We start from the raw sequence: 112,550 nt of genomic DNA on the forward strand, positions 1-112,550 counted from the left end.
GTCTGGCCGACGTCCGGCTGTCGCCGCTGGCGAACAGCGTCACCTCATGGCCGAGTTCGACCAGCCCTTCGGTCAGATAGGAAACGATGCGCTCGGTGCCGCCATAGAGAAGGGGTGGCACCGATTCGTGCAAAGGGGCGACATGGGCTATCCGCATGGTTTGAACGTGTCCCTCAAGGCATCACGAGAGCGAAATGCATCAGCCGGCCTAACGTTCCGGACAAAAGCGGGCGTCGGCAACCCAAGCCCACCAGCGCAGATTTTTTTTCAATAAGCGGAACAAACGCGCTATCCGCGAATTTAGTAGGGTTGGTCCGCGCTGCGGCCGACCAGGGAGAGAACAAAATGGACCGCTTGCATTTCTTTACGCCCGTGCGCATTGCGCGCGGGCAGGGACACCCCGTCGAGGAAGTCGATAGCGTTGCCGAAGCGATGGTCTTTTTGCAGAAATGGCCATTGGGACGGCGTGGGCCTGTGTATCAATGCGCCGTGAATTGCTGCTCCGCGGCCCTGTCGGGCAGAATGTCGGCCGAAGCAGCCAGGAAGGCGTTTACGGGCTTTGCCCGCATCACCCGGCTGCTCGATGATGAGATGGCCCTGCCGATGGGCGGCGAAAGCATGGCGGAAGTCCACGCGCTGAGGCGCTAGGCGCCGGTCCAGCCATTTGGCTATTGAACACCCGGGCTTTGGCGGCGCGGGCATCATCTTTTCCGCACCGGAGTATTCCGGCGCGGACCTTCACCTCATGGGCCACACTGTGCTTTCATGCGGCGTTTCGCATGACCGGTGGGTGACGACCATCCACAGGCGGCCCGAACGTGGAGGGGTAGACAATGCCGAGACTGATCCTGGGAACACTCGGCGCTATCGTCATCGCCCTCATCTGGGCGGTCTTTGCCAGTTTGATGGGCGCGCCATCGATCGTGATCACGGTCGGCGCGGTCGCCATTGGGGCCGGCGTCTACACCTACGTCGACCGACGCTCGACTTGACGCGTCCCCGGTCTGCCGCGCGCTCGACCAATTGCACGCCGGTGTTTGACGCGCGCGGCAGTCGCGGCGGGCATTCTTCAAAGATGAGCTTGCTGGCCGCATAGAGAGCCAAGGCGCAGACAGGGCGCCACACGTCGGACCGGGCTCCGCGAGAACTTGGGAGAGATCGTCAAAGATCTTTCAATCCGGCCAATGTAGATCGAAACGGCGAATCTGTGGATTTCCGGTGGAACATCGTCGCCTCGAAACACTTCGGGCGTTGCACTGCCCCATCAGTGCACGTTCCCTTGTTCTGTTGGAACTGGCCGGCTGCCGAAAGGTGGCCGGCTTTTTTGTATATTAGCGGAACCTGAAATTACGGGGCTTGTTCTGGATGCGGCAGCGAGCCCCTCGCTGCTGGTCGAGGGCCGTAACCCTTGGCCGGGCCCGCATCGCTCCGCCAGTGGTGCGGGCCCACGGCCTCCGGTTTTTCCGGGCGTCTCGACTCGCTGATCCTCACCCTGGTCCGGCTATGCATGTCACTCAAAGAAAGGCTCGGTTGTGAGACAATGACATGCACACGCGGCGCGCTTTAGCACAATCATTCACAAAGCCGTGGGTTCAACTGTTGCTACCCTTCTTGGCTGGATTGTGCGAATGATGACTGACCTTTTCGCCGCCACCCCTGAAACTCGGCTTTTGGATCGACGGTCTTCATCCGCCGGGGGCTTGTTGATCTGTAAGGGTTTTCTGGCGTTCTCGTGCGATGCGCCTGGCCCGCCCTGCCGGATCGTGTTCGGGTGTTTCTTCGATGTGGACATGATCACCGATCCTGCTGACGGCCCTGATGTGTGGTGTTGACCTTGGTGTTGGCTTGCTGCCCTTGGCGCTCCGGATCCGGCGCTCCGTGAGTGCCGTGCTGGGCATCATCGTGGCTAACCTGTCGCCCTTCCCCTCGACCCTTCTGGCTCTGGTTCTCAGGCGGCACGGGCGGCATTTTGCTCGACATCTGCATCTCCTTGGGTTGGCATCGTGACTCAAAACCGTGATCGTGGGGGGAAGTTCCGTCTGCTTCGTCAGCACCTGTGCTTTTCGGTGCCGACGGAATCTGACTCCCAACGCGGATTTCAAGGAACGGCAGCGGCCCGCCCGCGTCGCCCTGCCAGTGGTGCGGGCCTGCAATATAAATCCTAAGCCTGGGCTGCTATCGCTGTTTATTGCGAGCTTGCGGCGACTTGCGTAGCGGGCCGCCGTGGCTTTCAGGGGACAGCGTGTTGTATCCGGTCGATCTGGAGCGACCGAAATACAGTGCTTGACCACGTTGCTGACATGATCGGTGAAGAGCGCGGTGTCGCGCCTGGATCGCGGCAGCAGCCTCTGGTCCGATCTCCCTGCAGCTGATGGCAGCTAAAACGACGTCAAAAGACCTAAGCCTCTTTGATCGCCCTCGCTGCTCGCACGAGCGATGACCAGTCAGCTCCCATGGCTGCGACAAGGTCTCGAGCATCTTCGTCTGATATTCCGGTACGGTCTACGAGCTTCCGTGCCAGCAATTCGAATGCCAATTCTATGATCGTCATAGCTCAGCCCCTACGAGAGTGCCCGTGACGATAGCTTGCAAATGGGTCTTCCGCATTTGCACATGTTAAGCGACCATCACGAATGTCTCATGTACCGCAGAATGTCTGCAGGACGCGCTCATCCGGGCGTGGCGGCTCAGCAAAGCGTTCCATTCCCGGCTGCTCATCGAAGGGACGGCTGACGACCGCCAGAATCTCCTCGAACGGTCTGAAGTCGCCGCCCAACGCCGCCTGGATCATCGCCTCGATGCGATGATTGCGGGGGATGAATTTGGGATTGACCGATTGCATGGCAGAACGGCGCGTGGCCGTGTCGCCCTCGCTTGCGATGCGCTGGCGCCACCGCGCCGACCAGGCATCGAATGCACCTGGATCCTTAAACAACTGCCGCGCCGTGCCTTGGCCGTCCGCAGCGTCGAGGTCATCGCCCAGGCGCCGGAAGCCGAGCGTAAAATCCGCTTCGCCGCGAGCCAGCACATCCAGAAAGTCGGCAGCGAGCTGCAAGTCGCCTTCCGCTTCGGTCAGCAGTCCGAGTTTTCTGCGGAAGCCGCGCTGCAACACAGCCTCATAGGAGGCCTGGAACGACCTCAGCACCTCTTCCGCTTCAGACACTGCTTCATTCTCGTCCGTGCTCATGAGCGGCAGCAGGGTCTCGGCAAAGCGCGCAAGGTTCCATGTGGCGACACGAGGCTGGTTGGCATAGGCATAGCGACCGGCGCGGTCTATCGAACTGAACACCGCGCTGGGGTCGTAAGCGTCCATGAAGGCGCATGGGCCATAGTCGATCGTCTCGCCCGAGATCGACATGTTGTCGGTGTTCATGACGCCATGGATGAAGCCGACCAGCATCCAGCGCGCCACCAGGTCCGCCTGTGCGGCGACAACGGCCTCCAGCAAAGCCCGGTACGGCCGTGCTTCCCCCGCCAGCTGTGGGAAGTGACGCTGAATGGCATAGTCGGCCAGTATCTTGAGCGCCTCGGTGTCGTGGCGCGCGGCGAAATATTGGAACGTGCCGATCCTGATATGGCTTGCCGCCACCCGTGTCAGGACGGCGCCGGGCAGCCGGACCTCGCGATAGACCGGGTCGCCGGTGAGCACCGCCGCAAGGCTTCGCGTCGTCGGAATGCCGAGCGCCCCCATCGCTTCGCTGACGACATATTCGCGCAGGACAGGGCCGAGTGCGGCGCGGCCGTCACCGTTGCGCGAGAACCGCGTTGGTCCCGATCCTTTCAGCTGGATGTCACGGCGAACGCCGTTGACGTCCACCACTTCGCCAAGCAGCAGGGCGCGCCCGTCGCCAAGCTGAGGCACGAAGTTTCCGAACTGGTGGCCCGCATAGGCCAGGGCGATTGCTTGCAACCCTTCCGGAAATTTGTTGCCGGCCAGCATCGCCACTCCATCCGGGCTGGTAAGCAGGTCGGCATCGAGCCCGAGTTCCTCGGCGAGGGGCCGGTTGAACCGGATCAGCCGCGGTTCGGATACCGGCTTCGGATGTGTTTGCGCGAAGAAGCGCTCCGGCAGTTGCGCATAGCTGTTGCTCAGGGCAGGAAGCCCCATCTGAATGACCGGGGTTTGTTCAGCAGTCGCAGGTGACGTCATGACGAGCTGTCTCTGAAGAGGAGGGGTTCAACAGATCCCGTTTCGAGGAGCCTGTGTTCATTTGTTCATATAGGGACGCAACGTCGTTGGTGCCATCCGGATCCATCAGGCCGGCACCGGATACAAGCTGGGAACCACCCGCCTCAACTATCGAGGTTCGGGCTGCCGTGGGACGACGGGCCGTGGCGGAATCCAGAGCTGACCCCCGCATCGCCACTGTCTCCGAACTGAGCACCCGGGAATCTAGTCAGTGCGGGCGTGCAATGCCGGGGCGGCGTCTGCCTTGGTTGGCAGCGGCTCTCTCGGGGCCGCTCCCGGCGACGATGTCGAACCCGGTTCGACTCGCTCCTCGGCGATGAGCCGGGCGCCACGCTCATAGGTCAGGTAGCGCCAGAGCCACTGGATCGAGACCTGAACGCGGTGCTGAAAACCGACGAGCAGGTAGACATGGATGAGCGCCCAGGCAGACCAGGCGAACCAGCCTTTCAGTTTCAGCCTGCCCGATTCGAACACGGCAGCGTGGCGGCCGACAATGGCCGTGTTGCCTCGATTGCTGAAGACAAAAGCGGGCAGCGTGTCGCCAGCATCTATCCGGCGTGCCAGTGCCTTGCCGAGGTGCTCGCCCTGCTGCTTGGCGACCTGGGCAAGACCAGGCAATGGCTGGCCGTTCCCATCGACGACCAGTGCGACGTCGCCAAGCGCGAAGACATCGGGATGGCCGACGACCTGCAGGTCGGATTCGACCTTCACCCGACCGCCGCGGTCGAGCCCGACACCAAGCTGGGCGGCCAGCGGAGAAGCCGCCACCCCGGCGGCCCAGAGCGTCAAGGCCACCGGGATCACCTGGCCGCCGACGGTGATCTGATGCGCTTCGATCGCCTCGACCCGGTTGCCGAGCGCGACCTCGACGCCCAGGCTTTCAAGGCGCAGACGTGCATATCTGGAAAGCTCCGGGGCGAATCCGGCGAGCAGACGCTCGCCGGCTTCTACCAGTATGATCCTTGTCTTCTCGGGCCGGATGTTGCGGAAGTCGCGCGCCAGTGTGTGCCGGCTGAGTTCGGCGATCGAGCCCGCCAGTTCGACACCGGTCGGGCCGCCGCCGATAATGGCGATCGTCATCAGCCGGGATTGCTCGACTGGATCGGTGGTCCGTTCCGCGTGCTCGAACGATAGCAGCAGCCGTGACCGGATCGTGCGCGCGTCCTCGATGGTCTTCAAGCCGGGACAAACCCGAGCCCAGCTCTCCTGGCCGAAATAGAATGGCTGCGAACCGGTGGCCAAGACCAGGATGTCGTAGGGGACCGTGGTCCCATCGGCCAGCACCAGTATCCTGGCTTCGGTGACGATCTCGGTGACATCGCCGAAGAGGACCTGAACCGAGGGATAGCGGCCCAGGATCTTGCGGATTGGCTCGGCGATGTCAGGCGCCGACAAGGCGGCGGTTGCAACCTGATAGAGCAAGGGCTGGAACAGGTGGTGATTGTGGCGGTCGATGATCGTCACCCCGATTTCCGCCTTGCCGAGCGCCTTGGCAACCTCCAGACCGGCAAAGCCTCCGCCGACCACGACGATGCGCGGTGTCAGGCTCCGGCCGTGGCTGCTCTCGGTGGCGAACTGCATGCTTGATACTCCCCTATCCCTGTCCGGAAGTCATAGCCTGGCAGGAGTGCCTCGCTGCTGGCTGGAGCTACTGCTCATTCCGGCGGCATCGGTCCAGGCGAGGCATCCGGCAATGACAGGCGTCGTGCTGACCACAAGGGCGCCGCGCGCGTGAAGGGATACCAACCCGCGCCATGAGACGCGGTCGACCGCCCAGATGGTGCCGCTGGCGTCGACCCATTTGAGATGGGCGTCGGCGACTTCAACGGCCCGCATCATCGCCGCCGGTTCCATCCCGGCCCGAAAGACGATGATGGAATTGGCGGCACCGTTGAAGAACGGGCCGGCGCCGGCAGCCAATCCCGCGAGCAGGACGATGCTGGTAAGCGCTGCCGAAGCACCGCGTGCCGGTCCGCCGCGGTTGGGCAGCACCAGCACCAACACAAGCGGCACGATGCCGAAGATGACCAGCCACGCAATATCCCAGGCGAGCGGCAAGTCGCTGTTCATCTTGATCCGGTGCAGACCCAGCAGCCAGTGAAACACGACGGCATCGACGACATGCCAGACGCCGAACCCGGCGAAGGCGAGCCGCAGGATCTCCGTGGTGGTCCCGGGCCGCGCGCCGGCCGCCCTCGCGGCCACCAGCAGCACCGTGCCGGCGACGGCGAGCACATACATGAAAAGATGGAAGAGGCCGTCGGCCATGATCTGGAAGCGCAGGTCGGAACCCACCGGATCGGCGACGCCCGAGAGAAGATGATGCCATTGCAGGATCTGATGCAGGACGATGCCGTCGAAGAAACCGCCGAGCGCGAAGCCGAGCAGCAGCCAGCCGGCTCGCGTTCTCGGGTCGAGTGTCGCGGTGATCGCGTCCATGTCAGGACCACCGGCTCCAGGCCGGGGCGTTGAGTTGCCTGGGCACCGACATGTCCGGCGGCGTGGGGTCATGGAGACCATGACGCGCCTCGAGCCAGAAGGCGGATATCAGCCCACCAACCACCGTCGTCAGAACCAGGGTCGCAGCAATTATCGCCAGCATGGACGTCGATCCTCAGCCGCGCAGGGTCGGCCGCGCGGAACCTAACCGCGGCTTCCGTGGAATGTTCCTACCGCCGGTTCGGTGGAGGGAACAATCAAGTTCCAGCACGGTTCGATGCTGGCGACGGACGGCTCAAGCGGAGAAGGTCATGAACGAATATACGGCGGCAGATCCGGACGGTCTCGACAGCCACCAGCCGACCGGCATCACCCGATGGCTGTTTTCGACCAACCACAAGGACATCGGCACACTCTATCTGGTCTTCGCTTTCATCGCGGGGGTGATCGGCATGCTCTTGTCGGTGAGCATGCGAATCGAGCTGCAGCAACCCGGGATCCAGTTTTTCCCCGGACTGGCGTCGATGATCTACGGTTACCAGGGCGACGCGGCGATCGACGCCGGCAAGCAGCTTTACAACGTCTTCACCACGGCCCACGCGCTGATCATGATCTTCTACACTGTGATGCCCGCCCTGATCGGCGGCTTCGCCAACTGGATGGTTCCGATCATGATCGGCGCCCCCGACATGGCCTTCCCGCGCATGAACAACATCTCGTTCTGGCTGCTGCCGCCGGCATTGATGTTGCTTTTATTGTCGATCTTCATGCCCAGCGTCCCCGGCGGCTATGGCCCTGGGACCGGCTGGTTCCTGTACCCGCCGCTGTCGACCTCCGGCCATCCCGGTCCCGCCGTGGATCTGGTCATCCTGTCTCTGCACATTGCGGGCGCCTCCTCGATCCTGGGAGCCATCAACTTCATCACCACCATCTTCAACATGCGCGCGCCGGGGATGACCCTGCACAAGATGCCCCTGTTTGTGTGGTCGATCCTCATCACCGCCTTCCTGCTGCTGCTGGCTCTGCCGGTGCTGGCCGGCGCCATCACCATGCTCCTGACCGATCGCAATTTCGGAACCACGTTCTTCGCGCCGGACGGCGGAGGCGACCCGCTGCTGTACCAGCATCTCTTCTGGTTCTTCGGCCACCCGGAAGTCTACATCATGATCCTGCCGGCGTTCGGCATCGTCAGCCAGGTGATCTCGACCTTCTCGCGAAAGCCGATCTTCGGGTATCTCGGGATGGTCTACGCAATCGTGGCGATCGGGGTGATCGGCTTCGTCGTCTGGGCCCACCATATGTACACCAGCGGGATAGGCCTCGACACGCAGCGCTACTTCACCTTCGCCACGATGGTGATCGCAGTGCCGACCGGGATAAAAGTGTTCTCCTGGATTGCAACCATGTGGGGCGGTTCGGTCAGCCTGCGGACGCCGATGCTCTGGGCCCTCGGCTTCATATTCCTGTTCACCGTGGGCGGGGTGACGGGCGTTCAACTCGCAAATGCCGGCCTCGACCGTGAACTGCACGACACATACTTCGTCGTCGCGCATTTCCACTACATACTTTCACTGGGAGCGATCTTCGGCATCTTCGCGGGCTGGTATTACTGGTTTCCGAAAATGACGGGATATCTCTACAATCCGCTTCTGGCTGGGGTCCATTTCTGGACGACCTTCGTCGGCGTGAACCTCGTCTTCTTCCCCCATCACTTCCTTGGATTGGCGGGCATGCCGCGTCGCTATGTCGACTATCCCGACGCATTCGCCGGCTGGAACATGGTGTCCTCTTATGGATCGTACCTGTCGGCCGCGAGTGTCGTGATTTTCCTCTTCGGCATCTTGGAAGCTTTCTACCGGCGAAGAGCCGCCGGCATGAACCCGTGGGGGCCAGGAGCTACCACATTGGAGTGGGAGTTGACCTCTCCACCCCCTTTCCATCAATGGGACAGGCTGCCGCAAATCAGATGAGGCCGGGTTGTCGAACTCCTTTGCGCAAGCCAGCCCGGTTCGCCGCTGAGGCGAACTTCAGCCTGCCGGTGGCAGACGTTGGCTGCAGCTGAGAACCGGATCGCTATCTGAAGCTGATTAACAGGACAGCGAACAAGCTTGCGAGCGCGACTGCCCAGCAGAATAACCAATTGGCGATCAGAAGAAGCGATTTGAGCACGGTGGCATGGCAGTAATCTTCGATGATCGATTGCATTCCAAGCCGCATGTGAACGCAGCTTACGAGAATGAAGCCAATAAGGGCTGGCGCGACATAGATCGATCCTACGACGCTGAGGACGGCGTCTCGAGGCTCACCGACCAGCATTATAACGACCGCGACGATGTAAATGACAAAGATCAACAGGGCAGCAGATGTCAGCCGCTCCAGCATGAACGTTTCGGTTCCGTGTTTCGCCGATCCAAGGCCCCGCACTCGAGCTAGCGGAGTTCTGATTGAGGGTCTGTCAGCCATGGCGTTTCCCCAAAATTACTTGGTTGCCTTGCGCGCAACTCAAGCTGTTGCTGTTTCGATGCCCGGGCCGCCGGTGCCGACGGATAGTGGGCAAGCACGGTCTCCAGTCGAGCAAGGCGGGCTTTGTGGGCGTTCAGTTCGTATCCTGAACGCCATCCAATTTGCCTGGGTCTGCCATCTCTGCATAACTCGCTTTCAAGCAGCGAGATACGAAGGCGGACCGCGTCGATCTCCTTGACAAGCGCGGCCTTCACCGATTTTCGACTCTGCATGGCTGTAGTTCCGGTGCAAGGATGGTTCCAAACCTGACGCGTCTGGAAATGTTCCCGGGTGCCGAAGGCGTGCTGAAGATTAATGACTCGGTGCTGGACCCGCACAATGGGTCGCCATGAGCTAAAGCCGGGCACTAGCTCAACGGCCGCGATGTGCCCGGCGAATGCTTGTGAAAACGAGCGAACGCCTGGCCCGCCTCCTCCCGAGAGATAAGTAGCCCCTCAGAACAGCGGCCGCACGTGGCCGAGATGACCAGAGGGTGTTCTTGGCCCAACATATGTTAACGGCCACTTTTGGCTCTCTCTCCTGCAAAAATATTTGGGCTGAAAGGCCGGGAACTAACCGATCCTCCGGATGTTGCGGAGTTAGTCAGGAGAAACGGACTATGTCGGACAAAGAAATTCATCGGGGCGCCTCGCGTTTTCGCCCTATCCGCGTCGTGGATGCCCGCGTGTTTCGCGGGCCGCACCTCTATAGCATGACGCCAATGGTCCAGATTCGGATCGACCTCGGAGCCCTTGAGGCGTTCCCGACAGACAAACTGCCCGGGTTTTCCGAACAAATCGTCCGACTGTTGCCCGGCCTTGCGGGCCATGGCTGCAGCTATGGCGCCGCCGGCGGCTTTGTCCGCCGCATGCAGGAAGGAACCTGGCTCGGCCACGTCGTCGAGCATGTCGCCCTGGAACTGCAGAGCATGCTCGGCCACCGGGTGACACGAGGAAAGACACGGTCGGTCAAAGGCAGTCCGGGCACTTACAACGTCATGTTCGCCTACAAGGATGAGCTTGTCGGGCTGCTCGCGGGACGCGTCGCGCTCGAACTGGTGGACAGCCTGCTGCCTGCCAATCTCCATGGCGTCGAGGGGCTCGGCGAGATTGCGGAAACGCAGGGGCCGTTCGAGTTCGCATCCAGGCTGCAGCAGCTCACGCGTCTGGCCGCCGAGCGTGCCTTGGGCCCCACGACTGCTTCCTTGGTGCGCGAGGCCGAGAGGCGGGGCATACCCGCCGCGCGGATCGACGACAGCAGCCTCGTGCTGTTTGGTCACGGAAAGCATCAGAAGCGGATCCGCGCCAGTTGCAGCGACCTCACTTCCGAGATTGCGACCGAGATCGCCTCGGATAAGGACCTGACTAAATTCCTGCTGCAACAGGCCGGGCTACCGGTGCCACGCGGGGAACTGGTGCGATCGGCGCAGGACGCGGTCGCGGCAGCCACACGGCTGGGCTACCCCGTGGTCACCAAACCACTCGATGGCAATCATGGAAGCGGCGTCAACATCGGTCTGGCAACGGAAGACGACGTCCGCTGGGGTTTCGAACAGGCGCGAGAACACAGCCGCAGCGTTATCGTCGAGCAGCATTTCGTCGGCTCGGACCACAGGATCCTGGTGATCGGCGGAAAGGTGGTGGCGCTTGCCGAGAGGGTTCCGGCCCATGTGGTCGGCGATGGCCGGAGTTCTGTCGCCGAACTCGTCGAGGAGACGAACCGCGACCCACGAAGGGGAGAGGGCCATTCCTCGGTATTAACCCGCATCGAGATCGACGAATGTGTCGAGCATTTCCTGTCAAAATCGCAGCTCACCCTGGCGAGCGTTCCAGCGCCGGGTCAAATGGTGCTCTTGCGGCCCACCGCCAATCTCTCCACCGGTGGGACCGCGATCGACCGGACGGAAGAAATCCATCCCGAAAACGCGCTGATCGCCAGGCGGGCGGCACAGATCGTCGGTCTCGACATTGCCGGGATCGACTTCGTCTGTCCCGACATCTCACGGCCGGTGAGCGAAACCGGCGGCGGCATCATAGAGGTGAATGCCGGTCCTGGCTTTCGCATGCATCTCGAACCCTCGTCGGGGCGCGCCCGCAACGTCGCACGGCCCGTGCTCGATCTTCTCTTCAAAGGCGGCAAGGACGGCCGGATTCCGATCTTCGCGATCACGGGAACCAACGGCAAGTCGACCACTGCCCGGATGCTGGCGCACATCCTGCAGGCGAATGGGGCAACCGTCGGGCTCACCTCCACCACCGGCGTCTACTTGAACGGCGAGCGGATCATGACAGGGGACTGCTCCGGTCCGCAGAGCGCCAGGATCGTGCTGCGCGAGCCGGGTGTCGATGTCGCGGTGCTGGAATGTGCGCGCGGCGGCATCCTGCGCGAAGGGCTTGCCTTCGATGCATGCGATGTTGGCGCGGTTCTGAACGTCCACGGCGACCATCTCGGGCTGAGGGGCATCGACACGATCGAGGACCTGGCGGAGGTGAAATCGGTCGTGGTCGAGTCCGTCCGCCGCGGCGGATGGAGCATTCTCAATGCCGACGACGTCCATACGTCCGCAATGTCGCGAGATGCCGGCGGCAGGATCTGCTACTTCTCGCTGGCGAGCAGGAGCGAGTGGCCCGGTTTCTTGCGCAACCACCTGGCGGAAGGCGGCCGCGCCGTGACGCGGGAGCCCAGCAGCGACGGCTGGGACATTTTCATCCACGAGGATGGGGAGTCGATGTTCCTGATGAGCGTCGACGAAATTCCCGCGACCTTCGAGGGTTCGGCCGAATTCAACGTTGCCAACAGCCTGGCAGCCGTCGCCATGGCGCATTGCCACGACGTTCCGGCGGCAACGATCCGGGCGGCGTTGGCCGAGTTTGGCACCTCGTTCGAGCAATCTCCCGGTCGCCTCAACGTCTTCGACGGGCATGGTTTCCGCACGATCGTCGACTATGCGCACAATCCGGAGGGGCTGAAGGCGCTCGGAAAGCTCGTTTCCCACATGAGGCGCGGCTATCAGCGCACGATCGGCCTGGTCGCCATACCGGGCGACCGCCGCGATTGCGACATCCGCGAGATGGGCGCGATCGCTTCGCGGATATTCGACGTCATCGTCTTCAAGGAGGATGAGCAGGAGCTGCGCGGCCGAGCCCCCGGAGCGATCGCCGGCTTGCTGCGGGAAGGTGCCTTGAACGCCGGCTGCGCCCCAGGCCGCATACACGCCGTCTGTCCCGAGAAGGAGGCCGTCGACGTGTGTCTCCGGCTTGCTCGGGAGAACGACCTTGTCGTGCTCACCGTCGACGACGTTGAAGCCGTGTGGCGGCAGGTAACCGGCTTCGGAGGCGCGACGCCTTCGAGGGGAGGGCCCGATCAGACCCATATTCGCCATCTGAGGGCTGGCTGATGTGGTCGCTGATCCTGCACGGCGGCGCCAAGGAGATCGATCCGCAAGAGGAGGAGGCGCATCGCAACGGATGCATCGAGGCGCTCGAGGCAGGTCGGGCCATCCTGGCCGGCGGCGGAACGGCGGTCGATGCCGTGGAAGCTGCCGGTCGCGTCCTCGAGGCGGACCCGACGTTCAATGCGGGATATGGAAGTGCCCTCAATTCGGACGGCGAGGTCGAGATGTGCGCTGGCCTGATGGAGGGCAGGGACTTCAATGTGGGTGCCGTCGCAGTGATCAAGGGCGTGCGCCATCCAATCAGTGTCGCCAAGGCCATGCTGCATGAGGAGCCGATCCTGCTGGCGTCCGAGGGGGCCCGGCGTTTCGCCGCCGACAAGCAGCTGGAGCTTTGCGATCCGGCGGATTTGATCACGCCGCAGCAGCGCGACGCCTCCAGCAAGTCTGAGGCGAAGGATACGATCGGTGTGGTTGCCCTGGATCAATACGGGGACATCGCCGTGGGCACTTCGACCGGCGGACTGGACGGCAGTGCTCCGGGTCGTGTGGGGGATTCTCCGCAACCCGGTTGCGGCTACTATGCCGACAACCAATTGGGAGCCGCCGCCTTCTCGGGAGACGGTGAGCATATTGCGCGAAAGGCTCTCGCGGCCCGTGTCATGCAGGCACTCTCGGCGCGGCAGGCATTGTCCTCGGGGCAGGCTGAAGGCGGCCTGGAGCAGGTGCTGAATCCCGCGCTCAGGGAAGTCGAGGCGATCGGCGGCGAAGCCGGAGCCATCGTGCTTACCGCGACCGGCGTGTCTGGATGGGCGCATAACAGCAGGGAGTTCGCAGTCGCATTCATGACCAGCGAGGACAACCACCCACACGTTTTCCTGCGCAAGAAAGACGTGGACAAATGACCGACAAGAAGAAAAAACGATCCTCGAACGGTAAAGCCGGAACGCTCGTCATCATCGGCGGCCACGAGGACCATGATGGCGATCGTGTCATCTTGAAGGAGGTGGCGAGCCTGGTTCCGAACGGCCGCCTGGTGCTTGCCACCATCGCGTCTCATGAGCCGGATGGCTATCTCGAGAAGTATCAGAGGTCCTTCGGTGAGCTGGGCATCAAGGATGTCATCGAGCTCTACGTCAACGACCGCCTCGAGGCAGCTCATGAAAAGAAAATAAGTGCGCTCGCAGACGTGAGCGCGGTGTTCTTCTCCGGCGGCGACCAGCTCCGGATCACCAGCCAGATCGGCGACACGCCCATCGACGAGCGGGTGCACGAAATCTATGAAGCCGGAGGCGTCATTGCCGGCACCTCCGCGGGCGCGTCGGTCATGAGCGACACAATGATGGTGAAGGGGCCGAACGCAGCGTCCTTTCGGATCGGCCACATTCGGATGGCGCCGGGACTGGGCCTGCTGCCGAATGTCATCATCGACCAGCACTTTGCGGAACGGGGCCGCATTGGGCGGCTCATCGGGGCGGTGTCGCAGAACCCGCGCGTCCTCGGCATCGGTGTCGATGAAGACACGGCGATCGTGGTGAAGGGCGAGATGTTCAAGGTCATCGGCAGCGGCGCTGTCTATCTGGTCGATGCAGCCGGCGTGACGCATTCCAACATCGCGGAAGGTGAGCCTGATGCCGCCCTTTCCATCCATGATCTGAGGGTTCACGTGCTGAGCTCAGGCGATGCGTTCGATCTGGCGCTGCGACGGCCGGTGGGGACTCCCTAAGACTTCGCCGCACTCAAGTTGATGGTGTGGCGCGGTCCGCGTACCGGGCCCTCGAGCAGTGCCGATCCACGCGCGAAAACCGCTATCCGTGAGGCTGTTCTCCCATTTGAAGCCGCCACCAGGATGGTCGCGTTGTTGCGGGCCCGGCAGGATTACGGACGGCCTCTCTCGGCTCGAATCCCGCAAAGCTGAAGACCTTCGCTCACCCGGCGTTCTGCCGAGCTAGCCCCGGCGGCGACTGGCCTGAATGGCAGCAAAGGTTACCGGACGAAACCCCCATGCGTCGACGCCGACATCATGCTGGCGCGTCATCGGCTTCAGACGACCGTGCGAATGACCGTGCAGGTTTACCGACCTCTTGCCGATCTGGTTCCAGGTGCGAAAAGGATAGTGGCACAGAACCAGCAAGCTGCCCTCGACAAGAAGCTCCATGTAGTGGTGCACGCTCGCCCAGGCCGGGTCGCCAATGGTGGCGGCGCCATCATTGTTGCCAATTATCAGGTGCTTGGACCCGTTAAGAGACGACAGCAGTGAAGACACGATCTCGGCTGGACCCTTGGCGAAATCGCCGAGGTGCCAGACCTCGTCGTTCGGGCCAACCGTTTCGTTCCAAAACGCAACCAGCGCCTGGTCATGCTCGACCAACGAGGCGAAGGGACGCCGGTCGAGGCGCAGAATGCGCGGATCGTTGAAATGCGTATCGGAAGTGAAGAAGATCATGCGCCGCGGCCGGCTGCGATGCGCGATTGGCGGTCGCCTCTAACTGCCGGAGCGCTCTTCGGCTTCATCATCGATCCCGATCGGGGCTTCCCTGAGCATCTTGAGTGCCTCTTCCTTCGTAAGGCCGCACTTGCGCGCGAAGTAGAGCGCCTCGATCGCCTTTTCGCGATCCGCCGTGGATTTTGCGTGCTGTTTGGGCTTTTTGCCCATCGTTCTCTGCCACCTTCCGAGGCCACCAAACCATCACAGTGCCGCGTTGTTCCCGTGCATGGGCTGACCTGCCGGACTGCGCGAATGCCGATGTCGCCGACACCGCGCGAGCCCCAGACAGCGCGTATATCAGCCGGCTCGCGACAACGGCGGAGCGACTCCAACCCCGACAGCGTGAATTCAAACGAAAGCCCGCGCCGTGGGAGGGGCCGGCGCGGGCGATCGGGCTACCGATCTTGCAGCGCGGGGGTCGACCGCTGCATGGCTCGAACTGTGCAAGCGAGCATTTGTTCCGGGCCGCATGCAAAGCATCGGCGTTTCATTGCAATTCTGGGGGACACAACCAGCATTTCGCTTCAGTCCGCCGCCGATGTGGGAGGATGAATACCGCCTTGCGCTAATTCGTCCGCCCTGGACACGAAACCAACCGCGCATTGAGCGCGTAGCTTCGGCGATTTAAAAACACCTGCACTGGAATATTTCCGGGCGCATGGAACATCTCCGGCCGCTGATGTTTAGGCCGGAATGACGATGATCTCTGTTCTTACAATGATTTACTCTCTCGCCATCTTTATCGGCGCGAAGCGGCGCAACCTCTTGGTGAATGCGAAACTCGATAGAGTTTTGCGCAATATGGCTGGCGCAGAACTGAATCAACGTGGCCAGTAAACCGCAACACCGCCGGTTCCAGTTCACAGCCAGTGTCCTCGCGGCCGCTACCTCGGTTCGGGTGGCAAGCGGCTCGGCAGGACTGCAAGGGCCGCCCCCTCTGGGCTGGCTGGTGCGTGGTCGATCCGATTTCGTCGATGAGGGCGGAGCACGATGCTCCCGCAGTGCGCCGTGCTGGCTCGAATTGCGGGGCCGCGTCCACGATCCGCTCACGGGGCACGCACCTTTAGGTCCGGCCCACGCGAGTGGCTTCGGAGGACCTATCCATGAACGATGATGATCCTATAAATTCGCTCGCCAATGCAATTCGTCATCGCAGCGCAATTTTGTTTGTGGGGGCGGGGGTATCGATCAGCGTCGGACTTCCGTCTTGGGAGAAGCTCATCGAGCGAATGGCAAAGGAGCTCGGCGTCGACGATGAATTTTCCACGCGACGCGATCGTTTTCAGACCTTGGCCGAATACTATCGGATCAAGCATGGCAGCATCGGACCACTTCGCAGTTGGATGGACAGAAACTGGTCTGTCGCCAAGGAACGGATCGAGAAATCGGAATTGCACCGTCTCATCGTGACGCTCGATTTTCCCGTCATCTATACGACGAACTATGACCGGAACCTGGAACTCGCTTTTGAAATCCACGGTCGAGAGTACGTGAAAGTGGCCAACGCACGGCACGTTGCGCAGGCCCGTCGAGGCGTAACCCACATCGTGAAATTTCACGGCGACTTTGACGAGGACTCTTCCCTTGTCCTCACCGAGACCGACTATCTTGACCGCCTGTCCTTCAATTCTCCCCTTGATGTCCGCTTTCGCTCCGATGCTCTCGGCAGCACGATCCTGTTCATTGGCTATAGCCTCTCCGATCCAAACATCCGGCTGCTGTTGCACCGGCTTTGGCAAACCTGGCACCGGTCTGGATATGAGAAAGATCGTCCCCCTTCGTTCATCTTCATGCCCAGCCGCAACCCTGTGGAGGAGGCCGTGCTTGGGCGCTGGGGTATTTCGGTGCTCGTTGGCGCAGGTGATGATCCTGAAGCCGGTCTGACGGATTTCCTCAGGCGTTTGGTGGAAGCGGTGGCGGTGACCTGAGGCGCGCTCCCTAGTGGACTGCAGTCGGGTTTTCTCAGGTGCGCGGTGACCGACGCACCAGGCGGTGGCCGACAGGCGCCAGATCGGCGACTGTTGGAGCCACGACTTCCACAATCAATCCCGCCGCTCTCATCTTGGCGTGAAGTCGATCTCCGGCGTCAATTGCCGACAATATGCACAAACCAGGTCAATCGTCGTTTGCACATCATCCAGGCAAACAACTTCGGACGGGGTATGCATGTAACGCAAAGGCACGGAGAGCACCCCACTTGCGACGCCGCCGCGGTTCTGCTGCATGACACGCGCGTCGGTAGGGCTTGAGCTGCCCACGGCCTGAAGCTGATAAGGTAGGCCCTCTTTCTCGGCCACCGACTTCAGCAGTTTGAACACCACCGGGTTGGTGTTCGCGCCTTGAGTAATTGCCGGCCCTTTCCCAAGGTCCAGTTTGCCCTGATCCTCGGCGCGAGCGCGCGGATAGTCCATTGCCACGCCCATATCGATTGCGAGCCCGGTTCGAGGCGCGATATTGAACGCCGAGGTCATCGCGCCTCGGGAACCGATTTCCTCTTGAACCGTACCCAGGATATAGAGCCCCACGCCGGGGTGAACGCCTCCCTCCTCAGAGAGGCAGCGCAGCACCTCGGCGCCGATGAGGAGGCCGACCTTGTTGTCGAACGCTCGTCCGACAGCAAGGTTGGCCTGGAGCGCTGCAAACTCGCCATGGATAGTCACCGCGCTGCCGACCTCTACGACCTTCAACGCTTCCTCTCGCGAACTCGCGCCGATATCGATCCACAGTTCCATCAGCGAGGGAGTCTGAGACGTGTCAGAGGCTTTGAAGGTCTGGATTGCTTTGCGACCCACGACGCCCAGGATCGGCTCCTTGCCGTGCACCCAGACACGCTGGCCGATTTCAGTGGCAACGTCCGTTCCACCTATGGTGCTGAAGAAAAGAAAGCCGTCATCGTCGATGTAATGGACGATGAAGCCGACCTCATCCATGTGCCCGGCATACATGAAGCGCATAGACGCCTCAGGATTGATGATCGCCGTGACATTGCCCATGACGTCCGTCGTCAACCTGTGGGCATAGGGACGAACATACTCGCGGAAAAGCTCCGCTACGGGTTGCTCAAAGCCGCTCGGCGACGGGGTCGCCACAATTTCCTTCAAGAACTTGAGTGATTCATCGCGCATCAAGCTGACTTTCACGGTTCACGGGGTGGAGGGCCATTCGAGCATGGTCATACTCGTCGGGCTTCGCGCCAATTTTGGCCTTCTTCGGTGCGATCGCCCGCGAATTGGTCAGCCCAAGGCAGGTTGTGGAGCCAGGCTTCGCGCCGGGGGGTCCAAAGCTCGTATGTCGGGAGAAGGTCGTTTGGCGCATCGTCGAGAGTGCCGGTCATGATCTCGGCTTCGTCGTCGCGGAGATTCACCACGCGCGACCCGCATGCCGGACAAAAACCTCTGCCGTTGAACGCCGCAAGCTCGCCCTTGCACTGGTAAGCCGACCGCGGCCACACGGCAAAGGCACTGTAGGTGCTGCCGCTGGTTCGCTTGCAATCCTGGCAATGACACAAGCCAACGCGCAACGGCGCGCCGGTAACAACATACCTCACAGACCCGCAAAGACAGCCGCCGGTCCGCTCTATCTTGTCAACCTCGTCGTTCATGGTCGCCGCCGACATGAGTGAGGGAAGCGTGTTGGACTCCGCTCTGCCGTTTGCATCGAGGCATCAAGTTAATGGGCAATGTCTTCAACAAGGCCTAGCTCCAAAGCTCTTGCTGCCATCAGGTAGCAGCTGTTCAGGGCATGGTCGCGCAGCTCTTCCAGCGATGTTCGAGAACCTTGGACGAGATCGGCGAACCCTTCATTCTCGAGTCGCTCTGCCGTTTCCAACAGCGCAAGTTGTTCGCGAACGATCTGAAGACAGCTTCGAATTGGTCCATTCAGAACCAAGTCTTTCTCAAGCCTTCTTTCATGAATCAGCAGGACTGCTTGCGGGCAAAGGAACCTGCAGGCTTTCGGGAAAGCGGCAAGGACCGTTACCCCGGCAGAGTAAACCGTATTCTTGCCAATGATGTAGCCGTTGCGGCCCGAGTGTTTCAGAAAAAGTTTGAACTCTAGAGCTAGACGTCGCGCGCCGTCGGCGTCGCCTCCGGGCGTGTCGATTTCAACGTAGAGATCGTCTTCCCCGGAACGCACGGCTTTCAAATCGTCCAAGGCTTTGGTGACGACAGTGTCATCAATCAAGCCGTGTATACGCAAGTTTGGATCGAACAAAAGCCGGTGAAGGTCTGGAGCGGGCGGCGGGGAGACGGTGTGTTCGGCTGACTGGGGCAACAGGTCCATATAGGCATCCTCATTATGGGGGCCGAACTTAGTTGGTACCCTTTTGTTCCCTTGAGGGAGTTCGAGCGGTGGTGATCACAGCCGCGTCTCTCGGCGGCTGTGGAGCTCCCTCTTTCATTGCAGATCCTTTTCGCACCAGGCCCGGTAGAGGCACCTCAGCCGCTAGGTTGGCTCCATCGGCATATCGGGCATTTGCCGGAGCTGACGCAGTCGCTTTGCTGATTTCTGCCACGTCCGGGACCAGTCCTGTGGACGGTTGAACTCAACGGCCTCAATGGTTCCCGGCTGCTGCCTTCCGGACCCCCGCGGTCGGGCTATTTTTCCTGGCCGTGCCATTTTTCCGGGGGGCTGAAACAAACAGCTTTGTTGGCAGTTCTAGCGTCCGGAGCACCGGCTCCGCGCGGCGCGGCCGAGCGGCCGGGGCTGTCCGGCAGGAGGTCCAGCAATGTCTCACGATATGCAAAGACGATTTGCAACGCGCTTGATCGCGGTTGCGCTGATGCTCTCGGCCAGTGGCGTGGCGCCTGTCCTGGCCCAGGATACCCCGACCGACTTCACAGCGATCATCCAGCAGAAATTGCCGGCCGTGGTCGCGATCACGACCCGGGAGGTTGTCCAGGACCAGACGACGGCGGGCGACTTTACAAGTCCGTTCGACGGCCAGGGCCTCGGACCCGTTCAGCCGCAGGTGAGGGAGGCGCTTGGCTCCGGATTTGTGATCAGTGCCGACGGCTACATCGTCACCAACAACCATGTCGTTGCCGATGCGACAGAGATCCATGTCGTATTTTCCGACAAGGAAACGGCGCCGGCGCAATTGGTCGGCCGTGACCCCGCCACCGATATAGCGGTGCTGAAGGTCGACCCGCGGCCCAACATGACCACGACCAAATGGGGTGACTCGGATGCAATGCAGCCGGGCGCATGGACAATCGCGATCGGCAGTCCCTTCGGGCTCGGAGGGACTGTCACTGTCGGCGTTCTTTCGGCCCGCTCGCGAGACATTCAAGCCGGGCCGTATGACGATTTTCTCCAGACGGACGCGTCGATCAATCGAGGCAACTCGGGCGGTCCGCTGTTCAACGCACGTGGCGAGGTGATCGGCGTCAACACCGCCATCGTCTCGCCGTCCGGCGGCAGCATCGGGATCGGGTTTGCGGTGCCATCGCGCACCGCCCAAAGCATCGCCGACCAGTTGATCAGAACCGGCCGGATCGAGCGTGGCTTCATCGGGGTCCGCCTGCAGGACATCACGCCGTCGCTGGCTGAGGCCCTCGGGATGAAAGATGACAAGGGCGCGCTGGTTGCTTCGGTCGAGCCCGGCAGCCCGGCGGAGAAAGCCGGCTTGAAGCCGGGTGACGTGATCACCCGGTTCAACGGCAAGGGCATTGAGGGTGTCCATGACCTCACGCTTGCGACGGCTAGCCAGAAGCCTGGCAGCAAGGCCACTCTGACACGGAGTAACGGCGGAAAGGACCAGGAGATCGCGCTTGTCATCGGTGAGCGCAAGGATGCGGAGGTGAAGACCGGCGCTGTTCCCGACAAGAAGTCGGCGGCCGAAGGCCTCGGCCTATCCCTCAGCCCGATTCCGGATCAGGCGCGTCAGCAGCTAGGCATCAAATCAGGAACAACCGGCGTCTTCGTCGTGGAAGTGGTTCCCGATGGCCTTGCCGCCCGGAGCGGATTGCAGCCCGGCGATGTCATCATATCGGCCAACAATCGCCGCGTGACGGAGCCTTCGGATATCGTCGAGGAGTGGGCGAACTCTCGCCGGCAGAGCAAGCCCATCCTGTTTCGGCTGGAAAGGCAGGGGCAGTCCGTGTTCGTGGCGGTCGCCGGGAAATGACCGTCTCCAGGACGGCCATGTGACTGCACCAGGATCCGCTTGCGGATCCTGCTCCAAGGGTGTCGGACCCCAGGTGCACCGGGGAAGCATCGCCGCAGAAAGTCTGCGGGATGCGCTCATCGGCCGGGTGCGCAACGCGCACTGATTCTGCAGCGCCATCGTGCTCGAAGGCGCTCGCCATCCTCAGGCAGTTTCGCGCCTTGCCGTAAGCCGTGCCTGGAGAAGGACGACGACGAGCAAAAACAGCCCGCGGATCACCGACTGCCAGTAGGCTGACAGCGAAATCCAGCCCATGCCGTTTTCGAAGTTCAGGACGTTGAAAAGGATGCCGAGCAACAGCACGCCGGCCAGCGTGGTCAACACCGAGCCAGAGCCGCCGGTCAGCAGCGTCCCGCCCACGACGACCGCTGCGATGGCAAACAGTTCCCAGCCGACGCCCTCGATCGGCTGGCCTGCGCCGAACTGAGAAGCGAGGACGACGCCGGCGAGCCCGGCCAGGCACCCGCTTGCGACATAGACGAGAAATTTGACGCCGTCAGTGCGCAGCCCCATCAGCCGCGAGGCATCCTCGCCGCCGCCGATGGCCAGCACCGTCCGTCCCGTGCTGGTGTAGTTCAGGACCACTGAGCCGACGGCATAGGCAACCAGGGCGATGACTGCCGGAATCGGGAAAATCCAGAAATTCCCTTGGCCGATGGCGGTGAAACCCGAATCGTAAGACACCGAAACGGTCTGGTTGCCGGCCAGAAGCAGCGCCGAGCCGCTTGCGGCCAGCATGGTGGCAAGCGTGGCGATGAAAGGCATCAGGTTGCCGCGCGTAACCAGGAGCGCGTTGATCAGCCCGGCTGCCAGGCCGGCGCCAACGCCCGCTGCAAGGCCTGCCACGATGCCGTGCGGGCTCGCCAGGGCTGACGCGACGCTGCCCAAGGCGGCGACGGAGCCGACGGACAGGTCTATGCCGCCGGTCATGATCACGAAGCACATGCCGAGCGCGACGAGCGCGAACATCGAGTTGTAGCGCAGAACGCTCATCACGTTGAAGAGGCCGAGGAAGCGGTCGTAGCGCAGGAATCCGAACAGGACGAGGGCTGCAAGCGCGATGACGACACCGTAAGTGCCGATGATGCGAACCAGTCTGGCGCTGTTCATGGATTACACCCGGTGTTGCTGCTGCAGCCAGACGGCGAATGCGATGATGCCGGCCTTGACGACGAGCGCAGCGGCGTCGGGTACGCCATTGGCGAGCAGCGTGTAGCGCACCAACTGGATGGTCAGTGCGCCCAGCAGGGTGCCGATGATTGTGGCCTTTCCGCCACTCAACAGCGTGCCGCCCACCGCGACCGCCGCGATGGCGTCGAGTTCCATGCCCAGCCCCACGAGATTGGCGTCGCTGGAGGAGTTGATCGCAATGACGACGAGACCGGCTAGCCCCGCGCACAGGCCGCTGATCGCATAGACAGCGAGCTTGATCCTCGATACGGCGATGCCGGCGAGTTCAGAGGCCTTTTCATTGCCGCCGACCGCCAGGATGCTTCGCCCGAACACCGTGCGGTGAAGGGCCCAAGCGGCCACCGCAACCAGCACGGCCATGATGATGACCTGCGCGGGAATGCCGAGCGGGCGGGCAAGTCCGATCCACTGGAATTGCGGCACGCGGAAGGTCTGCAGATTGCCGTTGGTCATGACCTGCGCGATCCCGCGCCCGGCGATGAACAGCACGAGCGTTGCAACAATAGGTTGGATGCGGAAACGCGAGACCAACCAGCCATTGAACAGCCCGAACAGGCCGGCGACGAGGATCGAGGCAATCATCGCGACGGCTACCGCCAGATAGATGTTTCCGACCGGGAAGATCGTGCCCATGAAGATCATCGGCGCCAATGCGCCGGAGATCGCCATCAGCGAACCAACCGACAGGTCGATGCCGCCGGTGGCGATCACCAGGGTCATCCCCACCGCGACGATCACAATCGTGCAGACCTGGGTTAGGTTGACGTTGAGTGTCTGCAGCGTCGCGAAATTGCGCGTATAGGCAAGGTTGAAGACCACCAGCAGCACAAGCGCGATCACCGTGCCGTAGCGCGCCAGGAAACCGAACACATCAAAGCGGCGGTTTCCAGCGTCGTTGGCTGCGGATGGTGTGGCCAGATCGCTCACGCTGCCTCCTTCGCCGCGCCGCCATGCGCCATCGCCGCGAGCACGTCCTCCTCGTCGGCTGCCTGGCCTTCCAGTTCGGCCACCCTCACTCCTTCGCGCAGCACGAATATGCGGTCGGCTCCTTCCATCACTTCCTCGAGTTCCGAGGAGATCATCAGCACGCCGAGCCCGTCATCGGCAAGCTTGCGGATGAGGCGCTGGATCTCGGCCTTGGCCCCGACATCGATGCCGCGCGTCGGCTCATCGAGAATGAGCAGCTTCGGGTTCATTGCCAGCCAGCGGGCAAGCAGCACCTTTTGCTGGTTGCCGCCCGACAACTCGCGGACCTTCTGGTTAGGCCCCGAGCATTTGATGTCGAGTTCACGAATGAAGCGCTCGACGATCTCCTTCTGCCGGGCCTCGTTCAGGATGCCATTGCGGCTGATTTTCGGCAGCAGTGCCAGTGTTATGTTCTCCGCGACGGTCATTTCCGGCACGATGCCCTCGGCCTTGCGGTCCTCAGTGCAGAAGCCCATCCCTGCGGCGATGGCATCAGCGGCACGTGCGGGATGGTAGGACGCGCCCTCCATCGTCATCTCGCCTGCGCTCCGGCGGTCGGCGCCGAATACGAGGCGGGCTGTTTCGGTGCGGCCGGCGCCGAGCAAGCCGGCAAAGCCGGCGATCTCGCCGCGGCGCAGGTCGAAGCTCACGTCACGCACCAACTGGCCGGCCGCCAGCCCTTGCGCGGTAAACAGCACATCACCGATCCTCGACCGATCGCGTTCGCCGAACGCGGTCGCATGGCCTTCGACGGCTGCGACGTCGCGGCCGAGCATGGCCGCGACCAGCTCCAGCTTGCCGATGTCGCTCATCGCCGCGCTTCGTACCGTGCGGCCGTCACGCATGATCGTGACCCGGTCGCAGACCTCGTACAACTCGTCGAGCTTGTGGCTGACGAACAGAACGGAGACGCCGTCGGCCTTGAGCTGACGGATAACGCTGAACAAGACCGAGACTTCACGCTCGTCCAGCGAGGAGGTCGGCTCATCCATGATCACGAGGCGGGCGGAAAAGCCGATGGCGCGGGCGATCGCCACCATCTGCTGCGTGGCGGTGTTGAAATCGCTGAGCGGGCGGCGCACGTCGATGCCGATCGAGAAGCGGCTGAGCAGGCGCTCGGCTTCCGCATGCATCGCGCTCCAGTCGAGCAGGCCGCGGCGGCGCTTCTCGCGTCCAAGGCAGATGTTCTCGGTCACCGAGCGCAGCGGTACGAGATTGATCTCCTGGTAGATGGTGCTGATGCCGCTGACCTGCGCCTGATGCGGAGACCCAACTTCGAACGGCTTCCGTTCGAACAGCACCTGCCCCGCATCCCGGCGGTAATAGCCGGTGAGCACCTTGATAAGTGTCGATTTGCCCGCACCGTTCTGGCCGATGAGTGCGTGGATCTCGCCCGGAAGAACCTGGAGCGAGGCATCGGCCAGGGCAGGGATGCCGGCAAAACGCTTCTGGATGTCACGCATGTCCAGGAGCAGCGCGGCTTGGTCCGGCTGAGCGGTCATCGTCAAACTCCCAAACCCTACCCGCCGAAGCGGGTAGGGCAACTGGAAAGAAAGTGGATATCAGAACGCAATATCGAAGTCTTTCTTCGCGTTCGTGGCGTCGAAGAAGGCATCCTCGTTCTTGATGAACGGCGGGATCTTCTTGCCGGCCGCATAGTCGGCCATCGTAGCGAAGGCCTTCGGCCCGAACAGCGGACTACAAGCGCAGATAGCGCCGATCTTGCCGTCAATGATCGCCTGGACGCCTTCCTTCTCGCCGTCGATCGACAAGATCAGCACATCCTTGCCCGGGGTCTTGCCGGCTGCTTCCAAAGCGGCGATGGCGCCCAGCGCCATCTCATCATTATGCGCGTAGATGATATCCGCATCAGGGTGCGCCTGAAGCAGCGTCTCGGCGACCTGCCGGCCCTTGTCGCGGGCGAAGTCGCCGGACTGCGACGCCAGGATGGTGAACTGCGAGTGCTTGGCGATGAAATCGTCGAAGCCTTTCTTGCGGTCGGTAGCGGCCGAGGCTCCGGTCGTGCCTTCCAGCTCGATGATCTTCGACTTGCCATTGGCGTTCTTGACCAGCCATTCGCCGACGCGGGTCGCCTCCTCGATGAAATCCGAACCGATGAAGCAGACATAATCCTCGCTCGGCTTGGCCATGGTGTGATCAACGTCGCGGTCGACCAGAAACACCGGTATGCCGGCATCGCGCGCGGCAAGAATGACCGGCACCAGGGGCTTGTCTTCGCGGGGCGGCAGGAAGATTGCGTCGACGCCCTGCGCGATCATCGAGTTCACGTCGGAGGCCTGCTTGGCCGACGAACCGGCGGCATCCGTGTAGACCAGCTGATGGCCAAGCTTGGCGGCTTCGTCCTGCATGCTCTTGGTCTCGGCAAGACGCCACGGATTGTTGCTTTCCGTCTGGGCGAAACCGACCTTGTACTTGTCCTTCTTGGCGAGCGGCGGGAGCGCCGCGAAGGCGCGTGAGCCGAGTGTCAGCGCGACCGCGCCGGCGGCGGAGCCAACCAGTAGTTTTCGACGGGTAATGATCATGCTCTTTCCTCCTTTATTGTCGCTTTCAGCGACTGTGTAATTTCCTCACGATATCGGCCCAGACGGCTTCGGCGATGACGCCGTCGGCAAGCTGGGTCAGGCGCTATGCCGCCTCCAAAATAAAGTCGGCGCAGCGGTCGCCCAGCATCATGGCGGGCGCCGCCGTATTGCCGGCATTGATGTTGGGGCAGGCCGACATGTCGGCAACCCGCAGATTGTCTATTCCGCGCACGCGCAGCGCCGCGTCCAGCACCGCCATCCGGTCGCTGTCCGAGCCCATCCGGCATGTCCCGGCCGGATGGTAGTTGGTCTTCACGAAGCGCTTGCAATGCTTTGTCATGGCTTCGTCGCTGAGATCATCCTGGCTTGGCACGGCAATGGCCTTGACCCGATCGGCGAGCGGCTTGGTCTGAAAAGCCTGCAGGAAATAACGCTGGCCGGAGATCATTTCCCTCATGTCGTCGGGATGTTTAAGGAGGTTCGGCGAAACGATCGGCATGTCCTTCGGATCCGCCGAACGCAGCCTCACGAAACCGCGCGACTTTGGCTTCACCACCACTGTCGTCACGGTAAGCCCATAGGTGTTCTCGACCAAGGTCAGGATATCGCGGTCCAGATAGACGTGCGGCACGCAGAAGGCCTGGATCGTCGGTTCGCCCTCGGGATCGGCCGGATTGACGAAGGCTCCGGCCTCCACCCCCGCTGACAGGATCGTGCCGGTGCCGAAGAGCTTGAAATGCAGGCCGTTCCTGATCATCCGCCAGCCTTGGCCCTGCCTGAAATAGCCGTATGGGCCGTTTGCGGTGGCGATGATCGGCACCTCTGGATGGTCGATCAGGTTTTCGCCGACCCCGGGCAGGTCGGCGACGCAGGAAATGCCGTGCCCGGCAAGCGCCTCGGCGGGGCCGATGCCGGACAGCATGAGCAGTTTCGGCGAGACGAGGGCACCGGACGAGACGATCACGTCGGCATCCGCATGGACGGTATGCTCGGCGCCCGACGCATCCGAGTAGATGACGCCGGTGACCCGACCTTTTTCGATCAGCAGCCGGCTGACTGTGCAATTGAGTTTCAGCGTCAGCTTGGGATCATTCGTCAGCGGCTCGATGAAGGCGTAGGCGGCGCTGCTCCGCTTTCCCCGCCGGTTCATGAACTGGTAGAAGCCGACCCCGCGCTGCGACGGTCCGTTGAAGTCATGGTTGTACGGCAATCCAAGGCCTTGGACGGCCTGGACGAACCAACGGGAAACATCATCGATGTGGCCTGGATCCGAGACCAGCAGCGGACCTTCGCTGCCATGCAGTTCGCCGCCGAGGCGGTTGTTTCCCTCCATGCCGGTGAAATGCGGCAGCACCGCCTGCCAGTTCCAGCGTACGCCGGCATTGTTGCCGCGCAGCAGCTCGTCCCATTCCTCATAATCGGCCGAGCGGCCTCGCATGTAGACCTGGGCGTTGACCGAGGTGCCGCCGCCCAGCACGTTGCCTTGCGAGATTTCATGGACGCGGCCGTCGAGATGGGCCTGCGGCTCGGTGCGGTGATAGCGCATGAATTTCGAGCCGTTGATCATCTTGAAGATGCCGGGCGGCATGTCGAGCAAGGGGTGATGATGGGAATGGCCGGCCTCCAGCAGCAGGGTTCGCCGTCCCGCTTTGACAAGCCTTGCCGCCGCGACGCAGCCGGCCGCTCCGCCGCCCACCACGATATGGTCGTAGGACTGCGTCATGCTTCCGGCGCCTCACGGCTTTCGAATGTTCCGCGGACATACTCCCAGGCCGCCGAGAGGTGGTTGAGTAGCGCCCGCTCGGCGCCGTCAGGATCTCGCTCAAGGATGGCCGTGCAGATTTCACGATGGCTGAGGAAATTCACGCGGTTGCGCTCGGGCGACCGTGGCATGCGCATCCAATGCGGCGACAGCCAGGCGGTAAATGCCTTGTGCACGACAGGCAGCACCGGGTTGCGCGCGATGTCATAGAGCGCTGCGTGGAACGCCACGTCCGTCGCATAGAATTTCTCGGAATCCGGGATGGCCGCCTCGTTCATCGCCAGCGCCGCCCTCAAGGCTGTGACGTCATCCTTGCGGGCATGGATGGCGGCGTTGCGCGCCAGCGACGCCTCGAGGAAGACGCGCATGTCGTAGAGGTTCTTCACGCCCGCCTGGTCGCTCAGCAGATGTCCTACGATGCCGTCGAGGGCGCCGAGCGCGGCATCCAGGCCAGGCCGGCGCGCCACGGGCCGGAACCGCGGACGCGCTTCCACCAGGCCGCGGCTGGCCAGGCGCGCAATCGCCTCACGCACAACGCCCCGGCCCACACCATACTCGATCATCAGTTCGCGCTCGGCCGGCAGGTAGCTGCCGTCGCCAAGCCTTCCGGACGTGATGTCGGCCTCTATGCCGGCCACCATCGCGTCGGCCGCGCGGGCGGCGAGAATAGCCGCGGGCATCTCAGGACGCTCTTCCGTATCCAGCAAGCCTTTTTCCTCCCAGATGGTCCTGTTATTAGAAGGTAAATCGGACCAAAGCACAAGCGGATTGATGCTTTTGTAGGACCAAAAATGACTGATTGGCTTCAGAATCGCTGAAAGATCAGCCACATTGTTGCCAGTCAGCGCTGCCGGTGCAATTATGGTCCGATGAAAAAACCTGAATGGAGCGCAGCATGAGCCGCACCGAAATCAAGGAAGTCGAGACCCGGCTGTTCCGGGTCCCACTGCGTGAGGTGATGACCGATGCCAAGCACGGCGCGCACACGCATTTCGAGCTGGTCACCGTCACGCTGAGGCTTGCCGACGGCGCCGAGGGCACAGGCTACACCTACACCGGCGGCAGGGGCGGCTATGCGATCAAGGCAATGATCGATCACGACCTCGCGCCGTTCCTCAAGGCACGCGACGCAACGCAAATCCACACGATCTACGACGGCATGCTCTGGCACATCCACTATGTCGGGCGCGGCGGCATAGCTTCTTTCGCGATCTCGGCGATCGACATCGCATTATGGGACCTCAAGGGCCGGCGTAGCGGCCTGCCGCTTTGGCAGATGGCGGGCGGGGCCGGGAAGAGCGCCAAGGCCTATCGCGGCGGCATCGACCTAAACTTCACCCTCGATCAGCTTTTGGCCAGCATCGATTCCTATCTCAATGCCGGCTTCACCGGGGTGAAGATCAAGGTCGGCAAGGACGACCTTGCCGAGGATGTGGCCCGGGTGAAGGCAGTTCGCGAGCGCATCGGCCCTCATGTCACCTTTATGGTTGACGCCAACTACGCGCTGGACGTCCCGCGAGCGATCGAGGCAGCGAGAGCATTCGCCGCCTACGATCTGCTGTGGTTCGAGGAGCCCATCATACCCGACGACTATGAGGGTTACGCCAGCATTGCCAAGGCGACCGGAATGCCCCTGGCAATGGGAGAAAACCTGCATGTCATCGAGGAGTTCGAGCATGCCTTCGCTTGGTCGGATCTCGCCTACATCCAACCCGACGCCTCCAACTGCGGCGGGGTCACGGGCTGGCTGCGCGTGGCAGCGCTCTCACGCAAGGCTGGCATTCCGGTCTGCAGTCACGGGATGCAGGAACTTCATGTCAGCCTCGTTGCAGGTCAGACAAATGCCGGCTGGGTGGAGGCGCATAGTTTTGATATTGACCATTATACCACTGAGCCGCTGAGGCTTCAGGATGGTTTGGCGATAGCACCCGACGAGCCTGGAGTGGGCGTTGTCTTCGACTGGCGGAAATTGGCGGATTTTCGCCAATAGCGCCCCCTGAACGGCGGCACGGCCGCTGCATTTTGTCCAGATCCTGCTTCCTCGTTCCGGCAACGCGGAGAGCGCTTCGCCGAGGAAGACTTCGACCGTCTGAAGAACGAACTCGCCGCCGCCGCTGCCAGCGGGCATACCCCTTATCGGATGCCACACTTACATTTGTAATTGCAGCGACGCTTCACCGGCTTTAACTCACGCGATCATAGCAGCGACACGACAAATGCAGGCGGCCGCCCGAAAACGGGCAGAAGCTGCAAGCATTGGGTGCGCCTGCAGGGAGGCGGCGATGATTGCAACGCGTACGGACACTGCGCATGCGGTTATGGAGGACTTCATTCTATCACGGCACCGCTCACCGGTCCGCGAAGTTGGATTTTACGAGGCTATGAGTCAAACCCGACAAGCGATCGCCGCATCGCGCGAGGTGCTGAGGCGCTTTCGCGAACGTCAGGGCGACGATACTCCTCGAGCAAAGAATACAGACCGTGGTCCTGTCGCCGTGTCAGCCTTCGATGCCGACATCATACGCGCTGCATGCCGAGATCTGATCGCGGAGATGAACGTGCCCGAGTGTCAATGGCGCGAGCTGGCGCGAAGTCTGGTGCGCGAATTCGTGGCCTGCGAGCAGACCGAAGCCGGTTTGGTGGATTGGATCGTCCGCCGGCCAGCGATGACGGAGACGGACGAGGCCGGCCGACCGGAGCCAGCCGGCGAGGCGGCGAATGAGCCAAGAGTCAGTCGACCGCAATCAACGCGAGCAAACAGGTCTCCCGGCGACTTGTTGCGCGGGAACTGCGGTGATCCGAGGATCGGAAACTTTGGCGAGCGGCTTGGACACATCTGATCCTGCTCGTCTCTAGCGTCGGGCTCGTGTTCGCATTTGAAGCATGTAGTGAGACTGGCCGATGGCGTGACCTTTCGTTGAGTGGAGACGAATGCGTCCAGCCCACTGTCCAAGGCACGGCGACGGCCATGTCGCGTTGCTCCCGGCCTTCGCACACAAGGAGCCCAAGCCGGATGCCAATCAGGCTGCATTAGGCCAATGGGAACAATTTGCACGGGCCGAGCTTGGGCTAGCGTCGTACAGAGGTGCAAGTATGCAAGATAATTTTGACCGAGCTTCATCCGTCGCCGAGGTTGCGGAATCATTCGTGAGATCCCGGAGGCCGTTCTCTGTCGTATCGACCCGGGATGCGGTCACGATTGTCAGGAAACAGGCAGCTTTTTGCGAGCATACGGATGGCGAGCTTGCGGAGTTGGTGGCGGCAATTGCGGTCAGGCATGGTCGATTGGTCGCGTTCGATCTTGATCTCGACGACACAGGGTTGGAGATCGGTCGCGCAGCATAGCCAACGCCTCACGCAATGAGATAGCCACCGTCAACCGGCAGAATTGCCCCAGTGATGAAGCCCGCGAGCGGCGAACACAAGAACAAGGCGGGGCCGGTCAGGTCGCCCGGCGTACCCCAGCGACCCATCGGAGTGCGTTTCATCAATTCCGCGTTGCGAGCTGGATCGGCCCGTGGCGCGGCGGTCATGGCGGTCTCGATCCAGCCAGGCGCCAATGCGTTTACGCGAATGCCATCCCCGGCATAGGCGATGGCGAGCGACTTGGTAAGTTGCACGATGGCGCCCTTGGATGCGGCGTAAGCCGGCGCATGAGCTGCGCCGAAAAACGCGAACATCGAGGCGATGTTGACGATGGCGCCCCCGTTCGAGAGTGCCCCTCGGAACGCGCTCGCACTCCGCATGGAGCCGGTGAGATTGATATCGACCACCGTTTCGAAACCCTGGACAGTGAATTCGGCGGCGCGCAGGTTTACCCCTGCGCAATTTACGAGCGCTGCAACGGATGTGAACTGACTGGAATATCCTTCGACCGCAGTCATGTCCCGGACGTCGAGTACTGAATACGAGACGGCGGTGCCGTATGCACGAGCGGCCGCCACCTCGGCGGCCGTGGCCCCCGTCGCGTGGACGATTGCCCCGGCCCCGGCGAACGCCATGGCGATGCCGTTTCCGATGCCTGTCGTGCCTCCGGTAATGACGACGATCTTGCCCGCGAAGAAGGGCATGGCCCATATGGAATCGGTCACCAAAATCTCCTCGTTTCGCCTCTGTGGCGGAGCGCGAACTCATCGCAGCGGAAGACAAACGGGCGGATGTCTACCGTACGAATTGATCGACGAAATCGTCACCGAGACCCACGCTCGCATAGTGATTTCTGCACATGTCGATCTTGGTGAAAACGTCCTCGAAACCAATCTGCTTGTTATCCTTGTCCAGGTAAACCATGCAGCCGGAGATGTTGAAGAAGGTGATCATCTCGGGCACGTCGCTTGGAACCGTGAGCGTGTGGATTTCACCGGGCGGCTCGAAAACGTAAGATCCGGTCTCTGCCATCCAGTCGTGTTCAAGATAGTGCCAACGCCCCTTGATCACATAGCCATGCACGGGGGCCGGATGCAGATGACGGCTTAATATCCCGGCCCGGCGTACGCGGAGCAGATTGCACCACTGCCCTTGCATTGTGTTGAGCATAAGTGGTCGGAACCACACGCCCTCCGCCTGTGGGACCCAGACACGCTCGTCTTCGGGGACGGCAGCGATCGCGATCTCTTTCGGTGCCAGGGGATGGGCGGAGCCGTTGAAGGATTGATACATAGGAACCTCTGTCGCCAATTCATTGGAACGTCCATATCGGCGCGATCCTAACAACTGGGCCGAGTTCTGCCGAGGCGCAATCGGGCGCCCACCCATTGGGAATGTTGTAGGCGCGCACCCGCCCGCTGCCGCGACCGCAAGCGGGAAGGGGTTCGGAACGGTCCGTTGGGCGTCGAAGACGATCAGTGGGTTCATTCTTGCCTCATCATGCGGCTATCCGGGAGTGCACCGGGCTGGTACTGGTCTGGAAGCCCCGGTTTCGGGCTTCCAAGGCCAGCAAAGCGAGTTGGACCTCGTCCAATCGCGACGGGCGTGCATTTTCCGGCATGCCTTCGGCGGTGGCCATGTCGATCAGATACTCGTTCCAGGCCCAGTTCTTGAGCACGGCGCGTTTCTCGTCGGGTGCTAGCACTGGGTCATCCACAACCTCCATCGGAGAGGCGTAGAATGTCTCGGGCTCCGAAAGCGCCGTCTGTATGTGCGCTGCCTGTGCACCGGCGCCATAGCCGTGGCTTGCCTGGAGCCAAGCCAACTGCAGCCGCTGCCAAACCAGGTCGGAAAAGGCCTGTTTCTCCTCCGATGCATGCTGGCGCGTGACCTTGGCCTGGGAAGCAGGAGGTGCAGCCTGCACGACATAGTTGAGGCCTTGACGCTCGGCATAACGGATCGCCGCTTCCAGCGTCGGAAAGTTCAGTTCAACCTGGGTCAGGGTGTCCCGGCCACCGGTATAGCCCATCAGCGGCTCGATGAACGGGGCTGTGCGGCGTTCGAAGACCAATCGCCAGGCCTTGCGGGGCTTTGCCGAGGTCATGGCCGGGCGGCATGGCTGGTAGATCCGCGCCGTTGCGCCGTCCGGAAACACTGACCGTCCCATTGACAAAGCCGGCCCGTCTAGACGAGGCCGATTGTCATTGTCCGGCCGGACGGACGTCTTGGTTAGGTTTCTGTTGTCGCTGCTTTGAACTGTCTCCATTGCCTGTCCCTCCCGTTATGAAGGGTCGCACGGGCAGCGGCCGTAAGGGCCGCCACCCATACTGCATCCGTCAGTTCTTCCCGTTGATTGCGATCCGCTTGGCCTTCGCCTGCGCCCGCTCGGTCTTGGGCAACGTCACGGTCAGCACCCCGTTCTTGAAGGCGGCGTTGACCTTGTCTTCTTCAACCTCGTAGCCGAGCGGAATGAGGCGCTCGAAGCGACCGTAGAAGCGCTCGGAGAACTGCCGGTCCTTGTCCTCGGTCTCGGAACGCTTCTCGCCTTTAAGCTTGATCGCCCCATTTTCCAGCAGGACTTCTATGTCGCTCTCGTCCAGGCCAGGTATTTCCGCCGTGACGCGGACTTCCTTGTCCGTGTCGGAGATTTCGACACTCGGCCAACTGGCGGCGAAAGAGGGACCGAAGGCCGGCAGTCTGGCGCCAAAGCTGCGGAAGGCGTCATCGAACAGCCGGTTTACCTCCCGGTGGAGGGAGACGAAGGGGTCTCGATCTCCGTCGGGGAAGAGACTGGGCGCCGAGTTTCCGTTGCCCCGGCCCCATGGGATCAAGTCACGTACGCTCATTGTCTTTCTCCTTTTGTAGGTCTCTGAGTCGGGCGGGACGCCCGGCTCAAGCGAAAGCCTTCATGGTGGATTGCTCAGGCGGCCAGCTTGTCGGTCTCGACCTTGGGCGCCTCGATCTTCGGCATGGGAGCCCCGCTGGAGATTTCGATCTTGCGCGGTTTCATCTCCTGGGGAACCTCGCGCTTGAGATCGATGCTCAGCAGCCCGTTCTCAAGGCTGGCGCCCTCGACTTTGACATGATCGGCCAGTTCGAACCGACGCTCGAAAGCGCGCCCGTTGATGCCGCGGTACAGATACCGGCCGTTCTCATCGCCGGATTGCGACCCGCTCACAACCAGCATGTTGGGCTGGTGGGTGACGGTCAGCTGGTCCTGCGAGAAACCGGCGACCGCCATCGTGATGCGATACTGATCATCATCAACTTGGCGATATCGCAGGGCGGCCAGTTGTCGAACGAGGCCACACGGCTCGCACTTTCAAGCATGTCGACCATGCGGTCGAAGCCGATGCTGGACCGGTATAGAGGGGTAAAATCGAGGTTTGTCTTCATAGCCACATCCTCCTTGAGCAACATGGACAACAGAAGGCGCCAAGAGCCTTGCCGCCTCCTGGTGTTGCCGGCCCCATTGGGCGGCCGGCGACCATCATTTAGAATCGCGACGTGCACCTTCAAGAGGAAGAATAGGAAAATTTTCATCGGCAACCTGGGCGAACGCACCGATGCCACACCCCTCCCGCCGGCGGGGTCACTCGCCGACGGGTCCATGGTGCAAGAACAACTACGTCGCCCTTAAATCCGATCGACGAATGGTACGAACGCGGCCACTGCCGCGCTGTCACTGCAGTCAGGACCGGCACGCTCATCCGATTGATCCAACTGTTGCAACGCATCCATGATCGTGTCGAAGCTGACCGGTTCACCCGCTCCCGGCAGCATGCGAAGCGCTGGCACGGATTCTACGGCGCAGGCATCCGACGCCCATGACGAAAGAATGGCGCGCTACTCCTGAACAGCCAGGGCAACGTCGGCCAAAACGTCGTGGGGATGTTTGAAATGCCGCGCCGGATGCAGCAAGCGGTCCAGAAAACGTCGGGGGCCACGGGTTCAATCGATGCAAAATAGGTCGAAATGGGTCCTTCCATGGATGGTCCTCCGCTTCAGACAATCTCATGCGAGTTTGGCGGCTCTCGCCAGCGGCTGTCGCGATCACGACCAGGCAGATCATCCAGGAACGACGCTCAACGACTTTCCCTAGGTGATGTCGATACCGAGACTCATCGTCCGGCACCCTGGGCGGCTCGATCACGACCGAAGCGAACGAGCCGTTCGCGATCGAGGGTGGCGATGCTGCACTTCCCCAGATGTTCGGAGCATAGCGAGGGCTGCGGCCTTGGAGCGGCGAGGGGACTTGCCTACATCGCACATGTCGTCGATATGGAGGTCGATGAGTTCGCCGAAGGCTTCAGGCGCGCTAACAGGGCTTTGTCGGCGTCTCACTGCGATCGACTTGGTGTCGGTGCCCCGGCGCCGCGCATCCTCGCGTTGCAGGAAGGTCTCGCTGACGCAGCGTGTGCGGCAGGTTCTAAGGTTCTGATGTTAAACAGATGCTGAAAAATCAAATCAAATGTTTATGAGGGTTCGTGTGCAAATACTGCACACGCAAGTTCCGCTTCTCTTCTTTTTTCGTTCCTACGAGGGAGCTGCCGAAAGGCCTTTTCGGACCCTCTTTTGCCGACGATACTATCCGCTCCAATGCGAATGCTCACCAGGATGTCCGTGAACCTGATTGTTGTCTGCGGCGTCCAGTTTGCTGGGGTTCCTGGAAGCTTTTCGAACTTTCTGCGTCGCGGGTCAGCCCGAATTGCGCTTGCTTATGGACTCGTTAAGCCTGTGGTCGGGAGGCTCGGACCGCACCGGCCCACGATATCGCGTCGGCGGCGCCGCACCTATTAGAGCGCTTATGGCTGGCTGCTGCTCAACAGGGCGAACGTCTACGACGCCCGCCTTCCGCATGAGCCAGGCAGGACACAGTTCCTTCAGTACCGATTTGAGATAGTCGACCATGCAAAGGCAACGCGCGTTGCCGCCTGCCGGTTCCGCCGCCGACTTGGCGCTCACATACCGAGCGTTTGAGTGCTTCCGACAGGTCGAGCCGCCTCAGCGAACAACTCAGCCGCTGCTTGCACCTTATCGGCAGCCTCTTCGACCCGATCGAAGCGCGTCAACACACGACATTGGAGCATCGACAACCGCGCCGCATGGTAAAGCTCGCTGCGCTTGTGACCGTCCAAGTCCAAGGATTGAAACAGCATCGTCATGGCGAAACCCCTCCCTCCGGTGCCCGGCTCTCGTCGAAGGCCGGGCGGTTAGACTGCGATCAATAGTCGGTGTCATAATCGCTGTTGTCGTCCTGCTGAATGACGACGTGACGGCGGTGATGCATCGGACGGTTGATCGATCCGGTGACCACAAAGTCGCTGGACCGGTGATGATGCCGGCGCCAGGCGCGCTCGCCATTGTCGTAAAACGCCTGCTCGCCATGATGGCGGCGATGGAGACGGTGTCCGTTCCGATAGATGACCACACGGTCGTTATTGTTGTCGTCCCAATAATGGCGGTGGTGATGTCGCTGGGTCTGGACGACGATGCCTTCTTCTGCGGACGCGACCGCAGGCGCAGCCAAGCAAAGCGCCAATGCGCCAAGGATGATGGTCTTCATTTCGAGTTCTCCAAAAACCTAAAACGCCCTTCGGTAAGGAAACTTTGCTCAACGACTTTGGTTCCGGCATCGGTCGAGACGTGCCCATGAGCACCGTGCGCAAACTCGCAGCGATCAGACGCCAACTCGCGCAAATAGCGGCGCTCGTCGCTGAGATCGAAACGGAGTTCGAGGATCGGAGTTCTGGAGATTGGGTCGAGACGGCGGTTGCCGCCGAGGCTCTCGGCCAGAAGATCGGAAAGGTTTCGGCCGGCGCGTCGGCGGCAGATGGAAAGCCGAGGTAGCGGCTATGCGGGAATATTTTCGGCAAACGTGACATACGCGACGGGACGCATCGCGTTTGCGATGGACATAATGGCAATGAACATCGCTGCCAAGACATCTTGCTCTTCGAAAACGGCCAGCGCCGCTTACTTCAGATCAGCACTGAAGCTCCCGAGACCGACCTCGGAATTCGTCGCGGCGGAAAATGCCTACCGCAAAGAGCCGACGCTCGGCGGAGTCTGAGCGGCAGGCTCGAAGCACTGAAGATCGAAGCCAACATCGACAACCCTTCCAGGGCGAAGATTCCGACGCCCGGCACCGATTCCTTCAAGGACCAGACCGGCGGCGGCCGGTACTTCGAGAAGATTGGGGTCACCAGTGCGCAGCCGGCCGTTACAACTGCAGGTCCAAACAGCCGGACATGCGCCGATTTCAACGGCATCACCAGCCAACTGATAGGCGCGAGCATCTCCAATTTCGTGGGGCTGTCGTCCGGCTTTGTGATCTGCTCGGGCTACATCGATGCCATCGACACCAACAACACTGGCGCAGGCAACGCCGCTAACAATGATTTCCTGTGGAGTGACGACGCTGGTTATTGCAAATGGCACTTCTATCCGGGGGCCGATTGTCCAAGGATCGAATTTCGTGTCGTACCCTTGGCAGGTTCCCAGTACTGCCATTTCGACCGGCGTGCCTGTGGTGACGACATGGCGCCACGAAGGCGGGAGCCTCTATTCTCAGTCAATGGCGGCATCGAGGCGTCCGTGGCGTCGGGTAATACCATCAACGATTTGACGACGCGCAAGATGTGCCTCCGCAAATCGGTTGGCGGCTATCTCGACCGCAAGATTTTTGAGGTTGCAACGTTCTCGACGGCACCGAGCGCACCCGAGAGGGCCACCGTCATTGCCGATTTCATGGCCCACATCGGTGCAGTCTGATGGTTGCGGCAACCTTCTGCCCATGATGTGCAACCAACCGCGATGCGCTAGTTTATGAGTTTGAAGCCTGCGACTAGACCCAGCTGCGTTTAATCTGGGCAGTGTACAGCCCTTTGTTTGCCACGTTGTCCCAGATGTAGAACACTGCGACAGCGGCAAGGATCAACAGAAATATTCGCATGATCTGCGCCTCGGTAACGTGGTTTGCCCACGGCGCCTTAGGCGAGTTGAAGGTTTCGGCCCGAGCCCGCGCGCATCCTCAACACCAGCAGGCGCGTCGCTGCGAATGGCGTCAAAACAATAAGCGCCATCGTGGTGTTGACTAAGAGCGACAGCAAACAGATCGAGCTTTGGGCGTAGCAAACGGATTCCATGACGTTCCCCTTTTCCACCGTTACTGGTGGCCTCCGTTCGGCAAGAATGATCCTGGTTCACGAGAAATACAAGCAGTTGCTAATACGTTGATATTTCCCCTGGGTTGGGGCAACGATGCGAAATCGACGCCGGTCAGTTGTTTGGATAGCGATTGCCCTTGTCCTGGCGGCGTTGGCGATCACGGCGGCGATCATTGGCTTTCAGAATGTACGGCGCGCGTCACCGATCATGGTCTCGGCTGTCTCGTCCTTTAATAGTGGCGGGCTCGTCCCTGGCCCCACGGCTAAGGCGCCCTCGAAAAACCTTGGTGCTGTTGCTGCCGGTCGGGATATCTGGCTCGAAGTCTCATGGAAATTTTTCGGGGAGTTGCGGACGCTGGATACCGTCACTGTCGGTGACGTTCCGGCAAGGCGCCTGGTGCGCAGTCATGATGTGCCCTCAAGCGCCAATTCCGAGATCTGGTTCATATCAGCCGGCAGCGGCGACATATTGTGCCTTCCATGAGGAACTCGAGGAGCGCCGACACCAGCCACTCGGCGCTGTCCCTGTCCAGGGTCCCGCGAGACTCGGCCGGGCTCGCATCACCTCGCCGGTCGGTGCGAGCCCACAATCGCGGCCATCTGGTCCGCTGCTTGAGCTTGGGCTTCATCAGAATGAAGGGCGACATGGTTCATCCGAATGTAGAAATTTGCGCTGGGGGGAGGTGAGAATGAGGCTACCAGGAAATGTGTTGGCTGGGAGAACGCCGAGGTGCAGTGCGGTCCGCGAAAGCGATCAATGAGGTTGAATGCACAGAACGTGCCGCCAAGACAGCCAGGTTGAAATCGCTACGCTTGGCTCAGATCTTGCCAGAGGCCGACCCGCACTTTTCGTTCAACGAGGAACTCGACTGCTCGGTACTTGTCGCGGTGCTGGCTCGGGAACCGCATGACTATCCAAAGCGGCCCGAATCCCATTCTTTCCGGCGGCTGCCCCTGCGACGAGGCCTTTGATCTCCTCAAGCAGCGCCGTTAGGCTTTGTCAACAATCGGCTTTTTTCGCCGTGGCGAACCCGCACGTGCTCGGCGTCGACAGTCACCAGTGGCCGGAGGCTGACGGTTACCTTGTCGCCGTCGATGCGCGTGACCGGGCCGACTGAAGCCGATCACGGCCTTCGAAGTCGAATCGACAACCGAATGCGGGAAGCCATAGGAGGGAATCGTCACGCTCATGCGATCGGGTGTCACCCGGCCCGGGGCGGGTGCGGTGTCAAGGATGAGAGGTTGCTAATAAATGAGCGTCCGTGGCCTGAAGTTTCTCGACAAGTGGGTAGCCAAACAACTGCCCATTGTGGCGCAGGGAGACCGCATCTCGGTTGGCGACTTGAAAGACCAGTTGATGACAGCTGCCGAGAAGGCCGGCATTCCTGCCGACCAGATCAACGGCGAGCTTGAAAGCGTCTTCTATGGATGGATAGCGCTAGCTGATGCGACATCATGCTACAGCGATATTTTAGAATCAGCTAATTGCGCAATCGCTAATTGATGAAATGCGTGAGGAATGTATTTTCCACAGGGCGATCTGGACCTACATCGAAGCCGGTTCAATTTGGACGGCGCTCGGCTGTGCGGTCCTTGCGCTGATCGTTCTGCAAGTAGGGTACGCCGGGCCGGTCGTTTGCTTGATATACTGGCGATCTCGGAAGCGGCTGACTCGACTAGTCGAATTTCGGTCGCGGCTCAAGAGAACGTCGACGGCATCTGATACCCCGCGACCGTCTCGGCACGGTCACAACCTCTTTCTCACTGGCCTTTGCAAGCCGAACGCCGGCCTTCCGGACCTTTGCCGTCACAACAACTGCCTCGCCTTTGTTCTGTTCGGCAGAGCGAACCGCGAACCATTCGGCGATGTCGCGGTCTATAAACAAATACCCCACGCTGCCCCAGCCGCAATCAAGCCGCGAGCCAAACGGGGCAATCTCAATGTTGAAGAATATCGCCGCTTCGGCGGATGGCGAAGCTTTGCCTACAAAAGTGGTCTCAATGCTGTGGCCTTAGGCAGCAGTTTTGCCTCGCAGTGCCGCCAGCAAGTGGGCCTACAACGTGTTTGCGGTGACAGACACCTACCCCGAGCTTCGGGCTGAAAGCCTTATCATTGATCCAGACGCGGAACTGGAGGACGGGTGCGTTGTGGTCGCTGTGTTTGGAGGCGGTCATCCGCAAACCGTGAGGTGGCGCAACAATCACGGGCGAGGCTATGGGGGCCGCTTTGCCGCCAAGGGAAGTCTGGAGGAGACGTTCCTCTCGATTCCATGGTGTGCGGACGAGGGCCATCTTCTTGCATTCGCATCCTCGGCCGGGTGTTCGGCGACCGGCGGCGCTTCCCGCGCTACAGAACCTGGAACGATCCAGTTTAATTCTCGAATAATTTGGCTCGCTGACTCACGGTGGTGGGCTTTTTTGTTGCTCAGCCCCAACGTCTCGACGCCGGGCTGCGGAACGCAAACATCGTGATGTCGTCGCGGGAAATCCCGATGTCGCTGAGCATGTCGTCTGGTGACTGGCTCAACTCGTCCGTTGCCTTCAACAGCGCCTTCTGCTCGGCTCGATGACGGACCCAATCGGCAAGGGGACCAACTGCGACAAGAGGAAGATTCACAAGCATAGGAAGGTTCACAAGCATCGGACCACTCCCTTTACCGCTGCAGGAAACTGCACGTAGCCTACGCCAATACGTAGATGCGTCTGTGACAAACCTCACAGATCGATCCGAACGGGCAAAAACTGCCCGGATGCCTGACGGTGGCGGGCTTCTTATATATTAGCAATGCATAAAATTCGAGAAGGTCCATGGCATGGTTGTTAGCAAACTCGCTGCTATCGTGCGATGCAGGGCTCGGTGGATGGTGTGCTGGAATGCGCGGGGCTGGATGGATCAAGGGTCTGATGGAAGCTGACGCTCGCGATCTGCGGAGCGAGATCAGTCGGCTCCAAATAGACTTGATCGCTGCCGCCAACTCTCAGGGTAAATCCAGGCTGCATGACGTCGCGCACACACTGCGATGCCACAAGGCGCGGCTGGAACGTCTGGAGGAGTGCCTCGCTTCAATGACGTCGAATGTCCGGCCAGAGACATCCGCAACCCCGCCCCATGAAGGCCCGCCGTAAAAGGCAGCTCATCATTTCCGGAAGAGAACTCGCTGCCTCACAGTGGCGGGCTTTTTATTGCTCAGCCCCTACGTCTCGACGCCGGGCTGCGGAACGCAAACGCCGTGATGTAGTCACGGGAAATCCCGATGTAGCTGAGCACGTCGGTCTGGTGACTCGCTCAACTCGTCCGTTGCCTTCAACAGCCCCTTCTGCTCGGCTCGATGACGGCCCCGATCGGCAAGGGAGCAACGGCGACAAGAGGAAAATTCACAAGCATAGGAAGGTTACAAGCATCGGGACCACTCCCTTACCCGTGCAGGAAACTGCACGTAGCCTACGCCAATACGTCGATGCGTCTGTGACAAACCTCACAGATCGATCTGAACGGGCAAAAACTGCCCGGACGCCTGGCGGCGGGGGCTTTTCTATTTTGCCATCGGATCACCGAGCGCAAGCCAAGTGACTTCACCGGTGGTTGTACGCACCAAGTACCACGTCTGAGCGGTCTGTCGGTCGAGCAAGATGGTCCACCTCGCCCGTCGACAAGGCCGCCATGCGAGCGGCACGATCTGTGATAAAGATGAATTCCACCTCGTTGAGATAGGGCTTGCCGGTTTTGAAGTAGTTTGGATTGCGCTTGAGTTTCGCCGAAACGCCTGGCTGGAAATTCTCAAGGACGAAAGCGCCGGTGCGAACCCCTGAAGCCCAGTCCGCCTTGCCGTCCTTGGCTGGCATGATGACCAGATGGTAGTCACTCATGATGTAAGGGAAATCGGCGTTGCCGCTCTTGCGCGTGAAGACCACCGTTTCCGGGCCGTCCGCCTTGATCCTGGCGACGGACTCCAACAGCGACTTCGCCGCCGATTTTGTGTCCTTGCCCAAGTCTTGCAATGACGTCACGACGTCACCCGCCGTCACAGTCTTGCCGTTGTGGAAGGTTGCGCCTTTGCGCAGCTTAAAGGCCCAGGTCTTGGCCCCGTCCGAAGATTCGAAGCTCTCGGCGAGTTCCGGTTGGACATTGCCTTTGGCGTCGACCTCAGTGAGGCTGTTGGATAGCGAGCCCGAAAACGCGGTTTGTGTGAACGTGTCGGGGTAGCCGGCCGGATCGATTGACTCCGTCGTCGCGCCGTGGGCCATGCCGAGCTTGGCGAAGCCGCCCTGCATCGGTTCGGCACGCGCCCTGGCGAGAAGAGCGTGTCGGCGGCGGCGACCGTCAGGCCTGCGGCTATTCCAAGATGAATGAAGTCGCGGCGGGAAACTTTGCCGCCACCGACCAGGCTTTGCGCGATACCAAGCTTGTATTCAGATTCTGAGATTTGACTCTCCCATTGCGGAGTTCTCCGCGTTATTTTTTTCAAGCACCGCGAACAAATCTGCTAGTTGGCTGCGGCCATCTTTCTTCCAATTTTTCCAATCCCAATCGGCTTTTGGGCCAATCAGGCCGTCACATAGATGCTGCCGGCTTCGACGGTGACTGGAAATGTGCGAGCGCGAATGGATGGATCGACCAAGGCTTCACCTGACTTGATGTCGAATTCCCAGCCATGCCAGGCGCATCGGACGATCTCGTTTTCGCGATGATAGATGAATTGCGCTTGTTCAACGGGCGCGGTTGTCCCGCATTGCGGTCCTTCGCAAAGTGGAGCGCCGCGGTGCGGACAGACATTCAGCAGCGCGTGGAATGAATCTCCGATGCGGAAAATCCCGACCGAAAGGCTTCGGATCTTGGCGATAAACGGAGATCCTGTTTCGATCTCGTCGACGCGGCAGATATATGTTTTCTCGGGCATCGTATGCTTCCTCAGGCGGCATTCGCGGCTTGCGCACGGGGGATGCGTGCGTAGACTTCCAGCGCGTTCAGTCCCATGATCTTGCTTTTCCACGCAGGAGGGATTTGCAGCGTGTTGGCATCGTCGTAATCCCAGTGCGGATAGTCCGACGCAAACATCAGCGTGTTTTCCCCGTCCATCGCTTCGAGCGTGGACCAGAGATGTTGGACATTTGCAGGCTGCTCCAGCGGCTGCGTGGAAAAGCGAATGTTGCGCCGGCAATATTCCGAGGGCAGCATCTTCAGCCATGGCGTCTCTTTGCGCAGCGCTTTGTAGTCGGCATCCAGGCGCCACAGGACCGACGGAACCCAGGCGACACCGCACTCGATGATCACGAAGTAGAGGTCCGGCCACTTCTCGAAGACGCCATGGGCGATCATGCTTGCCACGTGCGACATCGCCGACATATGCAAAATGGCATGCGTTTCCCAGAAGAATGTCGTGGGCGCAGGCGCAATGGCAATTGAATTCACGCCGCCATGCCCGCCCAGATGTATGGCGAATGGCAACCCTACTTCAGCGCAAGCTTCGTAGATCGGATGGTAGAACGGGTCTCCATACGGCTTGACGGACCCTTGGGAAGCGAGAACCTGGACCATGCGCGGATGACTGCCCAGACGGCGTATCTCGGCGGCAGCGAGCTTCGGATCCTGTGGTGCGATGATGATCGAACCCATGAAACGATCGTCTTTCGGCAACCATTGATCGATCTGATAATCATTGTAGGCGCTGACCAAAGCGCTGGCATAGTAAGGATTGGCGAGGGTCGACGCCTCGATAGGCTCATCGCCGGTGAGGATCGCCACGTCGACTTTGTACTTGTCGAGGTGCTTCTCTTTCATGATGAGATAGTTGTCGGCTTCCGTCTTCGGACGGACGTCCTTGCGGGAGAAGTCCTGCGGATGAAACCAGGGGCGATGGCCATGCGGAAATGCGCCAACGGGACCTGTTTTCTCGCCCTCGGTGAACATGTCTTTCCACAAGCCGGAAAGGTATGGCGTCAACACAGTGGCGCTTGACCAGTAATTGTGACAGTCGCAATCAACTATGAACACTTTGTTCCGCTCCGTGGCCCGTCCCGGCGGTGCGCCGGCCGATCATCTGGTGCAGCTTCCCCCTTGAGTATTGGTTGATCAAGCTTATGGTAGCCAGGAATATGATCGAATTTTTCGATCGGGATTTCCATGCAGCTTGATCACATCGAAACCTTTCTCGACATCATCGAATCGAGAAATTTCAATCGCACCGCAGATCGGTTGGGCTTAACCCAATCGACAATCAGCACCCGCATCAAGAACCTGGAGAGCGCAATCGGATCTGAACTGTTCCAACGCGGACGCGCCGGGGCAGAGCCGACTGCCGCAGGGCGCCGGTTCGAAACCTACGCAAGATCTCTGGTATCCACTTGGTCGCAGGCTCGCCACGATGTTCGGGCCTTCAACCGTTTCGAAGGCACCTTGCGCGTTGCCGCCCAAGTGGGCATGACCCGCTCAGTCCTGCCCGGGTGGGTCGAAACCCTGTGCCAAGCACTTCCGAAGTCCTCAATCCATGTCGAGTCGGATTATTCGAACCAGATGGTCAGCGACCTCAGCATGGGAAACCTGGATATCGCAGTGCTTTATGCCCCCCGCTACTTGCCTGAGATCGCATACGAGCACCTGATGGTCGAGGAATATGTAATGGTTTCGACTGCCGCCAGAAAACTGTCGGACGTCGATCCCGACACCTACATCCGCCCAGGCTACACCGTCGTGCTGGAGAAAACGCACGCAGAGATGCTGGCTCAATTGGCGATCTGCCGACTTTCGACCGGATCGGAAGCTCTGGCGGAGATCATGCTCCGGCGAACGGGCGGCACTTGCTATATGCGCAGCGATGATGCGCGCAGGTTTACCGGTGAGCTTCCATCGTTCCTGGTCGAAGGAGCGCCGACGTTGCACCAGCCAGTCCATACGGCGATACTGGCACGCCGCAAACACGAACCGATCATTCGCAAAGGCATCCGTGCTCTCCATCTCGCCGTAATGTCGCTGGAGGTTTAATCGATATTCCCGATCATAGCGCTGGAATAATATTGCTGTTCAGCGGGGTAAGAACTGTCATGTTGCTCGACCTAACGCCGAGCCGCACGATGAATGCATACGCTTCCATCCAAGCCTCAGATGTCGGTGCCCACCATGCGTCAGCGGCGATGGGCACAAAAGACGCGAGATATAGTGCTCTGCCGTCGCGTGATCGACGAGACGCACGATGTGAAAACATTTGTTCTCACATCTGCCGCTGGTCGGATGTTCTGCTTCAGCGCGGGCCAGTATGTTCTCGTGCACCTCAGGATCAACGGCGCCGCAATAACGCGCGCCTACTCGGTATCGTCACCGCCGACGCGACGGCTTGATCTTCAGATCACCGTGAAGCGAACGCAGGGCGGGCTCACTTCCAACTGGATCCATGACCATTTGACGCCGGGCAGCGAGATCGAGATGAAGGGCCGCTCGGTTCGTTCAATCTGGATAAATTGCCGTCGGAGAAACCTGTTTTCCTTTCGGGCGGGAGCGGCGTGACTCCGATCATGTCAATGCTGCGTGCGCCCGCGCAGACGACAGGGAGATCCGCTTCATTCACAGTGCGAAAACCCCAGGCGACATCATCTTCCGAGCGGAACTGGAAGCACTTGCCGCTCGCTTTCCCAATGTTAAAGTGACTTTGGTTTGCGGCCAGGGAGGTCCCGCTTGGACGGGTTCAACCGGCCGAATTGATGGTCGGATGCTGCTGAGCCTGGTTCCCGATCTTCACAAGCGCACCCTTTTTGCCTGTGGGCCCGAAGGGTACATGAAGACGGCACGCGCCTGCCTTGATGCAATAGGATTCCCGCCGGCGCAGTATCACGAGGAGAGTTTCGGAGGCAGCAATGGTTCGCGGCCGAAATTGGCTCGGCGATTTCGTCTTCGGTCCGTTTTGTCCGCTCGGGTGTGGAGCATCGCTGCGCGCCCGGAGAGACCCTGCTGGACGCGGCGCGGAACTGTGGCATCTACATCCCCGCCTGCCAGCAGGGCGTTTGCGGAACCTGCCGAATAGCCAAACTATCTGGCGAGGTTGCCATGGACGATTTAGGCGGACTGAACGCTGAAGAGAAATCGGCTGGCTATGTCCTGGCATGTTGCAGCCGCCCGCGAGGGACGGTTTTGCTCGACGCTTAACTCGGCGTTGTTGACTGTTGAAGATTCCGTCGGCGCACGCATCGGCGTCAGGGTCTAACCCCAACGAGCTGGCGCCGGCGCCGTCGAAGTGGGCATAGAGGGAGCGCCTGAACGTCCGCTTCTCACGCCTTGACGCTCGGAGCTGCCAGTCCGTTATCGGCCCCCAAATGAGACGTTGGAAGCATTGAGGGCAGGGGACAGTTCGTGGCGCAAACGAGGTAGCAGCTCCGAGTAGTCATCGCTGTTCGCGAAACCGTCGATTCCTGGACATCGCAATGTCGCGTATCGATTAACGCGCTATCTCGGCTCGCGGACCAATTCAGGTACGCGCCTGACATTAGCTATTGAGCATAGATCCGTGCGTCCCGGAAAGCGGACGCGGCACGATCCGGGTTAGGCGAGTAAGATACGCTCGATGACGGCGCCGCGCGCGGAACCGTCGAAACAAGGATGAAGCTGTTGCTGGAGTCGAGCGGGCATTCACGCGGCCATTGCCGGAGCAGATCGGCGCTAGGACGGCCCAGCAGCCTTTGTCGCGGGGGGACACTTTGCGGCGGGCGGGCCGCTGGGCCCAACCGGTGAGACTCAGCGCCGGCCGGCAAACAATATACGCACGCCTGCCAATGCCAATAAATCATACAAACGGAGGAAGGAAGCGATCTAACCAGCGATCGCCATTTCCGATGCCAGCGCCTATGAGACCTAAGCGCAGCTTGCCGGCCGCAGCATGGTCCCAATTTGGGACGAATAGTTTGGCACCCATATTGCACCCACATCTTTCGCCGGCTGATCCCCGGTCCTGATCGCGTACTCTGATCAGGTGTAGGGCTCGCCGGGCTCGAGGTAGTTGGGGTCTTCGCCCGGCGAGTTGTCTACCAATGCGCAGTCACAGCCACATGGTGACGCCATACTCCGAAATGCCGCAAGCATTCCGCAGTTGTGCATCGCCGACCAAGGTCCGATCGGTATGGGACTTCAGTCGCGCAAAAGGCCGATAGGGTCTGCGACTCCGAATTTTTTGTTAAATTTCATACGCTTACAAAGATATTCGCAGTCGTCAGTCGCTCATTGCAACAAGCATTTATCTAAAGTTCCTTCAGTCGGATTAGGAAACTCTTATAAGCCGCTCTATAACGAGTCGGCGAGGTGACTATTCGCCTGAGGAGGTACCATGACATCCCGAAAAACCCTTTTGGCGGCGCTTGCCGTGCTTGCGCTAGTGACCGCTCCTGCTTCCGCTGGCGCGGGTGGAAACGGTGGTGGTCACGGCAATGGTGGTGGTCACGGCAATGGCGGTGGTCACGGCAATAGCGGCAAGTCCGGCAACAGCGGCGGGAAGTCCGGCAACAGCGTTTCGCACGGCAAGTCGGCATCGGCTCACGCCGGAAAGAAGGCCTCGGCCGACGACCAGGTCGTCGCCGTCGACGACATTGAGGTCGCCGCGACGCCTAAGGACAAGAACATTCACGCCAAGCTTGGCCGGCTGAACTCGCTGCAGCGCAACATCAACGCTTATATGAACTCCAAGAGCAAGAAATTCGCCGGCATTCAGGCTTATGTGACAGCTTCGGCCGCCGCCAAGGGCGCCCAAGCCGCGGTAGATGCCGCCCAAGCCGAAGTCGACGCTTTGAACGCCAAATTGAACGACCCGAATACTCCGGCCGACCAAGTCCCGACCCAGGAGCAGATCGATGCAGCGCAGGCGGCGCTCGATGCGGCCAATATAGCGGCGGCCGATGCTGCTGCCGCCGTCCCATCGCTGGATGACGCGCTCGCCGATATGGCTAACAAGCCGGTCGACGCCGATGTCACCGAATGGGCCAACGGCGTGCTTGCCGAGAAGATCGACGAGATGGCTTCCAAACAGGATCCTGCGCCAACGCCGTAAGACCGGTCACCGCTGAAACGACCCTAGTCGAACGTGCAAGCCGCCGGGTCACACCCCCGGCGGCAGGGCGACGACGAGCTTGCCACCGAAATACCGTGTTGAGGAGATGGCATGCGATGCCGTGACGGCCACCCACACCGTCAACGCGAAAACTCCGATCAGGGCGGCGCGCGAAGCGACGGAACGCGACGTCATTCTACCCCCGGCCACATCTCGAATACAGCTCAGCCCGTAGGGCGGTCCATACCCGGCTGGCCGACGGCTCACGCTGGTTTCTTGAAACGCACCATGCCGTCGACCTCGATGCGCAAGTTCGACTATTGACCCGGACCAGGGTTCTCTCGGTCTGGTTTGGAGCCAAGGGTGAAGCAATACGATTTCCTGGACGTGGCCGCTTGAGGCATTTGTCGCGTTCAAATCTGCCTTCGCCAAGGGCCGCTATTTCAACAATCACATCCGCAACTAACTATGCATTCCGACTCGCCCAAGATCCGACTCGCCCAAGAAAAGGCTGCAGGCTCGTTGGACGATTAAGGGAGGTACTTTCCGAAAAACGGCCCGCGCTGATCGAAGGGCGCGCAGGCCGGACCGTTGCCGCCGGTCGGCAGCGGGAGGCATCTTCCGGCCGGTGCAAACCGGCCTCTCCCGGCACAATTAGCAACCTTCGGCAGTCGTTTTCATCTGTCCAGGGGCTGCGGACTTGGCACTGGTGTCATCCTGTTGACCAGGAGCGGCCTGCTTGGCACTGCCACTCTGCTGGCCCGGCGCACAGTCCTTCGCTGAGTTCGAATTGGTTGACTTCGTTGTGGTCGAATCCGTGTTGTTATCTGTCGTCGGCATCGTTGTGGTAGTGGAGGAGCCACTCGACGTTGTCCCTGTTGTCCCTGTCGTCCCCGCGAACGCAAGCCCGCTGGAAACAGCCATCATGGCAGTGGCAAAAAGAAGCCGTTTCATTCTTCATCTCCTAATGACAAGTAATGTCCCTTCCATTCGATAACGGGGGATGCGAAGGATCGGTTCCAATGCGACCTTGTGTTGACCGGCAGCTTTGGGGCGGCCGTTAGCGGACTGGCAGCCTTCAGGCGGCGGATCTTCGGTAGCTGACATTCCGGCTAGCGCGGACATCGCCTTCCCCATGGGCAGAAATTATTCTCCTGGGCCCGCCCACGTTTCTCTCAAGCCTCCGATTTCATGGCCGACAGGTTATCACGATGTGTCTGAAGGTGCAGAAGCTGATCGTCGCCCCTTGGTTGTGCAGCCCTTCAGCCGTGGGGCAACCTCCCAACACCCCTGAAAAAGGACTTGAAGTCGTCCCGCACCAGAGCGAACGTCTTCGCATGATCGGGATAACACGGCGGTCCCGAGACACCTGACGAGTTGAGGAATGGGACTTCTCGCAAATGCCGCGTCCCTTCCATTGCCGTCAGTCAGCCCGCTTTGCGCATTTCATGAATGGCTATAATGAGGTGGGCGGTTTGATGAACTCGCTCGTCTGCACCGCAGAATTACCAGAGATTTCCTGGACGGCCGTTCGCCGTGGTACGGAAGCGCGCGGGACTTATGGCTCTGTCTTTTCTTCGAGCATCGTGCCGCTCGCCACACCGGATCAGAAGGTGATGAGGGCGTCCTGCATATCTACCAGCCAGGCCCCGCGCGTTTCTCGTTCGCCGGGCTTTGGGCTTACAATTCCAATCTCGACATAACCAACTGCACAATCATCACAGAGCCTGCCGCAGACGCGATGTTGCAGTTGCATGATCGGCAGCCTCTCAAATGTCGAAAGAGATGGAGCAGCGTGTAATTCGAGAGTTTCAATCGCCATTTCTGGGCAAGGAGAAAAGGCGCTCGGAGAGCTTGCTCTTGAGGAACGCCTCCTGGCGTAGATAAACAAAAGCGCGCCATCGTAAGGCAGCGGGGCTGGAGCCCGGCAAACTTCCAAAGGTTCAAGGGGATACCGTTCCCGATGCTCTCGTGTCTGGCGGTCTCCCTCAAAGCGTCATCGACCGCCCTTCAGATGAAACACCGCCGTCTCGACAGGTAGGCTCGGCAGGGTTCGTCGGCGACGTTGAGATGGACGTGACCGACCCGAACGCGCGGGTCGATGGCATATTTTTCGACGACGCTGGCGGCGTCATTGGGATTGATTGATCGTTCATGGCCTCCGCTCCCTTGCTGGTGGTGTTCGAAACGTTCTTTGATCATCTCGCTGCGCTCTCGTCGTCGGCGCACCTGGTGCAGATGTTCGACAGCTCCGTGGTGCGCGCTCATGTCTCGGCGGTAGGGGCAAAAGGGCATAGGCGATAACATAGGTATTGCCCTGCGGAATCGGGTGGGATTCTAACTGCGATGACACACGATTGCTTGCAGACGACGGTTGGGCCGAGACGATTGAGCTTCTCGGCGGCGAAGATTTGCTTACGCGGAGCGCCCGCGAGACGAAGGCGTTCCTGCGTCCGCGGGGCGTTTGATCGGCGCCCGATCTGTTGCGCATAACGCGCGGCGGCTTCTCGACCAAAATCCATCTGAAGACACCTAAGGCGTTCATTTGGACAGCGACCCATACTTGGTCCGCCGGCTCATGCTGGCGGGCTTTTTTGCGTCAGTCGGGAACATCCTCGCTCTGAGGCTGTTCGGTCACACCCGGCTCGTTCTTCAGCGATTCCTGCCGGTGACCAAGATGTCCTCTCCACTCGTCATGGTCGGCCCGCGCAGCCTCGGAAGCAGGCGCGGGCCTCATTCGCGGTCATTGCTGTGTTGTCGGTGCGCAACCGCTTCTTTGAATGCGCGTGCTGCTGCATGGCAAGCGACACGTGAGGAGCCGTTCGCGGACAAGATGATTTCGGCTGCCTTCACGGTCAAACCATGTTTCTCGGCGAACTTTGCGGCTGTGTATGCGAGTTTTGTTTTTTCGCTACTCCCCATTTCTGACTCGATATATCTCTTGCGCCTCGTGCAAGCTCTGTCGGGCCTGTTGCAGTGATTGATGCAAGTTCGCCAGCAATTCGTCGGCGTCGGCCGTCGGACTGCCTTCGTGATCCAGTAAGCCGACGATAATATCCTGCTTGGAAACGATGCTCTCGTTGTGAACGAGTTGGCCCATAAAATACATGAGCCGGCTCTGTGCCGGTGTGGGCATGGGCCTTCTCCCTGGTCGGGCGAAAGCCTGATGATCGCTCCCAAGCGCCTCGTGCCTGTTTGTTTTTGATTTTTCGAGGCGACGCAGCAGTGTGCGCTCGTTAGCAGGCCATGGCAACCGGCCAGGCAATTGCAGCATCCACGCTGCGCACGCCGCCCTGACCGCGCGTGCCGGTCCCCTGGCGTCGCTCGGCCGCTACTTCAGTGTTTCTGGTTGACAATCGTGGCCGGCGCACCGCATTTTCGGCTTGAGGGACAAACTTGGCGATCCTGATGAAGAAGACTTATCAGAAGCCTGAATTAAAGAAGCGCGAGAAGCTCTCGGCCGTAACGGCTGTGTGCACGCCATCAACCTGCACCGATGAGTGAGAACCTTTAGACCGGCGCTTTGCCGAAATTCGCTAGAGAGGGACTGCAGTGAAGAAAGAATACAGCAAGCCAGTACTGACTAAACGTGGGCGTCTCAGCGCAGTGACGGCGCAATTGGGACCCAGTGTTGAACCCAGAGGAGCCTAGGCAAAACCACGGCCCTGCAACAAAGCCAGTTGGCTTCGGCGGCGGGCTTTCCGTATCTAGGCGCCGAAACTTATATTCGCATGCGTGTCACAACGAGCCAGGCGGTTTCCGTGCTCGGTCTCCGCACTTCAGGGTCGCTGAACCCTGCCTCTCGCAAGGCAGCAATGAGCTCATCCGGCTCGCGAGGTGTAAAAATGTCGGCCGGCATGTTCATCCGGTCCATATGCGTCTTCGGGAGGAAGCCAAGCACGACGCGGCCGCCTGGTTTGAGGACGCGAGCGAGCTCTGCGGATCCAGCTCTAAGGCTTTGCCAGAACTACGCTGTGTGGACGCTGAGAGCCTTGTCGAATGTGCTATCCGGCAAGGGCAAGTCCTCGACTAGCCCGACTCGGAACTCGGCTCGTCCGGCGCGCACTGCATCGGCGAACCGGCGGCAGGCAGCGTTCACGACATCCTGCGAGCGATCAACACCGCAAACGAATGCTGCCCCACCGAGAAGGTGCGGCAGTAAAACGCGCCGCCGAAACCGACCTCCACGGCACGATCTTCCAGGACCAGTTGCAATTCATCGAGAGCGTAGCTTGAGCCGAGCATTGCCCCGGTTCATTCCGGCCCGGACCAGCCAGCCGCCGATTCCGGTCGGGCAGGACAGTGGTTTCGCTATAAATCGTGGCGCCATCCAATCTCACCCGTATTCGGGTCATCTAGCCACCATGCGCCTAGAAGCGGCCGCCCCACAAACGCTGCTTCGATAGCGATGACCAGTTGGGTTGTGCTGCGCTCTTAGGCGTCGAATTCCAGCGGCTGGTGGTCCGGTTGCTCGTGCCACATCACTCGGCGGAAATCGCGACGGCCTACCTTTTGCGCGCAAATGGGGCGCGCATAGAAATGCTCTTCCCAGTCAGGTCATGTGGCTTGCCGGGGATGGGCGGTCCGAGGTCGGCTATTCTGGTCATGCCCGACCGAACCCGTCGCAGCGGCAAAAGTTCCGGAAAGGCGTGCCTGTTGCCCGATCGCCCGCTCGCATTTTTTGTACCCTATATTCGCGGCTTCCATTAGCATCCTCTCATGGCAACACTGCGGCACGGCGTAAGGCGGGAACCGGATGGGACGTGGACGGTATTCGACGTGTTCACCGGGCTGCCGGCTATTGTAGCGGGCCACCCATCTGTCGACCTTCCCGACATGGAGTATGCCGAAGAGCTGGCGGCCATCCTGAATGCCAACGACCTAAAGCAGAGGCTATCTCACGGAAGGTTCCCGGGAGGGTTCGCCTGACTGAGGTGTGATTCGCCCGGCTTCGTACTGCCCATCCAGGGTGGTTCGTCCGATCCGAACACCATTGTTATTGAACTGCCGACCACCAGGGTCTTAAATCGACTTGCCATTGCTTTTCGTAGGGAGGATGTGATGAGCAACGTGGTGCCAATCCGCAAGGCGTCGCCTCGCGTGGAAGTGGTCGGAGCCAGTGGCGAATGGGTCGTGCGCATCATAGAGACCGACCAGGAAATTACACGCTCATTCGGCCTGGAATCGTTTGCGCTGTCCTTCGCTGAAGGCCAGCGGATACGGCTACATCTCGACAAGGTTGTGCGGCTTTAGGACCCTCCTGCGGCTGGGTAACCTCAGGGCCGCGACGGTGATGGCCCATGGATGTGCTTGAACAGGAGATTGCCGATCTCCTGCATTGCCGTCATATCCGGCTAAGCCGCTAAACGGAGACTTCACCGCAGACGCTGCCGAGCAGCGGGATCAACACGAAGCTGTCATCCCGAAACTTGCTTACGGTGGTGATCGTGAAATCTTCTGCTCGACAAGCCACACCCATGAGGAGAATGCTTCCGCTGTCCGAACTCACGACCTGGCAATTTGGCGCATGAGCGAAGCGCGATCGACCCAAGATACGCGTGTGTGCGGATCTAGGACTCCTGTCGAGGCTCAATAGCGGAACAGCCGCGCAGCCATGTGGCTCCCAATCACGGACGGTCAGGTTGCGGCCCCAAAGCTGCCGGTCAGCAATGCGCCTCCATTGGCCGTAGTGATGACGCCGCGTGAAGCACATGCGAGGCGAGGAGGAATTGCAGCACACCTGTTTCGTCTGGCAGGTCGGACTTCATCGAATCGGAATGGGTTTTTTACACATTCGTTTATCTATTCGTGGTTTCTAATACATATGGCATCCAACGCGTTCACCCGGATTTGGTTTGCTTTGAGCCGCCTAAGGCGCGCCACGAACGGTAACGTTGCCGTCATCGTTGCCTTCACCTTGCCGGTCGTGGTTGGCGGCGCCGGCCTCGGTGTGGAGACATCCTTCTGGTATTACAGCAGCCTTAAGCTGCAGGCCGTTGCCGATGCCGCGGCCTATGCCGGCGCGCTCGAGAAAGTCGCGGGTTCCGATAACCCGACCATCATCGCCGCCGCCACGCAGTCCGCGACCTCGAACAATTTTGCCACGCCGGGCACGATCCAGGTCAACACGCCGCCATTGTCCGGCCCGAACACCGCGAAGAAGGCAGTAGAGGTCATCGTCAAGCAGAACCTCGACCGCTACTTCACGGCGATTTTCAACCAGGCGCCCGTTGCCGAACAGGCAAGGGCGGTGGCGCTGATCAATGACGCCTCCAAAGCTTGCGTGCTGGCGCTCAGTCCGTCGGCCTCCCAGGCTGCGCTCTTTTCCGGCAACACCACCGTCAACCTCACCGGCTGTTCGGTCATGTCGGACTCGATTGCCTCGGACGCCATAAAGACGCAGGGCTCGGCGGTGCTCAAGGCCGACTGCCTGATCACGGTCGGCGGCATGGTGCTGAACAATCCAGCGACCACAGTCTGCAAGTCCAACATCACCCGAGCCTTGCCGGCAGCCGATCCTTTCTCCGGCTTGGCGACGCCGACAGCCGGCAACCCTTGCAAGAATGTCAACGGCAACAAGACGTCGCAAACACTCCAGCCTGGCACCTACTGTAGCGGCATGAGCCTCAGCGGCAACGTCACCCTGCAGCCCGGCGTCTACGTCGTGCAGGGCGGTATGAAGGTCAACGCCAACGCGGTCGTCGCCGGCAGCGGGGTAACCATCTTCATGGCAGGCAGCAACACCGTCAGCATGAACGGCAACGCCAAGGTGACGCTGAGCGCGCCTACCTCCGGAGCCTATTCCGGCGTGCTGTTCTACGGCGACAGGACCGGGACTGCGGCACAGAGCACCTTCAACGGCACAGCGGACTCGCTTTTGACCGGCGCCATCTATTTTCCCAGGCAGCAGGTCAACTACCTTGGCAACTTCTCGGGGAACGGCGGCTGCACTCAGGTCATCGCCGACACAATCCAGTGGTCAGGCAGTACGACCATCAAGCAGGACTGCGCCAGCCTCGGGATGAAGAACATTCCGGCGACGCAATCCGTTCAGCTCGTCGAGTAGCGGGATGGGTGGGCGGACCTTGCGCATTGTCCTGGACAAATCCGGGATAGCTGCCGTCGAGTTTTCCATGTTGCTGCCCATCCTGTGCCTCGTCTGCCTCGGCATCGCCGACGGCTGGTCCTACGTGACGAGTTACCTGCAGATGCGCGCGGGCGTTAAAACCGCGGCCAATCTCGTGATGGCCGGCGCGTCCAATGACACCGGAACGCAGGCGGTCGCGCTTTCGAGCTGGAACGACAAGCCCGAGGACGCCGCGGTCGTGCTGGTCCGCTCCTATTTGTGCGGCGCCACGGTCGTGGATGCGACCACCATTTGCGGCGGAACGAAGCTGCCGACCGTCTTCGTCCAGATAACGGCGACGGGCACCTGGGTGCCCCCGTTTAACTTCGGTGTCTTCCCGGACCCGCGCGCGATCAGTCATCAGCAGGTGATCCGTGTCCGCTGAAAGGATCGGATCCAGGTGGCGCCGTGACTGCTCCGGCGCAGCCGGGCTGGAATTCGCCTTGATCGCGCCTTTCCTGGTGATGCTTTTGTTCGGAATCTTCGCCTTCGGCTGGGCCATGAATGCCGTGTCGACCGTCCGCTATACACTGGAAACCTCTTCCCGGGCGCTGCAGCTGAACAACACGCTTTCGCAGAGCGACATCCAGGCCATCGCCACGCAGAAATTGGTGAACCTGGGTCTGAAGAACGTCATTGTGACGATCGCGACCGACCCTGCCAGCGGCGGTTTCAAGATGGCGCATCTGACCGCCAGCTATGCCTTCGTCATCGCTTTCCCGTATTTCGACCAGTATCCGATAAATTACGCCACGACCGTCACGGTGCCCCTGGTTGCCAGCTAGGATACGGCCGGCTTGGTTGAGTTGGCGGCCCTGTATTCAGCTTCCCAAGGCAATGCGTCGAATTCGGGCTTGTGCCCCGCTTCACGGTAGGCGGCCTGAGTGAGGAAACCTGCTTTGTCCCGCTCCACAACGCAGACAAACGGCGGATTCCCCGGGCACCTATAGACGCCTACAGCTTTTTCCATGCAACAGGTGTGCTACGGGTGCTCGAAGATGTCCTCCTTCATTGCGATGACAGAACAATAGAGAAGATCTAGCGGTCCGGCATCACTGAAGGGTGCGGGTTGGTAAATTCGTACAACTCTTTTCATTGCGGAGAGAGTTTCGGCGAGCTTATTAATGTGTCGTTTGCCATTGCCTTTTCTGGGAGGCTGCGATGGTTGCAACGCCCATAGATATCGCTCGAGCGGCCACTACGGCCACCTTGCTGATGCGCCAGAAGTCCATGGCGGAACCCGCCACATTTCGCCGGGACATATCAATCGCGCAGGGCCATCCGAGCCTCACGCGAACTGCTGAAGCGCCTTCGTCAACGTCGTCACGACGTGGCGCGAGGCTGGGAAGATGCCGACCCGTCTACTGTTGCCGTCTCCGCGTTTCAAGCCGACGTTCTCCGCTCTGCATTACGAGGCCTAGTAGGGGAAAGGGGTGCGCCTGAGTGTCAATGGCGCGATTTCGCTAAGGCCCTGGTGCGCGATTTCACTGGGTGCGAGCTGATCGAAACTGGCTTGGTGGATTGGATCGTCAGCAAGTAGCCGCTGCCCGCCAGCGGCCCAGCAGCCGTCTGCGGGGACTTTGCAGCGGGCGCGCTGGGCCTGACCGGTGGGGCGGTGTGGAATCCGCCGGCTGGCGAACGTATGCGCCTCCTGCCAACGCCAGCGAAACATCCAAACGAACGAGGCGATCTAACCGCGATCTCGCCATCCAAGGCCAACACATAGGCCGATGGCAAAGGCTTATAATCGCTGAGAGAACGAAAATGGCCGACGCCATGGTTGGGGAACCCGGGTGGGTAGGCGCCGGCCACAAGCGGAACAGGCCCGCCGCACCACACACATGGCTGATTTGTCATCACGTGGTTATGGTGTGATCGCGTAGGGCTAAACCAGCGGAACCTAGTAAACGCCGCTTGGTAAGCGATCCTCGACGCGATCGTTCATCGCCACGACGACTTGGGAAACTTGACGGTTGCAGCCCTCTGCCATGTCGAGCTCAAGTCATGAACAGCGGCCCTCCGATCATGAGCAGGCATGCGCCCATCCTACCATATCGCGCTCCCGGTTTCGCAAGGCGCAGCAGCAAGGGGGAGGCGGCCAGAGCCGATGTGAAGGGGACTAGGCAGCTAATATTCGCTTGCGCTAATTTAAATGTGCCGTAACGTCATGCTCAGCATTTTTGGGGAGGAGCAACGGTGGGGAGTATGATGAGAGTAGCTGTGTTTTGCGCGGCGATCGTGATCGCTGGGACTGGTGTCGCTATAGCCAAGGAGAAGAAGGTGGTGGTGAGTGACGCCACGGACCTTTGCTCTACGAAGCACTCTGCCAAGAAGCAGGTGCTCGAACTGGACTGCAGGCCGACCGGAACCGCCAAATTGCCGGCCGGTGGAACGCCGGAAAAGCCGCGCCTCGGATACGACACCGATCCGTGGCTGGTTAAAGGCCTTTAGACACCAGGCGACGGCAACACAGTGCGGCTAACGGGAATGTGCGCTGGCGGTGAAGCCTTCTTTGTTCTCTCGTCGGTGGAACATTGTCGCTTGGAAACGCTTCGGACGGTGCACTGCCCCATCAGTGCAACGTTCCCTTCCTTGTTTGCACTGGCCGGCTGCTGAAAGGTGGCCGGCTTTTTTGCATATAACCGCGACCTGATGTTTGGAGCTTGTTGATTGGACAGCAGCGAGTGGCCGCTGCTGGCTTAGCGTCCAGGATTGGAATCTGTAAAGGCGAGATCACCGAGGCAGGGATGACCAGTTTCGTCTGTTAGCCGCGACGCCGACGAAATTGAATTCAGAAGGGCGTCGGCCGGGCTGCACAGCCGGGCCAAGGCTGGAAAGAGTTCCGCTCCCGCCCAGCCGTGGCCAGCACGATACGCATCGCACCTGCGCGCAAGCCGTACCAATGGCCCGCCTATTCCGCCGCGCCTTTTCGGCAGGAAACCCTCGGCCTCATCACAATGGAGGGCGAAATTCGCACCGCCCTATGGAACCATCCAGAGTGACATAGGCTGTTTCATGGAACTTGCTGATGACATCAGGAGGCCCTGTTAAGCATGCCAGTTGTTCGCGCTCGAAGCTCAGATGCAGGTTGGAGCTCTGCCTACTGCACCAGTATGGCAAGCGAGAACTAGGAACCGGGAGTGCTACGAATAGATTGCCGCAGTCGAGCTTTTATCAGAGCATGGCAAGGGCTGCCTTTCTCTCCACGTTGGCAGTCGTCCTGCTGCTCGCGCTATTGCCAGACCACTTGCTGCACGCCCTCGGATTGGCCTTTACGTCTCATCACGACAAGCTCAACCACGCCGCCGCGTTCGCCACCTTGTCGGCTTTGGGTAGCCTCGGCTGGCCCCAACAGGTGGTCCGGCTGGCGGTTCTACTTGCTTTAACGGGCGCAGCGATCGAAATCCTTCAATGCGTCACAGGGCGTGACATGAGTGTCTTCGACTGGTTTGCCGACTGCGCCGGAATGGCATACGGGCTGAGAACCATGAGCTGGCTAAAGGAGATTCTAGGGGAACCGGTTATTTGATCGCCACAGGCTCCGCCTTACCGCCGCCGTCTTGGCCCACTTGCCAGCCTCACGCCCGGGGCCGCCTTCGAACCCTCGCTATTTTCAATTTCCGACGCAAAGGCCGACAGCAAGGCGAATGGGTTTCGGGCCGCTCACCATTTAGACTTAGGTCCGATTCTTTCGAGCAAATGGCCGAACCCGGAAACATTTCTCCTTGTACTTTGTTGCAGTGGCCGTGCCGCTGAGGAGAACATGCACAGTGCCTCTATCAAATGAACTGCGCGACGTACCTTTAGAATTCCAATGCCCCTCCTGTTCACGCCCTATGGTGAGAAGGGGATCCTGGCTGAAAACGATTGCCGGTTTCAAATGCGATAGCTGCAGGTCCAGAGTGCGGCTCGGCTACGAAGAGAAGGTGGCCATATTCGACCGGCACCTTAAGCGAGGCGCGCCGGATCTGGGCCGACGACCAATGGAGTGCGATCCCGGCAACAATTCCTGAGAGTGTGTCGGCAATTCAAGCTCCAACTGCTTGCGGTCTGCCGCAAGTCCAAGCTTTCATCTGGTCGCAGGGTCAGGCGGCTCTTTCGTCCGTACGGAACCGATGATGGCGAGAGGTTTCGATGCGGTCGGAGCACCGAGCAGGTCGACACGTTTTTCGTAGCGACCACCAATCTCTAGCTGACCGCTTCGACGCTCTGACGAGGTGCGAGCAACTTGATCTTCAATAGTCTTTTTCGAGCCAGCATGCTCGCCGCCTCTGCGATACGGTCTCCGTAAGCATCGGCGACGAATGATAGCGTCGACAGGTCAATAATGAGGTCGTCGATCGCGCCCGCCAAGACACTGGACCCGCGCCCAAATTGATGCACCAGCGCCCGCACTTCCTTAAGTGCCGTCGAGGCTTCACCCGCATCCAGCAGCGCCTCGATGTCATCGAAAACCTGCATCCCGACCCTCCCGCTTTAAAACGGTGGCAATTTCGCGCGAAAAGAAGCGCCTGCCAAGGTGCTCACGCTCGAAGGCGGCTATTGGCGGGCCTGACCGTCCCGGCCTTTTTGGGGATCACAATAGCCAGTTTGCCGGACCCAGCATTTTCCTTATCATGGAAGGTTTGGAAGTTCGCGCCTGCGACGTTGCGCCATTGGATCAACCCGTCCATGGGACGATCATCAGGCCTCTGCTCGAAAAGCCGGGTATAGAACTCCTCCGCTTTGTCCATCCTTGCCGTGGCGAACGGCGTAAATTCCTTGGATTTGCACCCACATGCCTCGTGCAAATTGATTCCACCAATAAAAGGGCATGGGCGGGTTCCGTTCCGAAATGCGGCGTTTGCGGCAACCTGCTTTGTACGTTTCCGACTCTTGCCTTTTTCGGAAAGTGACCCACAGAATAGCTGATGAGGTTCTATCTCTCTGGGAGGATGGGATGGACATTCAAGCACCCGTTCGGCCTACGCAGCAAACGGCCAAGGAGCTGGTCCGCGAGGTCCTGTTGGGCTCTCAACCCGGCGACATTATTTCCGTTAAAGCGACCATTGTAGCGGTCCGTGAGCGCGGCCGCGATGTTCTCGAAACTGACTGCCAGTTAGTCGAAATGATCATCAAATCAGCCTCCGTTTGGGGACTGTTCATCGCCTTTGACGTTCGAGAGGCGTGATGCCCCACCGTTGGTTCAACCCTCCGGTTTATGTGAAGACCGAGCGCCCGGGGCTTCGCCTTGGTGTGAACCGGGTTGATGCCGCCGCCGAGGAGCTCCTAAAGTGGTCCAATCGTGGCCCCAAGTGGCGGCTGGCGGCCGAGGCTTGCCTATCTGCGATCGATGGCAAAATGCCAGGTAATGACTTCCGGCTGCTGTTCGAAGCGGCAGCCGATGAAGAGGAGATGCTACTGCCGGATTAACAACGCTATACGGACGGGACCATTCGCGTCTGTTCGCGTTGGCGGTCGGCGAATTACTTGAACAATCTGACGCAAATGGCTGTGGCCATTGCTCTGTTTTGACCTTTGTGTTACCTATTGTGCTACCTAACGTCCTACAAATGGGGGGCGCCAAAGCCAGCATCCCGACGTAGGTGGCCTCGCACTGCGGGCCAGCAGAGGTGTCCCCGATCAACATCGTAAATCCGCGTTCCCGAGCCTCCTTTTCGATCCCTTGAAGAATACCGGAAAGAACGGGTTCGCGATGTCCGACACCAGAACAATAAGCGCATCGGAACGACCCCGGCGAAAATCAATAGCTTGTCGATTGAACTGAAATCCGATCGACCTTGCAGCCTCGTTCACGCGGGTTCGGGTATCCTCCTTCACGTCGCCTGTACGCTCGAATTTCTGCTTTTGAGGCGCTTAGCCGACTGGCGGCTCATCACGAGAGCGGTCCGGCAGCTTTAGGAGTAGTCGATTTGTAATATGGGTGCCAACTATTCGTCCCAATTGGGACAGGCTGCGGCCGGCAAGCTGCGCCTAGGTCTCCCAAAAGGCTCAGGCGCTGGCATCGGAAAAGGGGCGGCTGCTAAATTCTGAATGACCGATATGAGGCGCATGCGGTCCGGCAGTATAGGGAACGAGAGCAGAAGGTCTGCTTCTGGTGCAAACCAGCGGAAAGGCGCCATTCCGCTGGTGGCGCGATCTTGGCCGCAACGACGTTGGTTGCCGCTGCCTGAAAGCAGACACGGTGATACCGCGTTGGCAGCTTTGGCGCCTCAGAGCGATATTGAGGCTCAGGACGGTTTTAATCTCACCTCGCGACCAATCAGCTTGGAAAAGCGGCATAGTCCGGATGCTCGTACCCCCAGCGGCCGGCGGAGATCGCATGATGCACGCCAGCTTCCTGCGCCGCCTCCAACACCTCCTCCGTGCTGTTGTCCTTGTCGGTGCAAACGAGCCAGCCTCCGCTTCTATGGTTTCCGAACGAATTAAAATGATCTTGAGAAAACCATTATCAAATGCGCGTCCCGAAATGGGGGCGAAGGCGATGCCAGCGCATCGGAGCGGAAGTTCTATGCCGGCGACCCTCCGCGGAAGTCGGTGCGAAAACTCCTGCCACAGCCCGCAACCGGAACATCAGATGTGCTGGTGCATTGCTAGTGAACGCCAATTCGACTGGGGCGCAAAATGCATCGCGCGATCACAAATGCATGGGCAATGGTGCGAGAAGCCGTCGTTGGGTTCGTCAACGACAATGCTCTCAGCCATGGCGCAGCAATCGCTTTTTATGCCACAACATCGTTGGCGCCAATTCTGCTCATCGTGGTTGCAATTGCGGGTCTCGCATTCGGTCACGAGGCAGCCCAAGCGGCATTGTCCGCCCAAATCACAGGGATGATGGGTACAGAAAGCGCAAATATCCTGCAAACCGCACTGAAGAGCGCATCCGAAAAGCCATCCGGCGGCACCTGGGCGGCGGTGATTGGCATCATCACCTTGCTTGTGAGCGCTTCCGGGGTCTTCGGCGAAATACAGCAGTCCTTGAACATGATATGGAAGGTCGAAGCGCAGGGCAGTTCGTTGTCGCGCCTGGTGCGCGCACGTGCGGTAAGTCTGGGACTGGTCACCGCACTTGGCTTCATGTTGCTCGTCTCTCTAGTCGCGAGCGCGGCGATTTCGGCCCTAGGCAACCTCATCAACGCACAGCTGCCGTTCGGGACACTTGTCCTGGCCGTTATCAACGCGGTCGTTTCTTTTGTCCTCCTCGCAGCTATTTTCGCCGCTATCTTCAAGATCTTGCCTGATCGAACCCTGGAATGGCGGGATGTCTGGATTGGCGCTGTTGTGACCGCTGCCCTGTTCACGCTCGGGAAATCGCTTATCGGTTGGTATATAGGCTCCAGCGCGGTCGCGGCCTCATATGGGGCCGCCGGTGGGCTGCTCGTCATCCTGTTGTGGGCTTACTACTCGGCGGAAATTTTTCTTTTTGGTGCGGAAATCACTCGCGCCTACTCCATTCGACACGGCAGCAGGTCCGATCAGGAAGCTGTGCTTCACAATGCTTGACCTGCAAGACATGCCACTATCGCCGGCTGATCCCCGGTCCTGATCGCGTACTCTGATCAGGTCTAGGCTCGCCGGGATCGAGGTGGTTGGGGTCTTCGCCCGGCGAGCTGTCCACCTGCACGGAAAGTACTGGCCGTGGGTTTGCCCATCAGCCGTGACTTATCCAATATCGGTGCGGTTAAGCCCCACAAGCACGCCCAACTGCTGGGGGGCTTTTTTGGGTCAGTCGGGAACATCCTCGCCCTGAGGCTGTTCAGTCACACCCGGCTCGTTCTTAAGCGGTCCTGCCGGTGACCAAGATGGCCCCTCACTCATCATGGTCGGCCCGCGCTCGGAAGCAAGCGCGGGCCATCCCTGAACAAGTCCGGGGCAACCGGCCAGGCAATTGCAGCATCGATGGTGGCCGGCCGCCTTGACCGAACTTGCGGGCCAATTCCTCCTAGGTTGACGACGAAATATCGGTAGCAATTTCTACAATTTTCAATTTGGCTGGAAACCCTTTCTACCCGCAAGCGTTGAATTAGCACGGCTGCATTAAAGCAGTTGCATTCGGAGGAATTTTGATGAATTCGAAAATGCTCATTCTCGGCGCGACATTTGCCCTTATGACCGGATCGGCCTTTGCCGGCAATTCCACTGGCACGTCTGCGCTCGACGATCCTGCAAGAATGTCTCCTTTCTTCACGGACAGCAGCATGAAGACCATGAAGTCTGAGGCCGAAGCGAAAACCGCTTGGTCGGCTATGTCTCAGGAGGATAAGGACGCGGTGATGAAGGACTGCGCTGACGCAGATATTGCGAAGGCCCATGAGAACTTCTGCAAAGCTGCGATGATGATGGGCAAATAGGCCCAGCACCTATCTTAATATAATACGCGCCCGCTGGCCCCGGCCGGCAGGCGTTTTCATTTGCCCTCGGACCCTGGGCCAATTCGCACAGTTGCTCCCCTGGGATGGCGCGGGCCACTCGATCTGAGACTCTGTCAATCGCCCGTCGGGCCTGATGCCCTCCATGGCGCAAGCCGGAATGCATAACGATTGCGGATGTGGCTGTTAAAATAGACTCCCTTGGCAAAGGCAGCTTTGAACGCAGCAACGGCCTCAGCAGGTACGTCCAAGAACTCGTAATGCTTCCCGCTCGCTACAAACCAAACCGACAGAACCCTAGTGTTGGGGTCATATTCGAACTTGCGTATCGAGGTCGACGGCATGGTATGCCATTCAAAAACTCAGCTAGCCGAGTTGGATCGCCAGCTACAGGCTGAAACTGTATTCGAATATGTGGCCGCGCTTTTCGTCGGCAACCCTGATCCAGATGGGCTCGCTGGTGCGCAGAGTGACTTCGCGCTCTGTCGCTTCCCGCGCCGCCCTGATCGGCGTTGTCGCATGGACGATGTGGGTAGCCGTCACGGTATCGCCGTCCATTTCCTCAACGTGGAATTTCGGCACTTTTGGTCCTAAGCGTCCAGTTCGAGCGGCTCGTGCTCCGGATCGGCATGATAAGTGACCTGGCGAAAATCGCGCATATCAATCTGTTGCCCGCAAACAGGGCAGGGGAGGAAATGCGCGAGTTCGCTCGCGGGCGGTCCTTCATGTCGGTGCCCGATTAATGGTCTGCCGAGATCAGATAGCCTGGTCATTGTTTCCGCAGCGCCTTGGCTACCCGCTCTAAAGTCTCGCGTTGGTTGCCGTGCTTCGCGATCAGCTCTTTGACCTGCTGGGGTGTGATGCCGGTCTTTGTTGCGAAATATTCAACTTCATAATCCTCATCGGCCGAGACACGGTCCCGATCGCGGAAATCCCGCTTGCTCTTGTCATCGGCCATATCGTTTCCTCCTTCGCTCATCCCGCAACGCCGAGTTGACGTGTTTGTTGCACCAAAAGGCTGATTTCCGGTTTCGGAACTATTTTAGCTTAATCTTATTGAATCGCGGAGGGTGGGTCAGTGCATGCGTTTGAAGTTCATCGAGCCGTTGATGCCGACCCTTGTGGAGAAGCCTCCCGAGGGTGGAGGCTGGACCCACGAGGTGAAGTTCGACGGCTACCGTTCCCAGATGATCATCGATGAAGACGGCACACGCATTTATACGCGCAATGGCCACGACTGGACTGCGAAATATCGCGACATGGTGAGAGAGGCCAAGCGCCTTGGTGCCAAAAGCGCCATTGTCGACGGCGAGATAGTCGTTCTGAACGACAGGGGCCTTTCGGACTTCGCAGCGCTGCGCAAAGCCATCACCCGCCGGCAACACGACTTGTATTTTGTTGCCTTTGATCTGCTTCATCTTAACGGCCACGATCTGCGCGATAAGGCGCTAGAGGAGCGGCGCGAGATCCTGGCCAGCATGATCGAGCTCGGCGGGCGCATTCAATTCAGCGAGCCGCTGCCGGGCGAAGCGAAGGCCATCTTTCACTTGCTCGACAACGCCGGACTTGAAGGCATGGTGTCGAAGCGGAAGGACAGCAAATACCGAAGCGGTCCGTCGACCAACTGGCTGAAGGCCAAGTGCTATGCGATTGACGAGTTCGATCTGCTCGGCGTCGAGCGTGAAGCGGGCAAGCCGGCTTTCGCTCTGATGGCTGAGCGCGGCACCGGGCGTTATGTCGGAAGCGCATTCGTCACCTTGAACCGGGAAATGCGCGAGAGGCTATGGAAACGCGTCCAAGAGCACTCAGGCACGGCGCCCAAGGGCATCATGAAGCGGCCGGCCACGCAATGGGTCAAGCCGGGGCTGATCGGCCGCGTGAAGCACCTGCGCGGCGAGGACGACCTGCGGCATGCATCGCTGCAGGACTTCCGCGAGGAGAACAAATAGCAGCTCCACAACTGGTCATCGCTTTTGCGAGAGGCGCGCATCCTAACGCCGCAAAGGCGGAGCTGAACGCGATACCGCAGGAACTCGCCTCACGCTTGTCAACGGTTAACACGGCTAAGAACGCCTAACACAATTCACTTCGTCACTGTCATTGCCAAGAATAGGTATGGAGTTTTTAGACATTTATTCATCTACTCGTGCTTTCTAGTGAGCTATGTCTTTCAGCACCTTCACCCGGATCTGGTTTGGAGGATGTCGTGGTCACGATCATAATTAATGCCGACAGCGGAGGTTTCCGCATGGCACATCTTACCGCCGATACGCCTATCTGATCGCGTTCCCGTTTTTCGATCAATACCCAATCAAGCACTCAACGACCACACCGTTGCGCTGGTTGCGAGCTAAAACACCGCCGGCCTTGGTTTGGAAAAGGGGCTGACATCCTTGGAGGCGCATTATGACAAAGATTTTTGAGATCCTGGTGGGAAGCATGGCCATTGGAGCCGTTCTCGCAAATCTTTGCATGCCGGCGAACGCCGCAGTTGGCGACGACGGAACCACTGCACCCATTGGCACGAGCGGTGCCACTGTCGGAACCGAGTCCCCCGACAATCCGACCAATACGGATCTGACTCGCATTGTCGACGCTATGTCGAGCGCCGAAATCACTCGGTTCAAGAAGCGCTGCATCGACGTGATCGAGAGCCGGGGCGTTTATGATCGTGACCTGCGCCAGCTCTGCCTGCTGATCTGGCGCCACTAACCAAACCGTTCGCAAGTGCCGGAGCTGTCGACATGACACTCTCCAGTTCCGACAGTGGAGGCCCGCCCACCGAAAGGTTGGCGGGCTTTTAGATAGCGGCCCTTACCCTACGGTTGGGTAAGTGTTTCCGCCCGATTACCTGGCGTGCAGGCTTTCGTGACACAGTCGGCAATAGCCAAGAACGCTCAATCGGCGCTCGATGCCGCTAATCAGGCGGTTGCCGACGCCAAAGCGGCGCTCGACGCGCTGAATGCGAAAGCGGCTGACCCGAATACCCCGCCCGAAGATGTCCTACGATGTGGGTGGCCGTCACGGTCTCGCCGGCCATTTCCTCGACATGGTATTTCGGCATTTCGCGCGCTCCCAAGCGTCTAATTCAAGCGGCTCGTGATCTGGTTGCTCGTGCCACATCACTTGACGGAAGTCGCGGCGGTCAACCTGCTGGTCGCATATCGGGCCATAGGTCGAAACGGTCTTGTCCGTCTGCCGGCGAATGTGGTTTGCCGGGGATGCGTGGGCCAAGGTCTGCTATTCTGGTCATGCTCGAACGAACACGATTCCGCGGCAAAAGTTCCGTCAGTTTGGTCTTCTCAGTTGGTGAAAGACATCGCACCAAAGCGGAAGTCATTTGGTCGGCCGTCGAAATGTGCCTCCAAAGCGCAGTGCGCCACGGCGGTCGGTGCTTCCATCCCATAGAGTTCGATCGCAGATTGAGCGGCCTGACCTTGGTCGACGAGATCGGCAATCTTCAAAGCCGTAAATCAGCGCTCCGTATTGCGAGCCTTCCGGTATGAGTTCCGAGCCTAAGACGCTCCTGAGTAGGCTTTTCGCCCTTGTTATTTTCTCTGCCGCCGGCGCCACTGTCTATTGTCGGTGGCGAGGCCGCTATCACCTTCTGAGCGGGCTAGCGATGGAGTGCCTTCGACGGTGAAGACGATTCCGGCATCCTCAAACGCTTTGCGGATGGCGGCGAGGTTGTGGGGACGCGGTTTCCTGAATTCGTTCTCAAGATCGCTGATCACCATTTCGCTAAGATTGGCCTTTGCGGCAAGTCGCACACGCGACCAGTTCAGTAGGGCTCGTGCTGCTTTAGATTGGTCCGCTGAGAGTACGGTTCGGCTGTCCATAGACAGTCGAACATTCAGTATCGCTAAAATGTTCCTCTTGACCTTCTGCGATTTCTAACGGCGTGAGGCCGGCCTCTCGCGTAACGCGGCAGGGTTTTCCAATAACTTTGCGGAACGCTGATCGTCACGCCGCAACGTCTTCTTTTTCGGCTTGGTCTTCTCAACCAGATCTGGCCTTTTCGCTATCAGGTAGTCAGCTTTGTTCGTTCGATAGTCTTCTTTGTGGATGGACATTGCTAGGACCTCCATTGTGGAGATCAACGCGGCTGGAAGCCGGCACGTTCCCAAAAATCGCTTGTTCAAGGCCGAGCCGAACGGTGGACGGATGCCAAAAACGCGAAAAGGGCGCGGTTCATGACGCGCCCTTTATTTGACTAGTCCAACTGTGCTAGCCTACGAGTCTTGCCGACCATACCAGTCGTCGACGTCTCGCCGCACTCGATCCTTCTCAATGCCGTAGCGTTCCTGGATCGTACCTTCGAGCTGATCGCGGTTGCCGGCTATGCGGTCGAGATCATCATCAGTGAGCTTGCCCCACTGCTCCTTGACCTTACCTTTGAATTGCTTCCAATTTCCTTCGACGCGATTCCAATCCATGATGGCGATCTCCTTCGTTGTCCTTTCGAACAACGGTCGTATGGCCGTCAGGTTCCGCTGCAGGTAAGCGCGCCTGCTCGTGATCTAGCAATGGAACCTAATGCCCATCGCCAGCTTGAGGGCGCCGGCCTTTTCAGTTTTTGGAACACAGCGGGCCTTTCGCCGTTGGGTGCAATGGAACAGCTTCGCAAGGAAATGCAGGTGCTCGCCGATCCGGGCATCTGGGTCGCGCGGCATTGCTGATCCCTTATGGGATCGGTGTCGCACTGCTTCTGTGGGTAGCCGGTTGACGGACCGGCTAGCGCGCTGGCGACGAAAGATGAGCGGATTCCATAGAAGCCGCCTTAACTAGGCGGCTGGGTAGGGTCATTGCGCTCGGCCATCTGTTCCAAGAGCTTCCTTGACGCAGCCAGGACGCGGCGTGTCTCGTCGATGGTCGTACGTAGGGAGTTGAGTTCGCCGACCGTCCGGCGTGGTTCCGGCGGGCGCTTTCGAGGTATGAATCGTCAGGCTTCCAACGGTCTGTCATCGGAATGTGCCGCCCGGCACCTGGTCTTTCACGATTTCAAACAGTGCCCTTGCCGCCTCATCTTCAGCCGCGTCCAGACTTGCAAGCTCGGTGCCATCGGTGTCCGGGTAAGGGGTTCCGTTGTCGGTTAGATCGAAGAAGAAGCGGGCCATGGAACCCTGACAGCGAAGCTTGGAAAGGTTTCCTCGATCCCGAATCCGGGTGACGGCCACGGCGCACAAGGGCATTATGAAGCGGCCGGCGACGCAATGGGTCAAGCCGGGCCTCATTGGACGCGTGAAGCACCTGCGCGGCGAGGATGACCTGCGTCATGCATCGCTGCAGGATTTCCGCGAGGAAGATTGAAGGATATTCGGAGCCATGCCAGCAGCTGATCGCCTTACCGTCCGCTTCGCCTATCAACGAGGCTTTCAGGTCGTCGACGGCAGCGCAATTCTTCAGACGTTCGAGAAGCAGGATGAGGCGTTCAATTTCGTGCTCGGCCGGGGTGCTCGCGTGTGGCTGGCCTGGTCGCGGACCGTCATAGGAGGGCAGACGGCGCCCTTCGATTTCGCCGCAGCTTTCCAGCAGGAAAAGGTCGGCCGCATCCTGAAGATGATGCACGGCCCAGCCGCAGGCACTTGGTTCTGGACCTGCGATGACGGCGGCGCGTGCGGAACAGTCGAAACGAACGATGAGGCTGTTGTTGGAGTCGAGCGGGCATTCACGCAGCGCATCGCCGGGGCAGATCTACGCTAACCAGCCAGCACCCATTCCAAAGCCAACACCTAGGCCGATAGCGAGGCCCATGAATAGCTTGCCTGCCATAACGATGGCGAAGGCGCCGGACAGGGCGCCACACGTCCTGGCGGGGCGCTCTGAGGGCGTTGGCGATGTCATCGAAGATAATCGCTTCCATCGGTCGAGTCTCGGAACGCCGAACCTGTGAATCCCCTGTTTGTTCCGTCAAAGTCTAACGATCAGGGAAGCGCCATTGAAAGCACGTGCAGTAACGGTTGATTCAACCATTGCTGGTAAATTGTGGAATGTGGGTGGCGGCTCCGACAGTTCGGGGTGGAACTCAATGCCGAAGCCGCCTGCGCAGCCAAGGTTGGGATTTGACCGCGCCGTCCTATAATGGGACAGCGCGGTCAACGATTCGTTAAAACGTTCTGGAACTAATTAAGCACGCGCTAATTGACTCGCGGTCTCGGGAGTCAGTGCATATGCGTGAAGTTCATTCCTCCGATGGAGCCGATTTTGGCGGGACAGGCCTCCCGAGGGCATTGGACAGCGTCACGTACCGGCCGCCGTCTTCTTCCCTCTTCCTAGAGATCCGCCATTCGTTGGGCGAATGGGTTGTTCGCCTCATAGGGAGGAACGGTGAAACGTATTCCCGAGCATTCGAATATGAAGCAGATGCCGTGGCTTTCGCCGGCGATCAGTCTTCTCGTCTAGGATTGGAAGCTCCCCCGAAGCGAGCAACTTGACGAAATCAGCGAGCGACGCGCTGAAGCAGAGCGAGACTATCTGTTTCGCGGTCTCGTCGGTCTCGTGTTCGAGCATTCCGATCATGGATTTCGCGCCGATCACTGGCCACTGTCGTGCATCATCTTTCAGTATGATCGATGACGCCTGTTCGGGGGTGGTATCATCCTCCAGGCCGAACTCACGGACTCCGATGGGGGTTCTTGCCTTACATCTCACACATGGATTTTTGGTGCGAAGCCAATTCATAGTGATTGGGCCGACGTGGGGCCTACCTACAGGTCTACTGCTGCGATCCGCGCAATCCCTGGCAACGCGGCAGCAACGAAAACACCAACGGCCTGCTCAGGCAGTATTTCCCCAGGGCAACCAACTTTCCCAAGTCTCGCAGGACCAGCTCGACGCCATCGCTCTGCGTCTCAATCAGCGCCCCCGAAAAACCCTGGACTTCGAAACGCCGGCCGATAGCCTACGGAACGTGTTGCGATGACCGGTTGAACCCACCGCTTCATATCGGCCGTTGAGGCAAACCTTGCCTTGGTCTGGAAGTGAACGGTTTTGGATAGGATCTATGGGTGAGATCTTGCCTCAGGAGGTGGAGCTAGGAGATGACGAAGGGTTGTCCTTAGGAAAGCTGAGGACGGGCAGGGCGCAGGCTCGAGAATCGTGATCGGGTTACATCGGCGGGTCGCGACGTTGGAACCACTTCGCGGATTGAACGTTGCGAGCAGATGATCAGACGATTTGCCTACGCCCTTATCCTCGTCCAAGTATCTATGGCGACTGCGCTCGCCACGCAGGTATTCCTGTCGACCGCAGACGAAGCCGGTAACGCAGAACTCTCGCTTGCGACGGCCCCAGGCGAAGATCAGCGATGCGCCAAGGCGATGTGGCCCAATATTCCGGAACGATGTCTGCAGCGAGCCGAGCCTAAGGTGGTTACGCTCGTCCTCAGCCAAAACAACTAGAGCCCTTCACGTTTTGACGGAAGCATATCCGGCGTTTTCGAAGTAGTTCCTGCATTCGGCTGCCTCGATGGTTTCGACGAGGTGGCCGATGTGACGCCATGTGTCCTCGACGGTGCGCTTTTGAGCCTGGCGCATCCAATGTTTGATCTTGGCAAAGGCCTGCTCAATTGGATTGAGATCGGGAGAGTAAGGTGGCAGGTACCAGAGCCTTGCGCCGGCAGCCTTGATCATCTGCCTGATGGCGGCCGACTTATGGCTTCCCAGGTTGTCCATGACGACGATGTCGCCGGGCTTCAGCACGGTGATGAGCTGCTGCTCGACATAGGCCCGGAAGCATTGGCCGTTGATTAGCCCATCGAAGACGCAAGGCGCGAGCCGATTGCAGCGCAGCGCGCCAAGGAAGGTCAGTGTGCGCCAGTGGCCGTGCGGGGCCAAGCCGCGCAGCCGCTTGCCCTTCGGCCCCCAGCCTCGCAGCGGAGCCATGTTGGTCTTGATCCACGTCTCATCGATGAAGACCAGGCACTGCGGATCAAGGCCGGTCTGCCAAGATCGCCATCGCTGGCGCCTGCGGGCAATATCAGTGCGCGCCTGCTCAAGGGCGAACAGCGTTTTTTTGAAGCTCAGCCCCTCGCGGCGCAGGAACAGCCACACTGCGTTGTGCGAGACCTTGACCCCGCGACCGGCCAACTCATCCTTCAGACCGTGCAGCGTCAGATGTGGCGTCCCACGTATACGCGCCTCGATGAAGGCACGGTGCGGCTCCAGCACCCTCTTGCGATGCCCACCCATCTTGCCCGGTGCCACCGAGCCGGTAGTCCCATGGCGCTGCAACTGCTTCACCGCGGCCGAAACCGAAATACCGAACCGTTTGGCGGCAGACCGGCGGCTTTCACCACTCAAAACCGCCGCCACAACCCGCTCGCGAAGCTCATTGGAAAGGGGTCGAGTCATCAGATGCTGGCCTCCACTCCAGCCAGCATCTTGAATCACAAAATCGACAAAGCGGGAATCCCCTTCGATTCCATCAAGTCGTGAACCGCTCTAATGGCTGCGCCATACGCGAATGGCTCTTGCAGGCTGCCATGCCCGACTAGCCGCGCCACCACAGAATCACCACCGCTCCGTTAAGCCTCGCGTAATCTCTGCAATCTATCTTGAAGGCAAGATGGTTGAGGGTGACATGAAGCGCAAGTCGATAATGCTCTTTGCCTTCCCAGCTCTGATCCTGCTGATCTTGGCAGGGGAGCGCATGGCGACTTTCTTGCTGGGAGCATATCCGGCCAGTCCCACAATGTGGCGGTTTTGGCTTGAACTAAGGCCGCTGTCGACGATATTCTGGCAACAGGTCGATCTTTATCTCGGGTCGTCGATGGTCGTTGATGTCTCCATGCTGGCAGCCGCGTCGATCGTTTGCTGGTCGGCGTGCCGCATACGAAGGTCGGCTGCCTTCTTCTTTCTTGCCAATCACGTCGCCCTGCTTTTCGCCGGGTTGATGATCGCCGTCACCAGCCATTCCGAAACAGCGAGCACGATCGCCTCATTCACGGTACCCGGGGGGCTTCCCTTCTCGCTAATGGTCGATTTCACCTTGAAGAACAGCCTTGTACTGGTTCTAGGTCTGACAGCATGCGCCTACTGTCATGTTGTCTTTCTCAGGGAAGCTCAAGAGCGATCCGGAGCGCTGGCCTTGAGGCTTGTTGCTCTGCAGCGAGATCTCTAGGATAGCCCCACCTTTTTCCAGCGCTAGTTGATCTTTCGGTAGTAAACCTTGCCGTCGGCCTGCTCTATGCGCTGGTAGTCGGGGCTTGGGGCAGGCGCTGCAGCTGCAATCCTCCTTTTGGGCGGACGCGGTGTATCGACGACGCTGGGCTCGGTGGCGTCTTCACCATCGAGAACAGCAGGCGCCTCCGCCATGCTGCTGGTCGTGTCGACGGAAGGTTCCGCTGCGCTTGACGTGATTTCGTCATGGACAATAGGCTGGTTCTGTTCCAGCCGGGCTATGCTCCGGTTGATTTCGCCAAAGCTGCTCTGCAATTGAGTGTCCAGTTTTTCAAATCGGCTTTGAAAACCGTTGTTGACCGTGTCCAACCGGCCGCCGATTCGTTGTTCGAACGTCCCGAGTTCCTCCAGCCGCCCTTCCAAAAACCGCATATCGCTGATACCGCGGTAGAGATAAACTGCGGCTACCATATTCACCAAAGTGAGCAGGGACGTGCCGATGATGACCGCGCCGATAATGCTTTTGTCGCTCGGTTTCACAACGGCAGCTTGCTCTCCAATGTGGGTTGCTGTCCCAATCTCGATTGCCGGCATGTCCGGTTCGCTGATCATCGTCATTGAACCACCACCTTTGCGCCGATCGCGACGCGCTTGAAGAGATCGATCACATCGGTGTTGGTAAGGCGAAAACACCCCGATGTTCCATCGAAGCCAACACCCTTGGGATCGTTGGTTCCGTGTATCCGATAGAGCGTGTCACGCCCGTTCCGAAGCAGATAAAGCGCCCTGGCGCCAAGTGGGTTGTAAGGACCGGCAGGCACTATTTGCGGCAGGTCCGGCTGGCGGGCGCGCATTTCGCGGGGTGGGCGCCATTCCGGCCATTCGGTCTTCGCCCCCACCTCGACCACTCCGGTCCAGCCAAATCCGTCGCGTCCGACGCTGATCTGATAGCGAAGCGCCTGGCCTTGTCGGGTCACCAGATAAAGCGCTTTCTCGCCCTTGCGGATAACGATCGTTCCGGGCTGTTCTGTCGTCTCGAAGGCAACAGTCTTGCGCAGGCTGGGTCCCATTGCCGGCAGCGGCGGCCGATCCGAAAGTGCCGATCGTGCGCTGGCGAAGTCCTGGACCAGCATCATCAGCGCAATGCTCATGACGCAGGCCAATCCCGGGCCAATCCGATACCTACTTGGCCGCCCCCTATTTGGCAGCGTCATCGAGCCGCTCTTTGAACATCCGCTTGAGGTCCTTGTTGAAGCGCGCACGTCCATCCACCTCGGCAGGCAGGATAGCACGGTTCAACGCATCGGTGAGAAGCGCATTGTCCAGCGCGACCGACTTGATGTGCGGCGCCTTGAAGATCTTTTCGAGTTCGCTGCGCGAAAAGTGGTTGCCGAACCATTTGCGCTTGTGCTTGTTGGCGACCAGCGTGATGCTGACAGCATTGCCACGCAACTCGCGGATCTTCTTGTAGAGCCGCTTGCCTTGTCGCAGCGAGGCGACGTTCAGTTCGAATACGATGAAGATCTCGTCGCTCGTCGACAGCACCGAATTGTGCCAAGGCGTCTCGATGTTCGGCAGATCGATGACGATGTCGTCGAAGCGGTAGGCGACTAGGTCCAGCAGCCGGAAGACAAAGTCACTGCCGTGCGGTTCGAAAGGCAATCGTGGCCTCTCGAAGGAATAGAGCGTCAGCCCCGACGGCCGCGAAAGCTTGATGACGTCCATCAGCTCGACGTCGAGCCTCTCAGGCTGGCCGATGATGCCGCCGAGGTCGAACTGGTTGAACTGGTTGAGATAGGCGCCGCAATTGGCGCTCTGGAAATCGAGGTCGACCAGGCAGGTGGAAGCCCCGCGTTCCTTCGATTTCGACGCCAGGAATTCGGCCGCCGACAAAGCGAGCGTCGTCGCGCCGGCGCCGCCGCTGGCGCTGATGAAGGTGATAATGCGGCTTTTCGTTCCCTGGTTGCCGGTGTCGTGGAAGGTCACGGCGTTCAGCAGTTCCTTGCCGTCGAGCGGCTTGTGCAGCCAGTCCGAAGCGTTCATGCGCACCAGCACGCGGGTCTGCTCCGACGATAGCTCGTCGGAGACCGCGATCAGCGGCACGGTCGCCCAAAGGGCGCGCGCTTCGACGATGCCCGGCCTTCCGAGCAACTCGCCATTGCCGAGGTCGAGGATGACGATGCCTGGGCGGGTGTCCGCAGGCGGCCCCCCGAGGAAGTCGCCGGTCTCGGAAACCCTGACGTCGTAGATCGCCAGCGCATCGAGGCGCGTCGCCACATCGCGCTTGAAATTCGCATCCGACGAGAACAGCGCCACCTGCTTTCGCTTGGTCGGTGTAACCTTGGTGTTGATGGCGTTCATGGTGTCCACGTGCTCTTCATGTCTTCGCCCGTAACCGTGCTCAGCATGGAGGGCATGGTGATGTTTCCGAATCCGAGCAGCCCGGCCAGGAAGAAAAACTGAAAGGGATGATTGGTGATGCTGACCGTGATGGTCGGGACCGGGCCACTGGGGCGCGTCCAGTAGCCGAGGCCGGAGGCGGCGTATTCGATCCGCACCTGCGCTTTCTCAAGCATCGGCAGGTAGTCTTCCATTCCGGCACGGTTGGCCGTGCCGTCATAAATTGCGTCGAACGAGGCCTGGCTCGCATTCGCGGGTAGGCACAAGCCTCCTCCGATACTGCAGCAAGCGACACCTGCCGTGCTTGCAGTGCAGACATAATCGTATGTGCCGGCCGGCACTGCGGTGCCGACTTTGGTCACATCGGCCTGCGTTATCGTTTCAGATGGAAGGCCGAGTGCGACAGGACCAGAAATTTGCGCCAGTCTTGCGCCAGCTTGCACAGCTTTGTTTCCCGCGTTCCATTGGTAAAAGGCGTAGCCGAAATCGACGAAGCCGAGCAGAAGCGTCAATAGCAATGGCAGAGCGATGGCCATTTCGACCATCGCGGTGCCCGACTGCTCCGCGCAAAACCTTTGGTTTCCCATCACCATCCGATGACTCGTTCTTGATGGGAGACACTGAGGGTAAGGGCACCAAAGCCAAGATACGAAAAGAATCCAACGTCCGGGTAAGCATAGGATGTACTGACGTTTACGACGACGACCATGCTCGTGTTGCTGAGATAAAGCTGGGCGCCCGTGGATACATCGGTCGCAGGCGTAGACGTAGGGGTAATGTTAACTGTCGCAGGAAGCCATCCAGACACTCTGTCACTGCCGCCAACGACTGCCCCTTTGGCAGCAAGGTTTTGCGCCCACCCCTTGCAAGTGTCCCAGTCGCTACTGCATCGCGCCATGTAGCGAGCTGCATCCTCGACGCCTGCTGCAAGGAGCAGGCGCGTGTTCAGAATATTGGAGAATTCAAACACACCGGCCGATAGCAGCAATACGAACGGGACGGTAATCGCGACTTCCACCAAGGCGGCGCCCCTTTCGTCGCCCTGGAACCGCCTGATGATGTGGCCAAGCTTGGTCATGTCGGCTCTACCGGTACAGCTGGGCTTCGTTGCGGAATGCTTTGTCGACCAGAGTGTTGTTGGCAAAGCCGCCATCGACGTCGACGATCTCCAGGCTGATTGGTTTTTCACCAGCCGAAGGGTCGTCGGGGTCTTTGGTATTATCCTGCTTTTGAATTGGAGTGTTCACGAATACGCTCGCATAGCCATCCGGCTTGATCGCGATGTGACCGTTGATCTTGGCGGTGTTGGCGTAGCAATCGACAATTGCCATGTTGAGTAGCCGTCGGTCGGGGTCCGGCGTCGGGTTGTCTCCTTTGTAGCATGACGGCGTGCCGGTTTCTTTGGTCGGCGCTTTCGATTTGTCCCCGACGAGGCCTTTCGAGATCTCGTATTGGTAGACGTCGTATCGCGAGGCAGGCGCAGTTTTGCTGCCGGTCGGATTGGTTGCGCTGGGGACGTTTGGATAGGCCGTCCCGTGATTGACCGACCAGTAGCTGGTCCAGAAGTTTTGCGCTGTGATCTTGTCGGACATGCCGTTCGCGTCGACGTAGTTGGTGCCAGGAGGAAGGGGCAAAGCAGTGTTATCCACGACGGGGTCGTATTTGGTGCAGCCAGTCTTCTGGCCTTTGCGTACATTGCTCGACGGCCGGTATGCCCAATCCTTCATGTTCTTGCTGAGAGAGCCACTGTACAGATCGAACCTCGTGTTCAGTCCAGTGTTGACCGAACCCAAGGTGACACCGGTTTTTGTGGTAATCGCATCACGGCTGTAGCAAGTGCCAGCCGTTCCCATCGCTATGGCGTCGCGTAGCGAGGTCAGGTTGTTGTCGAGCAGGCCAAAATTACCGGGACCGGGGGTGTTGCCGGCCTTCAGGATGCGAAATTCGCGACCATAGGTGTCACCTGATGCGAAAGCCTGCTGGATGGTCTTGCTGGTCGAGGGGTCTTTCGTCTCGAACGGGTTGCACATGAACAGCGGGACCGTTTCGCAGATCGATTGCTTGAACCCGGCGACGGCCTGTGGCCGGATGTCCATGGTGTCGTTGCTGCCGATAAAGCTTGCTGGAAAGATCGTTGCGAAGGCACCCGCACCATCAGTGAGGCCGGAAGCATTCACAGTCACCAAGGAGAATGACACCACTTTAGGATCGGTGCTGGCCCATGTTACGCCGTTGGAGTCGACGCCGCTAGCGTCTAACCTGGTGTCGTCGCTGGCGGGTATTCCGGTCAGATATCTGATGGTCACGTCAGACAGGGCGAGCGTATGATCGCCTACGGTCGAAAACTTAGTCTTCTGCTCGGTCAGAAGAGTGGACGCCGCCAGGTTGGCTCGGGTGATCGAATCCGATCTGCCATCCAGTTCCGCGGCTGTCGCAAGCGCAAGCGCATCGACACCCTTCTGAAGATCATTGTGCAGTCCGTAGGCCCGACTCATATCGATTGCCAACAATGCGAAGCCAACCAGCACAGGCAGCATGATTGCGACAAGGATCATCGCTATGCCGCGTTGATCATTCCAGAACGCCCTAATGGTCCCCAACATGACCTTACTCTCTGCTTCCTTTGCACCAGGCCCCTCGCTCGCCCGGCGCAATGCAACCGCATCCTTCTGTTCAATTCGCTCCGTTGGTCACACCCGACCCGCCGACATTGACCGTTATCGCAGGCGGTGGCGGTGGTGGCGGTGGAAATTTGTAGCCCTGTGCAACAGCGGCTGCCCGGGCGCCGTCGCCTTCGATATGTGTGTTCTTCGCGTTCGGATTGAACGGATCCACCGTCTGCGCCAGCGAATTGAATTTTTGCGTGTCGCCGGCGGCCAGGGTGACCGTGTCGTAGTGGTTCAGATAGTCCGCGGCGCAGCCCGATAGGGCGCCGGCGCACAGAAAGAGGATCAAGGCGCTATTTCTTGACATAGAGCATCTTGTCCTTCGATTTAAAGTCCAGCATGTGGCCATAGGGGCCGGTGACGCCGTCGCCCGTTTCATATTTTCGGATCATGTCCTTGTTCACCTCGAGCTGACCAAGGATGAAGAACTCCGGGTCATTGGCCGGCCGTGTCTTGTCGAACGGGGTCGCCAGCTGCTCGCCAGGCTTCACCGGCCGGACGATGTGCGGCGTGACGATAACCACCAGTTCGGTCTCTTCCTTCTGGTTGCTCGAATTGCGGAACAGCGCACCGATGACCGGCACCTGGCCCAGCCACGGCACCTGGTTCTGCAACTTGGTGGTCTTGCTGGACAGGAGCCCGCCGACCGCGAAGCTCTGGCCGTCGCGGAGTTCGACGACGGTTTCCAGCTTGCGGTTGGTGAAGATCGGGTCGCCGGCGGTGGTGAAACCGGTGAGGTCACTCACTTCCGGCGCCAGCTTCATATGGATCTTGCCGTCGTCGAGTACGACCGGCGTGAACAGCAGATTGACGCCAAATTGCTTATACGTGATGGTTATCTGGCCATCATTGCCCACGACACGGATAGGCACTTCGCCGCCGGCGTTGAAGCTGGCTGGCTCACCGGACAGAGTGGTGAGATTTGGTTCTGCCAGCGTGCGCACGACGCCCTTGGCCTCAAGCGCTTCAATGATCAGGTCGACTTTGATGTTGCTGTCAATGACGCGGGTAATCAGTGCCGCGAAGGGATTGCTGGTCGACAGTAGGCCACTGAGCAGATCGCCCGGGCCAAGCACTACGTTATCTTTGTCGGCGGCGGCAATGCCTGTCCCTGTACGGGTTGTGCCACTGCCATTCGTGCTCCTGATTGAAACGCCGAGATCGCGGCCGGCATTACGCTTGGCTTCCAGCACGCGCACCTCGAGATTGACCTGCTGGCTGTCGTCGACGATGACGGAATTTATGATGGCGTCGGGGCCATACTGCTGTACCACTTCCAGGATCGACGCCAGCGTGGCGCCGTCCTTGACGTGACCGCCAAGCCTCACCTTGCCGTTGATCGAACCGATTTCGATGCGCGCCCTGGGCGCCACCTGGCGGATCGCCTGCGCCATGTCGCTGACGTCTACGCCGACTTCGATCTGGATGACGCCGAGCGAGCGCTTTTCCGGAGAGAAGAGATTGACTGTAGTGGTGCCGGCGCTCTTGCCGATGACATAAAGCGTTCGGTCGGTCATGGGCTGGGCATCGGCGATCTTCTCGTCGCCGACAACGATATCGCCGAGATTGGCGCTCACCTGTAGCGTCACAGACTGTGACGTCGGCAGGAAGATGCGATGGACGCTCGGGTTCGATACGTCGATGAAACGGTCGGCTGCTTCAGCCGCCGCAATCGACGTCAGCAGCGCAGCCAAACAGGACAGTGCGGCCGCCGCTACCCTCATCCAAAACCCCTGCATCCCCATCTCCCAAACTGCTGCCGCCGGCTGCCCCGCTTCGCCGCATCCCTTTATGGTTGTCGCGGCACGTCATAGGATTCAAGCTTCACGCCGCGAAAGACCCCCACTGTAACATTCTTCGGCGGTTCCGGCTCCAAATACTTGATAACTTCCTTGACGACTTCTTTTGATGCGGGTGCCGTCACCACGGCCGGCACCGGCTTGACCTTGCTCAACTCGTCGAGCTGGGTTCCCACCCTGTCCACGGCCTTTTCCAATCCGGCGATCTTGTCAGCTGCGCGCTGGCGTTCGGCTGCGGCTGCGGCGTCGGCTGCGGCCTGCTTGTCCAGTTCGGCCTGCCTCTTTGCGACATCGTCCGGCGTCTCGCCATTCAGGTCGGAAAGCGTGACTCGTTCGGTTGTCTCGCCCTTGTTGGCGGCAGCCTGGCGCAGTGCAAGAGACAACTGCCCCGCACCGGCGGCCAGCGTCAGTTTCTGCGCGTCCTTTGTGGTGGCTTCAAGCGTCACCGACTTCACAACCGTCGGGTTGTCCTTGCTTACGTCAGCGACCTGGTCGACGGCGAGCACTTTCATGCTCTGCAGCAGAACGTCGACAAAACTCTTGTCCGCACCGTCATCGCCGCGCACCGAGCGCGTCAGCAGCACATCAACCCGGTCGCCCGGGAAGACGAAGCCGGCAACGCCAAGCACGTCGTTGACGCGGATGGATACGGCCTTCATGCCTTCACCCAGCACCGCCGAAAGTGTGGCGCGCTGGCCTGGACCGGTAATCTTGCTGCCGAGGATCGGCTCATTGGTGCTGATCGCTTGCAGCGCCTGCCTTGCGCCACTGCCGGCCAAGGCTTCCTTGGTGGTCTTGAACGCTCCAGCCGGGACTGCGCCCGCGGGCCAAGCGATCTCATGCAACTTGTCGGCGCTCAATGTGTCGCCGAACTTCAGCGGCAGTGCCGCGACAACGATCGTATTGCCTTTGCCGTTTGATTGAGCCAAAGCACTACGCTGGCCAGCGAGCCAGATGTTGATCAGCACGACCGCCAGCACCCCGAAGACGCCGGCGAGGACTATCATAATAAGTGTGTTGGCGCGCATAACCCCAAGCCCCCAGCCAATAGAGCGGGAATTCGCCCGCCACGACTGAATTCAGGCCCGGGTTGGATAACCCGGGCCTGATTCCGATCAAGCGATCAAGTACCGGCACCGCTGGCGCAAGTGCCAATACCGGAATCGTTCATGGCGGTGCAAAGGCCCGAGAAACGACCCGTGACCCACATGCCAATGCCGATGATGAACCCGATAGAGGCCACCGCGATGATGCCGATCAAGATAGAATATTCGACCATAGCAGCGCCGTTTTCGTCGTCGCGGAACTGCCGGGTCATCGTCATGAGCTTTTTCATGTCAATTTCTCCCTCTGGAGGTTTCAAACCCGACGAGACAGAGCCAGGATGAACTCCATACCCAAGCATCCCCCGTCACCTCAATCCTAAGGCTCGCGAAAAAGCAGAGTCAAACGGGATTAACAATTCCTTAACCTTCCAATACCTATGCTCGCGAGTTCAAGGGCGACTTGAATTCTTACAAGAGCTTGATTCTGCTGATTTTTCAATCCTCCTTAACCATTCGTTCACAATTTGGCCACAGCCAAGGCAAAACGATAGCAGTATTAGCATACCTGCATATTCCTTTATATCTAAGGGTTTACGGAGATTTTTCACCCGCATCTCATTTGTTTCGGCATGAAAGGTCCCGTGAGGTGGAAGTTGGGTAGAGGGTTAAGCGCGCGGGTCGAAATAAAACGATATTTTTCTGGCGTCCTCTTTAACTATGTTGAAAGCATTGGCCTCACGTGAGACCCTCCAGCGCTTGTGCCTCGCTTGGTTAACGTTTAGTTTCCGCTAATAAGGGGCTAGCGGGGGTATAAGGGATTATGCTGGGGCGGTTTATCAAGGGACCGAGTGAACCGCAGGCGCTGCAGCAGCAAGTGCCGGTGCCAGCAAGCGTATCGGCACCAGCCCCGCCGCTTGAAGTTGAACCGCATGGCGATGATTTTCTGACGCTCAAAGTCGAGCTGCATCGACACCTGATTGACAGGTTCAATCTGTCCGCTCTTGAAACAGCCTCCAAGGACCAGATACTGAACGAGATCCGTCCGATCGTGCGCGAGTTCGTTCGCACTCGTGCCGTGCCGCTAAACGCCCGCGAGCTGGATCAGCTGACCAGCGACACCGCTGACGAGATGCTGGGCCTCGGGCCGATCGAACCGCTGCTCAAGGACGACTCCATCACCGACATCCTCATCAACACGCATGAGCGCGTGTTCATCGAGCGGCGCGGCGTGATCGAGGAGACGGCTATCCGTTTCCGCGACGAGGCGCATCTGTTGCGTGTCATCAACAAGATCGTCTCGGCTATCGGTCGGCGCGTCGATGAGTCGGCGCCTATGGTCGACGCCCGCTTGGCGGACGGCTCGCGCGTCAATATCGCTGTGCGACCGATTTCCGTGGACGGCCCGCTGGTGTCGATCCGCAAATTCTCCAAGAATCCATATTCGCTCGAGCGCCTGATGACGTTCAATTCGATTCGCCCGCCAATGATCGAGCTGCTGCGGATCGCCGTCCAGGCCCGCAAGTCAGTCCTGGTCTCGGGCGGCACCGGCAGCGGCAAGACGACCTTGCTCAACGCGCTCTCGAGCTACATCCCGGCCAGAGAGCGCCTGATCACCATCGAGGACGCGGCGGAACTGCAACTGCAGCAGCCGCATGTCGGTCGTCTGGAGACGCGGCCACCGAATGTCGAGGGCAGAGGCGAGGTTCGTCAACGCGAACTGCTGAAGAACGCGCTTCGCATGCGGCCGGACCGCATCATCGTCGGCGAGGTTCGCGGCGAGGAGGCCTTTGACATGCTGCAGGCCATGAACACCGGCCATGAGGGGTCGATGACCACCATCCATGCCAACACGCCGCGCGACGCGATCTCGCGGCTGGAGCAGATGGTCGGCATGGCCGGCATGCCAATGACGCACGAATCCATCCGGGCGCAGATTGCCTCAGCCATCGACATCATCGTGCAGACGCAGCGGCTCGCCGATGGCGGCAGGCGCGTAACGTCGATTTCCGAGATTACCGGGATGGAAGGCAATGTCGTCCAACTGCAGGAAATCTATCACTTCGTGAGGCGCGATGTAGCTGCGGATGGAATGATCATCGGGGATTTTCGCGCCACCGGTGTCCGCCCGCGCTTCGCGCCAGAGGCCGCAACGCTGGGGCTCCATTTCGGCAAGGATGCCTTCAACCCGCAGGTCGCCCTCTGATGCTTAGTGGACAGGCGCTCCTTTATTTTATCTACATGCTTGCGGCAGCCTCGGTGATCCTTGCCGGCGAAGCCCTTTACCTTTCTTTGGCCGGTCGCCGCTCCCGACTCGTGGCGGTGAACCACCGGCTCCGTCGTCTCGCTGATGAAGCGCCCGCGGAAAAAACCTTGCAAGGGTTGCTGCGAGAACGCGGCCTGACCGATTCAGGAGATTTCATCTTCGGCTTTGTCTCGCTGAACAGGCTTTATACCCAGTCCGGCATCACCGGAAACCCGATGACCTTCGCAGCCTCGTTTTTCCTGGCCGGCCTCGCGTTGGCTTTGCTCCTCTGGCTTTTCCTGCACGTTTCGGCGCCGGCAGCCTTCATCATCTTTCTCGTGGTGGGCTTTGCCTTGCCTGTTCTTGTTTTGCGCCGGGCACGTAACAAACGGATTCGGAAATTCGCCAAGCAATTGCCCGATGCACTGGACATGATCGTTCGTTCCTTGCGCGCGGGCCATCCTGCCTCAGTTGCGATAGGTCTCGTCGCCCGCGAGATCCCTGACCCGCTTGGCACCGAATTCGGCATCGTCGCCGACGAGATTACTTTCGGACTCAGCATGGAGCAGGCAGTGCGAAAATTAACGCAACGGGTCGGCTTCGAGGGACTCAATCTGCTATCGGTGTCCCTTTCTATTCAGGCGAGGACCGGCGGCAATCTTACCGAAATCCTGGCAAATCTCTCAACCGTGCTGCGGGAACGCCAGAAACTGCGGTTGAAGATCAAGGCATTGTCGGCCGAAGGCCGGGCCTCGGCCTGGATCATTTCCTTGTTTCCGCTCGTCATGTTTGGGGCGCTCTGGCTGATCGCACCCAGCTACTACGGCAAAGTCTGGAGTAGTCCTCTCATTACGCCTGCATTCGTCATCTTTGGAAGCTGGGCGCTGTTGGGAGACTACATCATGTATCGAATGGTTAATTTCGATTTCTGACAGGAGCCAGTCATTAATCTGTTTTCGAACACCGACGACCTGACCTTTTTTGTATCCATCGCAGTCTTCGCGTCGGCGGTGGCGCTGTTCCTGTTTGCGGCGCTGGTCTTCCTGCCGGCATTGCAAACCCGGAAGCTGGTTGCGGACAGCCTTTTGGGCGAAGGCTCTGTCGATCCGCGATCGATCCTGGGACGGGAGCGCCTCGCCAAGATCGCGGCGCAGAAGCCGGTCGACGCTTACTTCAGGTCGATCGAGAAAGAGCGCACCGAGCCCAATGCTCTGGAGGCGAAACTCTTCCGCGCTGGATTTTATCGAGCGGGCGCGCCGCTCGTCTACACGGTTTGTCGCCTCGGCGCCGTTGGTTTAGGCTTTCTGGTCATGCATGCCCTGCTGTCGTGGGTGCTGCCCCCACGACTGCCGGGATTCGTAACTTTCGGCGGCTCGGCCTTGCTTGGGTTAGCCTGCATTGTTATTCCCAGCATCATGCTGGACCGGTTCGAGAATGCACAGAAACAAGTCTATCGTCGCGCCTTCCCTGATTTCATGGATATGATGATCACTTGCGCCGACGCCGGTATGAGCCTCGAGGCCGCGGTCGAACGGGTAAGCCAGGAACTTGCGGCCACGCACAAATGGCTGGGGATTCAGCTCACGATCATGAATCTGCAACTGCGCGCCGGCAAGCCACTTCGGGAAGGGCTTCGCGAACTGGCTGACCGAATCGGCCTTGACGAGGCGCGGGCGCTGGCCGTGCTGTTCCGGCAGTCGGAAGAACTGGGCACCAGCCTGACTGACGCCCTGCGTGTCTACAGCGCGGAGATGCGCAGCCAGAGGATTCTGCAGGCGGAAGAGCGCGCCAACGCCTTGCCTGTCAAAATGATGATCCCACTCGGACTCTGCATCTTTCCGGTGGTGATGATGGTAATCATGCTGCCGGTGATCATTCGCATGAAGGGCATTTTCTTCTAGTTGCCTATATGCTCTGTTCCTAATATCGGTCGGGGGACTCGGGGAGATTGTATGAAAAGGCCAATTGCAGTGGTGGCCTGCCTGTTCATGGCGGCACTCGCCGGCTGCCAGACGAACGGAGCGGACGGCGTCGTTCGAACCAACGAGCCGTCGAAAGGCGACGTAACGTCCTTTGGCGATGCATTCGACGGGTTGAAGACGGTCGGCGATGTTGAATACTACGCCTCGGACCAGGCCGTCGCGGAGGCCAAGAACCAGTTTCGTGCAGAAAATTACGGCAATGCCGGCGCACTGTTCTTCAAGGCGACGCAGCTTGCCCCCAATGATGGCGGCGCCTGGATGGGACTGGCCGCCTCTTGCGACCGGATCCATCGCTTCGACCTTGCCGATCGGGCCTATGGCCGGGCCTTCAAGCTGTCGGGTGCGACGCCCGAATATTACAACAATGTCGGCTATTCCTTTCTGCTGCGCGGCAAGCTGCAGGACGCGCGCAGCAATTTCCTCAAGGCCTACGAGCTGGCGCCCAATGACCCGACTGTGGTCAACAATCTGAAGCTGCTGTCGTCCAGCGTGCAGAACATCGAGCGGTAGGATGTTGTTTGCCGCGTCGCTGTCGATAAAGGCGCTTGTGATCCCTCTGCTGGCATGGGTCGCCTGGATAGACTTCTCGGCGCAGAAGATATCCAACCGTGATGTGCTGCTGCTCTTGTGTCTCGGGCTGGGATCGCTTCAGCTTGTTTCCATAGCTAGTGGATCGTGGTGGGATATGGGATTGAGCGCGGTCGCCGGATTTGTGCTGTTCGTCGCGCTCTTTCCGTTCTGGATTTTGCGCAAGGTCGGAGCCGGCGACGTCAAGCTGATGGCGGTCGTTCCGTTTCTGACCGGTGGAAACGGTCTCGCCCTGTTCTCGGTGCTGCTATTGGTTTTCGCCGTCGCCACAGTGGCGATCATGAAAAACCCTTTCATGCTGCCGGCAGGCGCGTTTCGGGTCTATATACAGCACTTGGACCGCAAGGGCGTCGTGCCTTTTGGCGTGCCGATTTCAGCTGCTGCGATCTGCACGATAGCGTTCCAAATCTATGCCACTCTGGCGCTGGTGGGCAGTTCTGGGATACTGCGGCAGCTTAACTAGCGCTTGGTTCCGGAGATTTTCTTCCATGTCGATAGCGCGGCTGGCGATCCGTACCACTTCGGAGGCGTGGCGCGCTAATCAGCCATTTTTCGTGACGGTATTCGCCTATGTTCTACTGGCGCTTATTGCTGCGGCGCATTGGAACATCGTCATAAACTTGAAAATATATAATAAGAATTTCTTATTTTTTGGGGCAGCCGTAACCCTGATCCTTCTCGCTGTAGTCCTGGTTCGGTTGACTATTCAACGGCCGGAGCAACCGTTGCGTGCCATGAAGGATCTCATGCTGGCCAACAACCTGCCGGATCGAATTGCATTCGGACTGCCCGTTGCGCTCGTCATCCCGCTCTTTTTCTCGATGTTCACCAGCATCAAGGGGGGACTCAACAGGATCCAACCATTCTACGCCGACACGTCCCTGGTGGCGATCGACAGAGCAATTCATGGCGGGGTCGATGCATGGAGGTTTTTTCATCCTGTGCTTGGCTTTGGCCCTGTCACCTTTTCGCTGAACGTTCTTTACAATCTCTGGTTTGCCGAGGTTTTCATCGTTTTGTTTTGCGTCGCTTTTTCAGCGGGGAATGGACGGCTGCGTTCCCAGTTTCTGGTCGCGTTTGTCCTTACCTGGGTGTTGATAGGTAACGTTTTGGCGGCAGCCTTCGCTTCAGTTGGGCCGGCATTCTTTATGCCCTTTTACGGCGATGGTACCTTTTCTCCCCTGATGGACTACCTTCAGTCGACCAATTTGACCTATCCCGTCTCGGCGCTGGCTACGCAAAATTATCTGCTGGTCGATGCCGGGTTTGATGGTCCACGCTTGGGCAGCGGCATTTCAGCATTTCCGTCGTTGCACGTGGCTGTCGCGACCCTGAACGCGATTTATCTCTGGCGTTTCCGGCGTTTGCTCCGCTGGGTCAGCATTGCGTTTCTGGCCGCAATCCAGCTGGGCTCGGTGCACTTGGCCTGGCACTATGCGGTCGATGGATACGCTTCCATGCTGATGACGCCAATCATCTGGGCTATTGCAGGGTGGCTGTCGAACGCCCAGCCTGGCCTTCGGATCGGTATGAAAGATCGTCGGGTCGAAACAAACTGAGCCTGCTTGTACCGCGATTGTACACGGCTACCTCCTATTCCAACGAGATCACCTTTCCACCAACAAATCGCCTAACAACGCGCGTTGAGGGGCGGCGTCATGGCTACATGCAGACTTGGCATCGAGGCTAAACAGCGCTTGCCACTCGACGGGTGGCTCCGTTGAAATATAACCTGTTATTGCTTTGCGCCTGTAAACTCTCCCGTGCCACGCCAGATCAGCCATATCAGGATGATCGAGACATAGCCGTCAATGGCGTAGTGCCAGCTGAAATAGACCGAGCCCAACATGATCGCTGCGACGTAGAGCCAGGCGAAGATGCCGGCCGGCCGGTTGATGCTGCCAAGCAGCAGCGCGTTAAGCGTGACCATGGCGACATGGAAGCTTGGCATGGCGGATATGCCGCTCCCGATCGAGGTCTGGCGGCTTGTATAGGACGACTAGAGATAGTCGCTTATGCGCAGGATGGCCGCGCCTGCATTGCTGCTTCGAAGCGAGGCGGTGAGATCGTCAAACAGGTCCGGGTCAAACAGCCGATCGTAGAAAATTGGCCCTGCGGATGATCCCGCTACCCGCGCAACAATGCCGAGGATGACCGCGGTCGCAGAGAGCGACAAGAAGTATCGCTGGCGCTCGGCGGCGTGATCCATCCATGCGGCTGCGACCACCACGAAGGCGACCACCACGAACCACAATTGGGCATAGAGGACATAGAGGATTTGATCGACAACACCTGGCAAGGAACCGAGCGCGCCCATTTCCAGACATGCCCGAAATGCAAGGCCGCATCGATTTCGGCAAGCTGCTGGTCGGCGAAGAACGGCACCATCTGCGCAAGCTCATACTTGTACGTGGTGAAGGCGGCCAGGCAGAGAATGAAGATGCCAAGGGTGAGGGTCGCGCCGCGCCAGCGGGAGCTGATTTTCCCGAGGAATCAAGTCGCAGGGGCGCGCCTGTCACTGAATGGTGCCGCGATGCCGATCCCGAGCAGGATGATGAAGGGCAGCAGGAAATAGAGGATCAGCAGTCGCCGCGTTCCCAGTGCCGCGAGGTAGGTTTCAGGGAAAAGGCCAGCCGCGACGCCGGCGTAGCAAAGGCCGAAGATCGCCAGTTTTGCCGATAGCCCTATCCTCGGTGCGGAAGTTAGGTCAGCGCTCGCCGCCATATTCGCTTCTTTGGGGGGGCCTTCTTCAGAAGGACCGGAGCGTCGGCCGCGACCGGAGCCGGTGGGGTAAACATCAAGTATTGGACAACGGTGACGAACCCACCGGCACCGGCGCTCGCAATCGCGCAAATCAGAAGCATTCTCAAAAAGCCCACGCGGAAATCGCTCCTCAAGCCGGGAGAGAGGATGCGCTCGACTTGGTTAAGAAGCAACTACTACGATGACCAGAAAGGAGAGACCGATGGCCGTCTAGAGCAGCGAGGGCTAGAGGTCTTTGCAAATACCATCGTCAGCTTGCTGCAACTCGCTCGGGTTCGCAGTCTCGGCGAATGCTGCAAAGGCGCGTAGATCGGTGAAAACGACGGTTACCCCGCGACGGTGACTTTAGAAGCGGGTCGCATTCCGTTAAGGACTGCGTTTGAGAGTTCGCTAACTCAGCCGGAAGGGCACCTTCGAAGCCACGAAGCGGGTACCGTCTCCATCTATTGCAGCAACGCGATTGCTGCGTCTCCGAGACCCTTTGGTGGGGTGCCGCTGTAGCCATCCAGGTTGACGCTCGAATCTCCATTGTAAGAGAATTGCCAAGCAACAATCCATCCCAGGCCGGTAGCCAACTTCTTGTCATTGCTCCCTTTCATTTTAAGGTGGTGCATTGGCGAGTATATTGTACCATTTACAGAGTAATTGTTATTTATTGCAAGCGATATAGTCGGCAACAATGGCAAGGCGGTACGCGATCCGAAGATGGCAATGCCGGTATAAACGCCGCTTGTAGGAGCGGAAAGTTTCATGGCGCCGTTACCACCTGCCTGTATGATGCTGGACTTGGAATCGACGAATATGGTGACTTCCTTGCCTGTGATTTTCGCATTGTTGCTGATGCCGACTATCGCATTGTGAAAGTAGTGAACGCCTGGGGAAAGCACAATTTTTCCACCGAAGTCGATGCTTCCGCAGAACACCCGCCCGGCCGGAATGGTGACATCCGAGAGCGCCTGGTTGCTGTAATCGCAACCGGTCGGGGGAACCGGTTCTGGTGTGGTGACAAGTGGGTCGGCGAGGAAGGGCTGGTTCGTCTTCGGGGAAACACTGTATCCGCCGCCTTGGTAATTGCCGACTACCGAGATTTTTGTCGCGGCGATTTTGCCGGCCCCAACGTGTCTCAGTGCTTCGGGGCTGGAAGAATTTACCTGAATGCCACAATTTGGCACCGACACCTTTCCCAACCCGGTCACACTCAGCGCTCCGGTTGACTCTGGATCGAGAGCATAGATGCAGTATTCCGGGGGCGCCTTTCGTGCCTTTGCCGTGACGTGAAGGCTGATCGCCCGAATGCCGGCAAGGTTCATAAAGTCCGTCGGCATTGAGGCGGTGATTTCAACTGCTGCCTCCCGCGACACGGGAGTGGGCGTTGTGATGTCGACTTCAACCACCCCGCCGACCGCAAAAGAGCCGTTGCCAAGCGCAATGTTCTTGGCGGCCGCGACGGCTTCCTCGTCTCCACCGTCGCTCTCTATAGCTGCCAGAGCCGCTGAATCGGCCAACTCTTGCAGTCTGGACTTCCAGGTGACGGCACTGGTAAGGTCAATGGCCACGCCCAAGACCAAGCATAGCGGTAGCGCCACCAACGCCGCTGCCACGGCAAAGTTTCCGCTCCTATCGAGCAGCAGGTCCTTCAGCTTTCGCATTGAGATGCCCTCGCAGAGAAGCAGCCTAGATCGAATCGCGTTTAAACTTTACTAAATTAGAATATCCTAACTAAATTGCATTCCGCTGCAGGCTGCGCAAACTTTGGCCAAGCGACTCGCGCTAGGCTATCTCGCTCATCGAGGTATCTACATCTTGCCGAGCTACAGGACCGCAGATCCCGCTATTTGAGTCCGAATGCGTTCGCTGCCTGATCCGAACCCAACATATCACTTGCCGAATGCCCGACGCCCGGCAAGATCACAAGACGCCAGTTAAAGGGCCACCCGTTGGCGGTCGCGACAGCTTGCGCTAACTCGTATGTGTACTGGCCCCGTTCCAGGCGTGTCGCCCCCTGGCGCATAGCGGCCGCGCCTTCGTTCAACTCTGCATCGCCTGTATCCTCCTCTCCCAGATAGATCGTCAGCGGCAAAGCCAGGTACGCTTTCATCTCCTGGGTGGCTTGATCCGGCGTATAGACACATCCCGACGAGACGCAGCCGAGCCCGTAGGCCACGGATTCCGCCAGCGAGGGCAGAACATATGAGGATGGATTGGCAACCACCAATCTTTTCGCGTCGGCCAAGGCGAATGCCGCGACGCGAGACGTGAATTGGCCGCCGGCGGAGTGCCCGAAAAGGTAATACTGCGCGTTCGGCAACCCCTCTCGTGACCTCGCCCAGTTCACCAGGCCCTTCACATACCAGACGGTCCATCGATCCCGTGGCTGAATAGCGCCGCTGTTGACGATCCCCCCGCGTTGATAGCTCCAGCTTGGGAACCTTTCCAAGTCAAAGAGCGGCGCCATGACGATCAGGCAGTTTCGATCCGCGAGAGACTGCGCATAATCCCTGTAGGAAGACGCCGTTCGGCTCAACCCATGGAAGACGAATAGAATCGCGGGGTTGCTGCAGCTCTTGGGGTGATAGGTATAGACGGTCAGCTTCGTCCCGTTGATGGTTGCTGTGGTCGTACCCTTGCCCACCTTCCAGGCAAGCACTGGGCCTGAGTAGACCAAGCCGCAGGCCATCACCGCCGCAATCAACAGACGGATTGGAAATCGCACCTGCCCCTCCTTATGACGATTGGCATGATGCCATATTTCATTAGAGACTTCTAAACAAATCAAAACCGCCCGGGCGGTAAAGACTTCGTTTCATCATAGGGACTGGTGCTTATCGAAGGACTGCTTTCCCGACTCGATATGCCTGGTTGGAGAGAGACGACTTGGCTCTAACGAGGGCGGTCCGATCATCTCAGCGCGACGGGATAGACAATTTGAGGCATCTGTCCTGGACATCGGCTATTGCACCGCCCAATCCAGGCGACAAATCGAGCAGCCGATCGATCGTCGCCCGCCCGGCCGCCCCTCCCATTATTTTTGGCTGGTAGTCGAGGCGCGGATCTCTGTTTTGAACGTAAACTGGGTATATATCCAAATCTATCTGGCTCGCGCCAAAGTGGAAGCACGGCAAGATAGACTCGCCCTTGCTGTTTCCCGATCCGAAGGCGAAATTGCCGACGCTGTACAGTATGGGGCGATCTTTGTAAATCTCGACCGGCTGGAGGATATGGGGATGATGGCCGATAACCGCGTCTGCGCCCATATCGATGAAAAGCTGTGCTTTCATGCGATCTTCCTCGGAAGGTTGGCGCTGGTATGGTGCGCCCCAATGTACCATCACGGCGATCCGATCGACCAGTGGCCGCAGCCGTGCGAGATCTCTCTCGACGAGTTCGGGAAGATCCTGGGCGGAGCCCGGGAGGTCGTCACGAGCCGCCGTTCGGTCGTTCCAGTAATAGCCGAGAAGTCCGACACGGATATCTGTGCCGTCAAAGATCGCGGGATCGTGCGCCACGCTCTGGTTTCTTCCGCCACCATACGGCCTGATATAGTGTTGTTCCAGGGTGTCAAGGGTCTCAATCACACCATCTCGACCACAATCCTGTATGTGGTTGTTTGCGACAGTCATCGCAGCAAAGCCGGCGCGACGCAGGACTGAGGCAGACTTGGGATCGATCTTGTAAGAGTGGTTGCGCGTGGTTTCTTCCTTCTCGGAATCCGAGGAGAACGGCCCTTCGAGGTTCCCTGTAATCAGAGCGCAGCGGCTGAGGATCGGGCGGACCCAGGCGAAGCAATAGTCCGGGCCGAACCTGCGGATGCGATGCCGCATCCGCATGCCTGTCATGACGTCTCCCACTGCGGCGAGATGGTATGGGGCGGTGGTAGACGACGAGAGGAACAGTTCAAGTTGGTCCGGGTCGAGGAGATCGCCATCGTCCGGAATTATGACCTCCGCAAACCTTTCGCGAATTTTGGCAACATGGCGCTGAACCTCGTCAGACCCATTGAGACGAGAGGAGAGAGGCAGAACCGAAGGTGCACTCAGCATGTTGGTCACAGGCGAGCTAAAGCCTATCCCGCGCTTCTCGAAGATTTCCCGGATCAGCCTCTCATAAAGGCCGCCGGACCTCACGCGGTCCGCATGAAGCAGACACGAGGCAAAGCTGCGTGGTGATGATCTGATCGCGATCGTTCTGACGCGGGAAGGGTCGAATAGGCTGTCGGAAAGTCGCCCAAGCTCCAAAAGGGCACCAACAACCAATTCTATGCAGGCAAATTCGTGCCCGAGAAATGCCTTGTGCAGATCCCATATCGCCCCCGCAACGGCTTGTGCGACCAGCGCCTCCTGCGGCTGCACTTCGTCATCGTCAATGCGAGCGTCATTCGCAAGGCTGCCCGCAGGCACAAACTCGGCATCGTGACGAGCGTGCCAGCACCACACGTGCGGGGTCGACAGCATGGAGGCCGCCAGGTAAGTGCTCACGGCATATTCCAGGGCGCCCGGTCTGCTGAACGCGGCACGCGGTGTACGCAACCTGTCGGCCTGCACGTCAGCGGTATGACGCACGACGTGAAGCCCGAATGCCTGGTATATCATGCCGGCGTCGTGGGATGGGTCGCAGAGATAGGCGCCGCCTGAAATTCGCGGCAGCCACCCTTCCGCGGTGACCCCATGCCCCGGTCCAAAAAGCAACTCTCCGCAGAGGGGAATTGAAAAATCATCGAGATTTTCCATTCTTGCCGGATAACGATATCTGACCCCTTTGACCGGCACCCACCTGCCGGTGTCTTCAGAACTGCCCGGCCTTTGCTTCGGCCGACGTGCATTGACGATCGCCCTGACTTTCGGCAGGGGGCCCACTCCAAGTGAGCGAAGCACATCGTTGATGCGCTGGCTCATCATGGAGATGTGGTAGTAGACGTTGACTTGGCCAAAGCCCGCGCCGGCCTCGCGGCTTTCCAGCCCGCCGCAAACGCCACCGCCAGACGGCTGGAAAGAAAAATTGCCGTCTTCGTCGGGCGACACTTCGCCCATCTGGCCTGTCGGCCAATCCTCTTCCATGCCTGGATGGCTGATTACGTCCACGTACCGCCCACGCAGGCCGCGCCTTCCGGCGCGCTGCGAGAGATATGGCAATTCGACCTCGGCCAGATGAACGCGGCCGCCGGAAAAGTCGGAGTCACATGGCTCCCAGACGTAAACAGAGCCAGTCGCCATATTTACTCCCCTGTAGAGGTTACTGCTTTCGCCGTCATACCCGTACGCAAAGCAGTAACCGCTGCCCTGAGGATATTCGCTACCGCTTTTCCGTCAATTCGTGCCTATCGGACCACTCTTCTTCCGGGTCGCCCCATTGAGGGCGCCCGCTGCTTGGGTCGGTCGCCTCGCCAAGCTCCCGCCGTGCATTGTCCAGCACTTGCGCGAGCGATCCCTCACCGATCAGCTTGAGTTCCTTCGCGACCACGTTCGATTTCGTGAGCGGCCATTGTCCAGGGAGGCTGCGCGTACGAAACCGTAACCGGACGGCATATGGACCATCAGCCAACCCAGGTTCATCATTTCCGTGGTGAATTCTCTCGGAACCTCCCAGCACCGAAGCGTCCCCGGTCAAGCGCCCGAACCTCTTGTATGACATCCTCGTTCGAGGCTCCCGCCTTGCTCTTGCTGCGTTGCAAGGCCAAATCCACGAGTTCGCGGCATCAACTCGCGAAACAGTCGGTGTGGATGGCAGTTGGAAAAACATATCTATAAACGCTACTCCCTTTTACCTCAGTAGAGAAGCTCCTCCCTGCGGTGAACTCCATTCCTGTGAGGTCGATCCGAAGGTCGCGAGGCCACCAAGCGGATAGCACAAGCGGATAGCAGACGTCGAGCGGCCCGCTCTGCCTCGCCCACTGCTCGAGGGCAGCGAAGGTCATGGCCGAGCTCAGGTCCGGTGAACCAACGATGCTCCGCAACCGCCGTCCCTCATCAGCCTGTCGCGATCTGCGCTCCCGAAAACTTTCAACTCAGTGGAAATTTCCAGCTCCCAATGGTCCGAAAGCCGGAATGCAGGTCACTGCCGAACAGGAAGTCCAGCCGTGGGATGCGAGAGCCCGTTAAACTCTGCGTTCGTTGGCTCTTGCTCAGTCTGCAACCACTGCGCCATGAGGACGCCGAAATCTTCGGGGATCCGCAACGATTTCGATTGGTCCCGCCCCAACTTGGCAAGGTATCCGCACCATTGATCGTATTGCGTTTTGCCGGTGTCGCTCTTCCACTCATCATAGGCATGCGTGGCCAGGCCCTTAATTTCTTTGCTAGGGATCGGTTCGATCCCGTAACGGTATGCGCCCTGCAGGACCGAATATCCAAATATAAGCAGAGCGCCGGCCCAGTCCAGCGCACTCCGTCTCAAACGCCGGTTGATGCTGACGGAGAATCCCGCAGTTTCAACCTCATGCCACCAATCGACTGGCATATACAGAAGGTCACCTGCATTCAGTACGGCAATCTCTCCATGCAGTTGCTTCAGCAAGGGGAACTGGTTAAAATCGGGATTATTCAAATCCACAAGCGCTCGCCTAGGATTGTCGGTCGTCTTTTCATGCTCCGGATAGATGAAACTATAGTCCCAAGGGGGAAACATTTTGACCGCTTTTGTCCCGTGTAGCTGCACGAGGAACGCATACCAATGATCATAGTGTGCCTTGGCGGTAACCCCTTCGGAAGCAACATAGGGAGACGAGCCAATGAACTCCAGATCGCTTGGCCAAGGCAATGCTTCCAGAAGACTGCTGGGAACTTTTCCACCAAACATGTAGTAGCGCTCGTTGGGGTCCATCAGTGGTTGCCATTTCCCCTGGCCTAGGATCCGCTCGAACAACTCTTGAAAGGTCATTTCGCGAGTCATCCCGCTCTTGCGTAAGACATAGGATGCAGCGGACACCGTGGTGTCGTCCCCTGGAACTAGCGTAACCTGGCCGGTATGCCGCGCCCATTTGGGGTCGTCCAAGCCCCAACCGTCGGAGGCTTTAACCCAGCCTCGTACAACAAACGGCCGATTTTTCCCGAGTGCGGTGGAGATTTGCATGCTGTCAATCTCCTCGATCGGTTTCATGCTAAGTTTAGGGAGTTCGCGAACTTCTTCAGGGAGTGTCTGTTTGTTTGCCATGGTCTCCATCCTGGTTGAGATGACCGTTTGCGTCGACAGAAGCCTTCTGGTGGTCAAGGCCGCCGAGATCGATCTATTTGTCCATTGCGCCTGGTTTTTTCCGCGGAATTGGCGCGGCATAAGCGCTTGTTGACTTGCCCACGTGACCGGGTTCACCCAGTTCCTGCCGAGCAATGTCCAACGCCTCAGCCACTGCCCCCTCATTAATCAGCTTGAGTTCCTGCGCGACCGCATCCGATTTTGTGAGCTGCCATTTGTCCAGGGAGGCTGCGCGCACGAAGCCGTAGGCCGACGGCATGCGCACCATCAGCCAACCCAGGTTCATCATCTCCGCAGTGAACTCCCTCACAAATTTTGCCCCCCCTATACGACGCCCGGTCAAGCGCCTGAATGTCTTGTAAGACATCCTTGCACGGGTTCTAGGCTGCCCCGCCTTGTTCTTGGTGCGTTGCAAGGCCAAGGCAACGAGTGCTGCTGCGTCGCCTTGGGAAACATTTGGTGTCGCAGTTGCTGAAACAGTATCCATGAACGCTACTCCCTTTTTACCTCAGCAGAGAAACTCCTGCCTGCTGCTGAACTCCATTTGCGTAAGGTCGATTCGAAGGTGGCGACGCCACCTCATCGAACCATGCATCCCGTTTTGCCAGATACGAAATTGCCATTGCATGCATGGCAGCCTTGAGCTGCGGCGGTCGCGACGCAAACGTGGCAGGTTCCGCAACCAGCTCGCCAGATCCCGATGCAAGCGTCATCTTGGCTCCGGACCCATCGGTGCTCCACCGCATCGATAGAGCCAATCCACCGCGTTGTAGATGTCGCCGCAAATCAGGGCCAAGCTCAGTCTCGGCACTTGTCAGAATCAATCTTTCAACAGGCAGCGCCGACAACGCCTGGCGGGATACTAAATCCTCATTGTCGACTATAAAATAGCCACGGTTGCCGGCGTTCAAAACTGCTTTGGCCAGGTTTTTGAGAAGCTCGCAATTCTCGACGTCCGTCGCCGTCACCGACACGGCGTGGCAAGCGCCCAGACCAAGACCGTTCTCCGAGATTCTTGCTGGAGAAGCGGCATAAACCAGCGCTTCCAATAAAGGATCCCTGGCCAGCATTTGCGGTGTTGCTCGCTGGCTGAATTCTTGTGGTGCGGTGTTGATGTAGGCGCCTTTCTTCGACAAGAGGCCGATGCTCCGCCCCTCTGCCATGAACCGGTGCTGGATTGCTTTTGCCACCATGCTGGTATGCCGGTCGCCAAGGACGAGCACCGTGGCAACTTCCGATGAAGCCGGATCGTCGTACATATTGGCCAGGATTATCTCGCTCACATCCCTTGCCGTGCCGGCCCGCGGCCAAAGATGAAACTCGATCCCTGGTCTAGCGTTCACCTCGATGACAGTGCACCCGACATCTTTGTGAGATTGCGCAATGTCGGGCATGATCAGATCCAACCCGGCAATACTGAGCCCAATGACCCTGGCGATACGTTCACATAGCTTATGATTGTCCGGATGGACGGAGTTTGTAACGTCAACCGGTACGCCTCCGCGTGCGAGGTGACCGTTTGGCCGCAGAACCACCTGCTGCCCGGCAATCGGGATAGTCTCCATCGTAAGATGGTGCAATGACAGGTGTCTAAGCAGGTCGTCGTCGATTTCGAGAGGCGACAGACGCCTGCCGTCCCTGTCGGGTTCCCGATTCAAATCATCGATCAAATGACGCAGCGTTTTTTCGCCGTCGCCGGTAACCTGCGGCGGGCAACATAGGACTGCTGCCACGACACGAAAATCAACAATCGTCGCTCGATACTCCGGGCCGGCGATGAACTCTTCTACCAGCACGCCATACCGGTCAGACTGAGCCACCTGGCACGCTATGTCGAACGCGGCTTCAATAGCGCGGCGTCCCCGCAGCTTGACTGAAACTCCGCGCCCCTGATTGCCTTGGGCGGGTTTCACCACCACAGATTTGCCCAGCTGCTTGGCGGCAGCGACCGCCTCGGATTTGCTGCGAACCGTAAGCTGGCGCGGTACGGGCAAGCCGGCCTGCGCCAAAAGCCTGTTGCCCAGCCTCTTGTCCAGCGCCACTTTCGCCGACGCAAACGATGTCGAACCGGATATCGTTGAGAAGAGCTGCTTTTGGTTCTTGCCTTGGCCGAGACGAAGGTGGTTGCGCGCAACAAACTCGAACGGGATGCGGTTCCTCTTGGCGGCCGCAACCAGCACTGCGGTCGAATTTGAAAGTCGCCGTTTCTTTGCTCTTTCCAGGTTCAATTCCCGTGCGAGGCAATACTTCGATGTGGCATTCCCATCTCGCGTTGCCTCGCTGACCGCATCAACGACAGCCGCCGCGGCCGCTCGCGACATTTGCGGGTCGTCCGACTCCCAGACGATCACTGAATTGATCTCGGACGGATCGCTCACCAACGTGGCCACAGTTGGAAACGTATAAAAATTCATCGCGCGGCGAAGCTCGAGGTCGGCGACCAGGATCGCATCAGCTAGATACGAGGGCACCAAAGCATCCTGCTCGCACTCCGGAAACAGTCCGGCAAGCACTGAGCAAGCCCCGGAAGATAAACCGGACACGCGGGCAGTAGCCAGTTGCCCTAAATTCAGCGTTAATTTAACGACTGTATTCGCGTTATACACATTGAGGCCGGATAGCGTCCTGAAACCGGCAATCTCAAATGGTTCCAACTCCTCAATTGGGCATACCATAACCATACATTTTGCCCCCCAATTAACCTTCCGTCTGCTTTACGAAAGGTTCCTGCCTCCACCGCTTGCGCGCAACCCTCAGTTATATTATGGTTAGCTAATGGTTAAGGCAACAAAAAAATAAAGAAAGGTTGGAACCAGAGGAAAATAAAACTTCAATAAAGTTTAAGATAAAAAGACTCGGACTGCGTAATTGAAGTAGCGTTGGGGTGAGTATCATGTCTGTTTGTAGAATTCAGCGCGGGCGCATGAAGAAAGCCAAGCGTTCGTTCGCGACTCGCCGGGTCGCGGCCTCGCATATGCGTACGTTGATCACAGGTTCCTTGCAGCCGGTCGCAGGCGATCTTGTCCTGGCTCGTGTGGACAAACTCGGCAATCACAGCAGATTGGAACTGATCAACGGGAGAAAGGCGATCATGTTTCCCGGCGATGAGATAATCATTTGCTATGGAAACAGATACGCACCGGACCAGTTCGAAGCTGTTATTGGCCCTGATCTCGGACCATGTGACCTAGTGGCGGGGGGAGGCATCGCAGCGTGTGAGCTTTCCAGACATGATCGCATGATCGCGCCAACGAAGATCACCCCTCTCGGACTGATCGGGGACAAGTTCGGTCGCCGATTGAATGTTTGGGATTACAAGGTCAGCTCCGACGACCTTCGCCCCTCTCTGCCGATTGTCCTGTCGCTGGGAACATCCATGAACGCGGGAAAGACATTGACGGCGACGTCGTTGGTAAGAGGTTTCAAAAGAGCAGGGCTTAAGGTTGCCGCGCTGAAGATTACCGGAACTGGGTCCGGTGGCGACACCTGGATTGTGCGCGATGCGGGCGCTGACATCGTTCTTGATTTCACCGACGCCGGGTTTGCAACCACTTATCTTGCCTCAGTGGAAATGATCGAAAAGGGCGCTTTCCGCCTGCTGAACCATGCAGCCGAAAATGGATGCGACGTTGCTGTCATCGAGATTGCCGACGGGCTGCAGCAGAAGGAAACGTCCGAGTTAATTCTGGCGGAATCATTTCGCAGCATGGCTCTTGGCACAATATTCGCGTCCTACGACGCGATGGGTGCAAAGTATGGAGTGGATACGTTGCGCGCTGCCGGCCACAAGGTGCTGGCCATCAGCGGCAGACTTGGCCGATCACCGCTTGGCGTGAGAGAGGCTGAGGAAGCTACCGGGCTGCATTGCTATTCCCCGTGGGATCTCCAGGATGGCGCGCTCGGTCCTGTGTTTAGGGCCCGCGCTGCGGAAAAACTGTCCAACGGACAGAGCAACAACCCGTACCTGCGGCGCATTGCGGCATCGTCGGAGGCAGCCATGCCGCTCGGCGTGGATCGAGCCCATTCTCACCAACTCCGGATTGATTTCTTGGCAAAGGTCGCGCGCGAGTTGATTGTAGCCGAACTGGGAGAAGTAAATGCCAATGGCAGCCTGGCGACGTGGCCCAGTCCATTCGGAAGCATCTTGGTCACTCTGCCTGAGCGGCCTTCCCAGGGTTCCCAGGGTTCTATCCCCACATTCATGTCGGTGCAGGCGCCCGCGGAAATAGTAGAGGCAGCAGTGCTGGCAAAAAGCCGCGGTGCCCTCAAGTCGTCGCTCGGCGGCATCGTGCAGGCCCTCGGCTGCGCTCCGCTCCCGGCTGCCCGGATGTCCTACCTGCTGAACGAAACCTGGTCAATGTTTGAGGCGGCCGATCATCACGATAGACCTCTGCAAAACGCACTTGAGGCGCCGCCGTTGGATGCTCATGATGACATTGATGCGGTGATCATGAATTTCTCTGGCCTCTTCAATGAGCATTCTGATCAGCACGCTCCCCTTGGACGCGCGTGAAAGACGGTGTCCCGATGAACACACGAGGCAGGCGTCGGTATAGCGGCCCCCTCAGCGAAATGTGGAGAAAGTCGATACCCGGCCTTGCGGCTCTGGTGGTATTCAGCGTGTTTATCAATGTTTTGCGCTTTGCCGGCCCGCTCTATCTCATACAGATATTCGACCGGGTCATCTCGAGCCGCAGCGTTGAAACCCTTGTCATCCTGACCCTGGCTGCCTTGCTCGCCCTGGTAGCCGGCGTCGCACTGGAAACCATTCGCCGTCGCATGCTCTCGCGCTGGAGTGTCTGGATCGAGCATCAGTTGACCAGCCATTCCGTGAAAGCCGGATTGACGTCAGGCGTAGCCAATCCGCCGCTTCTGGCCAGCATCGAAAAGGTCTCCAGCTTTGTTGAACGCGGGCTATCTGCCTGGCTGGATGTCGTTTGGGCACCGATTTTCCTGTTGTGTGTGTACTTCATCCATCCGGTTCTCTGGCTGATCGCGCTGGCAGCTACCGTTTTGCTGGTTGGTATGAGCCTGTTGAAGGAAAAGTTCACACGCGAACCCCGTCAAGCGGAACGCGATGCCGCCAAGCAGGCAAAAGAGGTGTTGGTTTCGGCGGAGCGGCACAAGGACGTTGTTAGTGCCTTTGCAATGGCGGACGCAATCGCCGGGCGCTGGGCTAGGAGCCGGGCGGACGGCTTCCTGCAAAGAGACCGGCTTAATGCTTGGGGATCCAGCCTGGATGCCGCGATCCGGGTGCTAAATCGTAGCCTCTACATTATTCTGCTGGCCTCCGGCATATGGCTGTTCCTGAACGACCAGGCGTCGCTAGGGGGGATATTTGCAGCCCGACTCATAGCCAACTTCGCTTACAGGATGGTTGGCAAAGCGGTTGGGGAACTCAGAGGCCTCCGCGAGGCGCGCGAAGGATACGCCAAAATCAAGGCGGACCTGGCCAGGCCGTCGGACGGGGACCCGTCCTTGCTGCCTGGAACTTCGCGCGGCACACTAATTCTTGATGAAGTAGCGTTCAGGCACGCGGGATCGCGAGAAGACGTATTCAGGAAACTGTCGCTGTCGCTGGCGCCAGGCGAGTTGCTATTGGTCATCGGGCGCGCAGCGACGGGCAAGACAACGCTCTCCCGCCTCCTGATAGGCTTGCTCAAGCCACGAACCGGACAGGTTCGCCTGGGAGACATGAACGTCACTCGGCTTCCGGATCATGTTAGAGCCGAGGCCATTGGCTATTTGCCACAGCAGGTCGAACTGTTCGAGGGAACCGTCGCCCAGAATATTGCCCGGTTTCAACAAAGCTCCATCGATGATGTGGTTTCTGCTGCAAAAATAGCAGGAATCCACCATGTTATTATTCGCCTGGACCAAGGCTATGACACAGTGCTTGACGACACGATCGGGCTGTCTGGCAGCGAACGGAAACGGATTGCGCTTGCAAGGGCGCTGTTTCGCGCTCCGAGACTTATCGTTCTGGACGAGCCATTCGCCAATTTTGACAGTTCGTCGAGAAGGGCGCTTGAAGCAGCGGTGAAAGTCATGAAGGGATCGGGATGCTCGGTAGTCATTACCATGTCGGGACAAACCAACCGTCTTGTCGGATTGATCGACCGGACGCTGATCCTGGGCGGCCGAACGCCTGAGCTCTCCGATCCCACGGAGCGCGCGGTTCGTTCCGTGAAAACTGAGTTGCGGAGTGTAAAGTGACAGTCCCGCTCGCCGTTGGCGCCAAACAACCCGGAGACGATCCTGCGCCCTTTGGTAAGAACTTCATTGTTCTCGGTTTCGCGATAATCGCAATTTTTTCGACCCTGACCGGCATGTGGCTTGTTGCGGCTCCAATCCAGGGCGCCATTGTTGCCAACGGGTTGGTGGAGGTAGCCTCAAACGTAAAGACAGTGCAGCATCTCGAAGGTGGGATTGTATCCGAGATATTGGTTCAGGAGGGCGATCGCGTATCGGCAAGTCAGGTCCTGGTACGACTGCAGAGCACTGCTTCTACGGCCGCTGCGAACGAGATCAAGGCGCAATGGTACGAGGCGAAAGCTACCGAGGCACGGTTGATCGCCGAGAGAGACGGCAAGGACTCAATCGAGATTCCGCCAGAGTTAAAGGAGCCCGGTAAAATGGCGGCCGAGGCTGTTTCCGGCCAGGAGAGTATCTTTCGAACACGTCAGACCTTGCTTCGTGAGAGACTTTCCTTGCTGCAGCAAACGACCGGAAGCCTGCATAAGGAGATAGAGGGCTATGAAGGGCAGGTGGCTGCGGCCACACGGAAACTGGAGTTGATCGAGGAGCAGCTGGGCGATGTTCGTGCCCTTTATCAAAAGAAGCTGGTGGTAAGGACGCGCCTGACAGATTTGGAGACTGAAAAGGCGAATGTGGGAGGCGACCTGAGCGGCTATATCGCGTCAATTGGCGTTGCCAGGCAAAAAATGGAGGAGACGAAGTTCAAGGTTGCTGAACTTAACGCATCCACGGCGGCCGACATTGTCGCTGAGCTTGGGGTGGTGCGTGCCAAGATATATGAATCCGCTCAACGAATAGCCGCCGCCGATGACGTGATGACAAGAACCGAGATCCGCGCTCCCATCGGAGGCACCATAGTGGGGCTCAAGATTCACACCATTGGCGGGGTGATAGCAGCAGGCGATCCTCTGATGGATATCGTGCCCGTCGACGACAACTTCGTCGTGATTGCCAACGTGGACCCGCTCGACGTCGACCAGGTGAAAGTGGGGCTGCACGCGACCATCTGGCTCAGCGCGGTGGGCAGGCGGTATCAGCAGCCCATGAACGGTGATGTCCGCACCCTTTCAGCAGACCGGCTGGTCGATCCGCGCACTGGCAAGGCATTTTATGCAGCTCGCATCGTTCTGACACCTCAGTCCCTGAAGGCAACGCCCGTGGCATTGCAAGCCGGGATGAACACACAAGTGATGATCGAGACTGGAGCGAGGTCAGCATGGGAATATCTTAGCGCTCCGGTCTACGCTGCCATGGGTCGGGCTCTGCGCGAACAATAGGATTGGCTATCGGGGCAGCCGTCGTTGGGGTGGATAGTGAGCGGTGCGCAAGCTCAGCGCCTCCACATCTTAAAAGATAGCGTGCACCTGCTGGGGTGAGAGAAGAGCCCATAAGCGCTAACTTTACACCAAGACGGCGCTTCTTGCAGCGGCGGATTGGCTTTTGCGCCGTCTTGGTGGATCGCAGACGTGACGAATGATTTCAGTGACGCGGGTGAGGATTTTTCCCGGCCGCATCACCATCAGCATGGCGTTGAGGATTTCAGAACGCAGGAGACTATGCAGCCTGTGGGCCTTTTGCGTGGCCTTCTCATCCTTGCGCTTGACGATGAGCCTTGTCGGCAAGGGCGCTTGCCTCGTCCCTTGCGACCCGAATGCTCCACGAGCACGTTCATCTCGCAAACCTCACCAGGCTGCATGGGCTCATAGATGGCGTTCCAGTCGACCCGTTGCCCGTCGGGCGTGGTCAGCCGAACACTGGTCTAGCCCGTGCGCACGATGAAGTCGGCACCCGCCGACACCACCTTTTCAAGGGATGGAGCGCGGGCGTAGGCGCGATCGCCAACAACAATGTCGCCTTGGCGTAGCGGAACACGCAAGAAGCTTTCACCCCCGCGCACGTCGCTGATCTCCAGATGCGTGAAGCGTGCGAGCGCCGGTTCGTAGGTGGCATGCACCCGCCAGTCCGTGCCGGCACTGCCAGGGCGCGAGATCGAACTGCCATCGACGCGCAGCCGGCGCCCCGTCGGCGCGGCGCTTTTGACGCAAGCCTTTTGGAGCAAGGCGCCGGCAATGTCGCCGAGCCAATCGGCGGCTGCGCGCAAGCGCTTCAAAAGAGCACCGTCTGGCAGGCTCACAAGAATGTCGGCCAAATGCAGAGGCCGTAGACCGCGGTTCCAAGAAGAACCCCGTCATGCAAACCCATGCCGCTATCGCCTCTGCCGATTAGCCAAGCCATTTGGGCCCGTTGACCCAGCAGCCGCGGTCGAGGTCGTCACCGATCGGGCTGAGTCGCGTGCCGGGGTTTATCGTTGCCGAATTGCTGGGAGCAAGCGTCGCCATGGCTTGGCCGGATGGCTGCTCGCCGAGCCCGAACCAGTCACATCAATGAAAGCAGCAAAATGACCGTCACCATCTATCACAATCCCGATTGCGGCACTTCGCGCAACACGCTCGCCATGATCCGGCAATCCGGCGAGACACCGGAAGTCATCGAGTGTTTGAGAACCCCGCCATCACGAGAAAAGCTCATTGGGTTGATCGCCGCCACGGAAACCACGCGATTTGCTGCGCGAGAAAGGCACGCCCTATGCCGAACTTGATCTGGTCAATCCCAAGCGGACCGACGACGAAATCCTTGATTTCATGCTGGCGCATCCGATCCTGATCAACCGGCCGATCGTGGTCACACCTCTTGGCGTGGTTCCAGGCCGGCCCTCGGAAGCGGTTCTCGACATCCTGCCTAATCCCGATATCGGGCCGTTCGTGAAACAGGATGGCGAAGTCGTGGTCGACAACAAGGGTAAGCGCATTGGCTGAAAAGAACCACGCGGCCGATGACACGTTGCCGAACGTCGACGACGAGCAGTCTCGGCCGATCGAAATGCAGGCTCTGCTGGACGCGCCCCGCTCCATTCACAAACCGCGCGTGCTGATGCTCTACGGATCTTTGCGCGAACGGTCCTATTCCCGGCTCGCTACGGAGAGGCTGCCCGTATATCCTGCGCCGTTTGGGTGCCGAGGTGCGTATCTTCAATCCCTCGGGCCTGCCACTCCCCGATTCGACATCTGCCGATCATCCGAAGGTCCAGGAACTGCGGGATCTGCGAGCTGCCACGGTTATTCCTATTTCCATGAAACTCGAACAAGCTGCATCCCAGCTCGAAAGTCTCGGAAATCCGACGCGGCTCCAGCTCTATCGCATATTGGTCAGGGCAGGGGACGAAGGACTGCCGGTCGGCAGTATCCAGGAGAGACTCGAGATCCCGTCTTCAACGCTGTCGCATCACCTTAAACGGCTGGTCGATACGGGACTTGTCACCCAGGAGCGTCAGGCGACGACGCTGATCTGCCGCGCCAACTATCCCGGCATGAATGCGTTGATCGGCTATTTGGCTGACGAGTGCTGTGCCGACGCAAAATGTGCGCCCTCGACCACCAAAGTTGTCGCCTGATTTTTTTGCCCGAATAATTCGAAGATACTGGAAGGATCGAACGAATGAACGACATGGCAGATCTCCCGGTGGCAGTGATCGGCGCGGGGCCGGTGGGTCTCGCCGCGGCCGCTCAACTGATCAGCCGTGGACTGAAGGTGAAGGTTTACGAGGCTGGTTCGCACGCGGGTTCGAACCTGTTGGACTGGGGGCACGTTCGCGTTTTCACGCCCTGGCGCTATTGCGTTGACGCTGTCGCTCGACGGCTGCTCAAGGGCCATGGATGGACAATGCCGGAGCTCGAGGCATTTCCCACCGCTGATGAGATGGTCAACCAATACATCGGCCCGCTCGCGCAGCTTCCGGAACTGGCACCGACCATCGAGACCAACGCCCGCGTCATCGCCGTGTCTCGCTGGGGCGCCGACAAGGTCGTCAGCAAGGGGCGTGAACTGAGGCCCTTCATGCTGATGGTTGAAACCACGAGTGGACAGCGCCGGGATAATGCCCGGGCCGTCATCGATGCGTCAGGCACATGGCAAACACCGAACCCGCTCGGCGCCGGCGGCCTGTCCGCTGAAGGCGAGAGCGAGTTCCGCGACCGGATCGGCTACGGCATCCCCGATGTCCTGGGCCGGGATCGCGACCTCTACGCTGGCCGCACTACACTCGTGGCGGGAGCCGGTCATTCCGCTGCCAATGCCTTGCTGGAACTGGCCAATCTGTCAGAAAGCGCTCCAGGCACCTCTGCAATCTGGACGACACGCAGCACCGACCTGGTACGGATCTACGGTGGCGGCGATGCTGACGCTTTGCCCGCACGCGGTGAACTCGGCTCCGAAGTCAAGGACCTTGCCGAAAGCGGCCGCGTTCGTCTTGTGACCGGCTTTGCCACCACAGTTATCCGTGAGATAGATGGTCGCCTGCTTGTGGACGGGCAAACCAAAGATGGTGTTCTGACCATCGGTCCTGTCGACAGGATTATCGCGGCCACGGGCCAGCGCCGGACCTCGCTCTGACCCGGGAGCTGCGGCTCGATCTGGATCCATGGCTTGAAAGCGTAAAGGCCCTCGGCCCTCTCATCGATCCCAACGAGCACTCTTGCGGGGACGTCCCCCCGCATGGCCACCGTGAACTCAGCCATCCGGAACCGGGGTTCTATACGGTCGGAATCAAGAGCTATGGCAGTGCGCCGACGTTCCTGCTGCTGACGGGCTACGAGCAGGTTCGCTCCGTCGCTGCGGCGATCGCTGGTGACATGGCGGCGGCCGATGCCGTTCAACTGGTGCTGCCGGAGACCGGCGTCTGCAGTGCCGGCATCGTTTTCCGGCTCAGCTTCGAAAGGCTGCTGCGGTGGCCCGGCGGCCGAGGCGGTTGACGCCTGCTGTGTCGCGGACGCGTAAGCGAAGGAGGGTGGCAAGGCTGGCTGCGGCTGCAGCGCCGCGGCATGACCTTTTCGCCTCAGCCGATTGCCGTCGTGCGCGGGCGTCGCACGATCATCACGACGCTCGGCGTGACACAGATCATGGCGTGGGCATCATCGTATTATCTCCCCGCTGTTATTGCGCCGTCAGTCGCTGCGGATACAGGCTGGCCTCTGCCCTGGGTCCTCGGAGGCCTGTCTCTCGGATTGCTCACGGCGGGAGTTATCTCGCCGCGTGCCGGGTCTTCGATCCAACGGCACGGTGGCCGCAACGTTCTGGCCTTCAGCGCTCGCTGCATCGGGCTCGGCCAGGTCGGACTTGCGGTAGCCCCCAATCCGGCCGCCTACATCGTGGCGTGGCTGGTTATCGGCCTCGGCATGGGGGCAGGTCTATACGACGCTGCTTTCGGCACCCTTGGCCGGCTCTACGGCCATGGTGCGCGCTCTGCTATCACGACGCTCACTCTGTTCGCCGGCTTTGCGAGCACGATCTGCTGGCCGATCTCGGCCTTTTTGCTGGGGGAGATAGGGTGGCGCGGCACGTGCCTGGCCTACGCCGCTGTCCAGCTCTCCCTCGCCTTACCGCTTTACCTTGTGATCTTGCCTCGCGGCCTGCCGCAACCGCTTGTCAAGGCCGCATCGAGTGCGGCAGTGACGCCTGCTCTCCAAACCGGCTCCAATCTACCGATCATGGTCGTGCTTGCCTCGACCCTGACCCTTGCCGCCGTGATCTCCTCGACCCTGTCGGTGCATCTGCTGACGATCCTGCAGAAGGGCGGCATGACGCTTGCGGCGGCGGTGGGGCTTGGAGCCCTTGTCGGTCCGTTCCAGGTGGCTGCGCGGACAATCGAGATGGTGATCGCACGGTTCCATCACCCGATCTGGACCAAGTTCGCTTCGGTGACCTTCGTTGCGATCGGGGTGTCTGCTCTTTGGCTCGGCATGCCGATCGTTCCGTTGGCACTCGCATTCTACGGAGCAGGCATTGGCCTAGAGTCCATCGCGCGTGGAACACTCCCGCTCGCGATGTTCGGCTCTAATGGCTACGCCAAGCTGATGGGCCGCCTTGCCATGCCGAGCCTGATTGCCCAAGCGGCGGCGCCCTCCCTGGCGCGGTGCTTCTAGAGCGCTTCGGTGCCTACGGCACACTGGCGACACTTTCCGCCCTTGCGCTGATTAACGTCGCCGTGGCATGCGGTTTGGGTTGGCTGATTTTCAGTCGACGGAATTTTCAGGTGCAACCGCAATAGTGTGGCTAGCGGTGGCGGTTTCGCGCTAAACTTGTTCACATTGTCCGCGAATGGTAGCGAGAAAGCGCTACCGGCTTTCCCCCCACTCGTCGAGCTACCGGTTCCTGCTTAGGTGGTGCGGGTGAGCTGTGTCGCTGCTATCTGCCGCCAGACATGCGCGCCAGCATGACATATGATGAAAGTGACAACCCGAGGAGTAGGAGCCGGAGTCGATGTCTGGACGTCCGGGTTCGGAACTGCGCTGCGGATGGCCAACGGATGGAGAAGGAGTGCCTGTCAGTTCAGGGTTCTACCGTTCCCTGCCGTGCTGCCCAGTCGAATGGGTAAAGGCAATAGAAATAACCGGTCCGTTCGGTGGCGATGTATTTCAGATGGGTGCCGTTGGGCAGCCACACGATGTCGCCCGGATTGCACTCATGGCGGCCATCGTCAAGTTCGATCGTCAAGGTGCCTTCGTGGATGAACAGCACCTCGTCATAGGTCACGGTCCAGTCGATCGAGGCGTTCTCGAGATACTCGATGCCGCCGCCCATTGTCCGACTGATATCGGCATTGATCACGCGGGCAATCGAGGATGTGCCGGTCGGCGTGACCGACGGCTTCAGGGTCAATTCGCTGTGCTTGAATATCTTGGCCTTGGACACAGTTCATCCTTTCCTTGCGCGGAGGTTGGCTTTCGAAGGGGTGACGCCTGACGGGGCCAATCCCGCCAGCCATCTGGTCACGAGGCCGGGCTTGCGGCCGGCATGTTCGAGATCGTCGCGCCGCCGCACCGCGCCGCGGACGAAATGCGCGCCGACGAACCGGAATGGTTCGGATGGGAAGCCTCGCGTCACTGGGCGCACGAGCGCCGAATGGGTGAGCTCGGATTCGCCGCCGGTCAACAGGCCGGTCAGGATCTTGCCGCCGAGATAGGCCATCGTCGTGCCGTTGCCGGAGAAGCCGTAGCCGTAGACGATGTCGCGGTTGGCGGGCAGGGCGCCGAACAGTGGCACGCCGCTGACGGTCCGATCGATCGGGCCGTTCCATGATGTATCGAGCGGAAAGTCGGCGAGCGCCGGGTGACCATCCCGCAACGCGCGGCGCATGTCGGCGACCCGTGGCGATAGACCATGAAACCGCCTGTCGACGATGCCGCCGAGGCCGATGACGCCGCCACTGACGCCGACAGACAGCCGACCATCGCGCGTCGGCGACCAACCGCCGACGAAAACGCGGGAATCGATCATCAGCGGCGCGCGGCGGTAGCCGATCTTGTCGAGAAGGTCTGGAATGGGTTTTGACATGGCGTCGTCGCTGGAGATGTTGAAGATTGCCGGCGCCAGTTCTCGAATGGCGCCGGACCATGCATTCATGGCAAGCACAATCTTGCCGCAGGACACAGTGCCTCTCCCCGTCTCCACCTTGAGCGTGCCGTCGCGCGAAAACCGCGTCATCGGCGACTTTTCATAGATGCGCACGCCGCGTGTTAGTGCTGCCCGGCGCAGGCCGCGCACGAGGAAACCGGGATGCACGGTTGCCGACGACGCATCGAACGCGCCGCCGAGGTGGCTCGTCGTGCCGGCCATCGCTGCGATCTCGTCGCGCGAAACTCGTCGCGCCGGCACGTAGCCATGCGCCGCCAGCTTGTTCAACGCGTCGTCCCAGACGCCAAGCTGGGCTTCGCACGTCGCACCCCAGATCCAGCCGATGCGATCAAACCAGCTGTCTATTCCCTCGGCCTTGCAGAAAGCCTCGATGCCGCCGATTGCGGCTTCGGATGCCTTGATGATCGAAAGTGCATCGTTTCCGTCGCGCAGCGCGGCGAGCGCGCTGTATTTCGTCCATGCCGAGAGCACCATGCCGGAGTTGCGGCCGCTCGGGCCACCGCCGCAAATGTCGCGCTCGACGATGACAACATCGAAGGCGGGATTGTGCTGCTTGAGGCGTATAGCGGTCCACAGGCCCAGATAGCCGCCGCCGACGATGCAGATGTCAGCCTGCGTCGCCTCTTCGAGCGGAGGCGCAAGGTTCGGGTCCTCGGGCAGGGCCTGCCGCAGCCAATGGCTTCGCCAGACGATGTCCTTTTCCGTCAGTTGCATCACGATGCGCCTCTGGCTGATAGGCGGCGCTCCACGAGCCTGACCCAAAGGCTCGCGCCAATCGGCAGGATTGCGTCGTTGAAATCGTAGTTGGTGTCGTGAGCCGCGGCCTGGTGCGCATCGTCGGCCTGGCCGAGCAGGAAATAGCAGCCGGGCCGCTGTTCCAGCATGTAGCAGAAATCTTCAGAACCCATCTCGGGAGGCGGATCGATGACGAGACTTGCCGGTCCCATCACCTCGTTCACAATCGCGATCATCGCGTCGGCTTGCGCCGCAGTGTTTATCGTCGGTGCGAAGGGCGTTTCGTAGCGGAGGTCGATGCCGGCGCCAAAAGCTTCAGCTTCGTTTTTCGCGATGCGGCGGATTGCCGTCTCCAGCGTCTTTTGAACCTGGTGGTCGAAGGTGCGCACGGTGCCGGTCAGAAACGCCGTATCGGGGATGGTGTTGAAGGCTTCGCCTGCGCGCAGGCTGCCAACGGTGACGATTGCGGGAGAATGCACATCGGTGACGCGGCCGGGCAGGGCTTCGATTGCCAGCAGGATGCGCGCGGCGATGGGGAGTGGATTGATCGCCAGATGCGGCATCGCCGCATGGCCGCCCCTTCCGTGGACGACGATCCCGAAGCGATCGGCCCCCGCGGCCACCGTTCCGCGGTGGACGGCGATCTCGCCGAGCGGCCGTTCGCAATTGTGCAGCGCGTAGACTTCATCGCAGGGGAAACGCTCGAAAAGACCCTCGTTCAGCATGGCAAGCGCCCCACCTCGACCCTCCTCGGCCGGCTGGAAGATGAAATGCACCGTGCCGGCGAAGTCGGGCGAGCGAACAAGCGCCGAGGCTGCGCCGAGCAGCATAGTGGTATGGCCGTCATGGCCGCAGCCATGCATCCGCCCGGGGGTGCGGGACGCATGCGCCAGCGGCCGTGCCTCAGTCATCGGCAGGGCATCCATGTCGGCGCGGATGCCAAGGCTGCGACCAGCGCCAAGCCTGCCCCTGAGCGTGCCGACGACACCTGTGCGTCCGACGCCTTCGGTCGTCTCGATGCCCCACGCGCGCAGTTTGTCCGCCACGAAACGGGCCGTCTCGAACTCTTCGAAACCGAGCTCGGGATTGGCATGGAGATGCCGCCGCCACGCCGTCATCTCGGTCTCGAGTTGCTGCACCGACGGAACCAGTTTCATGCCGATGCCTTTGCGCGGAGAGCTTGCGAGCGGCTCTGCAGGATGGCGATGAGCCCAAGCAGGATCGCCGAGAAAGCGATCAGCAGCACGGCGACAGCCGCGATGGCAGGGCTGATGGACTCGCGCACCCCGGAGAATATCATGCGGGGCAAGGTTCGCTCCGCGCCCGTCGAGAGGAAGCTTGCGACGACGACTTCGTCGAAAGAAATGATGAAGGCGATGATGGCCCCTGTAACGACGCCCGGCGCTATCAGCGGCAGCACCACCTTGAAGAAGGTGCGCATGGCGCCGGCGCCCAGCGATGCCGCCGCACGAACCAACGTCCGGTCGAAGGTCGAAAGGCTGGCGACGACGGTGGTTAGCATCACAGGCACGGCCATCGCCGTGTGCACCAGAATGATCGATAGCTTGTTGCCAACGAGTCCCAACGTGGCGAAGAATGAAAAGGCCGCGACGCCGACGATGACGACCGGCGTCACCAAAGGCGCGGCGATGATCGCGTAGAGGATCCGTTTCCCGGCAAAATCACCCCAGGCGAGCCCGATCGCCGCAGGTATGCCGAGCAGCAAAGCCAGAACCGTGGTGGATAGCCCGATGATGACCGAGTTCCACAGCGCGTTCGGCCAGCGCTCGTCGACCCACAGTTCGGCATACCAGCGCAACGACCAGCCCGGCGTCGGAAATGCCAGCGAATTGCTCGAGGTCAGCGACATGGGGACCACGATCAGCAGGGGCAGGATGATGAAAGCCAGCAACGTCGCCGCATAGGCGTACATCAGCCATTTCCGGAAGCGGTCGGCGCTCATACGACATGCGCCTTGCTGCGGAAGAGGACGGATGCCGTCCAGAACAGGAACGCAAACAATACGAGGATCATCAGCAGTTGCAGGGAAAGCGCTGCGCCCATGCCCCAGTTCAGCGTGCTGTTGGTGTAGAAGGCTATGTAGCTGGAGATCATCTGGTCTGTCGGCCCGCCGACAAGCGTCGGGGTGATGTAATAGCCGAGAGCGAAGACAAAAACGATCGCCCCGCCGGACAGGATCCCGGGCAGGATCAACGGCAACTGGACGCGGCGCCACGCCGTGAGCCACGGCGCGCCCAACGACAGCGCCGCGCGCATGTAGGTGGTCGGAACCCGCCGCATGACGGCGACGACGGAGAGGACCATCATGGGCAGCAGAACCTGAACCATCGCCAGGTACAGCGAAAAGCGGGTGTAGATGAGGTCGAGGGGTTCGCTGACGATACCCAATCCGAGCAGTGTGGAATTCACGGGACCGTTCTTCTGCAGCACGATGATCCAGATGACGGTGCGCACCAGCAGCGATGTCCAGAGCGGAAACAGGATCAGCGCGAACATCAGCTTCGACCAGGCAGGCGGCGCGCTGACGATCGCCTGCGCCAGCGGCACGGCGAGCACCGCGCAGATGACCGTCACCACGATGCTGATC

The 112,550-nt window shown here is 59.7% G+C and carries 114 protein-coding genes and 6 pseudogenes (2 of these 120 cut by a window edge); 50 read left to right on the top strand and 70 right to left on the bottom strand.

What is annotated here, in order from left to right:
• Positions 1 to 157, bottom strand: the beginning of a protein-coding gene (locus NLY33_RS19620; protein WP_023707494.1) for a glycosyltransferase family 4 protein. 905 nt of this gene lie to the left of the window's left edge; the window shows 157 of its 1,062 coding nt (coding positions 1-157); its start codon is at positions 155 to 157; its stop codon lies beyond the left edge, outside the window.
• Positions 158 to 345: 188 nt separating this feature from the next.
• Here NLY33_RS19620 and NLY33_RS19625 point away from each other — a divergent pair, with 188 nt between their 5' ends.
• Entirely contained in the window at positions 346 to 648 is a 303-nt protein-coding gene (locus NLY33_RS19625; RefSeq protein ID WP_023707495.1) for a DUF982 domain-containing protein, read from the top strand.
• A gap of 185 nt (positions 649 to 833) precedes the next feature.
• On the top strand, positions 834 to 992 hold the full coding sequence (locus NLY33_RS19630; protein ID WP_023672685.1) for a hypothetical protein: 159 nt from the start codon (positions 834 to 836) through the stop codon (positions 990 to 992).
• A 600-nt stretch (positions 993 to 1,592) separates the two neighbouring features.
• On the opposite strand, the pseudogene NLY33_RS19635 reads toward NLY33_RS19630, so the two are convergent.
• The 5 genes and pseudogenes from NLY33_RS19635 to NLY33_RS19655 all read right to left on the bottom strand — a co-directional run bounded on the left by NLY33_RS19635 (position 1,593) and on the right by NLY33_RS19655 (position 6,628).
• Positions 1,593 to 1,792 (bottom strand): annotated as a pseudogene (locus tag NLY33_RS19635) (hypothetical protein).
• A 2-nt stretch (positions 1,793 to 1,794) separates the two neighbouring features.
• On the bottom strand, positions 1,795 to 1,980 hold the full coding sequence (locus tag NLY33_RS19640; RefSeq protein ID WP_023688550.1) for a hypothetical protein: 186 nt from the start codon (positions 1,978 to 1,980) through the stop codon (positions 1,795 to 1,797).
• A gap of 658 nt (positions 1,981 to 2,638) precedes the next feature.
• Entirely contained in the window at positions 2,639 to 4,108 is a 1,470-nt protein-coding gene (locus NLY33_RS19645) for a protein adenylyltransferase SelO (RefSeq protein WP_023706865.1), read from the bottom strand.
• A 285-nt stretch (positions 4,109 to 4,393) separates the two neighbouring features.
• Positions 4,394 to 5,770 carry an NAD(P)/FAD-dependent oxidoreductase gene (locus tag NLY33_RS19650; protein WP_023706866.1) on the bottom strand — a complete coding sequence of 459 codons (1,377 nt, stop codon included), beginning with the start codon at positions 5,768 to 5,770 and terminating at the stop codon, positions 4,394 to 4,396.
• Between the two features lie 30 nt (positions 5,771 to 5,800).
• Positions 5,801 to 6,628, bottom strand: a complete 828-nt coding sequence (locus NLY33_RS19655; protein ID WP_023696175.1) for a DUF2243 domain-containing protein — start codon at positions 6,626 to 6,628, stop codon at positions 5,801 to 5,803.
• Between the two features lie 311 nt (positions 6,629 to 6,939).
• On the opposite strand from NLY33_RS19655, the gene ctaD reads away from it, so the two are divergent.
• Positions 6,940 to 8,598 (top strand): cytochrome c oxidase subunit I, encoded by a 1,659-nt coding sequence (gene ctaD, locus NLY33_RS19660; RefSeq protein ID WP_023706868.1) that lies wholly within the window; start codon positions 6,940 to 6,942, stop codon positions 8,596 to 8,598.
• Between the two features lie 103 nt (positions 8,599 to 8,701).
• On the opposite strand, the gene sdhD is transcribed toward ctaD, so the two are convergent.
• Complete coding sequence (sdhD, locus tag NLY33_RS19665) at positions 8,702 to 9,091, bottom strand: succinate dehydrogenase, hydrophobic membrane anchor protein (RefSeq protein ID WP_031196819.1); 390 nt, start codon at positions 9,089 to 9,091, stop codon at positions 8,702 to 8,704.
• Positions 9,092 to 9,749: 658 nt separating this feature from the next.
• Here sdhD and cphA point away from each other — a divergent pair.
• From cphA to NLY33_RS19680, 3 genes are read left to right on the top strand one after another with little or no spacing between them, the layout of a single operon-like run.
• A complete protein-coding gene (gene cphA / locus NLY33_RS19670) occupies positions 9,750 to 12,527 on the top strand; it encodes a cyanophycin synthetase (RefSeq protein WP_023706870.1) in 2,778 nt (925 codons plus the stop codon).
• Positions 12,527 to 13,426: an isoaspartyl peptidase/L-asparaginase family protein gene (locus NLY33_RS19675; protein WP_023706871.1), complete on the top strand. Its 900-nt coding sequence runs from the start codon at positions 12,527 to 12,529 to the stop codon at positions 13,424 to 13,426. Before cphA ends, NLY33_RS19675 begins: the two co-directional genes overlap by 1 nt.
• On the top strand, positions 13,423 to 14,247 hold the full coding sequence (locus NLY33_RS19680) for a cyanophycinase (RefSeq protein ID WP_023707498.1): 825 nt from the start codon (positions 13,423 to 13,425) through the stop codon (positions 14,245 to 14,247). Before NLY33_RS19675 ends, NLY33_RS19680 begins: the two co-directional genes overlap by 4 nt.
• 222 nt (positions 14,248 to 14,469) lie before the next feature.
• Here the strand turns inward: NLY33_RS19680 and NLY33_RS19685 are convergent, their stop codons facing one another.
• A complete protein-coding gene (locus NLY33_RS19685; RefSeq protein ID WP_023706872.1) occupies positions 14,470 to 14,967 on the bottom strand; it encodes a hydrolase in 498 nt (165 codons plus the stop codon).
• 39 nt (positions 14,968 to 15,006) lie between these two features.
• Complete coding sequence (locus NLY33_RS19690) at positions 15,007 to 15,177, bottom strand: hypothetical protein (protein WP_023672674.1); 171 nt, start codon at positions 15,175 to 15,177, stop codon at positions 15,007 to 15,009.
• Positions 15,178 to 16,112: 935 nt separating this feature from the next.
• On the opposite strand from NLY33_RS19690, the gene NLY33_RS19695 reads away from it, so the two are divergent.
• Complete coding sequence (locus NLY33_RS19695; protein WP_023707499.1) at positions 16,113 to 16,937, top strand: SIR2 family NAD-dependent protein deacylase; 825 nt, start codon at positions 16,113 to 16,115, stop codon at positions 16,935 to 16,937.
• Between the two features lie 129 nt (positions 16,938 to 17,066).
• On the opposite strand, the gene NLY33_RS19700 is transcribed toward NLY33_RS19695, so the two are convergent.
• From NLY33_RS19700 to NLY33_RS19710, 3 genes are all read right to left on the bottom strand, one after another.
• Positions 17,067 to 18,134, bottom strand: coding sequence for a M42 family metallopeptidase (locus tag NLY33_RS19700; RefSeq protein ID WP_023706874.1), 1,068 nt, complete (start codon positions 18,132 to 18,134; stop codon positions 17,067 to 17,069).
• 47 nt (positions 18,135 to 18,181) lie between these two features.
• The gene (locus NLY33_RS19705) at positions 18,182 to 18,610 is read right to left on the bottom strand and encodes a GFA family protein (RefSeq protein ID WP_050587750.1); all 429 of its coding nucleotides are present in this window, start codon (positions 18,608 to 18,610) and stop codon (positions 18,182 to 18,184) included.
• 68 nt (positions 18,611 to 18,678) lie between these two features.
• Positions 18,679 to 19,290, bottom strand: a complete 612-nt coding sequence (locus NLY33_RS19710) for an ATP-dependent Clp protease proteolytic subunit (RefSeq protein ID WP_023672669.1) — start codon at positions 19,288 to 19,290, stop codon at positions 18,679 to 18,681.
• Between the two features lie 481 nt (positions 19,291 to 19,771).
• On the opposite strand from NLY33_RS19710, the gene NLY33_RS19715 reads away from it, so the two are divergent.
• A complete protein-coding gene (locus NLY33_RS19715) occupies positions 19,772 to 21,136 on the top strand; it encodes a Do family serine endopeptidase (RefSeq protein WP_023706876.1) in 1,365 nt (454 codons plus the stop codon).
• 183 nt (positions 21,137 to 21,319) lie between these two features.
• Here NLY33_RS19715 and NLY33_RS19720 read toward each other — a convergent pair whose 3' ends face one another.
• The 6 genes from NLY33_RS19720 to NLY33_RS19745 all read right to left on the bottom strand — a co-directional run bounded on the left by NLY33_RS19720 (position 21,320) and on the right by NLY33_RS19745 (position 28,344).
• Positions 21,320 to 22,285 (bottom strand): ABC transporter permease, encoded by a 966-nt coding sequence (locus tag NLY33_RS19720; protein WP_023682464.1) that lies wholly within the window; start codon positions 22,283 to 22,285, stop codon positions 21,320 to 21,322.
• Positions 22,286 to 22,288: 3 nt separating this feature from the next.
• On the bottom strand, positions 22,289 to 23,293 hold the full coding sequence (locus tag NLY33_RS19725) for an ABC transporter permease (protein ID WP_023693472.1): 1,005 nt from the start codon (positions 23,291 to 23,293) through the stop codon (positions 22,289 to 22,291).
• Positions 23,290 to 24,834, bottom strand: a complete 1,545-nt coding sequence (locus tag NLY33_RS19730) for a sugar ABC transporter ATP-binding protein (RefSeq protein ID WP_023707501.1) — start codon at positions 24,832 to 24,834, stop codon at positions 23,290 to 23,292. The genes NLY33_RS19725 and NLY33_RS19730 overlap by 4 nt, the downstream gene beginning before the upstream one ends.
• A 60-nt stretch (positions 24,835 to 24,894) precedes the next feature.
• The gene (locus NLY33_RS19735) at positions 24,895 to 25,875 is read right to left on the bottom strand and encodes an ABC transporter substrate-binding protein (RefSeq protein WP_023706879.1); all 981 of its coding nucleotides are present in this window, start codon (positions 25,873 to 25,875) and stop codon (positions 24,895 to 24,897) included.
• 103 nt (positions 25,876 to 25,978) lie between these two features.
• Positions 25,979 to 27,598 (bottom strand): GMC family oxidoreductase, encoded by a 1,620-nt coding sequence (locus NLY33_RS19740; protein WP_023706880.1) that lies wholly within the window; start codon positions 27,596 to 27,598, stop codon positions 25,979 to 25,981.
• Entirely contained in the window at positions 27,595 to 28,344 is a 750-nt protein-coding gene (locus tag NLY33_RS19745) for an FCD domain-containing protein (protein ID WP_023707502.1), read from the bottom strand. Before NLY33_RS19745 ends, NLY33_RS19740 begins: the two co-directional genes overlap by 4 nt.
• Before the next feature lie 188 nt (positions 28,345 to 28,532).
• Between NLY33_RS19745 and NLY33_RS19750 the strand changes: the two genes are divergently transcribed.
• On the top strand, positions 28,533 to 29,627 hold the full coding sequence (locus tag NLY33_RS19750) for a mandelate racemase/muconate lactonizing enzyme family protein (RefSeq protein WP_023709622.1): 1,095 nt from the start codon (positions 28,533 to 28,535) through the stop codon (positions 29,625 to 29,627).
• A gap of 292 nt (positions 29,628 to 29,919) precedes the next feature.
• Entirely contained in the window at positions 29,920 to 30,477 is a 558-nt protein-coding gene (locus tag NLY33_RS19755; RefSeq protein WP_198020325.1) for a hypothetical protein, read from the top strand.
• A gap of 513 nt (positions 30,478 to 30,990) precedes the next feature.
• Here the strand turns inward: NLY33_RS19755 and NLY33_RS19760 are convergent.
• The 7 genes and pseudogenes from NLY33_RS19760 to NLY33_RS19795 form a co-directional block, all read right to left on the bottom strand.
• Positions 30,991 to 31,728 carry an SDR family oxidoreductase gene (locus NLY33_RS19760; protein ID WP_023706883.1) on the bottom strand — a complete coding sequence of 246 codons (738 nt, stop codon included), beginning with the start codon at positions 31,726 to 31,728 and terminating at the stop codon, positions 30,991 to 30,993.
• Between the two features lie 70 nt (positions 31,729 to 31,798).
• Complete coding sequence (locus NLY33_RS19765; protein WP_023706884.1) at positions 31,799 to 32,296, bottom strand: 2,4'-dihydroxyacetophenone dioxygenase family protein; 498 nt, start codon at positions 32,294 to 32,296, stop codon at positions 31,799 to 31,801.
• A 205-nt stretch (positions 32,297 to 32,501) separates the two neighbouring features.
• Positions 32,502 to 33,158 carry an NADH dehydrogenase ubiquinone Fe-S protein 4 gene (locus NLY33_RS19770; RefSeq protein WP_023750881.1) on the bottom strand — a complete coding sequence of 219 codons (657 nt, stop codon included), beginning with the start codon at positions 33,156 to 33,158 and terminating at the stop codon, positions 32,502 to 32,504.
• Positions 33,159 to 33,339: 181 nt separating this feature from the next.
• On the bottom strand, positions 33,340 to 33,849 hold the full coding sequence (locus NLY33_RS19775) for an Hsp20/alpha crystallin family protein (RefSeq protein WP_023706886.1): 510 nt from the start codon (positions 33,847 to 33,849) through the stop codon (positions 33,340 to 33,342).
• A gap of 74 nt (positions 33,850 to 33,923) precedes the next feature.
• Positions 33,924 to 34,399, bottom strand: a pseudogene (locus tag NLY33_RS19780) (Hsp20 family protein).
• Positions 34,400 to 35,964: 1,565 nt separating this feature from the next.
• The gene (locus tag NLY33_RS19790; RefSeq protein ID WP_023706890.1) at positions 35,965 to 36,168 is read right to left on the bottom strand and encodes a hypothetical protein; all 204 of its coding nucleotides are present in this window, start codon (positions 36,166 to 36,168) and stop codon (positions 35,965 to 35,967) included.
• Between the two features lie 59 nt (positions 36,169 to 36,227).
• Positions 36,228 to 36,569 (bottom strand): hypothetical protein, encoded by a 342-nt coding sequence (locus NLY33_RS19795; RefSeq protein WP_023706891.1) that lies wholly within the window; start codon positions 36,567 to 36,569, stop codon positions 36,228 to 36,230.
• Positions 36,570 to 36,655: 86 nt separating this feature from the next.
• On the opposite strand from NLY33_RS19795, the gene NLY33_RS19800 reads away from it, so the two are divergent.
• From NLY33_RS19800 to NLY33_RS29685, 4 genes are all read left to right on the top strand, one after another.
• A complete protein-coding gene (locus tag NLY33_RS19800; protein ID WP_023707506.1) occupies positions 36,656 to 36,853 on the top strand; it encodes a hypothetical protein in 198 nt (65 codons plus the stop codon).
• Between the two features lie 99 nt (positions 36,854 to 36,952).
• Entirely contained in the window at positions 36,953 to 37,777 is an 825-nt protein-coding gene (locus NLY33_RS19805) for a hypothetical protein (RefSeq protein ID WP_023707507.1), read from the top strand.
• A 1,647-nt stretch (positions 37,778 to 39,424) separates the two neighbouring features.
• Positions 39,425 to 39,676 carry a DUF768 domain-containing protein gene (locus NLY33_RS19810; RefSeq protein ID WP_023707510.1) on the top strand — a complete coding sequence of 84 codons (252 nt, stop codon included), beginning with the start codon at positions 39,425 to 39,427 and terminating at the stop codon, positions 39,674 to 39,676.
• Between the two features lie 4 nt (positions 39,677 to 39,680).
• A complete protein-coding gene (locus NLY33_RS29685) occupies positions 39,681 to 40,274 on the top strand; it encodes an exopolysaccharide production repressor protein (protein ID WP_156932626.1) in 594 nt (197 codons plus the stop codon).
• A 323-nt stretch (positions 40,275 to 40,597) separates the two neighbouring features.
• On the opposite strand, the gene NLY33_RS19815 is transcribed toward NLY33_RS29685, so the two are convergent.
• The 4 genes from NLY33_RS19815 to NLY33_RS19830 form a co-directional block, all read right to left on the bottom strand.
• Positions 40,598 to 40,813 (bottom strand): DUF1127 domain-containing protein, encoded by a 216-nt coding sequence (locus tag NLY33_RS19815; RefSeq protein ID WP_023707511.1) that lies wholly within the window; start codon positions 40,811 to 40,813, stop codon positions 40,598 to 40,600.
• A gap of 932 nt (positions 40,814 to 41,745) precedes the next feature.
• The gene (locus tag NLY33_RS19820; protein WP_023709424.1) at positions 41,746 to 42,444 is read right to left on the bottom strand and encodes an ABC transporter substrate-binding protein; all 699 of its coding nucleotides are present in this window, start codon (positions 42,442 to 42,444) and stop codon (positions 41,746 to 41,748) included.
• Between the two features lie 272 nt (positions 42,445 to 42,716).
• On the bottom strand, positions 42,717 to 43,070 hold the full coding sequence (locus tag NLY33_RS19825; protein ID WP_023673824.1) for a Rieske (2Fe-2S) protein: 354 nt from the start codon (positions 43,068 to 43,070) through the stop codon (positions 42,717 to 42,719).
• Positions 43,071 to 43,081: 11 nt separating this feature from the next.
• Positions 43,082 to 44,164 (bottom strand): amidohydrolase family protein, encoded by a 1,083-nt coding sequence (locus NLY33_RS19830; protein ID WP_031196825.1) that lies wholly within the window; start codon positions 44,162 to 44,164, stop codon positions 43,082 to 43,084.
• Between the two features lie 129 nt (positions 44,165 to 44,293).
• Between NLY33_RS19830 and NLY33_RS19835 the strand changes: the two genes are divergently transcribed.
• From NLY33_RS19835 to NLY33_RS19845, 5 genes are all read left to right on the top strand, one after another.
• Entirely contained in the window at positions 44,294 to 45,151 is an 858-nt protein-coding gene (locus tag NLY33_RS19835) for a LysR family transcriptional regulator (RefSeq protein WP_023707514.1), read from the top strand.
• Positions 45,152 to 45,271: 120 nt separating this feature from the next.
• A complete protein-coding gene (locus tag NLY33_RS19840; protein WP_196815268.1) occupies positions 45,272 to 45,670 on the top strand; it encodes an FAD-binding oxidoreductase in 399 nt (132 codons plus the stop codon).
• Entirely contained in the window at positions 45,624 to 46,184 is a 561-nt protein-coding gene (locus NLY33_RS29525; RefSeq protein ID WP_156932627.1) for a ferredoxin reductase domain-containing protein, read from the top strand. The genes NLY33_RS19840 and NLY33_RS29525 overlap by 47 nt, the downstream gene beginning before the upstream one ends.
• Complete coding sequence (locus NLY33_RS29530) at positions 46,079 to 46,306, top strand: 2Fe-2S iron-sulfur cluster-binding protein (protein ID WP_196815267.1); 228 nt, start codon at positions 46,079 to 46,081, stop codon at positions 46,304 to 46,306. Before NLY33_RS29525 ends, NLY33_RS29530 begins: the two co-directional genes overlap by 106 nt.
• A 1,171-nt stretch (positions 46,307 to 47,477) precedes the next feature.
• A complete protein-coding gene (locus NLY33_RS19845) occupies positions 47,478 to 48,194 on the top strand; it encodes a hypothetical protein (RefSeq protein WP_023707517.1) in 717 nt (238 codons plus the stop codon).
• 48 nt (positions 48,195 to 48,242) lie between these two features.
• Here NLY33_RS19845 and NLY33_RS19850 read toward each other — a convergent pair whose 3' ends face one another.
• Positions 48,243 to 48,389: a hypothetical protein gene (locus NLY33_RS19850; RefSeq protein ID WP_023707518.1), complete on the bottom strand. Its 147-nt coding sequence runs from the start codon at positions 48,387 to 48,389 to the stop codon at positions 48,243 to 48,245.
• A 1,438-nt stretch (positions 48,390 to 49,827) separates the two neighbouring features.
• On the opposite strand from NLY33_RS19850, the gene NLY33_RS19860 reads away from it, so the two are divergent.
• Positions 49,828 to 49,995 (top strand): SOS response-associated peptidase family protein, encoded by a 168-nt coding sequence (locus NLY33_RS19860; protein ID WP_245260673.1) that lies wholly within the window; start codon positions 49,828 to 49,830, stop codon positions 49,993 to 49,995.
• Positions 49,996 to 50,204: 209 nt separating this feature from the next.
• On the opposite strand, the gene NLY33_RS19865 is transcribed toward NLY33_RS19860, so the two are convergent.
• From NLY33_RS19865 to NLY33_RS19875, 4 genes are all read right to left on the bottom strand, one after another.
• The gene (locus NLY33_RS19865; protein WP_031200612.1) at positions 50,205 to 50,462 is read right to left on the bottom strand and encodes a hypothetical protein; all 258 of its coding nucleotides are present in this window, start codon (positions 50,460 to 50,462) and stop codon (positions 50,205 to 50,207) included.
• A 643-nt stretch (positions 50,463 to 51,105) separates the two neighbouring features.
• Complete coding sequence (locus NLY33_RS19870; protein ID WP_023707520.1) at positions 51,106 to 51,330, bottom strand: hypothetical protein; 225 nt, start codon at positions 51,328 to 51,330, stop codon at positions 51,106 to 51,108.
• A gap of 831 nt (positions 51,331 to 52,161) precedes the next feature.
• A complete protein-coding gene (locus tag NLY33_RS29535; protein WP_352447647.1) occupies positions 52,162 to 52,293 on the bottom strand; it encodes a hypothetical protein in 132 nt (43 codons plus the stop codon).
• Positions 52,290 to 52,439, bottom strand: a complete 150-nt coding sequence (locus NLY33_RS19875; protein WP_023707523.1) for a hypothetical protein — start codon at positions 52,437 to 52,439, stop codon at positions 52,290 to 52,292. Before NLY33_RS19875 ends, NLY33_RS29535 begins: the two co-directional genes overlap by 4 nt.
• 816 nt (positions 52,440 to 53,255) lie before the next feature.
• Between NLY33_RS19875 and NLY33_RS19880 the strand changes: the two genes are divergently transcribed.
• From NLY33_RS19880 to NLY33_RS19905, 6 genes are all read left to right on the top strand, one after another.
• On the top strand, positions 53,256 to 53,447 hold the full coding sequence (locus tag NLY33_RS19880) for a hypothetical protein (protein WP_023709427.1): 192 nt from the start codon (positions 53,256 to 53,258) through the stop codon (positions 53,445 to 53,447).
• Between the two features lie 607 nt (positions 53,448 to 54,054).
• Complete coding sequence (locus tag NLY33_RS19885) at positions 54,055 to 55,260, top strand: pilus assembly protein TadG-related protein (RefSeq protein ID WP_353620298.1); 1,206 nt, start codon at positions 54,055 to 54,057, stop codon at positions 55,258 to 55,260.
• Between the two features lie 4 nt (positions 55,261 to 55,264).
• Positions 55,265 to 55,705 (top strand): TadE/TadG family type IV pilus assembly protein, encoded by a 441-nt coding sequence (locus NLY33_RS19890; RefSeq protein WP_023696401.1) that lies wholly within the window; start codon positions 55,265 to 55,267, stop codon positions 55,703 to 55,705.
• The gene (locus tag NLY33_RS19895; protein WP_023708223.1) at positions 55,695 to 56,105 is read left to right on the top strand and encodes a TadE/TadG family type IV pilus assembly protein; all 411 of its coding nucleotides are present in this window, start codon (positions 55,695 to 55,697) and stop codon (positions 56,103 to 56,105) included. The genes NLY33_RS19890 and NLY33_RS19895 overlap by 11 nt, the downstream gene beginning before the upstream one ends.
• A 1,420-nt stretch (positions 56,106 to 57,525) precedes the next feature.
• Complete coding sequence (locus tag NLY33_RS19900; protein WP_023708224.1) at positions 57,526 to 57,771, top strand: hypothetical protein; 246 nt, start codon at positions 57,526 to 57,528, stop codon at positions 57,769 to 57,771.
• Between the two features lie 703 nt (positions 57,772 to 58,474).
• Positions 58,475 to 58,849, top strand: coding sequence for a VanZ family protein (locus NLY33_RS19905; protein ID WP_023709574.1), 375 nt, complete (start codon positions 58,475 to 58,477; stop codon positions 58,847 to 58,849).
• A 659-nt stretch (positions 58,850 to 59,508) separates the two neighbouring features.
• Here the strand turns inward: NLY33_RS19905 and NLY33_RS19910 are convergent.
• The gene (locus NLY33_RS19910) at positions 59,509 to 59,781 is read right to left on the bottom strand and encodes a hypothetical protein (RefSeq protein ID WP_023708226.1); all 273 of its coding nucleotides are present in this window, start codon (positions 59,779 to 59,781) and stop codon (positions 59,509 to 59,511) included.
• A gap of 478 nt (positions 59,782 to 60,259) precedes the next feature.
• On the opposite strand from NLY33_RS19910, the gene NLY33_RS19915 reads away from it, so the two are divergent.
• The 4 genes from NLY33_RS19915 (at position 60,260) to NLY33_RS19930 (ending at position 63,671) form a co-directional block, all read left to right on the top strand.
• Complete coding sequence (locus tag NLY33_RS19915) at positions 60,260 to 60,490, top strand: hypothetical protein (RefSeq protein ID WP_023709645.1); 231 nt, start codon at positions 60,260 to 60,262, stop codon at positions 60,488 to 60,490.
• The gene (locus NLY33_RS19920; RefSeq protein WP_023708228.1) at positions 60,490 to 60,732 is read left to right on the top strand and encodes a DUF982 domain-containing protein; all 243 of its coding nucleotides are present in this window, start codon (positions 60,490 to 60,492) and stop codon (positions 60,730 to 60,732) included. The genes NLY33_RS19915 and NLY33_RS19920 overlap by 1 nt, the downstream gene beginning before the upstream one ends.
• Positions 60,733 to 61,944: 1,212 nt before the next feature.
• Positions 61,945 to 62,823, top strand: a complete 879-nt coding sequence (locus NLY33_RS19925) for a YihY/virulence factor BrkB family protein (protein ID WP_286438830.1) — start codon at positions 61,945 to 61,947, stop codon at positions 62,821 to 62,823.
• A gap of 563 nt (positions 62,824 to 63,386) precedes the next feature.
• Entirely contained in the window at positions 63,387 to 63,671 is a 285-nt protein-coding gene (locus tag NLY33_RS19930) for a hypothetical protein (RefSeq protein ID WP_023708229.1), read from the top strand.
• Between the two features lie 134 nt (positions 63,672 to 63,805).
• Here NLY33_RS19930 and NLY33_RS19935 read toward each other — a convergent pair whose 3' ends face one another.
• The 3 genes from NLY33_RS19935 to NLY33_RS19945 form a co-directional block, all read right to left on the bottom strand.
• Positions 63,806 to 64,033 carry a KTSC domain-containing protein gene (locus tag NLY33_RS19935; protein ID WP_081731378.1) on the bottom strand — a complete coding sequence of 76 codons (228 nt, stop codon included), beginning with the start codon at positions 64,031 to 64,033 and terminating at the stop codon, positions 63,806 to 63,808.
• A gap of 43 nt (positions 64,034 to 64,076) precedes the next feature.
• Entirely contained in the window at positions 64,077 to 64,271 is a 195-nt protein-coding gene (locus NLY33_RS19940) for a hypothetical protein (RefSeq protein ID WP_155921714.1), read from the bottom strand.
• Between the two features lie 187 nt (positions 64,272 to 64,458).
• A complete protein-coding gene (locus tag NLY33_RS19945) occupies positions 64,459 to 64,647 on the bottom strand; it encodes a DUF3606 domain-containing protein (RefSeq protein WP_023708231.1) in 189 nt (62 codons plus the stop codon).
• Positions 64,648 to 64,771: 124 nt separating this feature from the next.
• Here NLY33_RS19945 and NLY33_RS19950 point away from each other — a divergent pair, with 124 nt between their 5' ends.
• Positions 64,772 to 65,638, top strand: coding sequence for an ATP-dependent DNA ligase (locus NLY33_RS19950; RefSeq protein WP_023708232.1), 867 nt, complete (start codon positions 64,772 to 64,774; stop codon positions 65,636 to 65,638).
• Between the two features lie 457 nt (positions 65,639 to 66,095).
• Positions 66,096 to 66,401 carry a hypothetical protein gene (locus tag NLY33_RS19955; RefSeq protein WP_023708233.1) on the top strand — a complete coding sequence of 102 codons (306 nt, stop codon included), beginning with the start codon at positions 66,096 to 66,098 and terminating at the stop codon, positions 66,399 to 66,401.
• Positions 66,402 to 66,991: 590 nt separating this feature from the next.
• Here the strand turns inward: NLY33_RS19955 and NLY33_RS19960 are convergent.
• From NLY33_RS19960 to NLY33_RS19980, 5 genes are all read right to left on the bottom strand, one after another.
• Positions 66,992 to 67,153 carry a Y4oE-related protein gene (locus NLY33_RS19960; protein WP_023708234.1) on the bottom strand — a complete coding sequence of 54 codons (162 nt, stop codon included), beginning with the start codon at positions 67,151 to 67,153 and terminating at the stop codon, positions 66,992 to 66,994.
• 84 nt (positions 67,154 to 67,237) lie between these two features.
• Positions 67,238 to 67,528: a helix-turn-helix domain-containing protein gene (locus NLY33_RS19965; protein WP_031196332.1), complete on the bottom strand. Its 291-nt coding sequence runs from the start codon at positions 67,526 to 67,528 to the stop codon at positions 67,238 to 67,240.
• A gap of 54 nt (positions 67,529 to 67,582) precedes the next feature.
• The gene (locus NLY33_RS19970) at positions 67,583 to 67,762 is read right to left on the bottom strand and encodes a hypothetical protein (protein WP_023708236.1); all 180 of its coding nucleotides are present in this window, start codon (positions 67,760 to 67,762) and stop codon (positions 67,583 to 67,585) included.
• 159 nt (positions 67,763 to 67,921) lie between these two features.
• Positions 67,922 to 68,125 carry a CsbD family protein gene (locus tag NLY33_RS19975; RefSeq protein ID WP_023673385.1) on the bottom strand — a complete coding sequence of 68 codons (204 nt, stop codon included), beginning with the start codon at positions 68,123 to 68,125 and terminating at the stop codon, positions 67,922 to 67,924.
• A gap of 525 nt (positions 68,126 to 68,650) precedes the next feature.
• A complete protein-coding gene (locus NLY33_RS19980) occupies positions 68,651 to 68,806 on the bottom strand; it encodes a DUF6894 family protein (RefSeq protein WP_023709647.1) in 156 nt (51 codons plus the stop codon).
• 49 nt (positions 68,807 to 68,855) lie between these two features.
• On the opposite strand from NLY33_RS19980, the gene NLY33_RS19985 reads away from it, so the two are divergent.
• From NLY33_RS19985 to NLY33_RS19995, 3 genes and pseudogenes are all read left to right on the top strand, one after another.
• Entirely contained in the window at positions 68,856 to 68,999 is a 144-nt protein-coding gene (locus NLY33_RS19985) for a hypothetical protein (protein ID WP_023694776.1), read from the top strand.
• A gap of 15 nt (positions 69,000 to 69,014) precedes the next feature.
• A complete protein-coding gene (locus tag NLY33_RS19990; protein WP_023694777.1) occupies positions 69,015 to 69,392 on the top strand; it encodes a hypothetical protein in 378 nt (125 codons plus the stop codon).
• Positions 69,393 to 70,396: 1,004 nt separating this feature from the next.
• Positions 70,397 to 70,611 (top strand): annotated as a pseudogene (locus tag NLY33_RS19995) (IS30 family transposase); the annotation flags it as partial.
• Positions 70,612 to 71,095: 484 nt separating this feature from the next.
• Here the strand turns inward: NLY33_RS19995 and NLY33_RS20000 are convergent.
• Positions 71,096 to 72,043 (bottom strand): IS630 family transposase, encoded by a 948-nt coding sequence (locus NLY33_RS20000; protein ID WP_502882073.1) that lies wholly within the window; start codon positions 72,041 to 72,043, stop codon positions 71,096 to 71,098.
• Between the two features lie 226 nt (positions 72,044 to 72,269).
• Here NLY33_RS20000 and NLY33_RS20005 point away from each other — a divergent pair, with 226 nt between their 5' ends.
• Complete coding sequence (locus NLY33_RS20005; protein ID WP_023708242.1) at positions 72,270 to 72,809, top strand: hypothetical protein; 540 nt, start codon at positions 72,270 to 72,272, stop codon at positions 72,807 to 72,809.
• Between the two features lie 23 nt (positions 72,810 to 72,832).
• On the opposite strand, the gene NLY33_RS20010 is transcribed toward NLY33_RS20005, so the two are convergent.
• The 10 genes from NLY33_RS20010 to NLY33_RS20055 form a co-directional block, all read right to left on the bottom strand.
• Positions 72,833 to 73,426: a hypothetical protein gene (locus NLY33_RS20010; RefSeq protein WP_023708243.1), complete on the bottom strand. Its 594-nt coding sequence runs from the start codon at positions 73,424 to 73,426 to the stop codon at positions 72,833 to 72,835.
• Positions 73,423 to 74,022 (bottom strand): L,D-transpeptidase, encoded by a 600-nt coding sequence (locus tag NLY33_RS20015; RefSeq protein WP_023708244.1) that lies wholly within the window; start codon positions 74,020 to 74,022, stop codon positions 73,423 to 73,425. The genes NLY33_RS20010 and NLY33_RS20015 overlap by 4 nt, the downstream gene beginning before the upstream one ends.
• Positions 74,006 to 75,169 carry a CpaE/TadZ family protein gene (locus NLY33_RS20020; protein ID WP_023708245.1) on the bottom strand — a complete coding sequence of 388 codons (1,164 nt, stop codon included), beginning with the start codon at positions 75,167 to 75,169 and terminating at the stop codon, positions 74,006 to 74,008. The genes NLY33_RS20015 and NLY33_RS20020 overlap by 17 nt, the downstream gene beginning before the upstream one ends.
• Positions 75,166 to 75,801: a TadE/TadG family type IV pilus assembly protein gene (locus NLY33_RS20025; protein WP_023708246.1), complete on the bottom strand. Its 636-nt coding sequence runs from the start codon at positions 75,799 to 75,801 to the stop codon at positions 75,166 to 75,168. Before NLY33_RS20025 ends, NLY33_RS20020 begins: the two co-directional genes overlap by 4 nt.
• Positions 75,795 to 76,286 carry a TadE/TadG family type IV pilus assembly protein gene (locus tag NLY33_RS20030; RefSeq protein ID WP_031196329.1) on the bottom strand — a complete coding sequence of 164 codons (492 nt, stop codon included), beginning with the start codon at positions 76,284 to 76,286 and terminating at the stop codon, positions 75,795 to 75,797. The genes NLY33_RS20025 and NLY33_RS20030 overlap by 7 nt, the downstream gene beginning before the upstream one ends.
• A 7-nt stretch (positions 76,287 to 76,293) precedes the next feature.
• Positions 76,294 to 77,811, bottom strand: a complete 1,518-nt coding sequence (locus NLY33_RS20035) for a TadE/TadG family type IV pilus assembly protein (RefSeq protein ID WP_081725392.1) — start codon at positions 77,809 to 77,811, stop codon at positions 76,294 to 76,296.
• Between the two features lie 70 nt (positions 77,812 to 77,881).
• Positions 77,882 to 78,163 carry a hypothetical protein gene (locus NLY33_RS20040; RefSeq protein WP_023694789.1) on the bottom strand — a complete coding sequence of 94 codons (282 nt, stop codon included), beginning with the start codon at positions 78,161 to 78,163 and terminating at the stop codon, positions 77,882 to 77,884.
• Positions 78,164 to 78,167: 4 nt separating this feature from the next.
• A complete protein-coding gene (locus NLY33_RS20045) occupies positions 78,168 to 79,613 on the bottom strand; it encodes a type II and III secretion system protein family protein (RefSeq protein ID WP_023708249.1) in 1,446 nt (481 codons plus the stop codon).
• A gap of 50 nt (positions 79,614 to 79,663) precedes the next feature.
• Positions 79,664 to 80,701: a Flp pilus assembly protein CpaB gene (gene cpaB, locus NLY33_RS20050; RefSeq protein ID WP_023708250.1), complete on the bottom strand. Its 1,038-nt coding sequence runs from the start codon at positions 80,699 to 80,701 to the stop codon at positions 79,664 to 79,666.
• Between the two features lie 95 nt (positions 80,702 to 80,796).
• Positions 80,797 to 81,009 carry a Flp family type IVb pilin gene (locus NLY33_RS20055; RefSeq protein WP_023708251.1) on the bottom strand — a complete coding sequence of 71 codons (213 nt, stop codon included), beginning with the start codon at positions 81,007 to 81,009 and terminating at the stop codon, positions 80,797 to 80,799.
• 530 nt (positions 81,010 to 81,539) lie between these two features.
• Here NLY33_RS20055 and NLY33_RS20060 point away from each other — a divergent pair.
• Genes NLY33_RS20060 through NLY33_RS20085 form a run of 6 tightly spaced genes read left to right on the top strand, consistent with a single transcriptional unit; the run spans position 81,540 to position 87,090 of the window.
• Positions 81,540 to 82,922 carry a TadA family conjugal transfer-associated ATPase gene (locus NLY33_RS20060; RefSeq protein ID WP_023708252.1) on the top strand — a complete coding sequence of 461 codons (1,383 nt, stop codon included), beginning with the start codon at positions 81,540 to 81,542 and terminating at the stop codon, positions 82,920 to 82,922.
• Entirely contained in the window at positions 82,922 to 83,893 is a 972-nt protein-coding gene (locus NLY33_RS20065; protein WP_023708253.1) for a type II secretion system F family protein, read from the top strand. The genes NLY33_RS20060 and NLY33_RS20065 overlap by 1 nt, the downstream gene beginning before the upstream one ends.
• A gap of 18 nt (positions 83,894 to 83,911) precedes the next feature.
• Positions 83,912 to 84,862, top strand: coding sequence for a type II secretion system F family protein (locus tag NLY33_RS20070; protein ID WP_023708254.1), 951 nt, complete (start codon positions 83,912 to 83,914; stop codon positions 84,860 to 84,862).
• Positions 84,863 to 84,913: 51 nt separating this feature from the next.
• A complete protein-coding gene (locus NLY33_RS20075; protein WP_023708255.1) occupies positions 84,914 to 85,453 on the top strand; it encodes a tetratricopeptide repeat protein in 540 nt (179 codons plus the stop codon).
• A 1-nt stretch (position 85,454) separates the two neighbouring features.
• Complete coding sequence (locus NLY33_RS20080; protein ID WP_023708256.1) at positions 85,455 to 85,994, top strand: prepilin peptidase; 540 nt, start codon at positions 85,455 to 85,457, stop codon at positions 85,992 to 85,994.
• A 25-nt stretch (positions 85,995 to 86,019) separates the two neighbouring features.
• A complete protein-coding gene (locus NLY33_RS20085) occupies positions 86,020 to 87,090 on the top strand; it encodes a phosphatase PAP2 family protein (protein WP_050590881.1) in 1,071 nt (356 codons plus the stop codon).
• A gap of 176 nt (positions 87,091 to 87,266) precedes the next feature.
• Here the strand turns inward: NLY33_RS20085 and NLY33_RS20090 are convergent, their stop codons facing one another.
• Together NLY33_RS20090 and NLY33_RS20095 are read right to left on the bottom strand one after the other, a co-directional pair.
• Positions 87,267 to 87,503 carry a phosphatase PAP2 family protein gene (locus tag NLY33_RS20090; RefSeq protein ID WP_280790681.1) on the bottom strand — a complete coding sequence of 79 codons (237 nt, stop codon included), beginning with the start codon at positions 87,501 to 87,503 and terminating at the stop codon, positions 87,267 to 87,269.
• A gap of 27 nt (positions 87,504 to 87,530) precedes the next feature.
• Positions 87,531 to 87,848, bottom strand: a complete 318-nt coding sequence (locus tag NLY33_RS20095) for a hypothetical protein (protein WP_023708259.1) — start codon at positions 87,846 to 87,848, stop codon at positions 87,531 to 87,533.
• A 17-nt stretch (positions 87,849 to 87,865) separates the two neighbouring features.
• Between NLY33_RS20095 and NLY33_RS20100 the strand changes: the two genes are divergently transcribed.
• Positions 87,866 to 88,213 carry a hypothetical protein gene (locus tag NLY33_RS20100; protein ID WP_155927168.1) on the top strand — a complete coding sequence of 116 codons (348 nt, stop codon included), beginning with the start codon at positions 87,866 to 87,868 and terminating at the stop codon, positions 88,211 to 88,213.
• A gap of 524 nt (positions 88,214 to 88,737) precedes the next feature.
• Here NLY33_RS20100 and NLY33_RS20105 read toward each other — a convergent pair.
• From NLY33_RS20105 to NLY33_RS20135, 7 genes are all read right to left on the bottom strand, one after another.
• Positions 88,738 to 89,943, bottom strand: a complete 1,206-nt coding sequence (locus tag NLY33_RS20105; RefSeq protein WP_023708262.1) for a TadE/TadG family type IV pilus assembly protein — start codon at positions 89,941 to 89,943, stop codon at positions 88,738 to 88,740.
• A 182-nt stretch (positions 89,944 to 90,125) separates the two neighbouring features.
• On the bottom strand, positions 90,126 to 91,007 hold the full coding sequence (locus NLY33_RS20110) for an alpha/beta hydrolase (RefSeq protein WP_155927166.1): 882 nt from the start codon (positions 91,005 to 91,007) through the stop codon (positions 90,126 to 90,128).
• A 190-nt stretch (positions 91,008 to 91,197) separates the two neighbouring features.
• Positions 91,198 to 93,504: a CapA family protein gene (locus NLY33_RS20115; RefSeq protein ID WP_023708264.1), complete on the bottom strand. Its 2,307-nt coding sequence runs from the start codon at positions 93,502 to 93,504 to the stop codon at positions 91,198 to 91,200.
• A gap of 79 nt (positions 93,505 to 93,583) precedes the next feature.
• Positions 93,584 to 93,751: a hypothetical protein gene (locus tag NLY33_RS20120; RefSeq protein WP_023708265.1), complete on the bottom strand. Its 168-nt coding sequence runs from the start codon at positions 93,749 to 93,751 to the stop codon at positions 93,584 to 93,586.
• A 591-nt stretch (positions 93,752 to 94,342) separates the two neighbouring features.
• On the bottom strand, positions 94,343 to 95,440 hold the full coding sequence (locus tag NLY33_RS20125; RefSeq protein ID WP_196814079.1) for a cupin-like domain-containing protein: 1,098 nt from the start codon (positions 95,438 to 95,440) through the stop codon (positions 94,343 to 94,345).
• A 73-nt stretch (positions 95,441 to 95,513) separates the two neighbouring features.
• On the bottom strand, positions 95,514 to 95,966 hold the full coding sequence (locus tag NLY33_RS20130; protein ID WP_196814078.1) for a hypothetical protein: 453 nt from the start codon (positions 95,964 to 95,966) through the stop codon (positions 95,514 to 95,516).
• A 16-nt stretch (positions 95,967 to 95,982) separates the two neighbouring features.
• On the bottom strand, positions 95,983 to 97,992 hold the full coding sequence (locus tag NLY33_RS20135; protein ID WP_198020339.1) for an ATP-grasp domain-containing protein: 2,010 nt from the start codon (positions 97,990 to 97,992) through the stop codon (positions 95,983 to 95,985).
• A 410-nt stretch (positions 97,993 to 98,402) separates the two neighbouring features.
• Here NLY33_RS20135 and NLY33_RS20140 point away from each other — a divergent pair, with 410 nt between their 5' ends.
• The 3 genes from NLY33_RS20140 to NLY33_RS20150 are packed head-to-tail and all read left to right on the top strand — an operon-like array spanning position 98,403 to position 103,014.
• Positions 98,403 to 99,992 (top strand): hypothetical protein, encoded by a 1,590-nt coding sequence (locus NLY33_RS20140; protein ID WP_023708270.1) that lies wholly within the window; start codon positions 98,403 to 98,405, stop codon positions 99,990 to 99,992.
• Between the two features lie 59 nt (positions 99,993 to 100,051).
• A complete protein-coding gene (locus tag NLY33_RS20145; protein ID WP_280804239.1) occupies positions 100,052 to 101,695 on the top strand; it encodes an ATP-binding cassette domain-containing protein in 1,644 nt (547 codons plus the stop codon).
• Positions 101,692 to 103,014 carry an HlyD family type I secretion periplasmic adaptor subunit gene (locus tag NLY33_RS20150; RefSeq protein WP_023708272.1) on the top strand — a complete coding sequence of 441 codons (1,323 nt, stop codon included), beginning with the start codon at positions 101,692 to 101,694 and terminating at the stop codon, positions 103,012 to 103,014. Before NLY33_RS20145 ends, NLY33_RS20150 begins: the two co-directional genes overlap by 4 nt.
• Positions 103,015 to 103,137: 123 nt before the next feature.
• Here NLY33_RS20150 and NLY33_RS20155 read toward each other — a convergent pair whose 3' ends face one another.
• Positions 103,138 to 103,359 (bottom strand): hypothetical protein, encoded by a 222-nt coding sequence (locus NLY33_RS20155; protein ID WP_023708273.1) that lies wholly within the window; start codon positions 103,357 to 103,359, stop codon positions 103,138 to 103,140.
• Between the two features lie 137 nt (positions 103,360 to 103,496).
• Entirely contained in the window at positions 103,497 to 103,871 is a 375-nt protein-coding gene (locus NLY33_RS20160) for a hypothetical protein (protein WP_156932591.1), read from the bottom strand.
• Between the two features lie 264 nt (positions 103,872 to 104,135).
• Here NLY33_RS20160 and arsC point away from each other — a divergent pair.
• The 4 genes and pseudogenes from arsC (at position 104,136) to NLY33_RS20185 (ending at position 107,840) form a co-directional block, all read left to right on the top strand.
• A pseudogene (gene arsC, locus NLY33_RS20165) lies at positions 104,136 to 104,553 on the top strand (arsenate reductase (glutaredoxin)).
• A gap of 314 nt (positions 104,554 to 104,867) precedes the next feature.
• Positions 104,868 to 105,188 (top strand): ArsR/SmtB family transcription factor, encoded by a 321-nt coding sequence (locus tag NLY33_RS20175; protein WP_023673340.1) that lies wholly within the window; start codon positions 104,868 to 104,870, stop codon positions 105,186 to 105,188.
• 44 nt (positions 105,189 to 105,232) lie between these two features.
• Positions 105,233 to 106,570: pseudogene (locus NLY33_RS20180) on the top strand (NAD(P)-binding protein).
• Between the two features lie 44 nt (positions 106,571 to 106,614).
• A pseudogene (locus tag NLY33_RS20185) lies at positions 106,615 to 107,840 on the top strand (MFS transporter).
• 281 nt (positions 107,841 to 108,121) lie between these two features.
• Here NLY33_RS20185 and NLY33_RS20190 read toward each other — a convergent pair.
• The 5 genes in view from NLY33_RS20190 to NLY33_RS20210 are tightly spaced (at most 3 nt apart) and all read right to left on the bottom strand, a layout consistent with a single transcriptional unit that may run on beyond the window.
• The gene (locus NLY33_RS20190) at positions 108,122 to 108,484 is read right to left on the bottom strand and encodes a EutQ-related cupin domain-containing protein (protein WP_023822801.1); all 363 of its coding nucleotides are present in this window, start codon (positions 108,482 to 108,484) and stop codon (positions 108,122 to 108,124) included.
• 3 nt (positions 108,485 to 108,487) lie between these two features.
• Positions 108,488 to 109,921 (bottom strand): NAD(P)/FAD-dependent oxidoreductase, encoded by a 1,434-nt coding sequence (locus NLY33_RS20195; RefSeq protein ID WP_023708277.1) that lies wholly within the window; start codon positions 109,919 to 109,921, stop codon positions 108,488 to 108,490.
• Positions 109,921 to 111,099 carry a M20 aminoacylase family protein gene (locus tag NLY33_RS20200; RefSeq protein WP_023708278.1) on the bottom strand — a complete coding sequence of 393 codons (1,179 nt, stop codon included), beginning with the start codon at positions 111,097 to 111,099 and terminating at the stop codon, positions 109,921 to 109,923. Before NLY33_RS20200 ends, NLY33_RS20195 begins: the two co-directional genes overlap by 1 nt.
• A complete protein-coding gene (locus NLY33_RS20205) occupies positions 111,096 to 111,905 on the bottom strand; it encodes an ABC transporter permease (RefSeq protein ID WP_050590882.1) in 810 nt (269 codons plus the stop codon). The genes NLY33_RS20200 and NLY33_RS20205 overlap by 4 nt, the downstream gene beginning before the upstream one ends.
• On the bottom strand, positions 111,902 to 112,550 hold the 3' portion of the coding sequence (locus NLY33_RS20210) for an ABC transporter permease (RefSeq protein WP_156932590.1). The gene runs 395 nt beyond the window's last position; only the last 649 of its 1,044 coding nucleotides appear in the window; its start codon lies beyond the right edge, outside the window — the gene reads right to left on this strand; the stop codon is at positions 111,902 to 111,904. Before NLY33_RS20210 ends, NLY33_RS20205 begins: the two co-directional genes overlap by 4 nt.

The organism is Mesorhizobium sp. C432A (assembly GCF_030323145.1).
Taxonomy (GTDB): domain Bacteria; phylum Pseudomonadota; class Alphaproteobacteria; order Rhizobiales; family Rhizobiaceae; genus Mesorhizobium.

Bases quoted from the DNA above. Each gene is read 5' to 3' on its own strand.
- NLY33_RS19625 (WP_023707495.1), top strand. From the start codon at position 346: ATGGACCGCTTGCATTTCTTTACGCCCGTGCGCATTGCGCGCGGGCAG.
- NLY33_RS19630 (WP_023672685.1), top strand. From the start codon at position 834: ATGCCGAGACTGATCCTGGGAACACTCGGCGCTATCGTCATCGCCCTC.
- NLY33_RS19640 (WP_023688550.1), bottom strand. From the start codon at position 1,980: ATGTCGAGCAAAATGCCGCCCGTGCCGCCTGAGAACCAGAGCCAGAAG.
- NLY33_RS19645 (WP_023706865.1), bottom strand. From the start codon at position 4,108: ATGGGGCTTCCTGCCCTGAGCAACAGCTATGCGCAACTGCCGGAGCGC.
- NLY33_RS19650 (WP_023706866.1), bottom strand. From the start codon at position 5,770: ATGCAGTTCGCCACCGAGAGCAGCCACGGCCGGAGCCTGACACCGCGC.
- NLY33_RS19655 (WP_023696175.1), bottom strand. From the start codon at position 6,628: ATGGACGCGATCACCGCGACACTCGACCCGAGAACGCGAGCCGGCTGG.
- ctaD (WP_023706868.1), top strand. From the start codon at position 6,940: ATGAACGAATATACGGCGGCAGATCCGGACGGTCTCGACAGCCACCAG.
- sdhD (WP_031196819.1), bottom strand. From the start codon at position 9,091: ATGGCTGACAGACCCTCAATCAGAACTCCGCTAGCTCGAGTGCGGGGC.
- cphA (WP_023706870.1), top strand. From the start codon at position 9,750: ATGTCGGACAAAGAAATTCATCGGGGCGCCTCGCGTTTTCGCCCTATC.
- NLY33_RS19675 (WP_023706871.1), top strand. From the start codon at position 12,527: ATGTGGTCGCTGATCCTGCACGGCGGCGCCAAGGAGATCGATCCGCAA.
- NLY33_RS19680 (WP_023707498.1), top strand. From the start codon at position 13,423: ATGACCGACAAGAAGAAAAAACGATCCTCGAACGGTAAAGCCGGAACG.
- NLY33_RS19685 (WP_023706872.1), bottom strand. From the start codon at position 14,967: ATGATCTTCTTCACTTCCGATACGCATTTCAACGATCCGCGCATTCTG.
- NLY33_RS19690 (WP_023672674.1), bottom strand. From the start codon at position 15,177: ATGGGCAAAAAGCCCAAACAGCACGCAAAATCCACGGCGGATCGCGAA.
- NLY33_RS19695 (WP_023707499.1), top strand. From the start codon at position 16,113: ATGAACGATGATGATCCTATAAATTCGCTCGCCAATGCAATTCGTCAT.
- NLY33_RS19700 (WP_023706874.1), bottom strand. From the start codon at position 18,134: ATGCGCGATGAATCACTCAAGTTCTTGAAGGAAATTGTGGCGACCCCG.
- NLY33_RS19705 (WP_050587750.1), bottom strand. From the start codon at position 18,610: ATGAACGACGAGGTTGACAAGATAGAGCGGACCGGCGGCTGTCTTTGC.
- NLY33_RS19710 (WP_023672669.1), bottom strand. From the start codon at position 19,290: ATGGACCTGTTGCCCCAGTCAGCCGAACACACCGTCTCCCCGCCGCCC.
- NLY33_RS19720 (WP_023682464.1), bottom strand. From the start codon at position 22,285: ATGAACAGCGCCAGACTGGTTCGCATCATCGGCACTTACGGTGTCGTC.
- NLY33_RS19730 (WP_023707501.1), bottom strand. From the start codon at position 24,834: ATGACCGCTCAGCCGGACCAAGCCGCGCTGCTCCTGGACATGCGTGAC.
- NLY33_RS19735 (WP_023706879.1), bottom strand. From the start codon at position 25,875: ATGATCATTACCCGTCGAAAACTACTGGTTGGCTCCGCCGCCGGCGCG.
- NLY33_RS19740 (WP_023706880.1), bottom strand. From the start codon at position 27,598: ATGACGCAGTCCTACGACCATATCGTGGTGGGCGGCGGAGCGGCCGGC.
- NLY33_RS19750 (WP_023709622.1), top strand. From the start codon at position 28,533: ATGAGCCGCACCGAAATCAAGGAAGTCGAGACCCGGCTGTTCCGGGTC.
- NLY33_RS19755 (WP_198020325.1), top strand. From the start codon at position 29,920: ATGATTGCAACGCGTACGGACACTGCGCATGCGGTTATGGAGGACTTC.
- NLY33_RS19765 (WP_023706884.1), bottom strand. From the start codon at position 32,296: ATGTATCAATCCTTCAACGGCTCCGCCCATCCCCTGGCACCGAAAGAG.
- NLY33_RS19775 (WP_023706886.1), bottom strand. From the start codon at position 33,849: ATGAGCGTACGTGACTTGATCCCATGGGGCCGGGGCAACGGAAACTCG.
- NLY33_RS19790 (WP_023706890.1), bottom strand. From the start codon at position 36,168: ATGACGATGCTGTTTCAATCCTTGGACTTGGACGGTCACAAGCGCAGC.
- NLY33_RS19795 (WP_023706891.1), bottom strand. From the start codon at position 36,569: ATGAAGACCATCATCCTTGGCGCATTGGCGCTTTGCTTGGCTGCGCCT.
- NLY33_RS19800 (WP_023707506.1), top strand. From the start codon at position 36,656: ATGAGCACCGTGCGCAAACTCGCAGCGATCAGACGCCAACTCGCGCAA.
- NLY33_RS19810 (WP_023707510.1), top strand. From the start codon at position 39,425: ATGAGCGTCCGTGGCCTGAAGTTTCTCGACAAGTGGGTAGCCAAACAA.
- NLY33_RS29685 (WP_156932626.1), top strand. From the start codon at position 39,681: ATGCGTGAGGAATGTATTTTCCACAGGGCGATCTGGACCTACATCGAA.
- NLY33_RS19815 (WP_023707511.1), bottom strand. From the start codon at position 40,813: ATGCTTGTGAACCTTCCTATGCTTGTGAATCTTCCTCTTGTCGCAGTT.
- NLY33_RS19820 (WP_023709424.1), bottom strand. From the start codon at position 42,444: ATGCAGGGCGGCTTCGCCAAGCTCGGCATGGCCCACGGCGCGACGACG.
- NLY33_RS19825 (WP_023673824.1), bottom strand. From the start codon at position 43,070: ATGCCCGAGAAAACATATATCTGCCGCGTCGACGAGATCGAAACAGGA.
- NLY33_RS19835 (WP_023707514.1), top strand. From the start codon at position 44,294: ATGCAGCTTGATCACATCGAAACCTTTCTCGACATCATCGAATCGAGA.
- NLY33_RS19840 (WP_196815268.1), top strand. From the start codon at position 45,272: ATGTCGGTGCCCACCATGCGTCAGCGGCGATGGGCACAAAAGACGCGA.
- NLY33_RS19845 (WP_023707517.1), top strand. From the start codon at position 47,478: ATGACATCCCGAAAAACCCTTTTGGCGGCGCTTGCCGTGCTTGCGCTA.
- NLY33_RS19850 (WP_023707518.1), bottom strand. From the start codon at position 48,389: ATGACGTCGCGTTCCGTCGCTTCGCGCGCCGCCCTGATCGGAGTTTTC.
- NLY33_RS19865 (WP_031200612.1), bottom strand. From the start codon at position 50,462: ATGAGCGCGCACCACGGAGCTGTCGAACATCTGCACCAGGTGCGCCGA.
- NLY33_RS19870 (WP_023707520.1), bottom strand. From the start codon at position 51,330: ATGCCCACACCGGCACAGAGCCGGCTCATGTATTTTATGGGCCAACTC.
- NLY33_RS19875 (WP_023707523.1), bottom strand. From the start codon at position 52,439: ATGCTCGGCTCAAGCTACGCTCTCGATGAATTGCAACTGGTCCTGGAA.
- NLY33_RS19880 (WP_023709427.1), top strand. From the start codon at position 53,256: ATGAGCAACGTGGTGCCAATCCGCAAGGCGTCGCCTCGCGTGGAAGTG.
- NLY33_RS19890 (WP_023696401.1), top strand. From the start codon at position 55,265: ATGGGTGGGCGGACCTTGCGCATTGTCCTGGACAAATCCGGGATAGCT.
- NLY33_RS19900 (WP_023708224.1), top strand. From the start codon at position 57,526: ATGATGAGAGTAGCTGTGTTTTGCGCGGCGATCGTGATCGCTGGGACT.
- NLY33_RS19910 (WP_023708226.1), bottom strand. From the start codon at position 59,781: ATGCAGGTTTTCGATGACATCGAGGCGCTGCTGGATGCGGGTGAAGCC.
- NLY33_RS19915 (WP_023709645.1), top strand. From the start codon at position 60,260: ATGGACATTCAAGCACCCGTTCGGCCTACGCAGCAAACGGCCAAGGAG.
- NLY33_RS19920 (WP_023708228.1), top strand. From the start codon at position 60,490: ATGCCCCACCGTTGGTTCAACCCTCCGGTTTATGTGAAGACCGAGCGC.
- NLY33_RS19925 (WP_286438830.1), top strand. From the start codon at position 61,945: ATGCATCGCGCGATCACAAATGCATGGGCAATGGTGCGAGAAGCCGTC.
- NLY33_RS19930 (WP_023708229.1), top strand. From the start codon at position 63,387: ATGAATTCGAAAATGCTCATTCTCGGCGCGACATTTGCCCTTATGACC.
- NLY33_RS19935 (WP_081731378.1), bottom strand. From the start codon at position 64,033: ATGCCGTCGACCTCGATACGCAAGTTCGAATATGACCCCAACACTAGG.
- NLY33_RS19945 (WP_023708231.1), bottom strand. From the start codon at position 64,647: ATGGCCGATGACAAGAGCAAGCGGGATTTCCGCGATCGGGACCGTGTC.
- NLY33_RS19950 (WP_023708232.1), top strand. From the start codon at position 64,772: ATGCGTTTGAAGTTCATCGAGCCGTTGATGCCGACCCTTGTGGAGAAG.
- NLY33_RS19955 (WP_023708233.1), top strand. From the start codon at position 66,096: ATGACAAAGATTTTTGAGATCCTGGTGGGAAGCATGGCCATTGGAGCC.
- NLY33_RS19965 (WP_031196332.1), bottom strand. From the start codon at position 67,528: ATGGACAGCCGAACCGTACTCTCAGCGGACCAATCTAAAGCAGCACGA.
- NLY33_RS19970 (WP_023708236.1), bottom strand. From the start codon at position 67,762: ATGTCCATCCACAAAGAAGACTATCGAACGAACAAAGCTGACTACCTG.
- NLY33_RS19975 (WP_023673385.1), bottom strand. From the start codon at position 68,125: ATGGATTGGAATCGCGTCGAAGGAAATTGGAAGCAATTCAAAGGTAAG.
- NLY33_RS19980 (WP_023709647.1), bottom strand. From the start codon at position 68,806: ATGGCCCGCTTCTTCTTCGATCTAACCGACAACGGAACCCCTTACCCG.
- NLY33_RS19990 (WP_023694777.1), top strand. From the start codon at position 69,015: ATGCCAGCAGCTGATCGCCTTACCGTCCGCTTCGCCTATCAACGAGGC.
- NLY33_RS20005 (WP_023708242.1), top strand. From the start codon at position 72,270: ATGAAGCGCAAGTCGATAATGCTCTTTGCCTTCCCAGCTCTGATCCTG.
- NLY33_RS20010 (WP_023708243.1), bottom strand. From the start codon at position 73,426: ATGACGATGATCAGCGAACCGGACATGCCGGCAATCGAGATTGGGACA.
- NLY33_RS20015 (WP_023708244.1), bottom strand. From the start codon at position 74,022: ATGACGCTGCCAAATAGGGGGCGGCCAAGTAGGTATCGGATTGGCCCG.
- NLY33_RS20020 (WP_023708245.1), bottom strand. From the start codon at position 75,169: ATGAACGCCATCAACACCAAGGTTACACCGACCAAGCGAAAGCAGGTG.
- NLY33_RS20025 (WP_023708246.1), bottom strand. From the start codon at position 75,801: ATGGTGATGGGAAACCAAAGGTTTTGCGCGGAGCAGTCGGGCACCGCG.
- NLY33_RS20030 (WP_031196329.1), bottom strand. From the start codon at position 76,286: ATGACCAAGCTTGGCCACATCATCAGGCGGTTCCAGGGCGACGAAAGG.
- NLY33_RS20035 (WP_081725392.1), bottom strand. From the start codon at position 77,811: ATGTTGGGGACCATTAGGGCGTTCTGGAATGATCAACGCGGCATAGCG.
- NLY33_RS20045 (WP_023708249.1), bottom strand. From the start codon at position 79,613: ATGCAGGGGTTTTGGATGAGGGTAGCGGCGGCCGCACTGTCCTGTTTG.
- cpaB (WP_023708250.1), bottom strand. From the start codon at position 80,701: ATGCGCGCCAACACACTTATTATGATAGTCCTCGCCGGCGTCTTCGGG.
- NLY33_RS20055 (WP_023708251.1), bottom strand. From the start codon at position 81,009: ATGAAAAAGCTCATGACGATGACCCGGCAGTTCCGCGACGACGAAAAC.
- NLY33_RS20060 (WP_023708252.1), top strand. From the start codon at position 81,540: ATGCTGGGGCGGTTTATCAAGGGACCGAGTGAACCGCAGGCGCTGCAG.
- NLY33_RS20065 (WP_023708253.1), top strand. From the start codon at position 82,922: ATGCTTAGTGGACAGGCGCTCCTTTATTTTATCTACATGCTTGCGGCA.
- NLY33_RS20075 (WP_023708255.1), top strand. From the start codon at position 84,914: ATGAAAAGGCCAATTGCAGTGGTGGCCTGCCTGTTCATGGCGGCACTC.
- NLY33_RS20080 (WP_023708256.1), top strand. From the start codon at position 85,455: ATGTTGTTTGCCGCGTCGCTGTCGATAAAGGCGCTTGTGATCCCTCTG.
- NLY33_RS20085 (WP_050590881.1), top strand. From the start codon at position 86,020: ATGTCGATAGCGCGGCTGGCGATCCGTACCACTTCGGAGGCGTGGCGC.
- NLY33_RS20095 (WP_023708259.1), bottom strand. From the start codon at position 87,848: ATGGGCGCGCTCGGTTCCTTGCCAGGTGTTGTCGATCAAATCCTCTAT.
- NLY33_RS20100 (WP_155927168.1), top strand. From the start codon at position 87,866: ATGCAAGGCCGCATCGATTTCGGCAAGCTGCTGGTCGGCGAAGAACGG.
- NLY33_RS20105 (WP_023708262.1), bottom strand. From the start codon at position 89,943: ATGCGAAAGCTGAAGGACCTGCTGCTCGATAGGAGCGGAAACTTTGCC.
- NLY33_RS20115 (WP_023708264.1), bottom strand. From the start codon at position 93,504: ATGGCGACTGGCTCTGTTTACGTCTGGGAGCCATGTGACTCCGACTTT.
- NLY33_RS20125 (WP_196814079.1), bottom strand. From the start codon at position 95,440: ATGGCAAACAAACAGACACTCCCTGAAGAAGTTCGCGAACTCCCTAAA.
- NLY33_RS20130 (WP_196814078.1), bottom strand. From the start codon at position 95,966: ATGGATACTGTTTCAGCAACTGCGACACCAAATGTTTCCCAAGGCGAC.
- NLY33_RS20140 (WP_023708270.1), top strand. From the start codon at position 98,403: ATGAAGAAAGCCAAGCGTTCGTTCGCGACTCGCCGGGTCGCGGCCTCG.
- NLY33_RS20145 (WP_280804239.1), top strand. From the start codon at position 100,052: ATGTGGAGAAAGTCGATACCCGGCCTTGCGGCTCTGGTGGTATTCAGC.
- NLY33_RS20175 (WP_023673340.1), top strand. From the start codon at position 104,868: ATGAAACTCGAACAAGCTGCATCCCAGCTCGAAAGTCTCGGAAATCCG.
- NLY33_RS20195 (WP_023708277.1), bottom strand. From the start codon at position 109,921: ATGCAACTGACGGAAAAGGACATCGTCTGGCGAAGCCATTGGCTGCGG.
- NLY33_RS20200 (WP_023708278.1), bottom strand. From the start codon at position 111,099: ATGAAACTGGTTCCGTCGGTGCAGCAACTCGAGACCGAGATGACGGCG.
- NLY33_RS20205 (WP_050590882.1), bottom strand. From the start codon at position 111,905: ATGAGCGCCGACCGCTTCCGGAAATGGCTGATGTACGCCTATGCGGCG.